This window comes from Microvirga sp. Mcv34, assembly GCF_024519725.1.
Taxonomy (GTDB): Bacteria; Pseudomonadota; Alphaproteobacteria; order Rhizobiales; family Beijerinckiaceae; genus Microvirga.
Window position 1 is genome coordinate 1 of the sequence record NZ_JALJRK010000006.1, and the last position, 114783, is coordinate 114783.

Annotated in this window: 113 protein-coding genes, 1 tRNA gene and 2 pseudogenes (1 of these 116 only partly in view); 42 read left to right on the forward strand and 74 right to left on the reverse strand. The window is 62.3% G+C overall.

What is annotated here, in order from left to right:
* The coding region (locus tag OC446_RS05205) for a nucleotidyltransferase domain-containing protein (protein WP_262027992.1) at positions 1–1086 on the reverse strand (1086 nt) is incomplete at its 3' end.
* Positions 1087–1333: 247 nt separating this feature from the next.
* Between OC446_RS05205 and OC446_RS05210 the strand changes: the two genes are divergently transcribed.
* The 4 genes from OC446_RS05210 to OC446_RS05225 are packed head-to-tail and all read left to right on the forward strand — an operon-like array spanning position 1334 to position 4498.
* The gene (locus OC446_RS05210; protein WP_262027993.1) at positions 1334–2302 is read left to right on the forward strand and encodes an aliphatic sulfonate ABC transporter substrate-binding protein; all 969 of its coding nucleotides are present in this window, start codon (positions 1334–1336) and stop codon (positions 2300–2302) included.
* A 23-nt stretch (positions 2303–2325) separates the two neighbouring features.
* On the forward strand, positions 2326–3180 hold the full coding sequence (locus OC446_RS05215) for an ABC transporter permease (RefSeq protein WP_262027994.1): 855 nt from the start codon (positions 2326–2328) through the stop codon (positions 3178–3180).
* Entirely contained in the window at positions 3180–3968 is a 789-nt protein-coding gene (locus OC446_RS05220; RefSeq protein ID WP_262027995.1) for an ABC transporter ATP-binding protein, read from the forward strand. Before OC446_RS05215 ends, OC446_RS05220 begins: the two co-directional genes overlap by 1 nt.
* A 20-nt stretch (positions 3969–3988) precedes the next feature.
* Entirely contained in the window at positions 3989–4498 is a 510-nt protein-coding gene (locus OC446_RS05225) for an OsmC family protein (protein ID WP_262027996.1), read from the forward strand.
* A 206-nt stretch (positions 4499–4704) separates the two neighbouring features.
* Here the strand turns inward: OC446_RS05225 and OC446_RS05230 are convergent, their stop codons facing one another.
* A complete protein-coding gene (locus OC446_RS05230; protein ID WP_262027997.1) occupies positions 4705–5967 on the reverse strand; it encodes a penicillin-binding protein activator in 1263 nt (420 codons plus the stop codon).
* A 145-nt stretch (positions 5968–6112) separates the two neighbouring features.
* Here OC446_RS05230 and rsmI point away from each other — a divergent pair, with 145 nt between their 5' ends.
* The gene (gene rsmI, locus OC446_RS05235) at positions 6113–7051 is read left to right on the forward strand and encodes a 16S rRNA (cytidine(1402)-2'-O)-methyltransferase (protein WP_262027998.1); all 939 of its coding nucleotides are present in this window, start codon (positions 6113–6115) and stop codon (positions 7049–7051) included.
* A complete protein-coding gene (locus tag OC446_RS05240; RefSeq protein ID WP_262027999.1) occupies positions 7048–7425 on the forward strand; it encodes a YraN family protein in 378 nt (125 codons plus the stop codon). The genes rsmI and OC446_RS05240 overlap by 4 nt, the downstream gene beginning before the upstream one ends.
* Before the next feature lie 99 nt (positions 7426–7524).
* On the opposite strand, the gene OC446_RS05245 is transcribed toward OC446_RS05240, so the two are convergent.
* Positions 7525–8397, reverse strand: coding sequence for a LysR family transcriptional regulator (locus OC446_RS05245; RefSeq protein WP_262028000.1), 873 nt, complete (start codon positions 8395–8397; stop codon positions 7525–7527).
* A gap of 104 nt (positions 8398–8501) precedes the next feature.
* Here OC446_RS05245 and OC446_RS05250 point away from each other — a divergent pair, with 104 nt between their 5' ends.
* On the forward strand, positions 8502–8717 hold the full coding sequence (locus tag OC446_RS05250; protein WP_262028001.1) for a DUF1127 domain-containing protein: 216 nt from the start codon (positions 8502–8504) through the stop codon (positions 8715–8717).
* Here OC446_RS05250 and OC446_RS05255 read toward each other — a convergent pair.
* Positions 8714–9595, reverse strand: coding sequence for a lipid kinase (locus OC446_RS05255; RefSeq protein WP_262028002.1), 882 nt, complete (start codon positions 9593–9595; stop codon positions 8714–8716). The two genes, OC446_RS05250 and OC446_RS05255, sit on opposite strands and share 4 nt — an antisense overlap.
* Before the next feature lie 220 nt (positions 9596–9815).
* Between OC446_RS05255 and gshB the strand changes: the two genes are divergently transcribed.
* Positions 9816–10763 carry a glutathione synthase gene (gene gshB / locus OC446_RS05260; RefSeq protein ID WP_262028003.1) on the forward strand — a complete coding sequence of 316 codons (948 nt, stop codon included), beginning with the start codon at positions 9816–9818 and terminating at the stop codon, positions 10761–10763.
* A 95-nt stretch (positions 10764–10858) separates the two neighbouring features.
* Here the strand turns inward: gshB and OC446_RS05265 are convergent, their stop codons facing one another.
* Both OC446_RS05265 and hemW read right to left on the reverse strand, forming a co-directional pair.
* Entirely contained in the window at positions 10859–11299 is a 441-nt protein-coding gene (locus OC446_RS05265) for a hypothetical protein (RefSeq protein ID WP_262028004.1), read from the reverse strand.
* 21 nt (positions 11300–11320) lie between these two features.
* The gene (hemW, locus tag OC446_RS05270; RefSeq protein ID WP_262028005.1) at positions 11321–12481 is read right to left on the reverse strand and encodes a radical SAM family heme chaperone HemW; all 1161 of its coding nucleotides are present in this window, start codon (positions 12479–12481) and stop codon (positions 11321–11323) included.
* A 297-nt stretch (positions 12482–12778) separates the two neighbouring features.
* Here hemW and OC446_RS05275 point away from each other — a divergent pair, with 297 nt between their 5' ends.
* Entirely contained in the window at positions 12779–13450 is a 672-nt protein-coding gene (locus tag OC446_RS05275; protein WP_262028006.1) for a TetR/AcrR family transcriptional regulator, read from the forward strand.
* Positions 13451–13525: 75 nt separating this feature from the next.
* Positions 13526–14005, forward strand: coding sequence for a DUF2852 domain-containing protein (locus OC446_RS05280; RefSeq protein WP_262028007.1), 480 nt, complete (start codon positions 13526–13528; stop codon positions 14003–14005).
* Positions 14006–14079: 74 nt separating this feature from the next.
* Here the strand turns inward: OC446_RS05280 and OC446_RS05285 are convergent, their stop codons facing one another.
* The 3 genes from OC446_RS05285 to rph form a co-directional block, all read right to left on the reverse strand.
* Positions 14080–15237: a M10 family metallopeptidase C-terminal domain-containing protein gene (locus OC446_RS05285; protein WP_262028008.1), complete on the reverse strand. Its 1158-nt coding sequence runs from the start codon at positions 15235–15237 to the stop codon at positions 14080–14082.
* A 67-nt stretch (positions 15238–15304) separates the two neighbouring features.
* Positions 15305–15946, reverse strand: coding sequence for an RdgB/HAM1 family non-canonical purine NTP pyrophosphatase (rdgB, locus tag OC446_RS05290; protein WP_262028009.1), 642 nt, complete (start codon positions 15944–15946; stop codon positions 15305–15307).
* Complete coding sequence (gene rph, locus OC446_RS05295; protein ID WP_262028010.1) at positions 15943–16656, reverse strand: ribonuclease PH; 714 nt, start codon at positions 16654–16656, stop codon at positions 15943–15945. Before rph ends, rdgB begins: the two co-directional genes overlap by 4 nt.
* Before the next feature lie 146 nt (positions 16657–16802).
* On the opposite strand from rph, the gene hrcA reads away from it, so the two are divergent.
* From hrcA to OC446_RS05320, 5 genes are all read left to right on the forward strand, one after another.
* On the forward strand, positions 16803–17894 hold the full coding sequence (hrcA, locus tag OC446_RS05300) for a heat-inducible transcriptional repressor HrcA (RefSeq protein WP_262028011.1): 1092 nt from the start codon (positions 16803–16805) through the stop codon (positions 17892–17894).
* Between the two features lie 121 nt (positions 17895–18015).
* Positions 18016–18423: a hypothetical protein gene (locus tag OC446_RS05305; RefSeq protein WP_262028012.1), complete on the forward strand. Its 408-nt coding sequence runs from the start codon at positions 18016–18018 to the stop codon at positions 18421–18423.
* Positions 18424–18610: 187 nt separating this feature from the next.
* A complete protein-coding gene (locus tag OC446_RS05310) occupies positions 18611–19015 on the forward strand; it encodes a hypothetical protein (protein ID WP_262028013.1) in 405 nt (134 codons plus the stop codon).
* Positions 19016–19210: 195 nt separating this feature from the next.
* A complete protein-coding gene (lepA, locus tag OC446_RS05315; protein WP_262028014.1) occupies positions 19211–21016 on the forward strand; it encodes a translation elongation factor 4 in 1806 nt (601 codons plus the stop codon).
* Positions 21017–21279: 263 nt separating this feature from the next.
* Positions 21280–22515, forward strand: a complete 1236-nt coding sequence (locus OC446_RS05320) for an MFS transporter (protein WP_262028015.1) — start codon at positions 21280–21282, stop codon at positions 22513–22515.
* A gap of 45 nt (positions 22516–22560) precedes the next feature.
* Here OC446_RS05320 and arsC read toward each other — a convergent pair whose 3' ends face one another.
* The 8 genes from arsC to OC446_RS05360 all read right to left on the reverse strand — a co-directional run bounded on the left by arsC (position 22561) and on the right by OC446_RS05360 (position 29214).
* Entirely contained in the window at positions 22561–22986 is a 426-nt protein-coding gene (gene arsC / locus OC446_RS05325) for an arsenate reductase (glutaredoxin) (protein ID WP_262028016.1), read from the reverse strand.
* An 87-nt stretch (positions 22987–23073) separates the two neighbouring features.
* Entirely contained in the window at positions 23074–23694 is a 621-nt protein-coding gene (locus OC446_RS05330; RefSeq protein WP_262028017.1) for a hypothetical protein, read from the reverse strand.
* A gap of 149 nt (positions 23695–23843) precedes the next feature.
* The gene (locus tag OC446_RS05335; protein ID WP_262028018.1) at positions 23844–24932 is read right to left on the reverse strand and encodes a TRAP transporter substrate-binding protein; all 1089 of its coding nucleotides are present in this window, start codon (positions 24930–24932) and stop codon (positions 23844–23846) included.
* Between the two features lie 213 nt (positions 24933–25145).
* On the reverse strand, positions 25146–25319 hold the full coding sequence (locus OC446_RS05340; protein ID WP_009763592.1) for a DUF1328 domain-containing protein: 174 nt from the start codon (positions 25317–25319) through the stop codon (positions 25146–25148).
* A gap of 98 nt (positions 25320–25417) precedes the next feature.
* Positions 25418–26509 (reverse strand): ATP-dependent RecD-like DNA helicase, encoded by a 1092-nt coding sequence (locus OC446_RS05345; protein WP_262028019.1) that lies wholly within the window; start codon positions 26507–26509, stop codon positions 25418–25420.
* Positions 26506–27372: a DMT family transporter gene (locus OC446_RS05350; RefSeq protein WP_262028020.1), complete on the reverse strand. Its 867-nt coding sequence runs from the start codon at positions 27370–27372 to the stop codon at positions 26506–26508. The genes OC446_RS05345 and OC446_RS05350 overlap by 4 nt, the downstream gene beginning before the upstream one ends.
* 572 nt (positions 27373–27944) lie before the next feature.
* Positions 27945–28685, reverse strand: coding sequence for a hypothetical protein (locus OC446_RS05355; RefSeq protein WP_262028021.1), 741 nt, complete (start codon positions 28683–28685; stop codon positions 27945–27947).
* Positions 28686–28803: 118 nt separating this feature from the next.
* Entirely contained in the window at positions 28804–29214 is a 411-nt protein-coding gene (locus OC446_RS05360; protein ID WP_262028022.1) for a PRC-barrel domain-containing protein, read from the reverse strand.
* 458 nt (positions 29215–29672) lie between these two features.
* On the opposite strand from OC446_RS05360, the gene OC446_RS05365 reads away from it, so the two are divergent.
* Positions 29673–30833: an SDR family oxidoreductase gene (locus OC446_RS05365; protein WP_262028023.1), complete on the forward strand. Its 1161-nt coding sequence runs from the start codon at positions 29673–29675 to the stop codon at positions 30831–30833.
* Positions 30834–31213: 380 nt separating this feature from the next.
* Positions 31214–32125, forward strand: coding sequence for a penicillin-insensitive murein endopeptidase (gene mepA, locus OC446_RS05370; RefSeq protein ID WP_262028024.1), 912 nt, complete (start codon positions 31214–31216; stop codon positions 32123–32125).
* A gap of 79 nt (positions 32126–32204) precedes the next feature.
* Here the strand turns inward: mepA and msrA are convergent, their stop codons facing one another.
* Together msrA and OC446_RS05380 are read right to left on the reverse strand one after the other, a co-directional pair.
* Positions 32205–32864, reverse strand: coding sequence for a peptide-methionine (S)-S-oxide reductase MsrA (gene msrA, locus OC446_RS05375; RefSeq protein WP_262028025.1), 660 nt, complete (start codon positions 32862–32864; stop codon positions 32205–32207).
* An 88-nt stretch (positions 32865–32952) separates the two neighbouring features.
* Positions 32953–33273: a PetM family of cytochrome b6f complex subunit 7 gene (locus tag OC446_RS05380; protein ID WP_262028026.1), complete on the reverse strand. Its 321-nt coding sequence runs from the start codon at positions 33271–33273 to the stop codon at positions 32953–32955.
* 212 nt (positions 33274–33485) lie between these two features.
* Between OC446_RS05380 and OC446_RS05385 the strand changes: the two genes are divergently transcribed.
* The 4 genes and pseudogenes from OC446_RS05385 (at position 33486) to OC446_RS05395 (ending at position 34884) form a co-directional block, all read left to right on the forward strand.
* A tRNA-Ser gene (locus OC446_RS05385) sits at positions 33486–33575 on the forward strand.
* A 155-nt stretch (positions 33576–33730) separates the two neighbouring features.
* Positions 33731–33901, forward strand: a pseudogene (locus tag OC446_RS30990) (hypothetical protein); the annotation flags it as partial.
* Positions 33902–34131: 230 nt separating this feature from the next.
* Positions 34132–34383 carry a transposase gene (locus OC446_RS05390; protein ID WP_262028027.1) on the forward strand — a complete coding sequence of 84 codons (252 nt, stop codon included), beginning with the start codon at positions 34132–34134 and terminating at the stop codon, positions 34381–34383.
* 51 nt (positions 34384–34434) lie between these two features.
* A complete protein-coding gene (locus OC446_RS05395; RefSeq protein ID WP_262028028.1) occupies positions 34435–34884 on the forward strand; it encodes an IS5 family transposase in 450 nt (149 codons plus the stop codon).
* A gap of 599 nt (positions 34885–35483) precedes the next feature.
* Here OC446_RS05395 and OC446_RS05400 read toward each other — a convergent pair.
* The 6 genes from OC446_RS05400 to OC446_RS05425 form a co-directional block, all read right to left on the reverse strand.
* A complete protein-coding gene (locus OC446_RS05400; protein ID WP_262028029.1) occupies positions 35484–36512 on the reverse strand; it encodes an IS110 family transposase in 1029 nt (342 codons plus the stop codon).
* Positions 36513–36675: 163 nt separating this feature from the next.
* Positions 36676–37809 carry an amidohydrolase/deacetylase family metallohydrolase gene (locus OC446_RS05405; protein WP_262028030.1) on the reverse strand — a complete coding sequence of 378 codons (1134 nt, stop codon included), beginning with the start codon at positions 37807–37809 and terminating at the stop codon, positions 36676–36678.
* Positions 37799–38848 (reverse strand): N-acetylglucosamine-6-phosphate deacetylase, encoded by a 1050-nt coding sequence (locus OC446_RS05410; RefSeq protein ID WP_262028031.1) that lies wholly within the window; start codon positions 38846–38848, stop codon positions 37799–37801. The genes OC446_RS05405 and OC446_RS05410 overlap by 11 nt, the downstream gene beginning before the upstream one ends.
* 4 nt (positions 38849–38852) lie before the next feature.
* The gene (locus tag OC446_RS05415; protein WP_262028032.1) at positions 38853–39602 is read right to left on the reverse strand and encodes a glucosamine-6-phosphate deaminase; all 750 of its coding nucleotides are present in this window, start codon (positions 39600–39602) and stop codon (positions 38853–38855) included.
* Between the two features lie 8 nt (positions 39603–39610).
* The gene (locus OC446_RS05420) at positions 39611–41248 is read right to left on the reverse strand and encodes an ABC transporter permease (RefSeq protein WP_262028033.1); all 1638 of its coding nucleotides are present in this window, start codon (positions 41246–41248) and stop codon (positions 39611–39613) included.
* Positions 41248–42306: an ABC transporter ATP-binding protein gene (locus OC446_RS05425; RefSeq protein ID WP_262028034.1), complete on the reverse strand. Its 1059-nt coding sequence runs from the start codon at positions 42304–42306 to the stop codon at positions 41248–41250. Before OC446_RS05425 ends, OC446_RS05420 begins: the two co-directional genes overlap by 1 nt.
* 125 nt (positions 42307–42431) lie before the next feature.
* Between OC446_RS05425 and OC446_RS05430 the strand changes: the two genes are divergently transcribed.
* The 3 genes from OC446_RS05430 (at position 42432) to OC446_RS05440 (ending at position 45288) form a co-directional block, all read left to right on the forward strand.
* Positions 42432–43406, forward strand: a complete 975-nt coding sequence (locus OC446_RS05430) for an extracellular solute-binding protein (protein WP_262028035.1) — start codon at positions 42432–42434, stop codon at positions 43404–43406.
* Positions 43407–43467: 61 nt separating this feature from the next.
* Positions 43468–44280, forward strand: coding sequence for a DeoR/GlpR family DNA-binding transcription regulator (locus OC446_RS05435; protein WP_262028036.1), 813 nt, complete (start codon positions 43468–43470; stop codon positions 44278–44280).
* Positions 44281–44295: 15 nt separating this feature from the next.
* A complete protein-coding gene (locus OC446_RS05440; protein WP_262028037.1) occupies positions 44296–45288 on the forward strand; it encodes a hypothetical protein in 993 nt (330 codons plus the stop codon).
* A gap of 77 nt (positions 45289–45365) precedes the next feature.
* Here the strand turns inward: OC446_RS05440 and OC446_RS05445 are convergent, their stop codons facing one another.
* A complete protein-coding gene (locus OC446_RS05445) occupies positions 45366–46142 on the reverse strand; it encodes an SDR family oxidoreductase (protein ID WP_262028038.1) in 777 nt (258 codons plus the stop codon).
* A gap of 207 nt (positions 46143–46349) precedes the next feature.
* On the opposite strand from OC446_RS05445, the gene OC446_RS05450 reads away from it, so the two are divergent.
* Positions 46350–46847, forward strand: a complete 498-nt coding sequence (locus OC446_RS05450; protein WP_262028039.1) for a hypothetical protein — start codon at positions 46350–46352, stop codon at positions 46845–46847.
* A 472-nt stretch (positions 46848–47319) separates the two neighbouring features.
* Here OC446_RS05450 and OC446_RS05455 read toward each other — a convergent pair.
* Positions 47320–48244, reverse strand: a pseudogene (locus tag OC446_RS05455) (LysR family transcriptional regulator).
* Positions 48245–48359: 115 nt separating this feature from the next.
* On the opposite strand from OC446_RS05455, the gene OC446_RS05460 reads away from it, so the two are divergent.
* On the forward strand, positions 48360–48989 hold the full coding sequence (locus tag OC446_RS05460) for an FMN-dependent NADH-azoreductase (protein WP_262028040.1): 630 nt from the start codon (positions 48360–48362) through the stop codon (positions 48987–48989).
* Positions 48990–49031: 42 nt separating this feature from the next.
* Here the strand turns inward: OC446_RS05460 and OC446_RS05465 are convergent, their stop codons facing one another.
* From OC446_RS05465 to OC446_RS05525, 13 genes are all read right to left on the reverse strand, one after another.
* On the reverse strand, positions 49032–49421 hold the full coding sequence (locus OC446_RS05465; RefSeq protein WP_410055019.1) for a response regulator transcription factor: 390 nt from the start codon (positions 49419–49421) through the stop codon (positions 49032–49034).
* A 56-nt stretch (positions 49422–49477) separates the two neighbouring features.
* Entirely contained in the window at positions 49478–51673 is a 2196-nt protein-coding gene (locus OC446_RS05470) for a PAS domain-containing protein (protein ID WP_262028042.1), read from the reverse strand.
* A 224-nt stretch (positions 51674–51897) separates the two neighbouring features.
* Positions 51898–52335: a DsrE family protein gene (locus OC446_RS05475; protein WP_262028043.1), complete on the reverse strand. Its 438-nt coding sequence runs from the start codon at positions 52333–52335 to the stop codon at positions 51898–51900.
* Between the two features lie 17 nt (positions 52336–52352).
* A complete protein-coding gene (locus OC446_RS05480; RefSeq protein WP_262028044.1) occupies positions 52353–53324 on the reverse strand; it encodes an MBL fold metallo-hydrolase in 972 nt (323 codons plus the stop codon).
* A gap of 26 nt (positions 53325–53350) precedes the next feature.
* Positions 53351–54172 (reverse strand): alpha/beta fold hydrolase, encoded by an 822-nt coding sequence (locus OC446_RS05485; RefSeq protein ID WP_262028045.1) that lies wholly within the window; start codon positions 54170–54172, stop codon positions 53351–53353.
* Between the two features lie 348 nt (positions 54173–54520).
* On the reverse strand, positions 54521–55156 hold the full coding sequence (locus OC446_RS05490) for a response regulator transcription factor (protein WP_262028046.1): 636 nt from the start codon (positions 55154–55156) through the stop codon (positions 54521–54523).
* Positions 55157–55487: 331 nt separating this feature from the next.
* Entirely contained in the window at positions 55488–56453 is a 966-nt protein-coding gene (locus tag OC446_RS05495) for a quinone oxidoreductase family protein (protein WP_410055020.1), read from the reverse strand.
* 123 nt (positions 56454–56576) lie between these two features.
* The gene (locus OC446_RS05500) at positions 56577–57590 is read right to left on the reverse strand and encodes a zinc-dependent alcohol dehydrogenase family protein (RefSeq protein WP_262028048.1); all 1014 of its coding nucleotides are present in this window, start codon (positions 57588–57590) and stop codon (positions 56577–56579) included.
* A gap of 1 nt (position 57591) precedes the next feature.
* Complete coding sequence (locus OC446_RS05505; protein ID WP_262028049.1) at positions 57592–58698, reverse strand: Gfo/Idh/MocA family protein; 1107 nt, start codon at positions 58696–58698, stop codon at positions 57592–57594.
* Positions 58695–59252 carry a nuclear transport factor 2 family protein gene (locus tag OC446_RS05510; RefSeq protein WP_262028050.1) on the reverse strand — a complete coding sequence of 186 codons (558 nt, stop codon included), beginning with the start codon at positions 59250–59252 and terminating at the stop codon, positions 58695–58697. Before OC446_RS05510 ends, OC446_RS05505 begins: the two co-directional genes overlap by 4 nt.
* 134 nt (positions 59253–59386) lie before the next feature.
* Entirely contained in the window at positions 59387–59965 is a 579-nt protein-coding gene (locus OC446_RS05515) for a TetR/AcrR family transcriptional regulator (protein WP_262028150.1), read from the reverse strand.
* A 522-nt stretch (positions 59966–60487) separates the two neighbouring features.
* Positions 60488–61339 carry an NAD(P)-dependent oxidoreductase gene (locus OC446_RS05520; RefSeq protein WP_262028051.1) on the reverse strand — a complete coding sequence of 284 codons (852 nt, stop codon included), beginning with the start codon at positions 61337–61339 and terminating at the stop codon, positions 60488–60490.
* Between the two features lie 58 nt (positions 61340–61397).
* A complete protein-coding gene (locus OC446_RS05525) occupies positions 61398–62312 on the reverse strand; it encodes an SDR family NAD(P)-dependent oxidoreductase (RefSeq protein WP_262028052.1) in 915 nt (304 codons plus the stop codon).
* 125 nt (positions 62313–62437) lie between these two features.
* Between OC446_RS05525 and OC446_RS05530 the strand changes: the two genes are divergently transcribed.
* Positions 62438–63337, forward strand: coding sequence for a LysR family transcriptional regulator (locus OC446_RS05530; protein ID WP_262028053.1), 900 nt, complete (start codon positions 62438–62440; stop codon positions 63335–63337).
* 121 nt (positions 63338–63458) lie between these two features.
* Here OC446_RS05530 and OC446_RS05535 read toward each other — a convergent pair whose 3' ends face one another.
* The 4 genes from OC446_RS05535 to OC446_RS05550 all read right to left on the reverse strand — a co-directional run bounded on the left by OC446_RS05535 (position 63459) and on the right by OC446_RS05550 (position 66578).
* On the reverse strand, positions 63459–64007 hold the full coding sequence (locus OC446_RS05535) for a helix-turn-helix transcriptional regulator (protein WP_262028054.1): 549 nt from the start codon (positions 64005–64007) through the stop codon (positions 63459–63461).
* A 509-nt stretch (positions 64008–64516) separates the two neighbouring features.
* Entirely contained in the window at positions 64517–64816 is a 300-nt protein-coding gene (locus tag OC446_RS05540) for a tautomerase family protein (protein WP_262028055.1), read from the reverse strand.
* Positions 64817–64856: 40 nt separating this feature from the next.
* A complete protein-coding gene (locus OC446_RS05545) occupies positions 64857–65234 on the reverse strand; it encodes a DUF302 domain-containing protein (protein ID WP_262028056.1) in 378 nt (125 codons plus the stop codon).
* Positions 65235–65573: 339 nt separating this feature from the next.
* Entirely contained in the window at positions 65574–66578 is a 1005-nt protein-coding gene (locus OC446_RS05550; protein ID WP_262028057.1) for a zinc-dependent alcohol dehydrogenase family protein, read from the reverse strand.
* A 108-nt stretch (positions 66579–66686) separates the two neighbouring features.
* Between OC446_RS05550 and OC446_RS05555 the strand changes: the two genes are divergently transcribed.
* Positions 66687–67553 carry a LysR family transcriptional regulator gene (locus OC446_RS05555; RefSeq protein ID WP_262028058.1) on the forward strand — a complete coding sequence of 289 codons (867 nt, stop codon included), beginning with the start codon at positions 66687–66689 and terminating at the stop codon, positions 67551–67553.
* A 634-nt stretch (positions 67554–68187) separates the two neighbouring features.
* Here OC446_RS05555 and OC446_RS05560 read toward each other — a convergent pair.
* A complete protein-coding gene (locus OC446_RS05560) occupies positions 68188–68919 on the reverse strand; it encodes an SCO family protein (RefSeq protein ID WP_262028059.1) in 732 nt (243 codons plus the stop codon).
* A gap of 69 nt (positions 68920–68988) precedes the next feature.
* Positions 68989–70287 (reverse strand): selenium-binding family protein, encoded by a 1299-nt coding sequence (locus tag OC446_RS05565; protein ID WP_262028060.1) that lies wholly within the window; start codon positions 70285–70287, stop codon positions 68989–68991.
* 1064 nt (positions 70288–71351) lie between these two features.
* On the opposite strand from OC446_RS05565, the gene OC446_RS05575 reads away from it, so the two are divergent.
* Together OC446_RS05575 and OC446_RS05580 are read left to right on the forward strand one after the other, a co-directional pair.
* Entirely contained in the window at positions 71352–73097 is a 1746-nt protein-coding gene (locus tag OC446_RS05575) for a cache domain-containing protein (RefSeq protein ID WP_262028061.1), read from the forward strand.
* A gap of 169 nt (positions 73098–73266) precedes the next feature.
* Positions 73267–74247, forward strand: coding sequence for an ABC transporter substrate-binding protein (locus tag OC446_RS05580; RefSeq protein ID WP_262028062.1), 981 nt, complete (start codon positions 73267–73269; stop codon positions 74245–74247).
* 148 nt (positions 74248–74395) lie between these two features.
* Here the strand turns inward: OC446_RS05580 and OC446_RS05585 are convergent, their stop codons facing one another.
* The 3 genes from OC446_RS05585 to OC446_RS05595 are packed head-to-tail and all read right to left on the reverse strand — an operon-like array spanning position 74396 to position 75251.
* On the reverse strand, positions 74396–74632 hold the full coding sequence (locus OC446_RS05585) for a hypothetical protein (protein WP_262028063.1): 237 nt from the start codon (positions 74630–74632) through the stop codon (positions 74396–74398).
* Positions 74623–74898 (reverse strand): hypothetical protein, encoded by a 276-nt coding sequence (locus OC446_RS05590; protein ID WP_262028064.1) that lies wholly within the window; start codon positions 74896–74898, stop codon positions 74623–74625. The genes OC446_RS05585 and OC446_RS05590 overlap by 10 nt, the downstream gene beginning before the upstream one ends.
* A complete protein-coding gene (locus tag OC446_RS05595) occupies positions 74895–75251 on the reverse strand; it encodes a hypothetical protein (protein ID WP_262028065.1) in 357 nt (118 codons plus the stop codon). Before OC446_RS05595 ends, OC446_RS05590 begins: the two co-directional genes overlap by 4 nt.
* 564 nt (positions 75252–75815) lie before the next feature.
* Here OC446_RS05595 and OC446_RS05600 point away from each other — a divergent pair.
* The 8 genes from OC446_RS05600 to rpiB all read left to right on the forward strand — a co-directional run bounded on the left by OC446_RS05600 (position 75816) and on the right by rpiB (position 82639).
* Positions 75816–77015 (forward strand): IS256 family transposase, encoded by a 1200-nt coding sequence (locus OC446_RS05600; protein ID WP_262028066.1) that lies wholly within the window; start codon positions 75816–75818, stop codon positions 77013–77015.
* Between the two features lie 468 nt (positions 77016–77483).
* Positions 77484–78230, forward strand: coding sequence for a FadR/GntR family transcriptional regulator (locus OC446_RS05605; protein WP_262028067.1), 747 nt, complete (start codon positions 77484–77486; stop codon positions 78228–78230).
* Between the two features lie 26 nt (positions 78231–78256).
* Complete coding sequence (locus OC446_RS05610; protein ID WP_262028068.1) at positions 78257–79162, forward strand: NAD(P)-dependent oxidoreductase; 906 nt, start codon at positions 78257–78259, stop codon at positions 79160–79162.
* Between the two features lie 16 nt (positions 79163–79178).
* Positions 79179–79862, forward strand: a complete 684-nt coding sequence (locus OC446_RS05615; protein WP_262028069.1) for an amino acid ABC transporter permease — start codon at positions 79179–79181, stop codon at positions 79860–79862.
* Positions 79863–79872: 10 nt separating this feature from the next.
* A complete protein-coding gene (locus OC446_RS05620) occupies positions 79873–80541 on the forward strand; it encodes an amino acid ABC transporter permease (RefSeq protein ID WP_262028070.1) in 669 nt (222 codons plus the stop codon).
* A 1-nt stretch (position 80542) separates the two neighbouring features.
* On the forward strand, positions 80543–81298 hold the full coding sequence (locus OC446_RS05625) for an amino acid ABC transporter ATP-binding protein (protein WP_262028071.1): 756 nt from the start codon (positions 80543–80545) through the stop codon (positions 81296–81298).
* A 66-nt stretch (positions 81299–81364) separates the two neighbouring features.
* Entirely contained in the window at positions 81365–82123 is a 759-nt protein-coding gene (locus tag OC446_RS05630) for a transporter substrate-binding domain-containing protein (protein WP_262028151.1), read from the forward strand.
* Between the two features lie 69 nt (positions 82124–82192).
* A complete protein-coding gene (gene rpiB / locus OC446_RS05635) occupies positions 82193–82639 on the forward strand; it encodes a ribose 5-phosphate isomerase B (RefSeq protein WP_262028072.1) in 447 nt (148 codons plus the stop codon).
* 147 nt (positions 82640–82786) lie between these two features.
* Here rpiB and OC446_RS05640 read toward each other — a convergent pair whose 3' ends face one another.
* Genes OC446_RS05640 through OC446_RS05660 form a run of 5 tightly spaced genes read right to left on the reverse strand, consistent with a single transcriptional unit; the run spans position 82787 to position 87646 of the window.
* Positions 82787–83968: a M20 aminoacylase family protein gene (locus OC446_RS05640; RefSeq protein WP_410055014.1), complete on the reverse strand. Its 1182-nt coding sequence runs from the start codon at positions 83966–83968 to the stop codon at positions 82787–82789.
* Between the two features lie 57 nt (positions 83969–84025).
* Positions 84026–84805 (reverse strand): amino acid ABC transporter ATP-binding protein, encoded by a 780-nt coding sequence (locus OC446_RS05645; RefSeq protein WP_262028074.1) that lies wholly within the window; start codon positions 84803–84805, stop codon positions 84026–84028.
* Positions 84802–85737, reverse strand: a complete 936-nt coding sequence (locus OC446_RS05650) for an amino acid ABC transporter permease (RefSeq protein WP_262028075.1) — start codon at positions 85735–85737, stop codon at positions 84802–84804. The genes OC446_RS05645 and OC446_RS05650 overlap by 4 nt, the downstream gene beginning before the upstream one ends.
* Positions 85734–86624: an ABC transporter substrate-binding protein gene (locus OC446_RS05655; RefSeq protein ID WP_262028076.1), complete on the reverse strand. Its 891-nt coding sequence runs from the start codon at positions 86622–86624 to the stop codon at positions 85734–85736. Before OC446_RS05655 ends, OC446_RS05650 begins: the two co-directional genes overlap by 4 nt.
* A gap of 59 nt (positions 86625–86683) precedes the next feature.
* Positions 86684–87646 carry an ABC transporter substrate-binding protein gene (locus OC446_RS05660; RefSeq protein ID WP_262028077.1) on the reverse strand — a complete coding sequence of 321 codons (963 nt, stop codon included), beginning with the start codon at positions 87644–87646 and terminating at the stop codon, positions 86684–86686.
* 100 nt (positions 87647–87746) lie between these two features.
* Between OC446_RS05660 and OC446_RS05665 the strand changes: the two genes are divergently transcribed.
* Both OC446_RS05665 and OC446_RS05670 read left to right on the forward strand, forming a co-directional pair.
* Positions 87747–89072, forward strand: coding sequence for a PLP-dependent aminotransferase family protein (locus tag OC446_RS05665; protein WP_262028078.1), 1326 nt, complete (start codon positions 87747–87749; stop codon positions 89070–89072).
* A gap of 389 nt (positions 89073–89461) precedes the next feature.
* Complete coding sequence (locus tag OC446_RS05670; protein ID WP_262028079.1) at positions 89462–91159, forward strand: methyl-accepting chemotaxis protein; 1698 nt, start codon at positions 89462–89464, stop codon at positions 91157–91159.
* Positions 91160–91289: 130 nt separating this feature from the next.
* Here the strand turns inward: OC446_RS05670 and OC446_RS05675 are convergent, their stop codons facing one another.
* From OC446_RS05675 to OC446_RS05685, 3 genes are read right to left on the reverse strand one after another with little or no spacing between them, the layout of a single operon-like run.
* A complete protein-coding gene (locus tag OC446_RS05675) occupies positions 91290–92258 on the reverse strand; it encodes a bile acid:sodium symporter family protein (RefSeq protein ID WP_262028080.1) in 969 nt (322 codons plus the stop codon).
* A gap of 40 nt (positions 92259–92298) precedes the next feature.
* Positions 92299–93048: a YoaK family protein gene (locus OC446_RS05680; protein WP_262028081.1), complete on the reverse strand. Its 750-nt coding sequence runs from the start codon at positions 93046–93048 to the stop codon at positions 92299–92301.
* Positions 93049–93051: 3 nt separating this feature from the next.
* On the reverse strand, positions 93052–93204 hold the full coding sequence (locus OC446_RS05685) for a hypothetical protein (RefSeq protein WP_262028082.1): 153 nt from the start codon (positions 93202–93204) through the stop codon (positions 93052–93054).
* Positions 93205–93308: 104 nt separating this feature from the next.
* Between OC446_RS05685 and OC446_RS05690 the strand changes: the two genes are divergently transcribed.
* Positions 93309–94004 (forward strand): FadR/GntR family transcriptional regulator, encoded by a 696-nt coding sequence (locus OC446_RS05690; RefSeq protein ID WP_262028083.1) that lies wholly within the window; start codon positions 93309–93311, stop codon positions 94002–94004.
* A gap of 118 nt (positions 94005–94122) precedes the next feature.
* Here OC446_RS05690 and OC446_RS05695 read toward each other — a convergent pair whose 3' ends face one another.
* Together OC446_RS05695 and OC446_RS05700 are read right to left on the reverse strand one after the other, a co-directional pair.
* Positions 94123–94947, reverse strand: coding sequence for a pseudouridine synthase (locus OC446_RS05695; protein ID WP_262028084.1), 825 nt, complete (start codon positions 94945–94947; stop codon positions 94123–94125).
* A gap of 19 nt (positions 94948–94966) precedes the next feature.
* Positions 94967–95368 carry a Glu/Leu/Phe/Val dehydrogenase dimerization domain-containing protein gene (locus tag OC446_RS05700; protein ID WP_262028085.1) on the reverse strand — a complete coding sequence of 134 codons (402 nt, stop codon included), beginning with the start codon at positions 95366–95368 and terminating at the stop codon, positions 94967–94969.
* A 468-nt stretch (positions 95369–95836) separates the two neighbouring features.
* Between OC446_RS05700 and OC446_RS05705 the strand changes: the two genes are divergently transcribed.
* Complete coding sequence (locus OC446_RS05705; protein ID WP_262028086.1) at positions 95837–96283, forward strand: GreA/GreB family elongation factor; 447 nt, start codon at positions 95837–95839, stop codon at positions 96281–96283.
* Positions 96284–96411: 128 nt separating this feature from the next.
* Here OC446_RS05705 and OC446_RS05710 read toward each other — a convergent pair whose 3' ends face one another.
* From OC446_RS05710 to OC446_RS05780, 15 genes are all read right to left on the reverse strand, one after another.
* The gene (locus OC446_RS05710) at positions 96412–97041 is read right to left on the reverse strand and encodes a histidine phosphatase family protein (RefSeq protein ID WP_262028087.1); all 630 of its coding nucleotides are present in this window, start codon (positions 97039–97041) and stop codon (positions 96412–96414) included.
* Between the two features lie 30 nt (positions 97042–97071).
* A complete protein-coding gene (gph, locus tag OC446_RS05715) occupies positions 97072–97740 on the reverse strand; it encodes a phosphoglycolate phosphatase (protein WP_262028088.1) in 669 nt (222 codons plus the stop codon).
* An 87-nt stretch (positions 97741–97827) separates the two neighbouring features.
* The gene (locus OC446_RS05720) at positions 97828–98925 is read right to left on the reverse strand and encodes an ABC transporter ATP-binding protein (protein WP_262028089.1); all 1098 of its coding nucleotides are present in this window, start codon (positions 98923–98925) and stop codon (positions 97828–97830) included.
* 29 nt (positions 98926–98954) lie between these two features.
* Positions 98955–100697 (reverse strand): ABC transporter permease, encoded by a 1743-nt coding sequence (locus tag OC446_RS05725; protein WP_262028090.1) that lies wholly within the window; start codon positions 100695–100697, stop codon positions 98955–98957.
* A gap of 71 nt (positions 100698–100768) precedes the next feature.
* A complete protein-coding gene (locus tag OC446_RS05730; RefSeq protein WP_262028091.1) occupies positions 100769–102091 on the reverse strand; it encodes an ABC transporter substrate-binding protein in 1323 nt (440 codons plus the stop codon).
* A 200-nt stretch (positions 102092–102291) separates the two neighbouring features.
* Positions 102292–103641, reverse strand: coding sequence for a sigma-54-dependent transcriptional regulator (locus OC446_RS05735; protein ID WP_262028092.1), 1350 nt, complete (start codon positions 103639–103641; stop codon positions 102292–102294).
* Entirely contained in the window at positions 103638–105542 is a 1905-nt protein-coding gene (locus OC446_RS05740; protein WP_262028093.1) for an ATP-binding protein, read from the reverse strand. The genes OC446_RS05735 and OC446_RS05740 overlap by 4 nt, the downstream gene beginning before the upstream one ends.
* Positions 105539–106837: an ABC transporter substrate-binding protein gene (locus OC446_RS05745; protein WP_262028094.1), complete on the reverse strand. Its 1299-nt coding sequence runs from the start codon at positions 106835–106837 to the stop codon at positions 105539–105541. Before OC446_RS05745 ends, OC446_RS05740 begins: the two co-directional genes overlap by 4 nt.
* Positions 106838–107040: 203 nt before the next feature.
* Complete coding sequence (locus tag OC446_RS05750) at positions 107041–107859, reverse strand: inositol monophosphatase family protein (protein ID WP_262028095.1); 819 nt, start codon at positions 107857–107859, stop codon at positions 107041–107043.
* 88 nt (positions 107860–107947) lie between these two features.
* Positions 107948–108778, reverse strand: coding sequence for an inositol monophosphatase family protein (locus OC446_RS05755; protein WP_262028096.1), 831 nt, complete (start codon positions 108776–108778; stop codon positions 107948–107950).
* A 15-nt stretch (positions 108779–108793) separates the two neighbouring features.
* Entirely contained in the window at positions 108794–109417 is a 624-nt protein-coding gene (locus OC446_RS05760; protein ID WP_262028097.1) for a protein phosphatase, read from the reverse strand.
* Between the two features lie 54 nt (positions 109418–109471).
* Complete coding sequence (locus OC446_RS05765) at positions 109472–110596, reverse strand: ABC transporter ATP-binding protein (RefSeq protein WP_262028098.1); 1125 nt, start codon at positions 110594–110596, stop codon at positions 109472–109474.
* 35 nt (positions 110597–110631) lie between these two features.
* Complete coding sequence (locus OC446_RS05770) at positions 110632–111870, reverse strand: ABC transporter substrate-binding protein (RefSeq protein WP_262028099.1); 1239 nt, start codon at positions 111868–111870, stop codon at positions 110632–110634.
* A gap of 48 nt (positions 111871–111918) precedes the next feature.
* Positions 111919–113754, reverse strand: coding sequence for an ABC transporter permease (locus OC446_RS05775; RefSeq protein WP_262028100.1), 1836 nt, complete (start codon positions 113752–113754; stop codon positions 111919–111921).
* Positions 113755–113953: 199 nt separating this feature from the next.
* Positions 113954–114783: the 3' portion of a LacI family DNA-binding transcriptional regulator gene (locus OC446_RS05780; RefSeq protein WP_410055015.1), read on the reverse strand. The gene runs 241 nt beyond the window's last position; only the last 830 of its 1071 coding nucleotides appear in the window; the start codon falls outside the window, past its right edge; the stop codon is at positions 113954–113956.

Here is a 114783-nt window from a genome sequence, read left to right on the forward strand (position 1 = left end):
GCTGCGGCGGCGGAAGCGGCCGAACATCCGGTCGAGCATGGGACGGCGCTTGGTCTGGCGCGCTTCGAGCTCCGCGCAGACAATGGCCGTGAGGTCGCCCACGTCCTTGGCGATGAGGAAATAGGATTTCATGAAGCGCTCGACCGCCGACAGGCCGCCGCGCGGCGAAAAACCGATGCGCTCGGCGATCGTGCGCTGCAGGTCGAAGGTCAGGCGCTCCTCGGCGCGGCCGGTGGCGAAATGCATGTGGCAGCGCACGCGCCACAGGAACTCCTCGCAGCGCGAGAACAGATTGAACTCGGCTTGCGTGAAGAGCCCCGCCTTCACCAGCTCCTTGGGTTCCTTCACCCGGTAGACATATTTGGCGATCCAGAAGAGCGTGTTGAGGTCGCGCAGCCCCCCCTTCCCGTCCTTCACGTTCGGCTCGACGAGGTAGCGGGACGCGCCCGCCTTGGCCACCCGGGCATCGCGCTCCTTCAGCTTGGCGTCCACGAATTCCGCCGCCGAGGTCGCGACGACCTCCTGGTCGAAGCGCTTCTCCAGATTGTCGAAGAGCTCCCGATCGCCGAACAGAAAGCGGGCTTCGAGCAGGGAGGTGCGGATCGTCATGTCCGCATGGGCCTCGCGCAGGCATTCCTCCACCGAACGCGTCGCATGCCCGACCTTCAGCTTCAGGTCCCAGAACACGTACAGCATCGCCTCGACGACGCTTTCGCTCCAGGCGGTCTGCTTGTAGGGCAGCAGGAACAGGAGATCGACGTCGGAGCCCGGCGCCAGGGTTCCCCGCCCGTAGCCCCCAGTCGCCACCACGGCGAGCCGCTCGCCCGCCGAAGGGTTGGCGGCCAGATAGAGATGCTGGACCACCGCGTCGTGGACGATGCGCACCAGCTCGTCCATGCGCTCGCAGAGATAGCGGGCGCAGACGAACCCGTTCTGGCTCTCCTGGAGCTTCGCCTGAGCCTCCTCGTGGCCCTGCTCGAGCATCGCCTTCAATACGGGCACCAGCCGGGCGCGCAGCTCCGCCGCATCGCGGATCGGCTCGCCGCCGAGGGTTTTCAGGACGCTCTTGGGGCTATGAAGGGTCATGGATGAACCGCATGCGAGGAATAGTCTGACTTACCACCTGAAACGTCTCCTCCCAAGGGAGGACTGGAACTATCCGTCGGAACGGGTAGTTTGTTCGTTATAAGAGATAGTGTTTGACATAAAAAACGACCAGTTCTATAAAACGGACACGCGCCGATTTGAGCATGCAGATTGCGGGCGCGAAACAAGTGCAGCTAAAGCGCCGGGCGCCACGAAGCTCCCATGCGCACAACATGGGAAGAACACGATGAGCCTGACGCGCCGCCTCCTGATCGCCGCCTCCCTCGCCACGGGCCTCGCCTCCCTCACCACTGCGGCTTCCGCGCAGGTGAAGGAAATCCGCATCGATTACGCCACCTACAACCCGGTCAGCCTCGTCCTGAAGGACAAGGGCTTCCTCGAGAAGGAACTGGAGAAGGACGGCATCAGCGTGCGCTGGGTGCAGTCGCTCGGCTCCAACAAGGCCCTCGAATTCCTCAATGCCGGGTCGATCGATTTCGGTTCCACGGCCGGCGCCGCCGCCCTGATCGGCAAGATCAACGGCAACCCGATCAAGTCGATCTACGTCTATTCCCGCCCCGAATGGACCGCCCTCGTCACCCGCAAGGATACGGGCATCACCAAGGTCGAGGATCTGAAGGGCAAGCGCGTCGCCGTGACCCGCGGCACCGACCCGCACATCTTCCTGGTACGCGCCCTGCAGGACGCCAAGCTCACCGAGAAGGACGTGAAGCTCGTTCTGCTCCAGCATCCGGACGGCCGCACCGCCCTGGAGCGCGGCGACGTGGATGCCTGGGCCGGCCTCGACCCGCTGATGGCGGCCGCCGAAGTGGAAAGCGGCGCCCAGCTCTTCTATCGCAACGCCGGTGCCAATACCTGGGGCGTGCTCAACGTCTCGGAAGCCTTCGCCAAGGACAACCCGGCTCTCGTGCAGCGCGTTCTCAAGGCCTATGAGGAAGCCCGCCAATACGCGCTCGCCAATAAGGACGAGCTGAAGAAGACCCTCGTGACCTATACCAAGCTGTCCAACGCGGTCATCGAGCGTCAGCTCGAGCGTACGGAGCTGACCCATTCCTCCATCGGTCAGCCCCAAGCCGACACGATCCTCGCCGCGGGCCTCGCCCTGCAGCAGGCCGGGGTGATCCCCGCCGACGCGAACGTGCAGGCCGCCGTCGATTCCCTCATCGATCGCCGCTTCGCCACCGCGTCGCGCTGATGTCTTCATCGCGGGAGAGCGCCGTGACAGGCGAAATCGTAAATTCCGCCTGGTCCTCCCATGAGGGTGCCGCCGCTCTCGCGGCCCCTGCCTCAACCGAGAAGCGACGCGCCTTCGACTGGCGCATCCTTCTCGGCTTTTTATTGCCCATCGCCGTCGCGCTTCTCTGGGAGGCCGCCGTCCGCTTCGGTCTCGCGCAGGGACGCCTCGTGCCCCCGCCGAGCCGCATCCTCACGACCCTCTGGGGCCTGGCGAAGACCGGCGAATTATGGACCCACACCTGGATGACGCTCTGGCGCGTTCTCGTCGGCTTCGTGATCGGCGCCGTCGCGGGCATCGTGCTCGGCGCGCTGTCCGGCTCCAGCAAGACGACCCGCCAGATCCTCGACCCGACCCTGCAGGCCCTGCGCGCGATTCCCTCCATCGCCTGGGTGCCGCTGTTCATTCTCTGGCTCGGCATCTTCGAGGCCTCGAAAGTGGCGCTGATTGCCGTTGGCGTGTTCTTCCCCGTCTATCTCGGCATCGCGGGCGCCATCCTGTCCGTTGACCGCAAGCTCGTGGAGGTCGGTCATGTGTTCCGTCTCTCGCGCGTGCAGCTCGCCCGCCGCATCCTGCTGCCGGCCGTTCTGCCGGAGGCCGTGATCGCGCTCCGCTCGGGTCTCGGCCTCGGCTTCATGTTCGTCGTCGCGGCGGAGTTCATGGGCGCATCGGAAGGCCTCGGATACCTGCTCGTCGATGGCCAGCAGATGGGCAAGCCCGACCAGATCCTCGCCGCGATCATCGCCTTCGCGCTCCTCGGCAAGATCGCCGACAGCCTGCTCGTCGCCGCCACCAAGCCGCTCGTGCGCTGGCAGGACACCGTACGGGAGAGGCTGTGATGCTGAACCTCGAACACCTCTCCAAGACCTATGCCGACGGCACGCGGGCCCTGTCCGACATCAATCTCGTCGTGCAGGAAGGCGAGATCGTCTCGCTGATCGGCGGCTCGGGCTGCGGCAAGACCACGTTGCTGCGTCTCATCGCGGGCCTCGACCAGGCGAGCGCGGGCCGGATCAGCCTCGACGACGAAGTGCTCTCAGGCCCTCATCCCGCCGTCGGCATCGTGTTCCAGGAGCCGCGCCTTCTGCCCTGGCTGTCGGTGGCCGACAACATCGCCTTCGGGCTCGACGGCCTGCCCGCCGCCGAGAAGAAGGCGCGCGTCGCCCATGCCCTCGATAAGATCGGCCTGGTCGAACATGCGGATCGCTGGCCGCGCGATCTCTCGGGCGGCCAGCAGCAGCGCGTCTCCATCGCACGCGCCTTCGTGACGAACCCGAAGGTACTGCTCCTCGACGAACCCTTCTCGGCGCTCGATGCCTTCACCCGCGCGAGCCTGCACGAGCATCTGCTGGCCCTGTGGGAGGAAACGCGCCCGACCGTCGTGCTCGTGACGCACGATGTTCAGGAGGCGGTGACGCTCGCCGACCGGGCCATCGTGATGCAGCCGAAGCCCGGCCGGATCTTCGATGAACTGCCGCTGACACTCTCGCGTCCGCGTGACAAGACGGGTCTTCCCTTCGAGACCTCCGTGCGCCGCATCTTGACGGCCCTGGACCATTCCCTCAAAGCACCTCAATTGCAGCCTCAGCGTGAACGCGACCGTCAGGCCGCTGCGTTGTGGTGGTAGGAACCCCAAAGGACTTCATCATGGATGCGACCGCTCTTCGCGCCCTTCAGGCGCCGCTGAAGGATCAATACCGCAACGATCCCGACAAGGCCGTGATCACCCTGAAGGCGCAGGGCACGCTCGACGACCAGCATATCGCCTGCAAGGTCGAGACCGGCCGCGCGCTCGCCGTTGCGGGCCTTCACCCGGCCACCGGCGGCTCCGGCGCGGAACTGTGCTCGGGCGACATGCTCCTCGAAGCGCTCGTCGCCTGCGCGGGCGTGACGTTGAAAGCCGTCGCGACCGCCCTCGAGATCGATCTACGCCATGGCGCCGTGAAGGCCGAAGGCGATCTCGATTTCCGCGGCACGCTCGGCGTCGACAAGACAGCGCCCGTCGGCTTCAGGAACATCCGCCTCTCCTTCGAGATCGACACGGATGCACCGCAGGAGAAGATCGACCAGCTGCTCAAGCTCACCGAGCGCTACTGCGTCGTCTTCCAGACCCTCAACAACAAGCCCGAGCTGAGCGCGACGCTGACGCGGACGTAAGGCTTGCAGTTCGGATTACGCTCCTCTTGAGCGGTTCTTCACAAAACCCTCACCTCATCCTGAGGAGCAGCGAAGCTGCGTCTCGAAGGAGCTTCCAGAGAATACAGGATCCTCCTTCGAGACGGGCCTACGACCCTCCTCAGGATGAGGGTTGAGGAAGGATTTCCTCGCTTCGATGAGCCTATGGCATGGGAAGCAGAATGCCCTCAATTCCCAGCCACCAGGGTTCGCGGCGCGCCGCTGATCGCGACGGCGCTGCCGCCGCGGATTTCCTGCACGGTCAGCCCGCGTTCGTTGGTTCCGTCGGGATTGAAGCGGAACACGCCGTCGGCGCCGGCGAAACCGGCCGGGCTCGTCAGCATGGCCTCGGTGAAGGCCTGCGGGCCCTGCATCCGGGCGAGCGCGGCGGCCAGCGTCACGGCATCGTAGGACAGGCTCGCCAGGCGAATCGGATCGACGTTGAAGCGCGCCCGGTAGCGCTCGGCGAAGGCCGTGAAGCCGCGTTTGTCGGGAGCCGCGAACCAGCCTCCCTGCAGGGCCGGGAGCGCCGTCACGCGCGGTTCGTCCCACAGGCCGGTGCCGAGCGGCTTGACCCGCAGCGGATCGAAGCCCGCCATCTGCAGCGCCTGGGCGATGGCCGGCAGGCCGTCGCCGTTCTCCGGAATGAACAGGGCGTCGGCCTGCGGGGAAGGCCCGCCGATCACGGGCGTCATGCGCTGCACGACGTCATGGGGCCGGCCCGGCGGATAATACTCGAGCGCGGCAATGCGGATGCCCTGCCGTGCTGTCGCCTGCTGCAGCCGCGTGGCGGCCACGCGGCCATATTGCGTGTCCGGAATCAGGGCCGCGATCGAGCGGCGTCCCTGGCTGGCGGCGAACGACACGATGCGGTCCACCTCCTCCTGCACCATGAAGCTGAGAAGATAGACGCCCTGGCTGGCGACGCTCGCATCCGTCGAGAAGCCGATGACGGTCTTGCCTCTCTGGCGGGCCACCTGCCCGGCGGCCTGCACGGAGCCCGCGTAGAGCGGCCCGATGATGAGCTCGGCGCCTTCGGCCAAGGCCTGCTGCGCCGCCGCCTGCGCGCCTTCCGGCGTACCGGCATCGTCCTTGACCAGAATGGTGAGGTCGGAGCCCTGGAATTCGTCGAGGGCCAGTTCCGCCGCGTTGCGCATGCTCTGCGCCACCATGGCCCCCTGGCCCGCTCCCGACAGAGGCAGGATCAGCGCGACCCTGACGGCACCATGGCCGACGGTCGTGCCTTCCCGCCGGGGAGCACTCGGCATGGGAGCGGCGGTCGATGGAACATCGGCCGCGTACAGGGGCTCGGACGGCGCCGTGGCGGCAGGACGGGCCGGCTTTCGGGCCGAGCTCCGGCTGCCGGAGCCGACGCATCCGGACAGCACCAGCGATGCGGAGAGAACGAAAGCCCAGGCGGCATGACCGGAAAAACCGGCTGCTCGTTTCATGAAGCGCGCCATCTCCACCCCCTTTGGAAACAGCCAAGCGATGGTCAAAGCATGGCGGCAAAAGGTAAACATTGTTTCCAATGACGGTTGACGGTTGGACGACCCCGCTTTCGCGACGACACCCCTTCATGCGACAGTGACGACGATGAGCCAGAGAATCGATAATCGAACCAAGCGGCGCGAGCCGAACGAACGGGTCGCCACCTTCACGGCCTTCGGCCTCGCCGCCGAGGCCAAGCCCCTGTCGCCGGGACTCTACGTGGTCGCGACGCCCATCGGCAATTTGCAGGACGTGTCCTTCCGCGCGTTGAACGTGCTCGCCGCCGCGGATGCGATCCTCGCCGAGGATACGCGGGTGACGAAGACCCTGCTCGCCCATTACGGCATCACCACGCCGCTGGTGGCCTATCACGAGCATTCCAACGACGCGGTGCGCGAGCGCATGGTTCACCGGATCCGTGAGGGCCAGGCCCTGGCGCTGGTGTCGGATGCGGGCACGCCCCTGGTGTCGGACCCGGGCTACAAGCTCGTGCAGGCCGCCATCGAGGAAGGGCTGCCCGTCACCCCGATCCCAGGCCCCTCCGCCGTGCTCACCGCCCTCGTGGCCTCGGGCCTGCCGACCGACCGCTTCTTCTTCGAAGGTTTCCTGCCGCCGAAGAGCGCCGCACGCCGCGCGCGTCTTACCGAGATCGGCACGATCCCCGGCACGCTCATGCTGTTCGAGGGACCTCACCGCCTGCCCGACATGCTCGCCGATGCGGCCGATGTGCTCGGCGAGCGGCAGGCCGTGGTGGCGCGCGAACTGACCAAGATGTTCGAGACAATCCGGCGTGGCACCCTGCCGGAACTCGCCCGGCAATTCGCCGAGGAAGGCCCGCCCAGGGGTGAGATCGTGGTGCTGATCGGCGAAGCGACGAAAGCGATGCATGCGGCCGAGGCCGATGCGGCGCTCGACGGCAGGCTCGAAGCGGCGCTGAAGAACCACTCGATCAAGGACGCGGCGGCGCTCGTCGCGGCGGAGCTCGATCTGCCCAAGCGCGAGGTCTATGCCCGCGCCCTGACGCTCGCCAAGAAGGACGCATGACGAGCGCTCTCGAACGGCGCCGCGCCACTTTCCTGCGCGGCCACCGCGCCGAGTGGATCGCGCTGTTGTTTCTGCTGATGAAAGGCTACCGCCCCCTCGCACGCCGTTATGCGGCCTCGGGCGGCGAGATCGACCTGATCGTGATGCGCGGCGACACCATCGCGTTCGTCGAGGTGAAGGCGCGCGGCCTGATGGATGACGCGTTGTCCGCCATCACGGCCCGCAAGCGACAGCGCTTCTCCCGCGCGGTCCGCGCATGGCTCTCGCGCAACGCTTGGGCGCAGGGCAAGACGTGGCGCGCCGATGCGGTGTTCATCGCGCCCAAGAGCTGGCCGCGGCACATCGTGTCGGCGTTCGAGCTGGAGATGCGCTAAAGCATCGGACGTGAATTCGAACTCACGCCCGATGCTTTATCTGTTTGGTTTGACGCATCTTTTCACGCAAAACCGGTGCCCACTTTTGCGTTCGATGCTCTAAGCCGCCATCCGGTGCCGGTCCGCCACCGCCTCGCGGATGTGCCGCGCCAGTTCCTGCACCACATGACTGCCGCCATCACGCGGCAGGTAGAGATTGACCATGAACGGCGGCAGCGCCGGCAGGCCCGATTCAGGTCCCAGCACGTCGAAGCCGATTGGCACGGTCGAAGCCATCCAGGCCATCACGGCGATATCGGCCGCCACCGTCGCCACCTGGGCCGAGGTGTTCGTCACCTCGGACACCGAACGCCATTCGATGCCGGCCTGCTGCAGCGCCTCGCGGATCGGCGCGCGGAAGGCGCAATCGGAACAGCCGATGGAAACGGGCAGCGGACGCTGCCGCGCCGCATCGCCGCCGCGCGCGCCGACCCACACGAGACGGTCCATCACGAGATTCCGGCCATCGGGATCGCAGGCCATTTCGGTGGCGAGCACCACATCGACCTGGCCGGCATAGAGCTTCGAGCGGAGGGAGACGCTGGAGCCGCTGTTGAGCGAGATCTGCACGCGCGGATAGCGGCGCGCGAAATCCTTCAGGAAGGTCGGCAGATAGGTGGTGATGATGTCGCTCGGAATGCCGAGCCGCACCTCGCCCTCGAATTCCGGCGTCGTCATCTCGGTCCAGATTTCATCGTTGAGGGCCAGCATCCGCTTCGCGCGTCCGAACAGGCGCTCGCCGGCGGTCGTGAGCTTCATGCCGCGCCGGTCCCGGGTGATGAGCTCCTCGCCCAGGGTCTCCTCCAGGCGCTTGATCTGCTGGCTCACCGCCGCCTGGGTCAGGTTGAGGACCCCGGTGGCGGCGGTCATCCCACCGGCATCCACTACCGCAACGAAGGCCCTGAGCAGGCTCACATCCAGGTTCCGGGCCACGGCTCACCTCAATAAAGATTGGTTATTTTCAACATAATGAACATTCGTTTCCTTTATGCAAGCGGGAGGCGCATCCTCTTCTCATCGAACCTGAGGAGACAGCCATGACAGCTCACACCACCGTCGGCGATTGGACCACCGAGCATGAGCAGAAGGCCGCCAAGCCCTCGCGGATCAGGAGCCTCTTCGCGGCCCTCATGCATGAGATCGAGATCCGCCGCGCCCTGCGCGACGTCAGCTCGCTCGACGATGCGATGCTGCACGATATCGGCCTCACGCCGGGGAGCCTGGAGGATGCCGTCAGGTGCGGCCGGCACTAATCGTCCTGTTCGGGCGCGAACACCGTGACGGCCGCTGGCCGGATCGAAAAATGGGCGGGCGTCTGGGTCACGATCTCGCCATCCGCATTGATGGGCCTCGGCTTGCGGGTGCGGATGTCGAACTCCTTGGCCCTGACCGCCCTCACCTCCTCCCAGGCGCCGTGCTGCCCGTGGCGGAACGAGCGCGCCATGAGGGCGAGCTTCCAGGCCCGTTCCAGCTCCAGGCTGTAGAGATCGAGATGCTGGTCGTCGATGGCCGCGTCCTTTTCCACCGCATTCCCGCCGCCGTAGAAGCGCCCGTTCCCGACCGCGATCTGCAGCGTCTTCACGCGCACGGATTCGTTCTCGCTGGTGATGGTGGCCCGGAACGGCTTGGCCTGCGCCAGGACCTTGAGGGCCACCAGCGCATAGCCGAGGCGGCCCCAGCGGCGCTTGATGTCCCGTGTCAGCTTCTGCGCCAGCTCCGCCGACAATCCGAGGCTCGCCACATTGAAGAACGGTTCGCCGTTGACGAGGCCGAGATCGATCCGGCGGGTGACACCCCGGGCGATGACATCGGCGGCGGCGTCGATATCGAAGGGAATGCCGAGGGTGCGGGCGAGATCGTTGGCCGTGCCCATGGGCAGAATGCCCAAGGGCAGACCGGCCTCGATCACCCCGAGGGCCGCCGCATTGATGGTGCCGTCGCCGCCGCCCACGATCGCGCAGTCCACGTCCTCGGCGTGTTCGACGATGAGCGGAGACAGGTCCTCGCGGCGGCCACATTCCAGGTGAACGGGTTCGATGCCGTGATCCTTCAGGCGATCGACAGCCATGTCGCACTGGGCGGCACCGCTACGGCTTTTGGTATTGACGATCAGAAGAGCGCGGCGGGGCATGGTCTGTCACATGGAAAAGCTTGAGCGGATCCGCAAGGGTTCATCGAAGCGGAGCCGTTGGATAACCCGCCTCCCCGGTTTTCGTTCACGAGGCTCTCATCCATGGAGCAAGCCACGGATTCGGCTCCAAAAGTGCAAATCCCCTTTTGGGTCCGATGCTTTGGAGTTGCCATCCTGGATATTTGGCCCAATAACCCTGCTTCCCAAGGAGGCCTGACGCATGACCCTCACCGTTGCGTTCCAGATGGATCACATCCGCAGCATCAAGATCGCAGGCGATACCGGCTTTGCGCTGATGCTCGAAGCCCAGCGGCGTGGGCATCGGGTCCTGCACTACACCCCCGACCGCCTGTCCCTGCGCGACGGAGCGGTGATCGCCATGGCGGAAACCATCGAAGCGCGCGACGTGGAAGGCGATCATTTCACCCTGGGAACGCCTGAGCGGGTCGATCTGTCGACCGTCGACGCGGTGCTCATGCGCCAGGACCCTCCCTTCGACCTCGCCTACATCACCGCCACCCATTTCCTCGAGCGCATCCATCCGAAGACGCTTGTGGTCAACGACCCGACCCATGTGCGCAACGCGCCGGAGAAGATCTTCGTCACGCATTTCCCGCACCTGATGCCGCCGACCCTCATCTCCCGCGACAGGCAGGAGATCGAGGAGTTCCGGCGCGAGCACGGCGACGTGGTGATGAAGCCGCTCTACGGCCATGGCGGCGCGAGCGTGTTCAAGGTCGGGCGCGAGGATCCGAATTTCGGCTCTCTCTACGACCTGTTCTCCAACCTGTTCCGTGAGCCCTGGGTGATTCAGCGCTTCCTGCCCAAGATCACCGAAGGCGACAAGCGCATCATCCTCATCGACGGCGAGGCGGCGGGCGCGATCAACCGGGTGCCGGCGGCCAACGACATCCGCTCCAACATGGTGCGCGGCGGCGCGGCCAAGCCCACGGACCTCACCCCGCGCGAGCGCGAGATCTGCGAGACCATCGGCCCCGACCTCAAGCGCATGGGCCTCATCCTCGTGGGCATCGACGTGATCGACGGCAACCTGACGGAGATCAACGTGACAGCCCCCACGGGCATCCGGGCCATCAAGCGTCTGGGCGGGCCTGATCTCGCGATGGCGGTGTGGGACGTGATCGAGAGCAAGGTGAAGCAGGCATGATGCAGCCTGGCGCATCGGACGGGCCCGGAGGGCCGCGTCATCCGATGCGCCAGCCAAAAGAATGAGCATCGGATAAACTCAAAAAGTGGGGTCCACTATTGGGGCCGAGGCTCCAGCGATCTGATACGTGGGGCTGTGGTTGAGACCACGTCGATGACATGGTTCAGGCACACGAGTTCCCAATGTTTGAAAGGCCCAGGAAATTCGTGCGTCGCCAATGTCGATTTGGCAATGAATGCGAGGAAGGCGGTACCGGATCGCTCTGAAAGCATCGTATCGGCAAGTGGCTGCCCTTCTTCGGTAACGGCGTAACTTTCATTCCGGACTGAATAGGCGATATATTGCTCCCAAACGATTTCGATGGGCCCTTGATCAGGAATCGGCGCGATTTCTCGCGCGGCAATCTGCAAATTAGGAACTTCGACTTCAGCCCCTTGCGCAGCAGCCTCCACGATAACGAGTCGGAGTATATTATCTTTGGGCTCCCCTATCTCTTCGAGATAGAAGTAGTGTCTCCCTTTTGGAACCTCGCTCACGCCACCCCCTGAATTAAACTGTTAGGCCGCCAGTTCCGCGATCACCGCGTTGAGCACCGGCGACCCCTTCGGCGTCACCGCCACGCGCGTGCCGTCGATGCGGACGAGCCCTTCCTCCTCCAGAATGTCCAGCCCGCGCGCGTTCAGCGTCTTGCCCGTAAACGCCTCGTAGCGGCGCGCATCGATGCCTTCCCTGAGGCGAAGACCCATGAGCAGGAACTCGTCCCCCTCGGCCTCGGAGGTCAGAACCTCCTCGTCGATGACGCCGTGCCCTTCAGTCTCGACGCGCTCCAGCCAAGTCTCGGGGTGCTTTTCCGTGGCGGTCGCTAGCCGCGCATTGCCGGTCACGAGGCGTCCATGGGCGCCGGGGCCGATCCCCGCATATTCGCCGTAACGCCAGTAGAGCAGGTTGTGGCGCGACTCGGCGCCAGGTCGGGCGTGGTTCGAGATCTCATAGGCCGGCAGCCCATGCTTCTCGCAGACTTCCTGGGTGATGTCGTAAAGCACGCGGCCGGTTTCCTCGTCGGGCACCGTGATCTTGCCCGCATCGTAGAGGCGCTGGAACCAGGTGCCCGGTTCGATGGTGAGCTGGTAGAGCGACAGGTGCTCGACCGCATGGGAGATGGCCTGTTCCAGCTCCGCCCCCCAGGCCTCGGGGGTCTGGCCGGGCCGCGCATAGATGAGGTCGAAGGAATAGCGCTCGAAGATGGAGGCTGCGATCTTCACGGCGCCCAGAGCCTCATCGACCGAATGCATGCGGCCCAGGCGCTTCAAATCGGGATCGTTGAGCGCCTGGACGCCGAGTGAGACCCGGTTGATGCCCGCATGACGGTAGCCGCGGAAGCGCTCGGCCTCGACGCTGGTGGGATTGGCCTCGAGCGTCACCTCGGCCTTGGGATCGACGGCCCACGCCGCGCCGATCGCGTCGAGGATCGCCCCCACGGTTTCCGGTTTCATGAGCGAAGGCGTGCCGCCGCCGAAGAAAACGCTCGTGACCGTCCGTCCCGGAATGCGCGCCGCCGTAAGGGTGATCTCCCGGCGAAAGGCCGCCAGAAACCGCTCCTGATCCACCGGCTGGTGGCGGACATGGCTGTTGAAGTCGCAATAAGGGCACTTGGAGGCGCAGAAAGGCCAATGGACGTAAACGCCAAAGCCCACATCGCGCGTCGGATGATCGATCATGGGGCGTATATGGCAGGTCGGAGCGCGAACGTCACGGGTGCCGGTGTCGCGCAGGGCAAACCCTCGCTGTCATTCCCGGCCGGAGCGCAGCGAAGGGGAAGGAAATCCACGATCAAGCACAACGCTATGGATCCCCCTCCCTCGCCTGCGGCTCACCGGGAATGACAAGGACGGAGCGCTGCCCAAACTTTTCTGAACCCGTTCACTCACAAGGTTGTTCTCTCCATGGAACCTTCCGTTCTGGTCTCCGGCGCCGCTGGGCCCTATGATCGGAAGAGTAACAGTCAGGAACCCACCATGCGGCATTGGCGCGGCCCGTTCGACCGGCAGGGCTATCACCACGGCAATCTGAAGGAAGCGCTCATCGAGGCGGCGCAGCGCTTCATTGCCGAGCGGGGGATCGGCGGGTTCACCCTGGCCGATGCGGCCAAGCTCGTGGGCGTCACGCCGGCCGCGCTCTACCGCCATTTCCGGGGCCGGGATGCCCTGGTGGCCGAGGTCGCCTTCCGGGGCTACGACGAACTGGCGAAACGGCTCGGGCGAGCCCTGCAGAGCGAGGGCACGGCGCTGGAGCGCTTCACCCGCATGGGCGAGGCCTATCTCGCCTTCGCCGAGCAGGAGCCGGGTTTCTACACCGCCATGTTCTCGGCCAAGCCCGCCGAGGGGGAGGCTTCCTGCGGCCCGTTCTGGGCCAAGAGCATCCAGAGCGGCGGCAGGTCCGTCGGAAACGCTTTCGATTTCCTGGTTCAGGCCCTGTCGCAAACCTTTCCTGAGGGGTTCCAGAGCGTCGACGTGCGCTTCATCGCCATCGAGGTCTGGGCACTCTCCCACGGCATCGCCACCCTGGACGCCGCCGGCCAGCTGCCCAAGGGCCCTGGATTGCCGGACAAGTACGAATTGCTCCGGGCCGGTGTGCTGGCCCTGGTCCATGGGGCCTTGAAGGAGCGCGCTGAGAGCCCGACGAAATAATCGACGAAACCTCTCTTGAAAGCGCCGAGATTCATCCGCATGTTAATGTTGTTAGCATTAACATAGGGACCTTCAATGTCTGACTCTGCCTCCACCGCTTGGAACGCGGGCCCGCATGCGGGCCCCTGGAACAATGGCGCTCAACACCGCCGCTGCGGGCGCAGGCCCGGACGCGGCCTGGAGATCGCCGGCATCATTCTGGGTTTCATCTTCGTCTGGCCGCTCGCGCTGGCCTATCTGGTATGGAAAATGTGTGGATATCCGAAATACGATGAGGCCAAGGCCTTCTTCCGCGACACCCTCGGCCGGGCCAAGGACGACCTCTTCGCCTCGCGCGGCCCTGCCGGTTTCGGCGGCTTCGCGAGCACGGGCAACGCGGCCTTCGACGATTATCGCCGCAGCGAGCTGGAGCGCCTCGAAGCGGAGCGCCGCAAGCTCGACGAGGAAGCCCGCGACTTCCGCAACTTCGTCGAGGAACTGAAGCGGGCCAAGGACCGCGAAGAGTTCGACGCCTACATGGCCAAACGCCGCGGCAACGGCACGACGAACGCCTGACCCGTCTGACGAAATGAAGGGAGCGCCCCAATGGGGCGCTCCAACTCTTGTCGCACGTTATTTGTGCTGAACGCTTAGATCACGAAGAAGTCGCTTGCACCTAAAGCCTTCTTGGGCAGCTTGGCGATGGCGATCTGAGCCTTCGAACCCGTTCCGTCCGGGTCGTAGGAGAGAATGCCCTTATCCTTGTTCCAGATGATCCGGTCATCTTTATCATGAGCCTTTGAGCCCGAGTAGAAGGCTTTGGCGCTCATCTTCTTAGGTGCCGCCATGGTGCCGGCCTTGCCGAGTCCTTTGAACACCGCATCGTCGAGCCAGATGTCGTCATCCTTGGCGCGGAAATCCTTGATGGTGTCGACGTTCGTCTTCTTGTTCGGCTTGGTGTTGAACACGAACACGTCCTTGCCGGCCCCGCCCGTCAGGGTATCCTTGCCGGCGCCGCCGCTCAGGGTATCGTTGCCGCCCATGCCACTGAAAATATCGATATCGGCACCGCCCACGAGGTAATGAGCGAAATCGTTGCCCGTCACGTTCTCCCGAGCGACGTCGCCGACCTGCACCGTCAAGGTCTGCGTGTGAGAGAACCCGGTACTGCCGACCACCTTCACAGTGACCGTATGGCTCGTGGCCTGCTCGTAATCGAGCTTGAGACCGTCAAGCACCTTGAGCTGCGCCCCTTCGAGCACGAAGCGACCGCCCGCGTCGTCGAGCAGTTGGTATTGGATGGTGCCGGTGTCAGCCTGGTTCGCGTTCGCAAGCGACAAGCTGCCGATGGGCGCACCTGTTGCGGCGGCTTCCGCGATCAAGCTACCAGTGAGGGAGAGCTGGGGCGGGGCGATGCCGGCGAAGTGACCTTGGTAGATGGTATCTCCGGCGTCAGTGAGATCCGCCCAGGTCACAACCCAACTCCCGTCATTGAGAACCGTTACGACAGGGTGAGGAGTGCTGCTTGTTTGTATGTGCTGATTGACCTGCTCGGCCGGGCCATAGGCGACACCGAGGTGGTTAAACACCTGAGCAAGGATTACCGTTCGGAAATTAACTTCTGCAGACCACACAACAACCCAGCCACCGCTTGGCAGCGCTGCCACAGAGGATCCGGTGACTCCATACTCAGATTGGGGCATATCGCCGCCGATTTGTATCTCGTCTCCGATTCGAATGAGCGCCATGGATCTCAACCTTCCTAGAAACCAGAAATTTAACGTTGTTACGTAACAAAACGACGTCATAGCTGAAATCTCTGGTCCCGTCGAGCACCGGTGGAGCCGGAGCGCACCTCCAATGGGGATGAGAGCCTCAGGCCCTCTTGAGACATCCGGCCGCCAGTTTCACGAAGGCGCGGGCCCGGTGGGAGAGACCTTCGGGCTCCGGCTTCGACCAGTCGATGCCGTGCTTCTCTTCGGAGGAAATCTCACCGAAGGTCTCGGCAAAGCCCTCCGGCTGGAACATCGGGTCGTAGCCGAAGCCCTTGTCACCGCGCGGAGGCCATACGACTTGGCCGAACACGCGTCCCTCGAACAATTCCTCATGCCCGTCGGGCCAGGCGATCACGAGGGCGGAGACGAAATGGGCCCGGCGATCCGTCGCCTCGCGCTTCAGGAGCTCGCGCTCCACCCGCTCCATGGCGGCCTGGAAATCCCGCTTCGGACCCGCCCAGTCGGCCGTGAACAGGCCCGGCGCACCGTCCAGGGCGTTCACGCACAGGCCAGAATCATCGGAAAATGCCGGCAGGCCGGTGGCTTTGGCCGCCGCATGAGCCTTGATGGCGGCGTTCTCGGCGAACATGTGCCCCGTCTCGTCGGGAACAGGCAATCCGAGCTCGCCCGCCGAGACGGCCGCGATGCCGAAGGGAGCGAGCAGTTCCTGCATCTCGCGCAGCTTGCCGGCGTTGTGGGTCGCGATGACGACCTTGCCGGACAGGAGACGGTGGACGCTCATGCGACGGCCTTCTTCTGCAGGTCCACGAGCTGCATCACGCCGGTCTTGGCAAGCCGCAGCAGGCTCAGGAACTCTTCCTCGGAAAAGGGCTTGCCCTCGGCCGTGCCCTGCACCTCAACGATGCCGCCGGAACCGGTGATCACGAAATTAGCGTCGGTCTCGGCGGCGGAATCCTCTGCATAATCGAGATCGAGGACCGGCTGGCCCTTGTAGATGCCGCAGGAAATGGCCGCCACGGGCTCACGCAGGGGGTTGATCGAGATGATCGAGCGGTTCTGCATCCAGGTGAAGCATTCGTGCAGCGCCACCCAGGCGCCGGTGATGGACGCGGTGCGGGTGCCGCCATCGGCCTGGATCACGTCGCAATCGACGACGATCTGCTTCTCGCCGATGGCCGGCAGGTTGACGACGGCGCGCAGCGAGCGTCCGATGAGGCGCTGGATCTCCTGGGTGCGGCCCGAAGGCTTGCCGGAATTGACCTCGCGGCGGGTGCGCTCGTGGGTCGCGCGGGGCAGCATGGAATATTCCGCCGTCACCCAACCGCGCCCGGTGCCGCGCAGCCACGGCGGCCCCTTTTCCTCGAGCGAGGCGGTGCAGATGACCTTCGTGTTGCCGAAGGAGACCAGGCAGGAGCCTTCCGCATAGCGCGCGACGCCGCGCTCCAAGGTGACGGGACGCAGTTCGTCGGGCGCGCGGTTGGAAGGACGCATGGGGTTTCTCCTGAAAGATCTTGCGATTCCCGCCTGTTTGAAGCGGCCAGGACGATTAGGCAAGCGCAAGGCTTGCCGAAGGAGCCTCCGAACCGCACATAATATCGGCTTGCAGGGTAGAATTGTGAGAGCGTAGAACCCTTCGGATGCATCCCACCGGTCCATTTTCCCATTTTTCGGAAAACCGCGCCATCGCGGAGCTGAACGACCGTTCCCGCGAGATCTTCCGCCAGATCGTCGAGAGCTATCTCATGACCGGCGAACCCGTGGGCTCGCGCCACCTCTCGCGCATCCTGCCGATGACGCTTTCGCCGGCCTCGATCCGCAACGTGATGGCTGACCTTGAGGCGGCGGGCCTGATCTTCGCCCCCCATACCAGCGCCGGCCGTCTGCCGACGGAGACCGGCCTGCGCTTCTTCGTCGATGCCATGATGGAGATCGGCGACGTCACCTCCGAGGAGCGCTCGCGCATCGAGGCGCAGATGCGGGCCGCCGCCTCCGGCCACACCCTGGAAACGGCCCTGGCCGAGGCCTCGGCCCTGCTGTCGGGCGTCTCGCGCGGCGCCGGCGTCGTGGTGACCTCCAAATCCAACGCGCGCCTCAGGCACATCGAATTCGTCCGCCTCGATCCCACCCGCGCCCTGGTGGTGCTCGTCTCCGAGGACGGCTCGGTGGAAAACCGCCTCCTCGACCTGCCCGCCGGCCTGCCCGCCGGCGCCCTGGTGGAGGCGGGCAACTTTCTCAATGCCCGGATCCAGGGCAAGACGCTCGGCGACATCAAGCGCGAGATCCAGACCCGCCGCGAGGACATGGAGCGCCAGCTCGACGTCCTCACCGCCCGGCTCGTCGAAGCGGGGCTCGCCACCACGGTGGGGCCTGCGGATTCGCGCCAGCTCATCGTGCGCGGCCAGGCCAATCTCCTCGACGACCTGAAGGCCGCGGAGGACCTGGAGCGCATCCGCCTGCTCTTCTCGGACCTGGAAACCCAGACCGACGTGATCGACCTCCTGAGCCGCGCCGAGGGCGGCGAGGGCGTGCGCATCTTCATCGGCTCGGAGAACAAGCTCTTCTCGCTCTCCGGCTCCTCGATGATCGCCGCCCCCTTCCGCGACGGCAGCCAGAAGATCGTCGGGGTCCTGGGCGTCATCGGCCCGACGCGCCTCAACTACGCGCGCATCGTCCCGATGGTGGACTACACCGCCAAGGTGATCTCGCGCATTCTGGAAAGCGGACGATAAGGCTCCCGCTCGTTCGGCTTCATCAACATATCGTGACGCTTCTGGGAACCATCCTGGCCTGAGGCGTTAAACCTCCTGTCCGCGCATGCGGCCTATGTTCCCATCGATGGAGGAGGTTTCCTTGAAGACAACAGCGATCATCGCCGGCGCCGGTCTCATGATGCTCGGCGCCCTCGGCCAGGCCCAGGCTCAGGTCAGCGGCACCCCCGGCTCCCCGTTCCCGAACGCCGCACCGCACGAAATCCAGACGATCAACGGCGTGCCCTGCCGCACCATCCTCGACCGTGAGAGCAACCAGCGCATCCCGGTTCAGTGCGCCAGCCCGACCGGCATGATCGGCATGGACCCGACGACCACGGGTAGTGTTCTCATGGCTCCGGCCGGCCAGGCTCCCGTGTCCGGCACGCCGGCCTCCGCCTTCCCCACCGCCGCCCCGCATGAGATCCGGGTCATCAACGGCGTTCCCTGCCGTACCGTCCTGGTCCAGGGCACCGATCAGCGCGTTCCCGTCGAGTGCGCTTCGCGATAATCGCTCCGCCTCCTGGTGGCAGGCGCGGACGTCCTGATCCGCGCCTGCAGCGCTCTCGACCCTGTGCCTGCGTGGTCACGCAGGCACCCTTTCGAGGCATGTTGCCTTGGACGGGCAGCCTCCTATCTCCCAGGCATCAACCTCTGCCGTAAGAGTTGCTCGTTCGCCTTGGACCCAGGAGGTTTCCGTGAAGACACTCTCGGTTGTCGCGATCACCGCCCTCATGGGGCTCGGTAGCATCGGCTTTGCTCAGGCCCAGGTCAGCGGGACGCCGTATTCGCCCTTCCCGGACGCCGCCCCGCATGAAATCCGGATCTACAACGGGGTACCCTGCCGCACGATTCTCGACCGGGCCAGCGGGGTTCGGCTTCCGGTCCAGTGCGCCGGTCCGAACGGGGTGATCGGCGTGGATCCGACCGCGACCGGCACGATCTTCGCCCCGCCGCCCTATGGCGTACCGGGTCCTGGCGCACCCCCTTATGCCTTTTCCGGGCCCGCCCAAAGCGACATCGAGATCATCAACGGGTTCAAGTGCCGCACAGAATTCGTCGAGGAGACAGGAGAGCGCCTCCCTGTCGAGTGCGTGCGCTGATCCGATCCTGTTGTCCCTAACAGGCGATGGGCCCGAACGCAGCGGCTCACCCTGCAGCATCGCTGGCCCTTTCCTGGCGAGCCCGCGCTTTCCGCCTGAACCGGCCCAGTCGGCTGGGCCCTGATACCCGGCCTCCCTTGGCTTTGGGGGCCGCCCCTGCTATTGCGGCCTGAACATTCTTATATTTGCAGTATTATGACCGCTCGCACCTTCGACAACATCCGCAACTTCTCCATCGTGGCTCATATCGACCACGGCAAGTCGACGCTCGCCGACCGCCTGATCCAGGCCACGGGGGCGCTGACGGCCCGTGAGATGACGGAGCAGGTTCTCGATAACATGGATATCGAGCGCGAACGCGGCATCACCATCAAGGCCCAGACCGTCCGCCTGGAATACAAGGCCCAGGACGGCAAGACCTATATCCTGAACCTCATGGACACCCCCGGCCACGTGGACTTCGCCTACGAAGTCTCCCGGTCGCTCGCCGCCTGCGAGGGCTCGCTGCTGGTGGTGGACGCCTCCCAGGGCGTGGAGGCGCAGACGCTCGCCAACGTCTATCAGGCCATCGACGCCAACCACGAGATCGTCCCCGTCCTCAACAAGATCGACCTGCCCGCCGCCGATCCGGACCGGATCAAGGAGCAGATCGAGGAGGTGATCGGCATCGACGCTTCGGACGCAGTGCCGATCTCGGCCAAGACCGGCCTCAACATCGAAGGCGTGCTGGAGGCCATCGTCAAGAAGCTTCCGCCGCCGAAAGGCGACCCGGACGCGCCGCTCAAGGCTCTCCTGGTCGATTCCTGGTACGATGCCTATCTCGGCGTGGTCGTGCTCGTGCGCATCGTCGACGGCACCATGAAGAAGGGCCAGACCATCAAGATGATGGGAACGGGCGCGACCTATGGCCTCGACCGGGTCGGCGTGTTCAACCCGAAGATGACCGAACTGGCGCAGCTCGGCCCCGGCGAGGTCGGCTTCTTCACCGCCTCGATCAAGGAAGTCGCCGACACCCGCGTCGGTGATACCATCACGGACGAGCGCAAGCCCACGGCGGAAGCGCTTCCGGGCTTCAAGCCCGTGCAGCCGGTGGTGTTCTGTGGCCTTTTCCCCGTTGATGCGGCCGATTTCGAGAACCTGCGCGGCGCGATGGGCAAGCTGCGTCTCAACGACGCGAGCTTCTCCTATGAAATGGAGACTTCGGCCGCGCTGGGCTTCGGCTTCCGCTGCGGCTTTCTCGGGCTCCTGCATCTTGAGATCATCCAGGAGCGCCTCGAGCGCGAGTTCAACCTCGACCTCATCTCCACCGCGCCATCCGTGGTCTATCACCTGCGCATGCGCGACGGCTCGATCCGGGAACTGCACAACCCGGCCGACATGCCGGACGTCATGCAGATCGAGTCCATCGACGAGCCGTGGATCCGTGCCACGATCCTCACGCCCGACGATTACCTCGGCGCCGTGCTCAAGCTCTGCCAGGACCGTCGCGGCGTTCAGATCGACCTCAACTATGTCGGCAAGCGCGCCATGGTGGTCTACGATCTGCCGCTCAACGAAGTGGTGTTCGATTTCTACGACCGCCTGAAATCAGTCTCGAAGGGCTACGCTTCCTTCGACTACCACATCTCCGATTACCGCGAGGGTGACCTCGTGAAGATGTCGGTCCTGGTCAACGGCGAGCCGGTGGACGCGCTGTCCATGCTGGTGCACCGCACCCGAGCCGAAGGCCGCGGCCGCGCCATGTGCGAGAAGCTGAAAGAGCTCATCCCGCCGCACATGTTCCAGATCCCGGTGCAGGCCGCCATCGGCGGCAAGATCATTGCCCGCGAGACCATCCGCGCCCTGCGCAAGGACGTGACCGCCAAGTGCTACGGCGGCGACGCCTCCCGCAAGCGCAAGCTCCTCGACAAGCAGAAGGAAGGCAAGAAGCGGATGCGCCAGTACGGCAAGGTCGACATCCCGCAGGAAGCCTTCATCGCCGCGCTGAAGATGGACAACTGATCTCCGGCTTTGCTCCAAACGTGACGCGTCGAAAAGCGTGCCGGACATCACCGGCACGCTTTTTTTGTTCGAGCGGCCCATGGGCGCAGCCGGGAACCCGATCCGGTAGCCTGAGTTCAACCCACGTACGGGGCCAAGGTCTCTCCAAAGGATCGATGCTGCAGGAACGGAGTCTTCGGACGCCGGGCTTCGGCACGTCCGAGCCAGACCTTTCGGAACCGCACGTCCGAGCGACAGGACCTCGCTTCACAAGAGGAGAACCCATGCCTTCGTCCCTGCGGTCCACGCTGCCGACGCTCTTTGCGCTGCTCTTCGGCTACGCTCTCATGCAGATCGGCAATACCCTGCAGGGCACACTTCTCAGCGTGCGCGGCAGCATCGCGCAGTTCACGCCCACGGAAATCGGCGCCGTGGGCTCCGCCTTCTGGGGCGGGATCGTGGTGGGCTCCCTTTATGCCGGGCGGGTGATCCAGCAGGTCGGCCACACGCGGACTTTCGCCGCGCTGGCGGCCATCGCTGCCTCGACGGCCCTGCTGCATCTGCTCGTGATCAATCCGCCCGTCTGGATCGCCGCGCGCGCGGTGACGGGTTTCTGCTTCGCCGGATTGTTCATCGTGGTCGAGAGCTGGCTCAACGCTTCGGCCGACGCGCAGACGCGCGGGCAGGTTCTCAGCGTTTACGGGATGACGGGCCTGATCGCCGGAATCGGCGGGCAGATGCTCCTGCCCGCGGGCGATCCGTACGGCTACCGACTGTTCTGCCTTGTCGCCATCCTGATCTGCCTCGCCCTCGTGCCCACGGCCCTGTCGCGCGCCTCTGCGCCGGTCCACGCGGTTAGCGACACGAAGATCAACCTGATGCAGCTGTACCGGCAGTCGCCCTTCGGCGTGGTGGCGGCGGTTCTCTGCGGCGCCACGACGAGTTCGTTCTTCGCGCTCGGCCCGATCTGGGCTCAGGAACGGGGGCTCGATACGGCCGAGATCGCCATCTTCATGGCCTGCGGCACCCTCGGCGGCTTCGCCACCACCTACCCTCTCGGCTGGCTTTCGGACCGCATGGACCGGCGCCACGTGATCATCGGCGCGTCGGGCATGGCGGCGGCCATCCTTCTCGCGCTCATTCACTTCGTGCCGATCACGGTGCCCGTCTGGCTGCTCTTCCTCTATGTCGCCGTCTTCGGCGGCAGCGTGATCCCGACCTACAGCATCGTCACGGCGCATGTGAACGACATGGTGAAGCCCGGCGAGTTCGTGGCCGCGGCCGGCGGGCTCTTGATCCTACAAGGCATCGGGGCAGCGATCGGCCCGGTCATCTCGGGCATGGCCATGACTGAGTTCGGGCGACTGGGCCTTCTCTATGTCGTCATCGTCGCCCAGGCCCTCATGGCGATCTGGGGCGCTTATCGAAGCCTGCAGCGCGCCGCGCCCGCGACCGAGGAGAAGGAAACCTTCGTTCCCGAACCTGTCGTTCCCGTCGGAACGCGGCTGGAGGCGCATTGAGCGCCTCCATGCGACGGGAGAACGACGGCTCCTCTTTTTGCGGAGCTATGCCACGCCGATGCGGCGGCCGGAGGCATCGGTCACCGGCTCGCCGTCTTCCTTGACGAACTCGCCCTGCTGTGGCGGCAGGATGTCGATCACGGCCTCGGACGGACGACAGAGCCTGACGCCCAGAGGCGTGACCACGATGGGCCGATTGATCAGAATCGGATGCGCCATCATCGCGTCGAGAAGCTGGTCATCGCTCAAGGAAGGGTCACCGAGCCCGAGTTCCGCATAGGGCGTTCCCTTCTCGCGGATCACGTCGCGAACGCTCACCCCCATGCGCCCGATGAGCTGGCGCAGAAGCAGGCGCGTCGGCGGCGTCTTCAGATACTCGATGATATGCGGTTCGATCCCGGCATTGCGGATCAGTCCCAAGGTGTTGCGAGACGTACCGCATTGCGGGTTGTGGTAGATGATCACGTCCATGGCTGATCCTTCCGATTGCGTGAGACCGTCCCCTGTCGGGCATCCCTGTGTCAAGGATGGCGAAAGGCCGGGTCAGGCCGCGAACGCCTAGCCCCGGCAGTCCGCCCTGCCCTGCACCTTCAATCGCGCCATGAGGCGCCATGCGAGAGCCTCGTAGGCCTCGCGGCTCTTCACACCTGACAGGGACAATTCGAGCACCCATTCGCTCGAGAGCGGCACGATCAAGGTCTCGACCGTCATGGCCTGAGATGCCGTCGGCAGGCTTGCATCGATCCACGTCGCGGACCACCGGGTCGCCCTCGGCTCCGATGTCAGGGATACCGACTGCGCCGGCCGTCCGAGTAGTTCCTCGTAATCGCGCTGCAGGGCCGCGGCATCGCGGATCGCAAGGTCCGGCTGCGGCATGTCGCGAAGTTCCTCGGCGGAGCGGAGACCGATCGAGAGATCCGCATCCGACGTAACGGCTTTCAGGCCGATTTCTGTCAGGCGCCATTCCTCCGGCAGGGCGAAGGAGAAGCAGAGATCCGGCGCGGCCTTGCCGGAGACCTGCGTCTGGCGGGTAGCGGCGTCGAAACGCGCCTGGATCGCCTCCGTCGCGCCGATCCTGTCGAGCGGGTCATTGGCGGCGAGCGCCACGGGAATCATGGCGAGCCCTGCCGCAAGAGCGAGCCCGCCCGACCATGCTCTCCGCCACCTTATGCCGCTCACATGACCCTCCGGGGGATCGACCCTTAATCCCTAGGAAACGCCCTGAAACTGCACAGGTTGCGTAGAAATCCTTCGGAGCGGCATCGGTCAGCATGAGGCAAGTTTGTCATGCAGGAAGAAAGGCGGGCCGAGGCCCGCCCTTCCAACGATCAGCCGCGAGCGCGGGCGCGGATCATGAAGGTGTCGAAGGCGTATTCAGCCACCTGGAACCAGAGATATTCCTCTCCGCGGAAAGCCTTGTAGCTGTCGTAGATCTTCTTGAAATCGGGGTTCTTGGCCGAGATTTCGTCGTAGACCTCGTTGGCAGCCTTGTAGGCGGCTTCCATGATCTCCTGCGAGAAGGGACGCAGCTGCGCGCCGTTGCCGATCAGGCTGCGCAGGGCGGCCGGATTCTTGGCGTCGTACTTGGCCTGCGTGTCGACGTTCACATACCCGGCCGCCGCCTGGACGGCCGCCTGGTAGTTCTTGGGCAGCTCGTTCCACTTCTGCAGGTTGATGTAGAAATGGATCGCGGGACCACCCTCCCAGAAGCCCGGATAATAGTAGTACGGCGCCACCTTGTTGAGGCCGAGCTTTTCGTCGTCGTACGGCGCGACCCACTCGGCGGCGTCGATCGTGCCGCGCTCCAGGGACGGATAGAGATCGCCGCCGGCGATCTGCTGCGGCACGACGCCGAGCTTGCCCATGATCTGACCGGCAAGGCCGGCGATGCGCATCTTGAGGCCCTTCAGGTCATCGACGGTCTTGATCTCCTTCCGGAACCAGCCGCCCATCTGCACGCCCGTATTGCCGGCGGGCAACGCGTAGACGTTGTGCTTGGCGTAGAAATCGTTCAGCAGCGCATTGCCGTTGCCGTGATAGAGCCAGGCGTTGGTCTGGCGGGAATTGAGGCCGAACGGCAGCGTGGTGCCGATGGCGAAGGTCGGGTCCTTGCCCACGTAGTAGTAGGAGCAGGTGTGGCCCATCTCCACCGTTCCGCCGCCGATGGCATCGAGCGCCTGCGGGGCACCGACGATCTCGCCGGGAGCAAAGGTCTGGATGATAAACTTGCCGTCTGTGGCTTCCGCGACGAGCTTGGCGAAGGTCTCGCCGCCGCCGAACAGGGTGTCGAGGGATTTCGGAAAGGCCGAGGTCAGACGCCAGCGAATTTCCGGGTTCGACTGAGCGATGGCGGGCTTCGCGACCGCTCCGGCGGCGGCACCGAGGGTGGCGGCCTGGAGGAATGCACGACGTTTCATGAGCGTCCCTTTCGTTCGTTTCCGTTTCAGGGCGCACATGGGACAGAAAGTTTCAATGCGACGCACTCAAACGAATAGTTGAGACGCCCCTATAGCGACACGAGAGAAAGAAGGGAGGCCCTCCGGAGCAGGGACTTCATGCGTTCAGCGCATGCGTCGGCAGGCTCCGGGGCGAGGCCCGGAACCTGCGACCGCTAAGCGGAGAAACCTGCGTCAGAAAATCAACTCGCCCGCCCCCCAGGCGATGAGGATCAGGATGATGAAACCCAGGAGGAACAGGCCGAACAGGACCTTGGCGACGGTCTTGGCGCCGGATGCGACTCCGGTGAATCCCAAGGCGCCGGCCACCAGCGACACGACGAGAAAGATCAGAGCCCATTTCAGCATATCGGCACCTCGACTTCATACTGCTCAGCTGAAGACATTAAGCGCCCACGGCCGATCCGGTTCCGGGCAGGCATCTGGTAGAAACCAGACAGCTCCTGTCAGATGACGACTGTCACCGTCTCGGCCGCGCGGGTGAGCGCCGTGTAGAGCCAGCGGCTGCGATGCTCGCGGAAGGCGTAGGACTCGTCGAAGAGCACGAGGTCGTCCCATTGCGAGCCCTGGGCCTTGTGCACGGTCAACGCATACCCATAGGTGAACTCGTCCGATTCCTTGCGCAGGACGAACGGCACCTCCTCCTCCGTTCCCTCGAAGAAGGCCTTGTGCACGGCGACCTCCACGGAGCGGCGGCGCGCATCGTCGTCGGGCAGCACGTCCATCCGGATGAAGTCGTTGCGGATGCCGCGCAGGGCCTGGATGCTCCAGGTGCCGCCGTTGAGCAGCCCCTTGGTCTTGTCGTTGCGCAGGCAGACGAGTTTCTCGCCCGCCGCCGGCATGGGATCGCGGTAGCCGTTCAGTTCGCGCAGGCGCGTATTGTACTGGCGCCGGGTCTTGTTGAGGCCGACAAGCACCTGGTCGGCCGCCATGACGGCTGCGGCATCGATCTCGCGGCGGCGGATGATGCGGCTCTCGCCATAGGTTCCGGGCTCGAGCCGCCCGCCTTCCCTGACCTGCATCGACAGGTGGATGATGGGATTGTCCTTGGCCTGCCGGTGGACCTCCGTCAGCATCACGTCGGGCTCGCCTTCGGTGAAGAAGCCGCCGCCCTTCACAGGCGGCAACTGCGCCGGATCGCCGAGCACGAGAACGGGTTGACCGAAGGACAGGAGATCGCGCCCCAGCTCCTCGTCCACCATGGAGCATTCATCGATGATGATGAGGTCGGCCTTGGAGACGGGACTCTGGCGGTTGAGCACGAATTGCGGACCGTTCTCGTCCGATTCCCGCGAGCGGTAGATCATGGAATGAATCGTCGACGCATCGGTGCAGCCCTTGGAGCGCAGCACGAGCGCGGCCTTGCCCGTATAGGCGCCGAACACCACGTCGCCGTCCACGTTCTCGGCGATGTGCTTGGCGAGCGTCGTCTTGCCCGTGCCGGCATAGCCGAAGAGGCGAAACACGGGACGGTCGCCGCGGCGGAGCCATTCGGCGACGGCTTTCAGGGCGGCGTCCTGTTGCGGCGACCAAGTCATGCGGATTTCGCCTCGCGATGCAGGGAGTAGAGAAGGCCAATGATGATGATGCCGCTGCCGAGGAAGACATACGGATCGAGCGCCTCGCCATAGAACTGCCAGCCGACGAAGGCGATCAGCGGGATGCGCATGAAGTCGAGCGGCACGACCATGGTGGCGTCGCCTCGCCGATAGGCATTGGTCAGGCAGTAATGGGAGAGCAGTCCGCCGACGCTGATGCCGACGAGGCCGAGCGCGTGGGACGGCTGCACCTGGAGCCAGAAAGCCCGGCTCACGCCCACGAGGTTCATGGGCAGCTGCAGCAGGTTCATGAAGAACAGGATCGAGAAGGTGCTTTCCGTCATCGTGAGACGCTTGGTCATGATCGCCACGAAGGCGAAGCTGAATGCCACGCCCAGCATGAGGAAACTGGCCGGCTGCAAGGTTTCCAGGCCCGGACGCAGGATCACGAGAATGCCCACGAAACCGAGCACGATGGCCACGAGCCGGCCTCTCGTCATCTGCTCCTTGAGCAGCGGAATCGCCAGCAGGGCGACCCAGGCCGGCGTGGTGAATTCGATCGCGAAGACCGTCGCGAGCGGCAGGAGCGTGAGGGCGAAAGCCCATCCGTCCGTGCCGAGGAAATGAAGGACGTTGCGCGCCAGATGCAGCGGGAAGCGACGGGGCTTCAGGCCGGGCCGCAGCTCCGGCTTGAGGAGCGCGAGCGCGAGCAGGATCAGGACGCCCGCGGCATTGCGTACGGACAGCATCTCGAAAATCGAGAAGGTGGGTGCAAGCGTGCGCACCGCGATGGCGGTGGCGGAGAAGGAGAGGAGCGCACCGCTCATCCAGAGGACGACGGCGAGGATGCTGCGATGGGGCAAGGCGTTCCAACCGATGTGAGGCCCTTTTCGATTAGCCTGCCTCGGCGATGGCGTGAAGCCTCCATCGTTATGCGACCTGCAGCGACCAAGGCGCACACGACCCATGAACGCGCGGACGAGACGCGGAGGACGATCCGATCGTCACCTCGCGCGTGAGTCAGCACGCGTGATTCTCGACTCGTGAGACCGCGTGTGGGTCTGTTTTAGACGCCACGCGACAATTTTTTTGAACGCGCATGCGCGACGTCGCCGACCGGCACGGGAGCCGTTTTCGACCCTCTCCAAGTGAAGAGGTTTTTGACCGCGACGTTGAACGCTCCCGAACACGCTCGAATACTCTGCGGCCGATTAACATCTTCTTTATCATTGAGCTATGTCTCTGACATGAATGTGTTTTTTCCGCCGCCACGACAGCGCACGATCATGAAGAGAGATGTCGGCGGCACTGAGGAAGTGTCTCTAACTGTCTCATCTTGAAACCGATATTGAGTCTTTGATCTGCAAGAGCAGAGAGACTTGCTCGCCGAAATATCCACAGAAAAAGTGAGCGTTCTACTGTCTACACTTTTCGATTATCGGAACCGCGTTGGTATAACGACGTTGCCTTGCAAGCGTGACGGTTGCACGCGAAGGCCCTTGAAGGAGGCGGCAATGCCGACAGATACCAAGAACCCGCTGACGATGCTGTTCACGGGTGACACCGGTGCGACCAGCACCAAGAAGACCGCGAAGAAGAGCAGCGCGCGTCGCAGCTCGACGAGCGCCGCCAAGAAGGCTGGCACGAAGTCCGCTGCCAAGAAGACGACCGCCAAGTCCGCTGGCACGAAATCCGCTGCCAAGAAGACGGCGGCGAAGTCGACCTCGCGGTCGGCGGCGAAATCGTCCGCCAAGTCCGGCGCGAAGAAGACCACTGCCAAGAAGGCAGTCGCCAAGAAGACCACGGCGAAGACCACTGCCAAGAAGACCGCTGCCAAGAAGACCACGGCTCGTTCGTCGGCCAGGTCGGCAGCGAAGAAGACCACTGCCAAGAAGACGGTTGCCAAGAAGACCACCGCTCGGAAGGCTCCGGCCAAGTCGGCCGCCAAGAAGTCCACGGCTCGTTCGACTTCGGCCCGCTCGACCTCGGCCCGGAAGACCGCTGCTCGCAGCACCAGCCGCAGCGCGGTGAAGTCGCCTGCGAAGTCGCGCAGCGCCTCCAAGTCGACCACGAAGCGCGCAGCCGCCGCTTCGAGCCGCACCTCCGCCACGAAGAAGTCGGCCAAGGTCGCCAAGCGGTCTTCGAGCGCTCGCAAGAGCCCGTCGAAGTCGCGCAAGCGGTAACACGATGCGGCAAGCGCCGGGATAGGAGTGACCCTGTCGCCCGGCGCCTGCGCATAAAAAATCGCCCGGCGGAAGCCGGGCGATTTTGTTTGAGCGGGCTGCCCGTCGGGCTTACCGGCCCGTGCTCATCGGGTCGCTGCCGCCCCAATAGGGCGTGGCATTGTAGTAGCGGTGGACGTGCTCTTCCCATTCGCGATCGTATGATGCGTCATGGCCCTCCGCGCTGCGGCGGGGCGCTCCGCGCAGCTGATCCTCCGAGAGGTTCAGCTCGTAGGCGTCGAGCTCCGTATTGTACTTCAGCACGCTCCAGGGAAGCGTGTAGTATTCCTCGCCGAGCCCCATGAAGCCGCCAAAGCTCATGACCGCATAGGCAACCTTGCCGGACCTTTTCTCGATCATCACCCGCTCGATGGTCCCGATCTTATCGCCGTCCGTGCGGCGCACCGGCGTTCCTTCGACCTTGTCGCTGGCGATCAGGCTGTGAGTTTCGCGAACGTCGCTGCTCTGTGCCGTCGTCTGCATCACTGCGCTCCCTTCCTGTGTGAGATCCAAGGCACCGGACCCAAAAGCGGACCCGCTTTCCGGGCCGAATCCGATGCATCATCCGTCAACCGGCGCATCGTCGATGCGGAAACCGGATCCATCTTTCCGCACGATGCTCCAAGGCAACGCTCGGGTTGAAAAGCAGGTTCCGGTACGGAGCCGGAAGTCCAAGCATTCCAAGACTTTTGCGGGATCATCGATCAGAGCGCGATCTCTCAAGTGGGGAGACATCCGGTGCCGTGACATTGAAGAACGCGTCGCCCGGGCGGAGCGGGAGGCCGCCCGGGGCGATCGGGAAAGAAGGACCCGTCATCGGCGAGACCTTTCACTTTCCCATGACGGCCGCGCCGCAGCACCGCAAGCGCAGCCTTAGGAACCCCCTTTCCGACCTCACGTTGACCCACGTTCACGGAACCCGAGGATTTAAGGAGAGTGCCATGGCGGTTCGCCAGAAGCCGGTCGAGGACCAGGTCGTCGTCATCACCGGCGCATCGAGCGGAATCGGCCTTGCGACGGCCCATCTGTTTGCCGAGCGTGGCGCCAAGGGCCTTGTCCTGGTCGCCCGCAACGAGGATGCCCTGCGCAAGATCGCCGACGAACTCAGCCGCGGGACGACGCGCGCCATCGCGGTCGCGGCGGATGTCAGCAAGCGCGAGGATCTGGAGCGGGTGTCGCGCACCGCCATCGAGACATTCGGCGGCTTCGACACCTGGGTGAACGATGCTGCGGTGGCCCTGTACGGCAACCTCACGGATATCCCCATGGAGGACCAGCGCCAGCTCTTCGACGTGAATTACTGGGGCGTCGTCAACGGCTCGATGATCGCCGCCGAGCACCTGCGCCGGCGCGGCGGCACCATCGTCAATGTGGGCAGCGTCCTGTCCGAGCGGACGATGATCCTGCAGACCCAGTATTCGGCTTCCAAGCATGCGGTGAAGGCCTTCACGGACGGCCTGCGCATGGAGCTGACGAACCAGAGCGCGCCGATCTCGGTCACGCTCATCAAGCCCTCGTCCATCGACACGCCCTATGTCGAGCATGCCCGCAACTATCTCGACCGGGACAACGCCGTGCCGCCGCCGGCCTACGATCCGCATCTCGTGGCGAGGGCGATCGTGTACGCGGCCGAGCATCACCGCCGCGAGATCACCATCGGGTTCGGCGGCTGGGTCATCGGCGCCATGGGCAAGGTCGCGCCGCATCTCATCGACAAGGCGATGGAATGGACGGGCTATGCCTCTCAGACCACAGATCAGCCGGAACGTCCGGGCATGCGCGACAATCTCTACCGCGCCCGCCAGGACGGCGACATGTATTCGTCCCTGCCCGGCGAACCGCGCAAGACGAGCCTGCTCCTCGAGGCGCAGCTGCATCCCTTCACGACGGCCGCCGTGTTGGCCGGCGTCGCGGCGGGCATCGCGGCCCTGTTCCTGCCATCACTCACGGGAAGCCGACGCCCGAAGCGTTTCAAGCGTCCGACGCCGCGCTACCAGCCCACCATGCGCCGCTCCGGCAACGGGCACGACAAGCGCACCTTCGGTCCCGGCCACATCAGCCAGCGCGGCCCCGGCGAGGGCCGCCCGCAGCCGAGGCATTGAGGAGCGGCTCTCTCTCAGTCATCGCCGGGCTCGTCCCGGTGATGACGATGTCCTGAAGCACCAAAGGTGTCGTTCCCGGCCGAAGCGCAGCGGAGGGGACGGAATTCCATGGCGCTCGCTTGATCGTGGATCCCCTTCCCTCGCCTTCGGATCGCCAGGGGCGACACCCGCCACGTCTGAACCCGATCCCATGAAGCGCCGAGCCTCACCTGATCGGGATGGCCGGGACTGATCCGCGGATCAAGGCGGGGGACGGCCATGACGTGGGGCACGTGGCAACCGTCAAGCCCCAATCTTGCAAGCACCCAATCGTGAAAGAGCGACAAGATGGCCGCATCCGATACGTTCCGAACTCCCCGCCCGCAGGCTAGCCTTGCCGCATGATCCCGATTCGCTCCCTCTCCCTTGCGCTCGCTCTTCTCGCCGGCGGCACTGCCGTCGCCCAGGACAAGGGCACCCTCAACCCGAAGCCGCTGCCGCCGCTTGCCAACCCTGACGATCCCAAGCTCGCCGCGAAGGAACTCTTCGGGCGGCGCACGGCGCCGGCCGATCTTCGCTCCCGCTCCATCGGCGGTTATGCGCGGGGCTGCGTGGCGGGCGCGGCCGCGATCCCGATCGACGGCGACAACTGGCAGGTCATGCGCCTGTCCCGCAACCGGAACTGGGGCCATCCGCAGATGATCGGATTCCTGCAGCGGTTCGCGACCCGGCTCCCCGGCATCAACGGATGGCCGGGCCTTCTCGTCGGCGACATCTCGCAGCCGCGCGGCGGGCCGATGATCACCGGCCACGCCTCGCACCAGATCGGGCTCGATGCCGATATCTGGCTCACGCCGATGCCGAACCGCCGCCTCTCGCGGGCCGAGCGGGAGGAAATGTCGGCCACCAACATGGTGCGCGACGACCTGCTCGATATCGACCCCGCCCAATGGACACCGCAGCACACCGCGCTCATCCGCGCGGCCGCCCAGGAGCGCAGCGTCGCCCGGGTCTTCGTGAACCCGGCGATCAAGAGGGCCCTCTGCCGCGAGGCGGGCGCCGACCGCTCCTGGCTGACGAAGGTGCGGCCCATCTGGGGCCACAACTACCACTTCCACATCCGCCTCGCCTGCCCGGCCGGCGATGGAGGCTGCGCCGACCAGGATCCGCCGCCCGGCGGCGACGGCTGCGGCGCGGAGCTCAATGCCTGGTTCACCCCGCAGATGCTGCATCCGAAGCCCGGCAAGCCCCGCCCGCCCCTGACCCTGGCGCAATTGCCCAACGAGTGCCGCGGCGTTCTCGAGGCGCCCTGACGACGGCCCGAACGAAAACGGCCTGCATCCGGAGGGACGCAGGCCGCTTCTGTTTCAGGTCTCCTGAAGGACGCCGTGCCTATTCGGCCGCGACGCCGACGCCGATCTGGCACGACACGCCCGTGCCGCCGAGACCGCAATACCCGTTCGGGTTCTTGGCCAGGTATTGCTGATGGTAATCCTCGGCGAAGTAGAACGGGCCCGCATCGAGGATCTCGGTCGTGATCGGCCCATAGCCCTTGGCCGAAAGCGCCTCGCCGTAAGCCGCCCGAGAGGCCTCGGCGGCCTTCCTCTGGGCCTCGTCGAACACGTAGATCCCGGAGCGGTACTGGGTGCCCGTATCGTTGCCCTGGCGCATGCCCTGGGTCGGGTCGTGGTTCTCCCAGAAGGTCTTCAGCAGGGTCTCGTAGGAGACCACCTTGGGGTCGTAGACCACCAGCACGACCTCGTTGTGCCCCGTCAGGCCGGAACAGACCTCCTCGTAGGTCGGGTTCGGCGTGACGCCGGCGGCATAGCCCGCGGCGGTGATCCAGATGCCGTCGCCCAGCTGCCAGAACTTGCGTTCCGCACCCCAGAAGCAGCCGAGGCCGAACACGGCCTTCTCCATCCCGTCGGGATAAGGCGGCTGGAGGGGACGGTGATTGATGAAGTGCTTTTCAGCCGTCGGGATCGGACTGGTGCGGCCGGGCAGAGCCTCGGCGGCATTGGGCAGGTCGAGTCGTTTGCGGAAGCTGAACATGGAGGTCCCTCGCGTGACCTCGCTGATGTAAGCATTCCTGTGCGTTTGCGGGAGAGCCCCGGCCGTCACCTTCCCGTGAAAAACGGGCTCAGCGGCCCGCCAGGTAGCCGATCGGCTCCAGGGGCTTCTGGCCGATCCACATCAGCAGCGCACCCAGGAGGAAGGCTGTGACCGAAGCGGGCATCTGCAGGACGTATGTGGCGATCGGGTCCCACAGCCAGGGATAGCCGCGCTGCGCGATGCTGCCCTCGAGCTCAGCCAGGCCGTTGGGAGACAGAACGCCCAGCACCTTCCCGATGGAGCCGAACGATACAGCATTGTTGACGATGGATCGGGTGCCGTCGATCACCAGTCCGACGAATCCCGCCGCGATGAGCAGGAGGCCAAGGCTACGCGCTAGGAACTTCAAGGGAAGATACCTCTATGAACAGAGGGGGAATTATCTAGAGCGTTTTGTCGCAATGGCAAAGGCGATTCCGGGTGATTTGTCACAAGATCGGTCTTGCCTTTTCCCCCGGTTTGGCGATACACGAGCGCTCCGCAGACAACAAAGCGGAGAACCTGACCGGCCTGCCCCATGGGGTAGCGCCGAGGGTTCCGGAGCCTTCAGAGGCTCATGCTGGAGGGGTGGCCGAGTGGTTGAAGGCGCACGCCTGGAAAGTGTGTATACGGGAAACCGTATCGCGGGTTCGAATCCCGCTCCCTCCGCCATCATTCATCTAAGTTCCTGAAAATAGCTGAACGCCTTGGGAACGAAGGGCTTTTGAACAGTTTGTTGTTCCAAAAGCTGTTCCAAGTTGCGTCTCATGGGCTGCATCAGAAGACACAACATAACAGGCATTTATTGGTATTGACGTGTTGTTCCGCCACATCTGCGCGGACACGTTCCGCCCGTCCAGGCCTTTGCCCGCAAGCCCGACCGGTCAGAATCCTCCAAAACTCTCCACACGAGAGATCCCGCTCAAGCGAACAGGGCTGCGGCCCTGATTGATGCGGCGATCGAGAAAGCTATGAAAGAGGCGGAGCGGGGCGCTTAAACTCACGCCCTCAAGTGCCAAACGCCAGTGTTACGATGCTGCGATCGACTGATGCCTTTGCAGCTATCGCACATTGGCAGGAGCATGAGAGGGCCTTGGCCGAGATGCGTCTGTTCAGCGACGACACCATCCCTATGCCGTGTTGACGGATTAGGCCGAGCAAGGGGCAGGTAGATTCCCAAATCAGTTGGGCGATGATTCATGGCAGGTCAGCTTCAGGAGGCTCGACCATGCTGACGGGAATGGCGGAGGACGACTGGGCAACGGTGCTGCGGGTGTTTGCCGCCTCGTGCTCCCGGCGCGGCGCCAAGGGTCGCAACGACCGCCGCCTCCTTGAGGCGCTGCACTACTTCGCTGTCCACAACATCACCTGGCGGGCGCTGCCCGCGTACTTCGGCCACTGGAACGCGGTCTGGAAGCGGTTCTGGCGTTTGAGCCGGGCCGGCGTCTTCGAAGCCTTCTTCGACGCTTGGCGGCTCTGAGTGACACGACGCATCTGGTGCAGATGTTCGACTCTACCATCGTGCGGACGCATGTCTCGGCCGCAGGCGCTGGGCCGCTCCCGGGGCGGGTTATCAACCAAGATCCACCTCAAGACCGACTGGGATGGTGATCCGCTCGGCTTCCACCTGACCGGGGGCGAAGTCAGTGACAGCCCGCACTTTGAGACGCTGCTCGACCTCGGGCCTGAGATCACGCCGCGGGCGGTGGGCGACAAGGGCTATGACGCCAAGTCCAACCGACAGGCGACCCGTGCCCGCGGCATCGGCCCGGCGATTCCCTATCGGACGACCACCATGGACAAGCCAAAGTACTTTCCCAAAGCGTTTTATCGTGGGCGGGCGCGCATCGAGCAGACCATGGGCAAACTCAAGCGGTTCAAGCGTGTTGCTTTACGCTGCGAGGAGACTGACGTGAACTACGGCTCCTTCGTCGCGCTTGCTTTGAGCTTCATCCTCATCAAATCCGCCCACACGACCTAACAGGGCCTTTATAGGAGACTTGAAGTCGTCCCTTTTGCCCCTCGTCTCATTCGCAACGATAGCCGGCTGCGTACGGTCTACTGTTGCTTCGAACAATGTGGCAGGACTCCTACGGCACATGCCTCAACATTAGGCCAGGAGTTCCAAATGTGCCAATAGCCTTGCATCGGAGTACATCAGTCTTAACGGCTGTCGCATTTGAAACTCTAGAGCGTGTAGCCACGGTAGCAAGTTGCTTACTCAGAGCCTCCTCTGGTTCGGGGACGAGGATCCCAACCCTCACAATGGTCTGCTTAGAGCGTGCGAGCAGACCATTAGGAAGCTTCCGGGAAGTGCCATGTGTGGACGGCTCCCTTTTGGCAAGGGATTTGTTGAACGTTTCTGCAAGGCTAGTCGGTGCGGCCATGTGTTCGACCTGTTGGTGCGGTACACCTGACCGCTGGCCATAATGCCCTCCGCGAAGGGGTCCCGACCAAAAGCTCGCATTCCAAGATGCTCTGGCACGAATGGGTTGTCCCGCTTCCCGGTTCGACCGGATCCTGCATTAACGTCTGTCCGCCCTTCCCAACCTTAATCTCGTCAGGTGTTCCGACGAGGTACTACACCGCCTGCGCGACCACCGGTTCGCGATAGCGCTCGCCCTTGGCCATGATCGCCCACACCATCCGGGCCATCTTGTTGGCCAGGGCCACGGCCGCCACCTTGGTGGCCCGCCGCGCCAGCAGTTGCACGATCCACGGCCGCTTCGTTCCATGCCGCTGGGCAAAGCGTATCACCGCCAGTGCGCCCACGGTCAGCAGGGAGCGCAGGTAGCGATTGCCCTGCTTGGTCACCCCGCCGAGCCGCTGCTTGCCACCACTAGAGTTCTGCTTCGGTACCAAGCCGACCCAGGCCGCCAGATTGCGCCCGGATGAGAAGGCCTTCGGGTTGGGAACATGGGCCACGAGAGCTGATGCGAGCAGCGGACCCACACCGGGGATCTCGGCCAGCCGGCGGCTGACTTCGTTGGCGCGGTGGCATGCGGTGATGCGCCGGTCCATCTCCAGGATCTGGCGCTTGACCAGCACCAGTTGCTCGGCCAAGGCCAGGATGCAGGCCCGGGCCAGCTCGGGGATGCGCTCATCTTCGTTGCTGACCATGAGCAGCAACTCGTCAACACCTTCCCGGCCGATCTTCGCCACCAGGCCGAACTCCGCCAAGTGCGCTCGGATCGCATTGGTCAGCATGGTCCTCTGCCGCACCTGCATCAGCCGCACCCGGTGCAGCATCAGGATGCTTTGCTGCTCGCATGTCTTGGTCTCGACAAAGCGCATGGTGGGCCGGGTGACTGCCTCGCAGATCGCCTCGGCATCGGCCATGTCGTTCTTCTGTCGTTTTACGTAGGGTTTGACGTAAGCCGGCGGCATGAGCTTCACCTCATGGCCGAGGCTTTGCAACTCCCGTGACCAGTGATGAGCACTTGCACACGCCTCAATGCCGATCAGACAAGGTGGCAGGGAAGCGAAGAACTTGAGCACCTGCCCGCGCCTGACCTGGCGCCGGATCAGCACCTCGCCCGTGGCGCTAATGCCGTGCACCTGGAAGACTGACTTGGCGATGTCCAGACCAATGGTGGTGACCGTGCTCATGGGCTGCTCCTGGGCTCCTGGCTGCTCGAAGCAGCCATGCTACCTCACCGCTGGGTGGGAGCCGTCCACAGCATCAAAAGCGGAACTTTGGCGGTTACCGTACTATCGTTCAAGGCCTGAGTGTTATGCTTAGAATCCCGGTATCGTGGACATGACAATGGCATCAGGCCCAGTGCCACGTGGCGCCGTTGATCACGATACCTTTTGCGGCAAGACGCAGGCGCCCGGACAACTCGGCGTTCATTGAATCCCTATAAACGAACTGTCCTTCCTCAAGCGACAGCAAGGTCGCGTCGCCTGCACTGCCGGGCTTGAGATTGCCAAGATCGGAACGCTGCAAGGCGTGCGCTGGGCGCTCGGTTGCCGCGCGGATCACCTCAGTGAGCGGCATCCCCATGCAGAGGAACTTCGACATGGTGGTGACAAGGTTGAACGCCGGGCCGTCGATACAAAGGGCATGTACGTCGCTCGAGATGCAGTCCGGTAGGAACCCGTTGGCAAGCATGACGCGGGCGGTATCGAACGAGAACGATCCCATGCCATGGCCGATATCGAAGATGATGCCGCGCTCACGCGCTTCCGTGACCGCTGGGTGTACCTTTCCGTCGGATGTCGTCGGCGTATTCGGGAAAGGCCGGAAGCAATGGGTGAGGATGTCGCCTGGCCGCATGCGGGCAAGCACTTCCGGTAGGGTTGGCGGCGGCACGTCGATATGCACCATCATGGGCATGTCGACCTTGTCGGCGACTTGGCGGGCGATGTCGAGTGGTACGAGACCGGAATTGCCGGACGCATTGAATCCAACCCGCACCTTGATGCCGACGAGGGTGTCCCGGTACTCCAAGGCAACCTCCACGGCATCGATAGGTGCCATGAGCCGCAGATCACCGCTCTCTCCTACCATCACGCGCTTCGAGAAACCGTAGATGCCGGCGAAGGACACGTTGAGATAGGCGAGGATCCGCACCGGCGACGGCCGGATGACATGCTCCAGGAATCCCCGGTAATTCCCCGGTCCGGCACTGCCGGTATCGGCCAGCGTCGTGCATCCGCCCCGCGCGAGGACGAGTGGGTCCACGCCGAGAGAGGTGCCACCCCAATAGACATGGGTATGCAGGTCGATCAGGCCCGGCGTGACGATGAGCCCCGCAGCATTCTCAATGGAATGAGCATTCGCTCCGAGATCATCGCCAACCGCCGCCACACGACCCTCCTTAAAGGCGACATCGGTCACCCGGTCGATGGACTGCGACGGGTCAATGACGCGACCGCCCTTCAGAACGAGATCAAACGTCATGGTCTTGGGACCTCCTCTCTTGATCGTAACGCCGCTCGATGCTCCCGACCCTGACGACGAGAGGATACAGACGATCGGACCAAAGAACTTCACTGCTCGGCTGATTGGCCGCCAAGGCCGCGATCGCTGCCGCCATCAGACGGCGCGGATTGTCAGAGGCCATCGATAGAGCTTCGTCGGCCCTGGAGAGACCCCAATCGACGAGATTGCGAACGGCCTGATCGAGGACAAGCGCCGAACCAGCAAGATATGCGCTTCCGGGCAGGCGGACGGAACCATCCGCCGCATGTTCGACCATTGTGGCGGCGAAAGGGTAGAGCCCGGGAGGCGCAGCGGCAGCGGATACTGCATCGGTGACGAGGATCGCCCGTGCGCGCCCCTTCGCCCTGAGCATGGCCTTGAGCGCGTGTGGCGGCAGGTGGATCCCGTCGGCGATGAAGGTTGCCGACAGACGGTCCTCCGCCAACTGGGCGAACAGGGAATTGTCGAGCTTCGGCAGGATCTGCGGCAGGCCATTACCCAGATGCGTCGACAGGCGAGCCCCCGCTTCGGCCGCCGCCACGACCGTCTCGGCGCCTGCTGCCGAGTGGCCAATAGCAACGACCCGGCCCTCTCCGGCCAGTTTGCGGATAAACGTCTCGCTGCCGGCCAGTTCGGGCGCAATCGTAACGAGGAGGATGGGACGTGCCAAGGTCCGCGACAGCCGCTCGACGAGGGTCACATCCGGTGGCCGCATGGCTTCCGGCGGGTGACATCCCGAATAGCCGTCGCCAGAATTGAGGAAGGGTCCTTCGAGGTGATAGCCGGGCACCATGAGCGGCCCGAGACGGCTTTGCGCAACCGCCCTGTCGAGAGCAAAGAAGCGAGCCGCGAGCCTGTCGTCCGGCGCCGTGATCAAGGTTGGCAGGCAAGCCGTGACGCCGGTGGCGAGCATCGCCTCAAGGGCATGGTCGAGCGCATCGGCGTCGATGGTCTCGCTGTTGAAGTCGACGCCTGCGAAGCCATTCACTTGAAGGTCGAAGAGCCCGCCCGTTCGCATCGCCTCAGCTCGCCTTGTATGAGAGAAGCGCGGCCGCGGGCGGATCGAGATAGAGGCTACAATGTGGGTGCTGCTGCAGGACGGAGGCAGGATGGTCCGGGCTGACAGCGCCTTCGACGGCGTTCTTTACCGCCACCGCCTTGCGGGCGTCCGGCACGCAGAGGATGATAAGCTCGCTCTTCAGGATCTGGCAAATGCTCATGGAGATGGCCCGGTTCGGAACGGATTCGAGGTTCGGGAACCATCCCTCGCCTAGCTGCTGCCGCCGGCAGGCTTCATCGAGCGCGACGACGATATAGGGCGCCTCGACGTCGAAATTGGCTGGCGGATCGTTGAAGGCAAGGTGACAGTTTTCGCCTATTCCAGCGAAACAAACCGCGACGTGTCGCGGCGTGATGAGATTGTTGAGCCGAGAGACCTCGGCGTCCAGATCGACGGCGTCACCCTCGATGAACACGAAGTCCCGCAGCATGGGAACGCGAGCAATAAAGCGTTCCTTCAGGTACCGGCGGAAGCTCGCACCGTGGCTGGAGGGCAAGCCGACATATTCGTCCAGGTGAAAGACGGTGACTTTCGCCCAGTCGATCCCCTTCTGGATCACGAGCGCGTCAAGCATCTCGAACTGGCTGGCGCCAGTCGCGAGGATGATCGTGCAGTTTCCATCCCGAGCGATTGCGGCCCTGATGGCCTCCGCGCCCTCCGCGGCAGCTTGGGCGCCGAGAGCTCTCTTATCGGCAACGATGTGAATATCCATAGACCTTCTCAAAGCAGAGCTCGCTCGTCACGTCCCATGAGACGGAAAGCGATATAAATGGCAGTGCTGCTCAGCACGAGGAGCACGGTGGAAAGCGCGGCTGCCGTGCCGTAGTCCCCATCGTTGATCGCGATGTAGATGCGCACTGGCATCGTGGCAGTGCTGCCGACATAGAGCACGAGCGAGGACGACAATTCGTTGATCGCCGTGACGAAGCTCAACATGCCGCCGGCGATGATGCCTGGCAGAATGAGCGGAACGGTCACCTTCATGAAAGCTCGCGCGGGACTGTAGCCAAGCGAGATCGCCGCTTCCTCCATGCTCGGGCTCACCTGTCGCAGGGCGGAGGCGGAGGAGCGGACGGAATAGGGAAGCCGCCGGATGAAGATCGACAGAATGATCACGGCAGCAGTGCCAGTCAGCGCGAGCGGAGGCGAGTTGAAGGCGGCCACGAAGGCAATGCCCACCACGATTCCGGGCATCACGTAGGGCACCATGAGCGTCGCATCGAGGAGGGAATTGTTGACGCTCATCTTGCGCGCCACGAGACACCCGATGAGCGTTCCGATCGTCACGATGAGAGCAACTGTTGCGAAGGAGAATGTCAGTGAGTTCTGTACCACGTCCGCGAGATTGTAGAGGATGCGACGGTAACTATCCAAGCCGAAGCCCGGATGGAAGACCGGACCGCTCGTCCGTCTGACGGAGTAGATCGCCGCGATGAAGGCGGGCATCGCTCCGATGAGCGCAATGGCATAGACGACCACGTGAGCCGCGACGTTGCGGATGCCGGTCAGCTTCTTCTTCACCGGCTTGTTGATCAGATTGCCGTGATAGACATTCCGGCGCGACATGTAGCGCTGCGCGAAGACGAAGAACATCGACAGCATGATCAGCACGATGCTGATCGTCGTTGCCATGCTGAGATTGCTACCGACCTCGGCGGAGTAGAGGGTGTAGGCTTCGGTCGCAAGCACATTGAAGCCGCGTCCGATGAGCCGGGGCGTTCCGAAATCCGCGATCGAATGGATCAGCGCCAGGAGGCCACCGGCTGAGAGGGCCGGGAGGACCAGCGGGAACGAGATCCGCATCACGCGCTGGAACGGCGTGAGGCCGAGGCTCTCCGCCGCCTCCTCGAGGGATCGGTTGATGTTGGCCAGGGCCCCCGAGGCAAGAAGATAGACGTAGGGATAGAACTTGAACGAGAAGACGATGAGAATGCCCCACAGGCCGAAGATCGGCGGGATGAAGATGCCCCACGACATCAGGGTCTGACGGACGAGACCGCCCGATCCGAATAGAACGATCCAAGAATAGGCGCCGATGAAGGGCGGCGAGACGAGTGCCAGGATCGCGAGCAGAGATACGAAGCGACTGCCCCGGATCTCGATTCGCGCCATGCAGAATGCCATGGCGCTGCCGAGCAGCAGGGAGCCGGCAAGCCCGCCGAAGCCGACGATGAGCGTGTTGAGAAAAGCCGTCCGGAAGCGAGGCGTTTCGACGAAGCGAGCATAGTTCGCCAGGGAGAAATCTCCAGCCTGGTCTTGGAGACTCGAGAGGAGAACCGAGCCAAGCGGCAGGACCAGCAGGGCGATCAGGATCGTCCAGGCGAAGATGGAGACGAGCGTCCAAAAACTGATTCGCATCAGTTGCCCCCGCCCTTGAGCCGCACGCCGTCGGAATCGAAGCTCAGGATATCCTCCCGTCGGAAGGTCAGGATAATGGGGCTTCCCGGCTCCATGCGCAGGGCCGGCGACGGATCGGCGACCTGCAGGACGATCTTGCCCGCCGGCGTCTGGGCCAGCACATGGGCCTCGCGACCGAGATAGGTGTACTTCTCGACCATCCCGGAAAGACGTAGGCTATCTGAGGGTGCATCCCCTTGATCGAGCCGGATATGCTCGGGGCGTATGGCCCATTGGTGGGTGCGGCTGGCTGCAGCATCGGACATTCCCAGATGAGACGCCGCCTCCCTCGGCAAGACGTTCATGGTGCCGACGAAGGAGGCCACGAAGATCGTCCGCGGGTCCGCATAGATCTCCTGTGGCGTCCCGATCTGTTCGATCCGACCCGCATTCATCACGCAGATTCGGTCGGAAATCGCGAGCGCCTCCTCCTGATCGTGCGTCACGTAGATGGCTGCAATCCCGATGCTCTTCTGAATATCGCGGATCTCGTCGCGCAGGTCGATGCGCAGCTTTGCGTCGAGGTTGGAGAGCGGTTCGTCCATCAGGAGGAGCTTCGGGCGAATCACCATTGCGCGGGCGAGGCCGATGCGCTGCTGCTGCCCGCCCGAGAGGGCGGCAGGAAGGCGGGCGGCCATGGCCCCGAGACGAACCGTGTTGAGCGCCTCGGCAACCCGGGTCGCCGTCTCCGCGGCCGGCACCTTCCTGGCTTTGAGGCCAAAGGCGACGTTCTCGGCCACGGTCAGATGCGGGAAAACCGCATAATCCTGAAAGACCATCCCGATATCACGCTTATGCGACGGGACCGAGTCGAGCGCCGTCCTGTCCAGGCTGATGCTCCCTGCGGTCAGATCGGCAAAGCCGGCAATGGATCTCAGCAGGGTGGTTTTTCCGCAGCCGCTAGGGCCCAGAAGCGTGAAGAACTCGTTCCGTTCGACCGCGAATGAAACCCCATCAAGGGCCCGTACCGAGCCGCCGAACTGCTTCGAGGCATCCTTCACTGTTAGATAACTCATCATCCCCCCGCGCCGCTCTTGCTTGTCTGCTTTACAAGCATAAGCAGGAGTGTTTACTTTGCAACATGCGGTCTTTGCATAAACAACATAAAGGCCGTTTTGACGGCATCATGGTTCGGGAGGAACGGATGAAAGCGCTGACAGGCCTATGGGTTACCGCCATTTCTATTGCGGCTTTCGCCGGAGCCGCCTCGGCTCAGGAAAAGGTCGTTCTCTATACCGCTCACAAGACATCCCTCGTGCAGTCCCTGGCACCGGTCTTCGAAAAAGAGACCGGGATCAAAACCGAGGTGATTCAGCTCGGCTCCAGCGAGGTCACCCGGCGTATCCGAGCCGAGGCCAAGGCCCCGAAAGCCGACGTCATCTGGAGCACCACGGGCAGCTTGCTCACCGAGAATGCGGACCTGCTTGAACCCTACCAGTCGAAGGAAGCCGGCAGCATCGATCCGCGCTTCGTGAAGAGCCCCGCCTGGACTCCGTATACGGCCGTAATCTACGTTCTCATGCAGAACACGCGCATGATCCCGGAGACGGATACGCCGAAGACCCTGACCGATCTTGCAGATCCCAAGTGGAAGGCCAAGATCGCATCGGCGAGGGCCGACAATTCGGGCTCCGCTTTCCAGCAGATGATGACGATTCTGACCGTCTTCGGGGAGCAGGGCTGGAACAAGTACGGCGAGATCGCTAAAAACTTCGTGCTGACCGATAGTTCCGGCTCGGTGCCGCGCTACGTCGCCGACGGCGAGGCTCCGCTCGGCCTGACGCTCGAGGACAACGCGCTCGAGTACAAAGTCGGCGGTGCGCCGGTGAAGATCGCCTATCTCGCCGATGGAACGACGGCGTCGCCGGACGGTGTAGCCCTGGTGAAGGGCGCCCCCAATGCGGAGAGCGGCAAGAAGTTCATCGACTGGGCACTCTCGAAAAAGACGCAGGAACTGCTCGTGAAGGAAGCGGGACGCCGTTCCGTCCGGACGGATGTCTCCGGCCCAGGCGACCTGCCCCCGCTCGGTAACCTGAAGCTCGTCGAACTCAAGACCATTGACGATCTTGGCGGCACCCAGGCGGTGCTAGACAAGTGGCGCAAGGCCGTCGGTCAATAATCAATCCTGCGGCGGCGCCCTCGTCGGCGCGGCCGCATCTTTTCGAGATATGTCGAGGACCATGTCTGCTCGCCAATCGACAAAAGTCAGAAAACTGTCGGCAGAGGAACGGCGGCGGCACATCATTGAGTCGATCGAGCGGCTCGGTGGAACCCCGGTGATGAACCTTGCGCAGGAGCATGGCGTAACCTCTCAGACCATCCGGCGCGACCTGCAGGAGCTCGAGGCCCGGGGGCTCATTCAGAAGAGCCACGGCGTCGCATTGCCAGGCCCGGGCTCCACAGCCATCGCCTACAAGGACAGGAGCGCCCATCAGACGGAGCTCAAGCGCCGCCTTATAGCGCCGCTGGCCGAATTCATTCAGCCCGGCTCGACCATCTATGTCGGCCTCGGCACGACGTTCAACACGATCCACGAGGTGCTGCGCGACCGATCCCGTCTAATTGTCGCAACCAGCAATCTTGGCGTCGCCTATGCGTGCACGTTCAACACCATGGTCACGCTCTACGTGTTCGGCGGCTACGTTCGACGCAACGATACGGCCATTCTGGCCGCCATGGGCGGAGGCGTCGGTAATACCTTCAAGTTCGATCTTGCGATTCTCGGCGCCAATGCCATCGACGAGAACGGTGCAGTTCTCGCGCACGACCCCCTCGAGGTCGCCTTCGTCCAGGAGGTGATTGCCGCCTCCCGGCAAGTGATCTTCGTCGTGCAGGCGGATAAGTTCGGCGGCCGGGCCCCTCACGCCATCAGCCATCTGCGTCAAGCATCCGTGCTGATCACCAATTGCGACCCCAGGACCAAGGTCAAGGATCCGACGATGCTCGACGCGACGCGCATCGTTCAGGTCATGACGCCGTCACAAGATCTCTGAAAGAGAGTTTGCTCAATGCTCATCGAAGCCTTCACCGAGGCCAAGGTTTCCTCTGCGCCCGACACGAACGAAGATCGCTTCGTCATCCTGCCCGGCCGCGCATATGCGGTCATCGATGGCGTCACGGACCGCCTCGGCACGCGCTACAACGGCATGCTATCCGGCCAATATGCGGCGTCGATCGTCAAAGAGGCGATCGAATGCGCTCTCACCGGTCCTAACCGTCCTGCCGACATGAAGGCTCTGATCGCCGTCCTGACCCAGGCCATTGCCGATGCCTACAGAGAGCACGACGTGCTGGATGCGGCGCGGACCGACTGCAATTATCGTTTTTCCTCGACCCTCGCCGTCGCTCTCATGGGCGAGGCGACCATCGAGATCGCCCTCGTCGGCGATAGCGGAATCCGGATCAATGGCAGCCGTATCCTCCAGGTCGACAAGGATCTGGACCTGATCACGTCAACCCTGCGCCAGAAGGCTTGGCCCGTGATCGGTGCCCGCACGAGCGATCCCGAGATCCAGGAGAAGACCTCCCGCCGGGTGACCTGGTTCGGAACCCGCCAGCCTCACGAATCGCTCGCCGACATCCTTGAGCCTCAGGATCTCGCATGGATCGAAGAGCGTGCGGTCGCCGCATGCGTGCAGGCCCTGCCTCATGTGCCGCAAAGCGATATCGAAGCGCTCGTGCGTGGCGGCATCGTCAATGCACAGGGTGCCTATCAGAACGACGCGAGCACGATCCTCGGTTACTCGGCCCTCGACGGCTTCGAGATCCCCTCCTCCCTCGTGCATTTCGAGCGGATTCCGCGCGCCGATGTCGAAACGATCGAACTGTTCTCGGACGGCTACTTCAGACCCGGCGCAGATTTCGGCGTCGCGTCGTGGGAAGAAGCTTTCCGCGACGTCGAGCGAGAGGACCCGTCGAAAGTTATCCTCTATCCCTCGCCGAAGGGCTCGACCGCCAAGCACTGGACAGACGATCGCACCTATCTCGGCGTGAAGCTCTGAGGCCGAAGGGCCATCGGCGCCAGTTTCGGACGCGAGCTTCGGACCCAAAAGTGGATTCTACGTTTGGATCCGATGCTTCAGAATTCCGCGCCGCAGAATTCGCGAGCCATGGTCGTTGATCCGACCGTTAGGCCGCCATCGAGCGCAATGACGGCGCCGGTGATCATCCGCGCATCGCGGGTCGTCAGAAAGGCCGCCACACCCGCCACATCGTCGGGCTCGCACACCTCACCCAGTGGATACCAGCGCTTCACACGCTCGAGGATTTCGGGATCCTGCGCCACGCGATCGTTCCAGGCCTGCGTCCTAACGCTGCCCGGCGCGATGGCGTTCGCGCGGACACCGTATCGGCCCAGCTCGACCGCCAGAAAGCGGGTGAAATGCTCGAGACCGGCCTTGGCCGCGCTGTAGGCCGGATAGCCGTAGATCCCGGTCGCATTCGCCGACGAGATATTGATGACGACGCCCTTCTGCCGCGCGATCATCCCATCCTGCACGGCACGCACGCAGCGCCAGGCGCCGCTCAGGTTGAGATCGAGATCGGCGAGCCACGCGGCCTCGTCGGTCGAGGCGAGGGTCGGCGCGATCACGCCGCCCGCATTGTTGACGAGAATGCCGATCGGGCCGAAGGCCGCCTCCGCCTTGGCGACAGCCTCGATGATCGAAGCGCTGTCCGTCACGTCGGCGCTGATGCAGGCGAGACGATCATCACTGGCGAGGTCGCGGGCGGCCCGTTCGAGAGCGGACCCGTCCCGGTCGAGCAGTGCGACCCGGTGCCCGCTGGCCAGGAAGCGCCGGGCGAGCGCCCGGCCGATATCACCGGCGCCGCCGGTCACAAGTGTCGTATCTCTCATTCTCGCCTCCCTGGAACCCAAGCTTTAGAGCATTTTTCCATTAAGGGGATCCGGTTCACCGTCAAAAAAAGCTTTCAAGCAAAGCACAGAGCCAATTCCAAGCAAGGGTAAGCCGCCAGAGCGGGTCGGGAGCCGTGTACAAGCCGGTTGGATCGGTTCCATGCCGCCGGGTTCCCCTTTACGATCAGGCGCCCATGGAGAAATCGCATGATATCCGACGTCAATCCTTTTCCGCCCAGCGATCCCGACCGCCGTGCAATCTGGGACATGCTTGTGCAACGCGACATCCATGCCTTCGTCGTGGGTGATTGGGACCTACATTTCGCAGACTTCGCACCAGAAGGCTTCTTTGGGATCGACGGCCGGTTCTCGGATGATCCCGATACTTGGCGTGCGAGCTTCGCCGATCTCGCGCGCTATCGCGAGGTTTGGCTTGCGGGTAGCGCAGAACTCGCTGGACGCATCGACGCCATGGATCTGAAACAAGCCCTGCTGGCGCTGACAACCTTGCGTGAGATCGAGATCGTCAAAGACTTTGCGATGGCGCGCAAGAAATTCGACGGCACCATCCCTCTCGCTGGAGCCGATCCAGCTGTGCTGCGCTGGCAAACTTTGTATTTCTGCCGGCGTATCGAGAGTCGATGGCGCATCGTAGGATTCCTGGGTTATCTGCCAAACCCTATGGGCCATGCCTCATTTCTATGAACCGAGCGCTCCTGCAAGGATATACGCAAAGTCCAACAGGAATGGCAGCTTTGAGTCAAATATTCACCTTCCAGCAGTTCAACGAACGTCGGCGCTAAACCGGACCAAGAGCTTACGTCGCAGGAGTGTCAATCATGGGCCTTTGGCCTTGCAGACCGAAGGTAATGCACCGTTGAAGGCTACGCGGCTGCCACGAGTCTTAGGAGACGGCGAATTGGCGGAGAACCTCCGCTGCACTTGCTCAGCGAGCACGTAGTTGGAATTGCTTGCTCCAGCATTCCTGGCGGTGATGCCACGCTGGATTAGAAACTTTTGTGGCGCCTTGGTACCGCCGAACTTGGCCAAGACCTATTTCGGAGCCCCAGCCGTCCCTGGATGGACAGCAGTCCGCGGCAGCATTGCCAACAAAGTCAGATCCCTCGGTGTTTCCAACTCCCATGCTCATCTCTCCCGATAACCGGCCGCGACTACGTCATCCCCCTGGCACCTGAGGAAAGCCCGGGCTGACATGCTTCCGATCACCCAGATTGGCCAAGCAGCGATCCCAGTACGGCGTGCCGCCGAAACGCTCAGCGAGCGTATCGATCAGAACCCGCACCTTGCCCGGGACATGCGTGCCCGGCGGCCGCACGACGTGGATGCCGAACTCCGGCCGCGGATGGTCCAACAGGAGGGGGACAAGGGCGCCGCTCTCAATGGCCTCTGCGACCAGAAACGAAGGAGCGTCCGCGATCCCGAGCCCCGCGATCGCCCATTGGAGAAGGGCCTCCCCGCTGTCCGACCTCAGCCGTCCTTCGGGGCGGATCGAGAACCGGCACTTGCCCGACTGGAATTGCCACTCGGGCACAAGGCTGCCTGTGTAGATCAGGCATTCGTGTCCGGAGAGATCCTGCGGCGTCCCTGGCCGTCCGTGACGGGCCAGGTAATCGGGACTTGCGACCAGCACCGCGTGAACAGGGGCAATCCGGCGAACGATAAGGCTGGAGTCTCTGAGGGAGCCGATGCGGATCGCTGCGTCGAACCGCTCGCCGATCAGGTCCACGACCCGATCGGTGTAGGACACGTCCAGTTCGAGAGCGGGATGGAGGCGCGCCAACTCCGCCAAGACCGGCACCAGGTGACGCACGCCGAAGGCCAGCGGTGCGGACAGACGCAGGCGCCCGCGCACGGAGCGGCCCTGCTGCGCCACCGCATCGCGCCTTGAACTCGATGCCAGCCTCTGTCGGGCTGATGCCACGCGTACTCCGGCTGAGCAGCCGTGCGCCGAGATCCGTCTCCAGACGCGTGATCCTCCGACTGACAATGGACTTCGAGACGCCCAGGCGGGCCGCGGCACGGTTAAGGCCGCCGCTCTCGATGACCTCCACGAAAGTCCTAAGCTCCTCCAGCTCGGTCACGACAGTGTTCCTCCGTGGGCAACAGCATGGTGCAGAGCATGCGCCTTCTGCTGCATCCGATGAACCATTACCTCGGTCGTACCGCAAGGACCAGAACCCTCGAAAGGATTGTCTCATGTCCACGGCTCTCGTGATCACCAGCAGCGCGCTCGGCGAAGCCTCCGTGTCCAGCCAACTTGTCGCGGAAACTGTCGCTCTCCTCCGGTCCCATGATCCCGCTCTGCGGGTCATCGCTCGGGATCTCGGCCGCAATCCAGTTCCGCATTTGGATATCGACTCTGTCACGGCGCTGCGCGGGGCCGAGCCTTCCAACTATGCCCAGGTCACTGCCCTCTCCCTTTCGGCCGACCTCATTGCCGAGCTCAAGGCTGCCGATATCCTCGTCATCGGCGCGCCCATGTACAACTTCGGCATGCCGTCGACGTTGAAGGCTTGGTTCGACCACGTGCTGCGGGCCGGCATCACGTTCAGCTACAGCGAGGGCGGCCCCGAGGGACTACTCAAGGGCAAGCGCGCAGTGGTCGTCCAGAGCCGTGGCGGCCTCTACAGCGAAGGGCCGGCGCAGGCGCTCGACTCCCAGGAGCCTCATCTGCGCAACCTTCTCGCCTTCATGGGCATCACCGACGTGACCTTCCTGCGGGCGGAGAAGCTGGCTTTTGGCCCTGAGGCCCGTGAGCAGGCGATCGAGGCTGTGCGTCAGCAGATCGGCGAGACGATCGGCGAGGCTTGGCGTAAGGCGGCCTAGCACATCGAAGGCTATCAGAGATCGCCCTGAAACCATGATGTCTCAGGACGGTCTATGAGACGAAGACAGCCCTTGGCACACTGCTGAAAGCAATTCCTGACCGCTAAAGGGCTTTCTAAAAAAGTTCGGCTTGTCATTCCCTACGGCAGGCTGGTGGGCGGAGATCGAGAGATCCCCTGTAATGAGAATAATCGGTAAGTCAGGTCGACCCCCCTCGACCCGGCGCTGCAGCTCGAACCCATCGATGTTGGGCATGCCGATGTCGGTGATCAGACAATCGATCTCCGACAGAGGAGAATCCTCCAAAAATGACCGGGCGGACAAATACGTTCGAACGGAGAAACCTGCAGACTCGAACAGGTTCTTCAGAGACTCGAGAATTCGCTGATCATCATCGACAACTGCTATGACCGATCTATGCTCAAAGGGCATATCAGCGATTTCCTGTGCGCCGGGTGGAGTGATCGAAGATTGAAGCATCTCCCGGATTATTCGAGACCACCTGAGCTCATCGGAAGGCAGAACTTGAGCACGGATCCGATTGATTCAGCGGGCTCCGCCCATAGGCGACCGTTGTGAGCTTCGATGATGGACCGACAGATTGCCAGGCCCATGCCCATGCCGGTTTCCTTCGTTGTATAAAAAGCCTCGAAGATCCGCTCCGGTTCCTTGATCCCACAGCCATGGTCTCGGACTTCGACACATACCATGTTGTTTTCCTCGTCCATCTGTGTTCGGACCTGTAGCAGCTTGCGTGCTCCGTTTGTGGCTTCGATCGCATCAATCCCGTTGCGGATCAGGTTGACAAGAACCTGCTGGATCTGAACACGATCGGCCGCAATTGGCGGGAGATCCGGAAACAGCTCGACATCCATGCGGATGCCCTTTCCGGAAATCTCCGCCTGCATCAGACGGAGCACCTCTCCGATGACCTCGTTGATCCTCACCATTGTCTGGGTCTGAGGCGACTGTCGGAACAAGGCCCGGATGCGGCTGACCACCTCGGCAGCTTCCGTTGCATCGCGTATGATCCAATCCAATGTCGCCTTGGTCCGCTCGACATTGGCCGGCTCCGATGAGAGCCAGCGCAAGGCCGCTTCACTGTTCGTCACCACGGCGGCCAGGGGTTGATTGACCTCATGAGCGATGGACGCTGACAATTCCGAGAGGCTCGCTGCCTGTGTGGCCCGCGCCAGACGCTCCTGTGCCAGACGAAGCGTCTCATGCATCCTCGTCTCATCGTCGACGTCAATCGTAACGCCGTACCACTGGATGATCCGGCCATCAGTGTCCCGAAGTGGTTCTGCCCGGCCATCAACCCACCGATACACACCATCAGCCCGCACCTGTCGGTATTTCATGCTGAACGGATTTCCGGTCCGGAATGATTGTTCCAGGTTGGCTCGAACGATTGCTCGATCTTCTGGAAAGACCACCGATTCAATGGCACCTGTGAGGCGGGTTCCGTCAGGCGCTTCGAGATCGTTGAGGGTGAGTCCCACGTAATCCATCAGCTTCCTATTCAGATAGGACGGCTCCCCTTCAGAGGTCATGCACCAGACCATTGTCGGAATCGTATCGACGAGCAGGCTCAGCTGAAGCTCTCTAGTACGTAGCGCCTCCTCAGCCTCATGCCATTCGTTGATATCGATGTTCGCACCAATCCATTCGACAATCGAACCTGCTTCATTGCGCAAGGGTTCGGCACGTCCTACATGTCGGCGATACTCGCCGTCGAAGCGACGAAGTCGGTATGTGAATGAGAACGACTTGCCGGACGCGACGGATTGTGCCCATACCTCCTTGAAGGCAGGGATATCCTCCGGATGCATTGCTGCAAAGGGTTCCTTGAACAACTCCTCGCTGGAGAAGCCGACGTAGTCGAGTGTTCGCTTGCTGAAATAGGATGCCTCGCCGGCAGCATTCGTGGTCCAGGCCAAGGCCGGCATGGTATCAATGATTTCCTGTAGCTGCTGTTTGCTTTTCGCAGCTGTCTCTTCAGCCTGCTTCCGCTTCTCGATATCGATTGTTGTGCCGTACCAACCGGTAGGACGGCCGCTACCGTCCAAGACCGGTCGTCCCAAGGCATGGAACCAACGGTATGTCCCATCGAACCGTCGAATTCGGTGTTCCGTTTCGAACGGCTCTCCAGTCCGGAGGCTGTGTAGCCATGCCCTGGTGACACGTTCGGCATCGTTCGGATGGACCGCCTCCAGTCCGGTGCGCCCGGTGCGGTTGAACTCCTCGGTTTGTTTGCCGACATAGTCGATAACGCTTGGACTGACGTAAATGAAATTGCCGTTGGCATCGGTCGACCATCCGAGGCCCGGCATGCTTTCCACAATCAGCCGCGCCTCCCGGTCCACCTGCCGATCGGAAGCCTCATTCTCACAGCGTTGGATGATCGAGCGGACGGCAAAAAGAGCCGCCACAAAGGAAGACACACCCAGAAGAGCACTGTATCCCAGCGCTCCAGCCGCATCGATAAGCAGCAACAAGGCGACAAGAGCAAGAATGCAAAGCCCAATCGCGAACCACCCTGATTGTCTTCCTACCAAGGCGTACAATGGAGCGGTCACTGCGATGAGGCCGGAGGTGTCGCCGGAGAGCCAGCTGAGCGCAATACCAATACAGCCCAGCACAATTGCCACATTGTGCCTTCCAAAGGGAATGGAACGATCCATCGCAACGGTACTCCGTGTGCGGGCCCATATTCACCGAGCCCGCACTGTACCAGAGCAATGTTTCATTAAACAACATTATGATGCGATGGCCTAGACGCGGAACCTCTCGCTTGCTCAGCGGCTCGCATTGTCCAGTGTTGGATATCACAATGCCTGTGCCGCTGGTCCTCCTGGACCATCCTAAGCCATGGAGATGTCGGGAGCACCTCACCGCGACCATCCAATCACTCGGTGATCTTCACAAACCCCTGCTGGACAAGCTGAATTGTCCTGGCCATGGCATCCAGATTGATTTTCACGCCCGGAAGCAGATCCGCATTGCCCCAACCATTGACCCTGGCGGTTGCACCACAAAGCTCGATCTTTGCGCCGCGTCTCGTCAAGTCAGCTATCAGGTTCTTGTAAGGGTTTCCCGTCGAGATATTACGCGAGGCATTATAGGCGTCGTCGTTGAGCGTCACATGGCCGGCATTCGTATGAAACACCGCGATAACGTCGGACTGGGCGCGCCATTCGGCGATGTCGCCCGTGATGAGCTGAAGGTGGAAGAGCGAAGCCGGCAGATCGCCCTCAAATTGTAAATCACCGATGCTGTGCACCGACTTGACGAGTTGCATCTCAACCGGAATCTCAATCACGAGAGAGTTAGCGGAATCCGACATAGGCTTGATCCTTTCAGTCAAACACCTTCGTAAACCAATTTCGTGAAGAAGGCGGGTCCAATGACGAACTGCCCCCATTTGGCGTCGAAGGCCGCGGTTGGTTTGGCCGCGACGGTGTCGTCAAGTGACCTGCCCTGCCTCTTCAGGTTGGCTACATTTGCGCGAACTGTCGTCAGCATGTCTCGGTATGCCTGAAGTTCGGCCTTATTGCTCACTGGCTGCCCGTGCCCGGGAACAACGATCGTCCGATCGCCGATGCTGGCAAGAATTGCCTCGACAGCAGCGATTGTCCCGTCGATGCTCCCTCCGGTAGAATAGTCGATAAACGGGTAAATTCCGTTCCAGTAAATGTCGCCGGTGTGGAAGATGTCCGCTTCAGCAAATGCAACCGTGATATCACCGTCCGTATGCGCGTTAGGCCGATGCTTAAGAAGCAGTGTTGCCTTGTTCAGCCGAAGCGACTTCTCATCTGACACAGTTTCGCTGGGAAGTGCCGCCGGCGGTGACGGCGAGAAGTTGAAATCCCAATCTTCGACTCTCTGGGCGGACATCAGGTGCTTGCGCGCGTTTTCCTGAGCAAGGATCGTCGCTCCTTCTCTGTTAAGCCACTCGTTGCCGTCCGTATGATCGAAGTGCCAATGCGTGTTGATCAGGTGCCGGATCGGCTCGCGGCCGAGACCGCTCATGGCCTCAAGCATGCGAGGTCGGGATGCGGTAATGCCAGCATCGATCAGGACCTTACCGTCAGGTCCGGTCAGAACGGCGACATTGCCGCCGGATCCTTCAAGGACACTGACATTGCCCCGAAGGGTATGAACCTCGATTGGGGCTTTCGCGGCAGCCGAGCGGATCATATCGACAATGCCCTGTGCCTGGGCAAAGACTTCCCTTGGCGTGAGCCATCCCCCGGAGACCGCGAAGGTCGTGGCGCCGACGCAACAGAGGCAGAAGCCGCGGCGCGTCAAGCGGGCGTGATTGTCATAGGTCATAGCAGCCTCCTCAACCATCTCGACCGCTAGCTCTTGATGAACCCGAGCAGATCCTCGTTCAGTCGGTCCTTGTGGGTTGTCGCAAGGCCGTGGGGTGCGCCTTCATAGATCTTGAGCGTCGCATGCGGGATCAGCTTGACCGATCGCAATGCGGAGGCTTTGATCGGCACGATCTGGTCATCATTGCCGTGCACCACCAGGGTTGGCACATCGATCCTTTTCAGATCCTCGGTCAGATCGGTCTCGGAAAAAGCTTTGATGCAGAAATATGACGCTGGGAAGCCAGCCATCATGCTTTGGTGGACGAACTGCTCACGAACCCCTTCCGACACCTTGGCGCCCGGTCGGTTGTAGCTATAGAAGGCCATTGTCAAATCCTTCCAGAGCTGAGTCCGGTCGGCGAGCACGCTGGAGCGGAGCTGATCGAACACTTCCATTGGCGTTCCGTCGGGGTTGCCCTCCGTCTTAAGCATCAATGGCGGGATTGCGCCCACTAGGACCGCTTTGGCCACCCGAGAGGTTCCATGCCGGCCAATGTAGCGGGTCACTTCACCGCCACCGGTGGAGTGACCAACATGGACGGCATTCCTCAAGTCGAGTGCCTGGACCAGCTCGGCGAGGTCGTCGGCGTAAGCATTGAGGTCGTTGCCGTCCCACGGCTGGCTTGACCGGCCATGGCCGCGACGGTCATGAGCGATGCAGCGGTAGCCATGGCTGGCCAGAAAGAACATCTGGTCCTCCCACGCGTCCGACGTGAGGGGCCACCCGTGGCTGAACACGACGGGCTGGCCCTTGCCCCAATCCTTGTAATAGATCTGCGTGCCGTCCTTCGTCGTGATCGTCGTCATGGAATTCCCCTTAGCTGGCTGGCTGGGACGAAGCTGCGCTGCTGCCATGTTGGGAGCAGAGATGAGGGCTGGTGCAATAAGCGCGCCGGCTGTTCCGGCAAGCACAGCCCGGCGTGACGGCAACAAAGATCCATCAGACTTCGATATGGACATCAGTGCACTCCCGGACGATCCAATTGAACCGGGACAGAGGGAGACCTCAGTCAGTGCTGGCAATGTAATCTGGAGCGGGAAGCGGCTCTTCCGCGTTTGAACGGCTTTGCCAAGTTCGCACGATGAAAAGACCATCCGTCCAGAGTTCCAGCCTTTGGGGGCTGGCAAACGGGTACTGGTTCGCGACTGAACAATCTATGTTGATGGCGAGGGTCTGACCATTGTGTTGAGTCGATCCGCGATTCGCACCAAATCCGCGAGGGACCTCGCCTGCATTTTGCGCATCACATGGGCACGATGAACCTTGACCGTAATCTCGCTGACCTGAAGGTGGGCTGCGATCTGTTTGTTCATAAGGCCGGAGACAACAAGATCCATGACCTCGTGCTCCCTTGGGGTCAAAGCAGCAAACCGCTGCTGCAGTCCTGACAGCGATCGGAGTTCTTGGCGCCGAACCCGATCCCGCTCGAACCCGACCTGGATCGCGTCGAGCAGGTCCTGTTCGCGATACGGCTTGGTCAGGAACTCGACAGCGCCCGCCTTCATGGCCCGCACCGTCATGGGAACATCGGCGTGGCCGGACACGAAGATAATAGGAAGATCGATGCTCAGACGGTTCAATTCCCGCTGCAAGTCCAGTCCACTCAGCCCCGGCAGCCGGACATCGAGAACGAGGCAAGCGGGGACGTCGGGGCGCGGACTGTTCAGGAATTCGAGCGTCGATCCGAACAACCGCACCTCAAGACCAACCGAGCCAAGGAGATTTTCGAGGGAATTACGGACTTTGGGATCATCATCGACAACGAAGACGACCGACTGTTCCTCTCTCATGGCGTTCCACCAGCGGCTCTTGCGACTTTGCCCCGAGAGATGCGGTATGAAGCCTGGATCCGCATCCCCCGACGTGATCACTCAAACACGGAGAACCGCAGGTGCTCAACTCACCCTGTGGTAGCGCCTTCAGCCCGAGGCTTCGTTATCCGATATACCAAATCACGCAACTGCCCTAGTAGAAAGCTTCTAAGGCACAGAATCCCGATGTCGATGCGCAACGAAATGACATTATTGCATTCAGCGTGTTATCATGCACCCAGTCGATTGAGCACGCAACAGTCTGGGTTCGAGGCAATGTCAGCCTTCCGTTGCTCCGCAAAGCTGGCGATCATGGGATGAGAAGAAGCTTGCCGGTCGTACGTCGCGATGCGATGTCGATGTGGGCCTGCGCCGTCTCTGCTAGAGGGTACTGGTGCCCGATCCGTACATTAAGGCGGCCCTCCCGGACGCGATCGAACAGGGCCTGCGAACGCGCAAGGAGATCTGAGCGTGTCCTGACGTGGTGGTGAACCACGGGATAGGTGATCAGCACGCTCTTGGGCAAATCCAGCAGATCGATCGGCGGCTGCCGCTTGATGGTCTGGCCGTAATAGGCCAGCACCCCATGATAGCGCAGGGAGGCCAAGGATCCCTGGAATGTGTCCGCCCCTGCCCCGTCATACACCACGTGAGCACCTGCTCCCTCCGTGAGGTGCAGGACTTCGTCAGCGAAGTTACCGAAACGGTCGACGATGACGTGATCGGCTCCGGCTGCTTTGACGACCTCCACTTTCTCGCGACTGGACACGCGACCGATCACCCGCCCGCCACGTAGCTTGATCAACTGCGTGAGCATCAGACCGACGCCGCCAGCGGCCGAGTGAACCAGGGCGACATCCCCGGGCTTGATGGCGTACGTGTCTGTAACCAGATGACTTGCCGTCAGTCCTTGCATCAACAGGGCCGCGGCCGTCTTGAGATCAATGTCGTCAGGGACCGGAACCATGGCCTCCGCCGGAGCGATAATCCGCTCGGCATAGCTCCCGACTGCAAAGAACCAAGCAACGCGATCACCAATCTTGAGATTGCGAACGTCTTCGCCGACTGCTGCAATCCGACCTGCCCCCTCGACTCCTGGCGTCATGGGAAGAGGCGCAATCGAATACATGCCGACGCGGGTACCAACGTCCATGTAGTTGACGCCGGCGGCTGCAATCTCGACGAGCACCTCATTGGGGGCAGGGTCGCGATCGGGAACTTCCAACAAGCGTAGGTGGTCCGGCCCACCGACCGCTTCGAGAACAATCGCTTTCATCATATTTGTTCCTTGATTGAAGACGGCGCAGCAAAGACCAGTCCCTTTCCACGGAAGCAGGTGCGTGCTTTGCCCTGGCCTGTTGTTGGGCGGCGACGCGAATCCGCTTTCCCGGCAAGGGCTTCAGTCCGCCACCTTGATGACCACTTTGCCGAAGGGGCCGCGGCGAAGATGAGCGAAGGCCTCAGGGGCGCTCTGGAAATCATAGACCTTGTCGATGACCGGCTTGATCCGGAGGTGGTCGACCGCGCGGACCATATCTTCCAGCGCACGTCGATGCCCGACCGCGATCGCCGCCAGCGTGGCCCGCTTGAACAGCAGCGGCAGGATTGGGGCATGCAGGGTTGTGTCTCCCAGGAGACCGATGATTGATACCCGCCCGCCAAGCGAAACCGCCTCCAACGAACGCGCGACGTTATCGCCCCCAGCCATTTCGAGGATGTGCTCGGCCCCGCGCCCGCCGGTAATCTCCAGCACACGGCGTTGCCATTCCGGATGCTCCACGCGGTTGATACCATGATCGGCCCCGAGAGCCATTGCCCTTTGCAGCTTGCTATTGCTGCTTGAAGTAACAATCACCTGAGCGCCATGTGCGACGGCAAACTGGAGGGCGAACAGCGAGACACCTCCGGTCCCCTGGACCACCAGCGTTTGGCCGGCGCGAACAGCGCCGAGCTCCACGACCGCAAACCAAGCCGTCAGGCCCGCCACCGACAGGGTGCTGGCAGCCACCGCATCGAGAGATGCCGGGGCTCTGACCAGTTGTGCTTCTGGGGCAACCGAATACTCGGCTAACCGGCCCAGAACGGCTTCGTGATTGGCATCATCCGGTGGCTTGGGACCATCGATCCAGCCGACATTGTCACTGATGATCACCCTGTCCCCGACCGAGACCCGTGTCACGCCCTCACCAAGCGCTACAACCTCACCAGTCATTTCAGAGCCGGGTACCAAGGCACCGTTCCACGGTGACCCCATAGCACCTTCGATGATGGCGCCATCTCGGTAGTTCAGCGCGACAGCCTGCGTTCGCAGAAGTACATCACCTACGCCTGGGGAAGGACGCTCCGCCTCGACAAGACGCAGGGCCTCGATACCGGGGGTGCTCAATTCCCACTGCTTCATGCGCTGTGCCATGTCACGCCACCTTCTGCCGAATGCCCGTCCGGGCGGCCTCATGGATGGCATCAAGTAGTTTGTGACGCTGCACCGCGTAGGCAAAATCGGGAACAATCCTTGTGCCGTCCCGGAGATCGCGAGCGAAAGCTGAATATTCCCGGAGCGTGTTGGCGCCGAAATCGCCAGACAGCCCGCCGGGAGCCGCGGCAAATGTCTCAGGCAACTCGAGCGGAGCGACATTTGTCTGGTCGCTCCAGGCGCCTTGGAGTTTCAGATCGGCAACCTGGAAGTTTCCATTAGCGGCTGTCAGGACAAGATCACCTTTGGTGCCATTGATCTCCCAGCGCAGATTATCACCACGTGACGGAGCCCCACGGTACAGAACAGACACGATAGCCCCATTCTGCAGGGCTCCACTGAGCGCAATATGATCAAAGGCAGTAGCGTGGATCGAACGGTCTTCTTCGATGAGACGAACAGTCGGCCTGCGTACTGCCGCGGCAGCATCGACACTGACGAAGCTGCCGAGAGCAAAATTTACAGCCTCCAAAGCATGCAGCATTGGGACTGGCAGCACGCCGGCGCCCTGGTTCGCGTCAAGGGTATAGGCGAAGGATCGGGGGATCTGATCCGCCCAGATCATGCCCGTGCCGACAAGATTCGTCGCGAGGACATCACCAATGTAGCCCTGCGCGATCAGGTCGCGGACATGCTGCACTGCTGGAGCAAAGCGGGCTTGCAGCCCAATGACCGTCCGCACGCCGGCCTTTTGGGCGCGGGCCGAAAGGTCTTCGGCCTCCTCCAGAGTCCGGCCCAATGGCCACTCGGTGAACACCATCTTGCCGGCATCGAGCGCGGCGACCGTCAAGCTATGGTGATGCGGAACCTTCACGGCGACCACGACCAGTTCAACGTCGGGATGATTGATGAGTGTCTCAGGATTGTCGAAGGCAGGCACTCCGAGAGCTTGCCCCGTTGCTTCGGCAGAGGCCTTGCTGCTTGTGCTGACAGCCCGCAGTTCGAAGTCAGGGAGCGCCTGGATTGCCGGGATGTGCGAGGCCATGGCCCAGCCGGGATTGAGAGTGCTTGCGCCAATGACGCCAACACCGATTGTGTTCTTGCTCATGCGGATTTCCTTGGATGATAGACCGGATCGGAATGGTCGCGGCCGCCACGGGGTTGGGAGGAGTTTCCGACGATGCCGCGATCATCAGGCGGGTCGAACCGTGCCCAATCGATAACGAGCGCTCGATGGGCGATAGCCCATTGACCGGCTCGATCTTCAAAGCGGTCAACGTAACGGCCGCGCATCATGAGATCTTCGCCAGGGTTCCCCTGTGGGAAGGGCGACCACCCTGATGGGCCAATCCTATGGATGGCCGTAAAATACGTTTCGACAAACGCAACTGTGCCGTCGCCGGTAACACGATCGTCGAAGTCGATCTGGATGTTGCCAATCTGGTGGTGCGTAAGCTCAAGCTCCTGGAGCATGCCTACGACGAGGTCACAAAATCTCGCCGCAGTGGTTTCTGCCCCAGCCGCATGCATTGTTGCGCCTGGATGAAAGCAGCTCCGAAGTGCAGCTTCATCAAGTCGGTCGACAGCCCGCGTGTAGCGCTTGAGTATATCTTCGATGTGCGCGCGGACCAGCAGATATGTCATTGCGGATAACGGTGGCATGATGCCTCCTCTGATCCTCTCAAACAGAATGGGACAAAATTCTGACTATAAGTTCTAAAGTCATCGCTTTTTCCGGACTAACCAGTCCAAGATTGAGTGCAAAAGTTCGGTTCGATACTCACCCCCTGCCCCAGCTACTTCAGGCTTCGAAGAGCCATCCGGGCGATATTGAGCAGGGTGTCGGCGGGCGCACCAGCCCTCGCACTGACCTTCATCCCTGAGAGGGTTGAACCAATGAATTGGGCAGCAGCGGAAACATCCAGGTCTGAACTGACCTCACCCAGAGCCTGGGCGTCGGTCAGCCGCCGTTCAAGCGCTCCTATCAGCGTCCGTCCCATCGCATCGGTTACAGCAGTGATCTCCCCATCGGATCGGCCAAACTCACAGATGGCGCTTACGCCCATGCAACCCATAGCCCCATTGAACTCAGGCGCAGTTGCAAACTGAAGGAGCGCAGCCTCAATCCCCTTCAAAGGCGATGGAGCCGTGTTCAGGGTCCGGATGAGATCCGATACATTATTCGAGTTATACTGCCTCAGGGCCTCAAGATAGAGTTTCCTCTTGTCGCCAAAGGTGTCGTAGAGACTTTGTCGGCTGATCCCCATGGAGCGCAGGAGATCATCCGTCGACGTTCCCTCGAAGCCGCGATCGGCAAAGACCGCTATGGCGGACTTCAGCGCCGCGTCGCGATCGAATTCTTTATGCCTAGCCATGCGTGGTGATATAGACATACCAGACCGATCTGTCCAGAATTAATCTTCAACTCCTGCAGGCTTAACGATGCAGTCCGTTGCCGACCCTGAGCGGTGCCCCGACAAGGTCGCCCTATCCGGTTCATCTTCGTCACGCCTGTCGCGCCTGTGGTGACTGACTCGGGACGTCTGCCAACCGGTCCATGCCGATCCGAGTTGCTGAACCGATCAACACGAAAGCCAGCTCCTCAAGAGGACAAGGGCTTGGTCGCTCGTTCTCACGACAGCCACATCGTAGCCAGCCGCCCTGAACTCTCGCGTGAGCCTTTCCCGATCGGCCATATTTGCATCGATAATAAGGATCCGCTCTCGCTCCCATGTGGCTCCAGTTGTCCTGTCAACAGCGGAGCAGGTGTTGATTGCGTGACCCACAGCCATCCTTATGCCCTCCTCGCCCAGGAACTTGCGCCCTTGGTGCCGGGCCGTCTTGCCAAACCGCCCGATTGCTTCGCAATCGCACGGCGACAAGACGGTTCGCACCGGTTAGGCGTTGGGTCGGCTCGCTGTCACCCGCTGGACAAGATCGAGCAATCCGTTTGCCCCACCTAGTCCCCGTTCGACAACCTCGCTCGCATCGAGCCCCCTGCTCGACATGGCATCGGCAAAGTGCTCGATATCCTTCCTCATCAACTCTTGGAGGTGCGGCGCAATTCCGGGAGTGATCGCGGTTCCTAAGGCTCTCAACACTGCGCTCGACCCACTGCTCGCCGAAACCGCGTCGAACAGGCTTGAGATGTTCAGCCCCAGCTTGTCCGCAAAGCCAAACACGTCGACTGCATTCTTGAGGTTGGTCATCGTCAACGCGTTGTTCAGAAGCTTCGCGACCTGCCCGGACCCCGAGCGCCCCATGTGGACAGCTTGTGTCGAAAAGGTACCAAATACAGGTTGGCATTGTTCGAACGCTGCCGCATCTCCGCCAACAAAGGTGGTGAGTGCGCGCGCGACCGCTCCCGGTCGGCCACCGCTGACGGGTGCGTCAAGGAAAGTTACGTGGACTTCATCCAAATAGGAAGCGATGCGGCGATTCTCGTCCGGATCGCCTGTGCCATGGTTGATCACGATCGTCCCCGGCTCCAGCGCCTTCAGCAGCCCCTGGCGATCCAGAATGTCCCAGAGGTCACGGTCATCCCTCAGGCACAATCCTATGATATCGCAGGCCTCCGCAAGCGCCTTGATGCTGGCGTGCACTGTATGGGGAACGCCAGCGACAGCCTCCAGGGACCGGGTTCGGCGAGCCCAGACGTGCAGCTTGAGCCCGGACTCGCCTATGGCTCGAGCCATAGGCCCACCCTGGTCACCAAGGCCAATAAATCCAATGTTCAGACTTGGTTTCATCTCATGTGTCCTTTCTATCGAGTAAGCTCCAGCGGCTCGAATGGCGCCAGCTTTCGCGTCAGGAGATCAGCCCCAGAGAGATGTTCCACAGGCGCTCCGCATTGGCTGGATCGAGCGCATAATGTGCGACACCCATCCAGTCGGTGGGACGTTTGGAAACGGTGGCAGCCTCGTTGCAGTCCTCGAAGTAGCGCCCGCCGACTCCCTCCAGCAGCGGAGATGCCGCCAGCATCACTGATGTAGCAGCACCTTGCTGCGGCGTTTTCCGGCGCTCGGCCGGCGTCTTCAAACCACCCGTGTGCTTCTGGAGGTTGGTGGCGATTGCGCCAGGGTTGAGGGCATTGGCAACGATACCGTCACTGGCCCAGCGCCGCGTTGCCTCCACAGCCAGCAGGGCGCAGGCGGTTTTGGACTGCCCATAGGCCACGAGCGGATCATAGGGCAGGAAATCAAAATGAAGGTCATCGAAGATCACCGGTGCGATCAGGTTTCCGCTCGAACTGACCGACACGATGCGGGCACCATTCGCCGCCGCGAGCGCGCGGTGCAAACCGAGGGTGAGCGCGAAATGCCCAAGGAAGTTGGTGGCGAACTGCATCTCCCAGCCTTCCGGGGTGCGTTCCAGGCTGGGTAGAGCCATGATGCCGGCATTGTTCACCAGGATGTGCAGGGGGCCTTCCCATTCGGCCACAAACGTGCGGAGGCTCCCTTGATCGGACAAGTCGAGACGGCGGACCCGAACAGCGGCATTGCCTGTCGACGACCGGATTCCGGCAGCCGTTTCCTCACCCGCTTCTACGTTTCGCACTCCCAACGTGACCTCGGCTCCGGCTCCCGCCAAAGCTCGCGCGGTCTCGATCCCAATGCCGGAGGACGCGCCCGTCACGACAACGCGCTTTCCCGCCAGGTTGACATCGGCCACGACCTCAGCAGCGGTCGAGCCAAATCCAAAAGGTGTTGTAACGAGCGTCATTGTTGATTCCTCTGTGTGGTGGGTACGGCGCTTTTGATCAGCCGAAGCCTGGTGCATAGCTAAATCCCTCCCACTCATGCGATAAGCAGGATAAGTTCGCATGAGGCGATGCAGGAAATCGAACAATGCCGCGCACTGGTCTGGTCGAGCTGAATGCTGTTGTCGCGGTCGCCTCCCATCGCAGCTTCCGGGCTGCGGCGACGGAGCTTGGGATGTCGCCGTCGGCTCTGAGCCACGCCATTGCGGCGTTGGAGCAGCGGATGGGTGTCCGGCTGTTCAATCGTACGACCCGGAGTGTGTCGCTCACGGAGGCCGGTGAACAGTTCCTGGCCAAGGTCGGGCCGGCACTGCGCGAGATCGCGGAAGCCATCGACGCGACAAACGTGTTTCGGGACAGCCCCGCCGGCACCCTGCGGCTCAACATGTCGGAAGGAGCCGCCCGGCAGCTCCTGACCCCTATCGTGCTCGAGTTCATGCGGCGTTACCCGCAGATGCACGTCGACCTCGTGACCCAGGGCCGTCTGGTCGACATCGTCGCCGAGGGGTTCGACGCCGGGATCCGCTTGGCTGAGGCAGTGCCGCAGGACATGATCGCGATTCCCTGTGGGCCGGAGCAGCGATATGCCGTGGTCGGATCCCCAGTCTACTTCGACAGCCACGCACGTCCAAAAACGCCTGGGGATCTTGTCGCGCACGAATGCATCCGTGGCCGCCTGCCGAGCGGTGCTATGCTCAAGTGGGAGTTTGAGAAGCGGGGCGAACAGATGGTGGTTGACGTGAAAGGGGCGCTCACCCTCGATCATTACGAGCTCTGGATCGAAGCCGCCCGGGAAGGTGCCGGGTTGGCTTATGTCAACGAATGGTCCGTATCCCATGAGATTTCGTCAGGGCGACTGATCCGAGTCCTTGAGGACTGGACGCCGCCGTTCCCTGGCCTTTCGCTCTATTACCCAGGTCACCGGCACGTGCCGGCCGGCTTACGGGCGTTCATCGGAATCATCAGGGAGGCTGTCTCACGACGTTGATCGGTCCTCTCCCTGCAACCCGGAAGCTACCCAGGTCAGGAAGCGCCAGCGAGCCCGGTTGCAGAGGAATGCCGCGCGGGTGCTACCCTCATTGGTTGCAGCCAAGTCCCTGCTTGGTCAGTCAGGAACGCTCCAGGTCTGACCGGTGGTCACGGCTGCTGAACGGAACCACACGATCGGATGCGGCGCCTTGCGGAACCGCTGTTCTTGCACAACGCCATCTGTGAGGCGTCTCACCCACGAGCCGCCTGAAGACGGTTGTGAAGTGCGACTGGCTCTGGAACCCAGAGTTCATGGCGACGTCGACGAGCGGAACGTCCGGGTTGAGCATCAGAGATTTGGCCAACTCGATCCTTTTGCCAAGCACGTAGTCATGCGGACGCCGGCCCATAGCGGCCTTGAACTGCTTGGCGAAATGCATCCGGCTCAGGCCGGCCGCCAAGGCGAGTTCCGGAAGGGTGATGTTCCTGTGCAGATGCTCACGAATATACCGGTCCACGCGGCTCAAACGCCATTTTGAGAGCCCTTTCCCACCAAGGTCTGTTGATGGATGCGCGGCATTGTCGTGAGATCGGGTCTCTGAAGACCCAAGCACCATCTGGATCGCATCAGCCAGGATCGCCTTCAGCGTGCAATCCGATGCATGGGCTTGCTCCAGGGCGAGCGTCAATTGCCTGAGAAGTTTCTCCCCTATGGGTCCGGCGATCGGCGGCTCCGCTTCCAGCGGTAGAGCCTCCGACCTTTGCGCCCCGTAATGTCGGACTGAGAGGGACTCGGTCTGCGCGCGCTGACTCACAAGCATCGAAACGTCTCCTTCGTAGCGGATCGTCTTGGGCCCGAGGACCTGACGTTAGCTCCGACGAAGCGGTCGATCTGTTACTCTGGAGGACGCGTCTGTTAGCAATAGGCGCAATCGGCCTTATACCTAGGTATTGGTCATGATGCAGCCAGATCTTCGCCAGGCGCTTTGCCGGGTCCGGCGTGCTTAGCCACAATGCGCTGGAGCCCCAGAGTGTAGGCTTCAAGCGCAAAGACATCATGATCAGTGAGGGTCCAGGGACCGCGATTGATACACTCAGCCGTATGACCTCGCACGGCGGCGTGGCAATGGCCAATCGCTGCGGTGGCCAGTTGCCAGCGTTACGCTACCGGAAGGAAGGCTGCTCCCATGAGAGCAGGTCAGATGCGCACGGGCGCTGCCTTGGTAAACTCGGCACGAGTGGTCGGGCGGCCGTCGATCGACTCGACGATGCTTTTTGAGCGCTCTAAGGACTCCATAAGGGACTTTGGGCCAGCAAAGGGCCGGCCGCCGATGTGCCAGCCATCCGGATGCAACTCTTCAATCAAGACCCACACGACTTCACGGAAGGCCTCGGACCCCTCAAAGCGGACCATGACGTCGGTCAGAGCCTTGGCCATCTCATGTTTTTCCTCGGTTGAAAAGACGCCCTCGACGAGCTTCACATTCACGAAAGGCATGGGATCCATCCTTGCTTTGGGGGTTGCCTGCTCAATTCTGTCAGGTTGGTGCTGCGAGAGCGTCAGCGATGACGGTTTCCGCTGACGCGAGTCGCTCGGCCATGCCTCTCGGCAGGCCATGCTTGCCCTCGAGCGCTGTTGACGGATTGTAGGTCACGTAAACCCTCCCTTGCCGGTCCTCTCGAACCAGAACGCGGAGGGGGAGTTCGAGGGCGAAGTCCGGCGCTGCGAGCATCAGCGGTGTCCCTCCTTTTGGGTTGCCATACACGACGACGGTCGTTGGAGGCAGGTCTAGTCCGACCGAGCGGGCAGCCGCACGATGGTCGATTGTCACAAATACCCTCAGGTTTTTGCTCTCAAGCGTTGATTGCAACCGGATCAGAGTGTCGGCGAATGAATAAGGGCTTTCGAGTCTCACGGCATCCTCCGCAGGGCTCCGCCGATCGAAGAGCAGTTCAGCACCACAGCCGTCGTCAGGGGCTTGATTCCGACCGCAGTCAGGGCTGTTCGAGGCACCGGATTGCTCCCAGCCCATGATTCTGAACTGAGCCTTTGAGGTGCCTCGAGTCATCCGCGGACCTGCAATAGCGGCATGATTGCATGCCTTAGCCGGGAGCGTCTTGCCGCAACGCATTGGTTTTGCGAATTTGCACGCCCAAGCACCCGCCGCTTACTGGAGAGCATCTCGTCGGTGTCGAAGAGCTATAAAGGCCGCTAAACGGCGGCCTTTCGAATCCATAGCGGTCGGTTTCGAATCTCACTTGTCCGCGATATTGACGATCAGCTTGCCGCTTGCGTCGCGATCTCGAATGGCCTGATAGGCTTCACCCACCGATTCCAGGGTGAAGTGGCGTTGATCGACACGGGGGGCGAGCTTGCCTGCCTCTGCCAATTGGGTTGCCTGACGCATGATCTCACCATGATGACTTCTTCCTTCGCCGGTCAGCAGAGGAAGCAATGTGAACACGCCGGAATAGGTTGCAGCACGAAAGGACAGCGGAGCCAAGGAATGCGTACCCCATCCCAGAATGCTCACAACATGTCCGAACCGGCGGATGGCTTGGAAGGATGCATCCAGCGTGGAACCGCCCACGGTATCCAGAATGATATCGAAGCCTTTCCCGTTCGTGTATGCGGCGACGTAGTCCTCGACGGACATCGCATGATAGTTGATTGGGACAGCCCCGAGTTGCTCGATGTAGGGACTGTTGGCTCCAGAATCTGTTGCGAACACCTCGGCACCGCGAGCATGAGCAATCTGGACCGCGATATGACCAACGCCGCCAGCACCTCCCTGAATCAGAACTTTCTGCCCGGCCTGCACGTTGGCCCGGTCGACAAGCCCCTCCCACGCCGTGATGAAGATCAACGGCAACGCTGCGGCTTCCCGCATAGTCAGGTTCGCAGGCTTGGGCGCAAGCAGGTCAGCATCAACCGCCGCAAATTCCGCAAGCGACCCTTGGTGGCCGCCGACACCGCCGGTCATGCCATAAACTTCGTCACCCCGTCGGAATTCAGTAACACCGGGACCAACCGCCTCGACGACACCCGCGAGGTCGATCCCCAGTATGGCCGGCAACGGGTGGCGGGCGTGAGCGGCTTGGCCCGCATGAATTTTGGTATCGAGCGGATTGACACCGCTGGCCATAATCCGAACGAGAACCTGGCCGGCTCTTGGTTCTGGACGGGCGACGGCCTCCACACGGAAAGAAGCCCCATGGGTATCGAGTACCGCGGCCGTCATCACGTTTGCTGTGGACATGAATTGCTCCTTCTGCTTTCCGGCCACAAGGTGAGCGCAATGTTCTTGTTTGGAAACCGACAATGATGCACGCGATTCATTCATAAATGAATGAGCAGGAGAGCGCCCGTGGAGTGGAGCGACCTACGCATCTTTCTGGCCATTGCCCGCGAGGGTACTCTCGGGGCAGCGGCGCGTAAGCTCGGGCAGAGCCAGCCAACGATGGGCAGGCGACTGCGTGCACTGGAGCTGGATGTCGGCCACACGCTGTTTCAACGCACAGGTGACGGCTTCATCCTAACGGATGAGGGTAGTGCGATGCTCTCTCACGCCGAACGGATCGAGGAAGAGGTGCTGGCCATCCAGCGCCAGCTTTCAGGTCAGGATCAGCAGCTCGAAGGCGCCATCCGCGTCTCGTCCTCGGACTGGTTCGGGACCCATATGCTGACACCGATCCTGGCCCAGTTCGCCCGCTTGCACCCACGTGTTGTCGTCGAGTTAGTGACGAGCGCACAACACCTCAGCTTAGTGCGGCGGGATGCCGACATGGCATTCCGGATCCGGCCATTCGATGATCCGGATGTTATCTCCCGCCGCCTCCTGCGCATTCCGTATGGTGCCTATATCAAATCGGGCTTGGAGCACCCACGTGCTGGCGACGGGATCGGCACGCCACTGATCACCATGGATTCAGCGTTAGCGACCCTGCCGGATGCGGTCTGGTTAAAGCGAATGCTTCCGAATGCTCACATCGTCTCACGGAGCAACAACAGGGACGTGCAGGGGCAGATGTGCGTCCATGGCGCTGGTGTCGCCGTCCTGCCGCGACCATTGGGGGATGCGCTCCACGGAGTGGAGCGCATCGACCTCGGTGAAGAGCCTCCCGACCGCGACACCTGGGTTGGCTACCACCGGGACATGAGACGGTTAGCCCGGCTCCGGGCACTTCTCGATCTCGTCATCGAAAAGCTGGCCGACACGAGTACCAGAGGCTAGTGCCTCGTTCAGATTCGGTTTCTCACATGACGACGAGCGGTCTTAGGGCTTGTGCTGATCGCCGCTCCTGTGGATTTGGCCAAGGCGGGTGCTGCGTACGCCCAAGCCAAGCGAGCCGAGCCCGAGAAAACTGCACCTGAGAAAAGTCTGTACAAACGGTTCGGGGTGTCTTCGCCATCGCGGCGGCGCTAGATCACTTCAGCGACGCCGTTGTAAAGAACCCCATCGTCGGCCAGAGAAGTCCAAGGACCCGAAGTTGCGGGAATGGCACACGAAGCACCTGGATCGGCTGCCCGGCCCCAAGTTCATGCGGACGCTGTGGGTCTGCAACGCTGCAGGTGGGCCGTCCTAGTTCACGGCCACCAAGCCGGCGCGAAACTGCTCGGCCTGGGGAGGCGCGCCGCAACCTCCAGATCTCCCCCGCAGAATTCGATGATGTGGCTGCTGAACTCGAAGGGACCCTGGACGTCCTCAAGGTCCCGAAACGCGAGAAGGCTGAGGTCCCAGTTGCCTTCGCCGCTATAAGAACGAGGTCACGGCTGGTTACGTCCGACGCTGAATCAGGCTCGCGGCCCGCCGATACGGGCTAAAGTTCAACATGATGTTCTCCTCATGTGAAGCGGTAGTGCCTAGCTTAAGGAGCGGAGCCGGCCGTATGTTGGTCCTGCTCCTGATCGAGGAGCAGGGTTTTGATGTCAGTGAGCACCAGATCCGGGTCGAGGAAGTCCAGGCTGTAGATGTTGCGGATCTGGCCCGAGGCATCGATCAGGAAGGCGCGGAAAATGTGGTACAGCGGCCCGCCCGCTGCGTCGGGATTGGGCTTAGCGCTGACAACTTGCCCGTAGGCGGCGAGCACAGGCGCGAGTGCCGAGTGGTCGGGGGCCGTGAGGAAGAGCCATTCGGGAGCACCAGTTTCATCGGACCGCCAAGCCGCCGCATACTCAGCAAGGACGCTTGGTGTATCAAGGTCTGGATCAAAGCTCATCGAGACCAGATGCATACGCTGGGCCAACCGTGCGTCCTTGGCTGCGAGGTCTTGCAGAAGAGACAACTGCAATGCCGCGGTCGGGCAGACGTCCCCGCAGCGCGTGTACATGAAAGCCAGGACGGTGATCCGCCCCTGAAGGAGGTCGGTCAGATCATGTTCTCGCCCCGTCTCATCCAGGACACTCCCCCCGGCCGCGGGTCGGATGGCCGGAAGCCGGTAGCTTCCAGGCTTCGGCAATGCAAAGGCGTAGCCGGTGCTCGGGCCGGTCGGCTGCCCCACGTCGGGGGCGCGCTCGTGCCGATCATGGGCTGGGGCTGTAAACGACGCTCCGCAGAGCAGGGCGGCCAGAATGAGACGGATGATGGCAAGGCTCGACATCGGATTCCTCCCGGATTCCTCCCCTCGCGGGGAACAGGCGGGAGCCCTCGGGCGCCCGCCTGGGGATCGTCAGCTCGCGTAGAGCTTCGAGGAGCCGAACGTCATCATGTGCGGGCGCCCCAATCCCTCGTGCATGAAATCGACCTCGAAGCGCGGCGCCAGCTCCTTTCCGTCCCAGGTGTAGGCCTTCAGGAACTGTTCGCCGTCAGCGCCCGTCTTGTCCCAGTTTGAGAGAAGCGAGCTGGTGTAATAGAGGCGCTTTCCGTCCCAGCTCTGCGAGACCATGTTGACCCCTCCGCCAATCTTCCTCTCGTAGATCTGCTTCGGCTTGTGGGGGTCAGAGACGTCAAAGACCCGGGTCATGCCGTCCATGAAGCTGTCGACGAACAGCGTCCTGTCGTCGGCGCTCAGGCTGATGTCAACGGGAACCGGCAGCTTGGCCGGATCGCCCACGTCCGCCACGGCTTCCGCCTTCCAGTCGCCGTCCGCGTCCTCGTAGACGAGCCACAGCTTAGAGGTGAGAGCCGTCGAGGTGAAGGCGTAGTTGTTATGAGGGCCCCAGGCCCAGCGGATCTCCAGCGGCGCGCCCGGAACGTTGAACACCTTCTTCGGCGTGCGGGCATGGAAGTCCCACAGAACCATGGTCTGACCGAAGTGCTTCATCGCCTCCTCATCCTTCACCACCTCGCCGAGGGGGCGCATGTAGTTGCTGAAGCCAGTAAAGGACGAGGTGAGCATGACGTTCTTGCGCGGAAGGACCCGAGCGTCGTAGCCGTAGCCGTCGGCAACCCTCTCGACGACCGCGCCTTGGGTATTCTCTGCAGTCGGTAGCCAGTGCGTGGTGATATACTGCCCGTCATTGGTGTACTCGACCAGTCCGGTACGCCCGTCGTGGTTCTTGTTCGACAGCCCCGGGATCAGCATGCGCCCCGGCAGGGCATAGGCGCCATGCGCGCCGACTACGCCCCCGCTCTTTTCAACGAAGTCGTCAATCGTCTTGACCAGCTTCGGATTGGCCGGGTCCGTCGCCACGTCAAAGATGTGGATCTTGCTGTCGGCCAAGCCTGCAACCCAGAAGTAGCGGCGGTCGTCCGTCAGCCCGCCGTGGTGGGCCTCGCCGCGCCCGCCGACCGAGTCCGAGTCGATCACCTTGCCGAAGGTCGGCGAGTCCTTGCGGACGTCGACGGTGACCACCTTGTCCTGCCCGTCGCCGACCCCCTCGACCCCGAGGGTCCAGACATAGACGAATTCCTCCTCGCCGGCGATCTTGGCCATGTACGGAGACTGGCAGGTCTCGTCAGCTTGAACTGGCTGACCGGCGAGCCATGCCCAGACGAGGGCGGCCGTACTCAGCAGAACCCGACGCATCCGGTTTCGCCGGACCGATAATGGTAACGACAGAACCAAGATCCTCGTCATCGCTCCCTCCTCAATATGGATGGTCGGTTGCACGCACGGGGTCGTGTGATCCCAAGCGCTCTATGCCGACGAGCAGGCCGTAGTGTGCCGCTCACCAGAATATTATGCGAGAAGTGGTCGGACATTGAGGCAGCCGGTGAGATGCTCCTGGGGCATGCATGGGAGCGCCTTTCTACTGCTCCGCTTCTCAAGTCGATCCGATCAACTCGGCTTTGTATTATGGGCTCTTACCCGTTGCTGAGCGGTGCGCTTGATCACACCTTAGGAGCGGGCGTAGGATTTGTACGCAACCTCTCGAGGTCTGTGCATGGTTCAGACGGCCATGTTCCTGCTGCCGGATACCGACATGAAGACCTTGAGGCGCCTGTCCTCCGCGCTCGCTAGAGCAAGGGTCAGCCAATGCGATCATGCGTTGATGAAAATTCATCTGCTCGCGAACGTCCAGAGTGGGTGAAACCTTCACCATCCAGCAGCTCAACGAATGTCGGCCCTTGAGCGTTGAAGCGAACCCGGCGCTGACGTCTCAAGAGTGCCATGTGTGGACGGCTCGCCGTTGGCAAGGGACCTGTTGAACGTTTCTGCCAGACTGGTCGGTGCGGCTGTGTGTTTGAGCTGCTGGTGCGGTATGCATGACCGCTGGCCGTTATGTCTGTAATACCGTCACCCACCTTGAGCAGCATGGCATCCATGATAGGGGATTATGGAGGCTCCAGGAGCTCGTTGCAGGCAAGGCCGTCAACGACGGGGGCGCAGCTCCGACGATATCCGAATTGTGCGATCGGGCGCCAGAGCTCCGCGCCGGATCGAGGAGCCGAGGGCAAGGAAAAGTTGCACTCCAGCGTGGCAGATCTCTGGCGTCGTGCCGCCCCTGGCTCCATAATCGCTGAAATACGACGGCTGCTGGCCTGGGGATCTCGATGATCTATTCGCCCTCCGCTTTAACGCGCCATGACGTGATGCCAGCGTTGCGGGCCCCGCAGCTCTTCGGCGAAACCGGCTGAGGCGCATGGAACATGGCCGGGAAGCATCTCCGATTCCAGGGTCTGTTTCAGAAATACTTCTTCGTGTTGTTTCTGGCCGTAGTCATCCCGCTTGCAACCAATGGCATCAGTGAGGCTTGGCTCGGCTATCGCGATCAACGAACGAGGCTCGAGCAGCTTCTGGGTGTCGAAGCGAGGTCAGCGGGAGCCAAGATCCAGGGCTTCGTCGACGGCCTTACCAATCAGCTGGGCTGGCTGGTTCAACTCCCCTGGACTGAAGAACCAGACGAGAGGCGGCGCATCGACTCCCTGCGTCTGCTGCGACAGGTGCCGGCTATCGTCAGCCTCACCCTGCTCGACGGCAATGGCCGGGAACGTCTGTATATATCACGTATAGGCCTGAACCGGAATGAGAGCCGGGTGAACCGCTCCGCCGATGTGGCGGTTGCAGGAGCCCGATCGGCCGGGATCTGGTACAGCAAGGTGAATTATTATCGGGACTCAGAGCCCTATATGACGATCGCGATGTCCGGCAACCGGCCCTCCGTCGGCCTGGTTGTCGCCGAGGTGAACCTAAAGCTGATCTGGGATGTGATCGCGGCTATCAAGTTCGGACAGACGGGCCACGCCTTCGTGCTCGATGAACAGGGGCGGCTCGTGGCCCATCCGGACATCAGTCTTATGCTGCGGGGTACCGATGAGACCACGATCGCGCCTTTTCGAGAGATCCTTGAGGCTGCCAGGCGGACCGGCCCGGACGTGGCGACGAGTCGGAATGCAGAAGGCACCGACGTTGCGGTCGCCGCTGCACCCGTAACCGGGCCAGATTGGACCGTTGTGGTCGAGCAGCCTCTCTCCGAAGCCTTCAAACCGATTTATGCAGCACTGTGGAGGACGGGCTGGCTTCTTATCGCCGGTGCCGCTTTCGCGGGCCTGCTAGCCTATGTGCTGGCCAGCCGGATGACCCAACCGATACATCTGCTCGAGAAAGGCACCGAGCGCATCGGTGCCGGACAGTTCAGCCACCGGATCGACATTGGGACAGGAGACGAACTTCAGCGGCTTGCCGAAAGCTTCAACGCAATGGCGGCGGGACTCGCAGAGTCGCAGGAACGTCAGGAGCGGATTGCCAAACTCAAGCGGTTTTTGGCGCCTCAGGTGGCGGAACTGGTTGACCGCACAGGCGACGACGACGTGCTGGAAGGCCGACGCACCGAAGTGGTAACCGTCTTCTGCGATTTGAGGGGCTTCACGGCATTTTCGGCAAGAGCGACTCCCGAAGAAGTGATGTACGTCCTGTCGGAGTACTATGATGCTTTGGGCCGGATCATCACAAGGTATGCGGCCACTCTCACCAGCTTTTCGGGCGATGGCCTGATGTTGCTGATCAACGCCCCTGTTTCCGTCGACGAGCCGGCCCTGCGTGCTGTCGATCTCGCGGTGGATATGCAGGTGAGCGTGCAGAAGCTCATCGTCGGCTGGCAAGAGCGAGGCTACCGGATCGGATTCGGGATGGGACTTGCCATGGGACCGGCCACGGTCGGGCGGATTGGTTATGAGAGCCGGTTTGACTATACGGCCATCGGCAGCGTCGTAAATCTCGCCGCCCGCTTGTGCGCGTCGGCCCTGGATCGCGAGATCCTCGCGGATGCGACGGTTGCGGAAGCGGTTAGGGACAGGCGCCATGTGCAACCGGTCGGCATGCGTCTGATCAAGGGATACGACAAAGAGTTCCTAGTGTACCGTGTGGCTGTCGCCGAGCGGCCTGAGGCGTCTTGATCTCTCCTACCCAAGGTCGCTCAAACTGGTTTGTTGACACTGGTGTTGGGGCTATAATGGCGCCAAGTCGTCGGATGCCCCTGAACACGCAGGATGACTGAATGACAGCGCCTGGAGCAAAATCCTATCTAGCCTATGTCCGCTACCTTCACACCCGGAGGCCGGTGCGGTGAGACGGCGGGACGCCCTCGCATGGCTCGGCAGCGCGGCGGCATGGACGCTTCCGGTGCGTGCGCAATCACCAGCCATACCTGTTATAGGCTATCTGGCGCCGGAATCGCCTGGACCGTTCGACAGTCGCCTCAAGGCATTCCGGCAAGGCCTTGCCGATGCCGGCTATGTCGAGGGCCGCAATGTAGAAATCGAGTACCGATGGGCGGAAGGCCGGTACGACCGGTTGCCCGCACTGGCGGCCGATCTTGCCAGCAGACAGGTCGCCGTCCTCGTCGCGTCCGGCGGCGCCCCTGCCGCGCTCGCTGCGAAAGCCGCGACGAAGTCGATCACCATCATCTTTGAAATGGGAGGTGACCCTGTCGCGCTTGGCGTGGTCGACAGCCTGTCGCGGCCGGGAGGCAATCTCACAGGCGTGTCGAGTTTGAGCGTGGAAGTATCACGCAAGAGGCTGGAATTCATGCATGACCTGCGTCCTGCTGTGTCGTCCTTCGGCGTTGCCGTCAATCCGACCAGCCCAACCTCAGGATCACAGGTGCGTAACCTCCAGACGGCGGCCGAGGCTCTCGGCGTTCGGCTCCATGTCATGAATGCCAGCACCGAAGGCGAGTTCGAAGCGATATTCCTGGCCGCCACCCGAGAACAGGCAGGAGGGATCGTCTTCACATCGGATCCCTACTTCGCCTTCCGAAGCACTCAGCTTGCCGATCTGTGCTTCCGCTATTCCATGCCCGCCGTCACGCAGTCCCGCGACTTTCCCATGGCAGGCGGCCTGATGAGTTATGGCGGCGACTTCGCGCAATCCCACCATCGTGCCGGCAGCTATGCCGGGCAGGTACTGAACGGCGAAAAACCGTCCAATTTACCGGTGCAGCTCGTGACGAAGGTCGAGTTGGCGATCAATCTCAAAACCGCAACCGCACTCAGCATCGCAGTCCCGTCGTCTCTGATCAGCGGGGCCGATACAGTCATTGAATGACGTCCCTCTTCGATTTCCAGCTGACGCTTTGGGGGTGACTGCGCGCATTGCGATGCAGCCTCACGGACAGGTTTCCCAGGATCCTTACTAATGGAGTCTCAAGCAGGTCGACCTGAGCGCTCGAGCGGGATCGCGTTAAGGTCGCCGCTCAAGGCGATCCTGGAGATAAGAATAAGTTCTTGCCTCTATTCACTTGCCAGTAGTGGCCGAAATTTGCGACCGTCAGCTCCGGGTCAGATTCAGAAATTGCCTGATTGATCTGGAATGTGCGATTTGGGCGTCCCAAGCTGACCTTCGATTTTCCTAAGCTTGATGTCCGCCACGCAATTTTCGTTTGTGGAATGGTCGAGGCAATTTTTACTAATGTCCAGCGTGTCACCTCCATGCATAAGTTCGTCCCAAGTTCTGGCAATCGCCCGTTATGACACCTCTCCATCGATTATCGGCGGCGGCGAGGGTTGGCGGTAAACCAGATATCGGCAGAGATACCTGCGCCGCCTGGATCTGCGCCATCTTGCTAGCGAATTCGCGGATCGAGTCGATCAGCTGATTGCGACGGCGCAGCTCGGCGTCATCGACCGCGTTGGTTTCCTGCTGCATCTTGTAATCAAATATCCAGACCCGGCGCTCGCCTTCCGGGGCGGTCATCATCGCTCGAGCGTCAGTTTCGAAATCACTATCAGCTTGCTCGCCAGGTTGATGCGCCGGGACAGCGTCATCACCTGCGTCTGCTCGATAATCCTGCCGCTTGCGTCCTTAACGTCATGCTCCAAGGGCCTAGTGACAAGGCGCGTAGGCTCACCGCGCAGCAGCCTAAAAGCATCCTGGCGCAGCTCGTAGATGCCGTCCCGTGCGGTCTGATGCGCTATGATCAGCGAGGCGCGGTCACCTGCAATTCGGTCGATGGTCGCATTTCGAGTCGCAGTATCGATCGCACGTCGCACCACCTGCACCTTACCACGTGTTGAAGCGGCTATGGCTTCTTGCAAAATTGGGGCTTTCACCTACCGATGCGTCTGGCGGCGTTATCGATGGCCTTGCGGGAGACGCCATACTTCTTGGAAAGCGGACTAACCGAGACGCCGGCGCACCATTGCTCGCCAAGCTCCTGCCATTGCTGCTCTGTGAGTTTAGCCTTAGCCATAGCGCGTTTCGCTATCCCTTCTGACTGACCTTTCTAAGTCGTAGGTTTGCAAATCTACCTGGGAGTGCGACTGGAGCGGAAGCGGCAAGTTTAGCCATGGCGCGTAAGGCCAAGGGTAGGTCTTCCGATCTACGCATTAGTTAACGTATCAGGGCGGATCCGCGCTAGCCCTATGTCGCGGGAGGAAGCAACAAGTAATCGCCGAATTCGATCAGTTGCCGCCCAGCCTTATCCTTCGCCAGGCTGGTGTATGAAGGGGCTGCTGGGATAAGTCCCAAGGCGTGGTGTAGCTCGACGGGAGCCCAGAGGTCGGTCCTCGCGCCCTCAATAGCGCCGTAGCGGGCCGGGCGCTGGGCGGGTGGTCATCGGCGATTTCCGGTTAGGGTTGGGTTGCGACATCCAGCTGCACCCGTGAGACCCCCCGATGACCAATCCCATGATGGACCTCAAGAGCCTGGTCGAGAAGACCCCTGACGCCGATCTGCTGCGCGAGATGATCAGCTTTGCGGCCGAACACCTGATGGAGTTGGAGGTCGGCACCCTCACCGGCGCTGCCTATGGCGAGAAGAGCCCGGAGTGCCTCGCCCAGCGCAACGGCTACCGTGAGCGCAACTGGCATACCCGCGCCGGCACGGTCGAACTGCGCATCCCCAAGCTGCGCACCAGTTCCTACTTCCCGGGCTTTCTCGAGCCGCGCCGCATGGCCGAGAAGGCGCTCACCACCGTGATCCAGGAGGGCTACATCCAGGGTATCTCGACCCGCTCGGTCGATGATCTCGTCAAGGCACTCTGCATGACCGGCATTTCTAAAAGTCAGGTCAGCCGCTTGTACGAGGAGATCGATGAGCGCGTGAACGCCTTCCTGGAGCGGCCGATCGAGGGCGAGTGGCCCTACCTGTGGATCGATGCCACCTACGTGAAGGTGCGCCAGAACGGCCGCATCGTGTCGGTGGCGGTGATTGTGGCGGTGGGCGTCAACAGCGACGGCCGGCGTGAGGTGCTGGGCCTGGACATCGGCCCTTCGGAGGCGGAAACCTTCTGGACCGCGCTTCTGCGAACGCTCACCCGGCGCGGCTTGCGCGGTGTGAAGCTGGTGATCTCGGACGCCGATGAAGAGATCAAGGCCGCCGTGCCCAAGGTGCTGAGCGCTACCTGGCAGAGGTGCCGGGTGCACTTCATAAGGAATGCCCTGGCGCATGCAGGCAAGAGCGGCCGGCGGGTGGTGTCAGCCTTCATGGCCACGGCTTTTGCCCAGAACACGCCCGAGGCGGCTCGACAGCAGTGGCGGCAAGTCGCTGACCAACTCCGCCTCAAGTTGCCGAAGCTGTCAGCCCTGATGGATGAAGCCGAGACGGATGTGCTGGCCTACATGGGCTTTCCGCCGCCGCACCGGACCACGCGGCATTCAACCAACCCGCTCAAGCGACTCAACGGCGAGATCAAGCGCCGCACGGACGTGCTGGGCATCTTCCCGAACGAGGCGGCGATCCGGCGGCTGGTGGGCGCGATCCTGCTGGAGCAGAACGACGAAGGGGCGGTGCAGCGGGCGCGCTATCTGACGCTGGAAACCGTGGCGCCGATGAGCGATGATCTGCTGGTCAGCTTGCCTGCCGTGGCGATCTGATCATCCCGGCTCTGGCCGGTGATCGTGGTGATCCGCCGTCAGTTACACCACGCTAAGGGACACGATCCGCTCGACGCCGGCCATCATCTCGCCGACCGTATCCTCGCCCCAGAGCCCGTTGCCGCCACCTCCAGCAGAATGCTCGGAACGCTGCCCGCGGCCGCTACCCAAACCGGTTCAGGGAACCGCCTTTGGGACTCGAACTCCTGATCCGGGCAACTTCAGCGGCAAGCCGTCACATCTCTTAGCGCCATGGTGCAATCTGGCATCCGCCGAACGCATTCAGGCGAGCTCAGCCCATCGCGCTGTGGCGTCGCATCGTTGAGCCAAGTCCGGCATTAAGGCGTAAACCCACTCCACCCACACCTCTCTGGAACTCAGCCCATGGCCCACTGACCTAACCCAACGGCATGTCACGCTTGACTGGACAAGCGTGGTATGTATTTTGGTCTGACCAAGGTAAAAGGAATGACCGGTGATCTTGAAATCACGCGGCTTAGGGAGAGTGGCGGCAAAGGGTTCGAGAAAGTTTTCGCCTTCCTGCGCGAACGCTTGCTCGCAGGCTCATTGCGACCGGGCGACCGGCTCATCCCTGAACGCGATCTCGCTGCGCAGCTCGGCGTCAGCCGACCGATCCTGCGTGAGGCTTTGCGTGCCCTGACCGTGCTCGGGGTCGTCGAGATCCGCGACCGTGTCGGTACGATCGTCCGCCGTCCCGACCTTTCCGTTCTCAACGATTTCTTCACCTTCGCCTTCGCGCAGCAATCGGAGGTCATCGATGACGTGATGCAGGCGCGCATCGCCATCGAATGCCAGGCCGTCCGATTGGCCGCCGAGCGTGCCACCGTCTCCGATTTCGAGAAGCTTCAGCTCGCCCTCACTCGGATCGCCGAGACAATCGACGACGCAGATGCTGGCAGCGCGGCAGATTTCGAGTTCCATCGCGCGGTCGTCACGGCAGGAAAGTCCGAGACGCTCATCGTCCTTCACGATTCCATGTCGGGTATCCTGATGCGCTCGCATCGGACGCGGCGAGAGTTGCTCCAGGTCTTCGACACGATGAAGACCTACCTGATCGAGGATCACCGCCGCATCTTCGATGCGATCGTGGCGCGCGATCCGGAACATGCGGAAAAAGTCATGCGCGAGCATTTCGCGATAGGTGACGATTTCCGCCGTCGCGCAGCCATCGGCAAGACGCAAAGCGCCTCGTGACGGAACAACGATAAGGGAGAGACGCCGTGACGGAGAACAACGTCCGCAAAGGAACAGTCGGCTTTGTCGGCCTGGGCACCATGGGGCGGGAGATGGCCCTCAACCTGCTCAAGGTAGGCTACACGGTCCATGCCTACGACGTCCGGAAGGAAGCCGTGGACGATCTTCTCCGCCATGGTGTCATCGGCGCCGAAAGCTTGGCGGATGCTACGACCGATGCGGACATCGTCATTTCCATGCTTCCCGACACGCCGCAGGTCGAAGAAGTCGTCTATGGCGAAGAAGGCCTTCTGGCGTTGCCACCGCGCGGGTGTCTCTTCGTCGACATGAGCACGATCTCGCCCGTCGCAGTCCGGCGCATGCATGCCGATCTTCAGTCCAAAGGCATTGCCTTCCTCGATGCGCCCGTGTCCGGTGGCCCGGTCGGCGCGAAGAGCGCTTCTCTTTCGATCATGGCCGGCGGCGACAAAGACGCCTTCTGGTCGGCCGAGCCGTATTTCCGTGCCATGGGCACGACGATCACCCATGTGGGCGAGGCGGGAGCCGGTCAGACGGTCAAGCTCTGCAATCAGCTCGTCTGCGCCATGAACATCCAGGCCATTTGCGAGGCGCTGGCGCTCGGCCGCGCCTCCGGCGTGGACCTCGACACGCTCCGCACCGTGCTCCTCGGCGGTTCGGCCGCATCCTGGATGCTCGACAAGCTCGGCCCCGCGATGATCGCCGGCGATGCCTCCGCGGGCTTTCGCATCGACCTGATGCTCAAGGACCTGCGTCTCGTGCAGGAGCAGGCGCTCTCCCTGTCCGTCCCGCTGCCGGGAACCGCGCTGGTGACGAGCCAGTACGTCGAGGCGCGCGCACATGGCGAAGGCACGAACGGCAACCAGGCTCTCTTCCGCGTCTATGACCGGATGACGAACCAGGCGACCGGGTGACGAGGGACGCACTGGAATGAACCTCAATCTGGACTTCGCCACCATCCTTGAGCGATGGCCGGCCTTCCTCGACGGGGCGCTGCTCACCCTTCAACTCGCCTTCATCGCGACTCTGCTCGGCACGGTCATCGGCGTTCTCGGCGCCATCGGCCGGCGCAGCCATCATCCCGTCGTCTCGCGGATCTGCGGCATCTATGTCGAGGCGATCCGCAACACGCCGCTTCTGGTCCAGATCTTCCTCGTCTATTTCGGCCTTGCCAGCCTTGGGCTGAAGTTCTCCGCCTTCGCTGTTGCGGCGGCGGCTCTGACGATCAATGTCGGGGCCTACACGACCGAGATCATCCGCGCGGGCTTCGACTCGATCCCTCGTGGACAGATTGAGGCCGCGGAAGGCCTCGCCCTGTCCCGCGCGCAGATCTACTGGCACGTGGTCATGTGGCCGGCCATCGAGAAGGTGTACCCGTCGCTGACAAGCCAGTTCGTGCTGCTGATGCTGGCCTCGTCGGTCACGTCTCAGATCTCGGCCGAGGAACTGACGGCCGTCGCAAACTACGTGCAGTCCGACACCTATCGAGCCTTCGAGACCTATATTCTGGTCGCGCTCGTCTACATCGTTCTATCGCTTGTCATGCGCGCCGGGTTCTGGCTGCTCGGGCTTGTCATCTTCCCGCGTCGCAGACGCCTCGGCACCCCTTTGTGAGGAGGAGACGATGGGCGGTTCCCTGAATGCCAATCACCTGATGTTCCTCGGCTATGGAGCCTTGTGGACCATCGGCCTGTCACTCATCGGTCTGCTCGGCGGCGGCATCGCGGGCTTCATCATTGCCCTCTGCCGCATTTCTCCGAGCAGGATCGTGCGGCTTCTCAGCGCCGGCTACGTCCAGATCATCCAGGGCACGCCGCTGCTGGTCATCATGTTCCTGACCTATTTCGGCCTGCCGACGCTCGGTATCACCGTCTCTCCGCTGACGGCCGCCGGAGCTTCGCTGACGATCTATGTCGGAGCCTATCTCGGCGAGATCTGGCGTGGGAGCATCGAGTCCGTTCCGAAGCCACAATGGGAAGCGGCCGAGGGGCTGGCCCTCAGCCGTTCCCAGCGCATGGTGAAAGTCATCCTGCCGCAGGCGGTCCGGATCGCCACGCCTCCGACCGTGGGCTTCATGGTCCAGATCATCAAGAACACCTCGCTGGCCTCCGTGGTCGGCTTCGTGGAGCTCGCGCGCTCGGGACAGATCATCAACAACTCCCTATTCGAGCCTTTCCTGATCTACACCATCATCGCGGTGATCTACTTCGCCCTCTGCTATCCGATCTCGCGCATCAGCCGCCGCCTGGAGATGCGCAGCGGCCCTGCCCGCCTCTCACTCGGGACTGCCTGATATGCACCAGACACTGAACGCGACACCCCAATCGCCGGTGGTATCCCTCAAGAACGTGCACAAGAGCTTCGGTCCGCTCAAAGTGCTCGACGGCGTCAGCTTCGCGGTGGATCGCGGAGAGGTTCTCGTCCTGATCGGGCGCAGCGGCTCCGGCAAGAGCACGGCCCTTCGCTGCATCGACCGGTTCGAGAAGATCGACAGTGGCGAGATTGTCGTATGCGATCATCGGGTCAGCGATCCCAAGCTCGATCTGAGAGCTTTGCGGCAGGATGTCGGCATCGTCTTCCAGAGCTACAACCTGTTCCCTCATCTGACGATCGAGGAGAACATCACGCTCGCCCCCTGCTCCGTGAAAGGTGTCTCTAAGGCCCAGGCTAAGGAGCAGGCACGGCAGGTCCTGGCTCAGGTCGGGCTGGAAGACAAACTCCATCAGTATCCCGAACAGCTCTCCGGCGGCCAGCAACAGCGGGCGGCGATTGCCCGCTCGCTCGCCATGCAGCCCAAGGTGATGCTGTTCGACGAAGTGACGTCGGCCCTCGACCCGGAACTCACCGGAGAGGTGCTGAAGGTCATCGAGGCGCTCGCTGCGGACGGCATGACCATGGTGATGGTCACGCACGAGATGGGATTTGCCAGGGGTATCGCCAACCGGGTGGTGTTCATGCATCGCGGCAAGGTCCATGAGACCGGTCCTGCCGCGATCCTGACATCGCCCGCAACTCCGGAACTCGCCCAGTTCGTTGGCACGGGGCTTTAACGACAACGACGATCAAGGGAGAAAACGACGATGATGAAGCGCTCGCTATCCGTAGCCGTATTCGCCATGACCTGCATGGCCGCACTCGGCACCTCGGCCGCCCATGCGGATCTTCTCGACGACATCATGAAGGCGAAGAAGATCCGCATCGCGACGGACATGGCGATCCCGCCGTCCGGAATGATGGACGCCAATCTCAAGCCGACGGGCTCGGACGTTGAGACCGCTCAGCTTCTGGCGAAGGATTGGGGCCTTGAGCTCGAGTTCGTCCAGACCACGGGCGCGACCCGCATCCCGAACGTCCAGACCAACAAGGCGGACATCATCATCTCGACCCTGTCCGTCACGCCGGAGCGCGCCAAGGTCATCGACTTCACCAAGGCCTATGCGGCGCTGCAATCCGTCGTGGCCTGCCTGAAGACCGTCGAGGCTAAGGACTGGAGCGACCTGAAGGGCAAGACCATTGCGGTTTCCCGCGGCACGACCCAAGACACTGAACTGTCGAACATGAAGGATCGCAACCTGACCCTCGCTCGCTTCGACGACGACGCCACCATGGTGACGGCCGCCGTCTCCGGACAGGCGGATTGCGTCGCGACCTCGGCGACGATCGCCAACCAGATCGGCGTCAAGAATCCCTCCCGCCCGTTCGAGCCGAAGGTGCTTATCCGGACCTTCGATCTCGCCATTGGCGTGCGCAAGGGCGAGCCGGCCCTGGTCGAGAAGCTCAACGAGTGGATTTCAACCAACCTGAAGAACGGCAAGCTGAACGAGATCTACAAGAAGTTCCACGGCACCGAGCTCCCGCAGGAGATGCGGAGCTGAGGCTAGAAGAATCCGCGTGGTGCCCCGGCACCACGCGGCCTACAATCGAAAAGCAAAAGGTGATTTTCAATGCGCGTCGTAATCGGATCGGACCATGCCGGATGGCCCCTCAAGAACGCGGTGGTCGAACACGTACGCTCGCTCGGCCATGAGGTCATCGATGTCGGATCCTTCGATGACAAGCCTGTCGACTTTCCGGACATCGCCCGCGCGTTGACCCAGAAGGTGAAGTCCGGCGAGGCGGAGCGGGGCATCATGGTCTGCGGCACTGGCGTCGGCGCGTCGATCGCGGCGAACAAGGTCAAGGGCATCCGCGCGGCCGTCTGTCACGATATCCACTCGGCCCATCAATCGGTCGAGCACGACGACGTGAACGTGATGTGCATCGGGGCCAAGATCGTCGGCACCTGGCTGGCGCAGGACCTCGTCGCGTCCTATCTGGCAGCCGAATTCTCGACCGACGAGGATTGCCGCCGGCGCGTCGAAATGCTTCACGCCATGGATGCCGAAGGCTGAAGCTGGCAGCGGTCCCGGGGGTACGGGCGACGAGTTTGGTCGAACGGGTTCGCTCCCCCGGTGCCGATGGATGCGCACCCCCGACCCCAGCTTTCCACAGGCTGGGATCGGGCAGGTTCCGCGGCAGTCGATCTGCCGCGCTTTCCGTCACTCGGCGAGGTAGCGCTCCACCAAACGGGCCCACAGTGCCGCTCCCGTGGTCAGGCTACCGTCGGCGAAGTCGTATTTCGAGCTGTGCAGAATGGCGGAATCCGTGCCGTTGCCGAGCCGCAGGAAGCTGCCGGGCTTGTGCTCAAGGAAATAGGCGAAATCCTCGCTTCCCGGAATGAGGTGGCAGGTCGAAACCCGGTCCGCTCCGATCAGCTCCTCCGCGACAGTGCGGGCGAAGGCGGTCTCAGTCTCCGAATTGACGACGACCGGATACCCCCGCTCGTACTCGATCTCAGTGGTGGCGCCATAGCCGTCTACAACGGACTGCGTCAGCTTGGCGATGCGCTCCTGTAGGAGATCGCGGATCTTCGGATCGAAGGAACGCACGCTGAGCGCGAGTTTGGCATATTCGGGAATCACGTTGACGGCGCTGCCCGCGTGTATCGTCCCGACAGTGACGACGGCCGTCTGTGTCGGATCGATGTTCCGCGAAACGATCGTCTGCAACGAGACCACCAGGTTGCACGCAACCACGATAGGATCGATGGTGAGATGAGGGCGCGAGGCGTGCCCGCCTTTGCCCGTGATGGTGATATTGACGGTGTCGGAGGAAGCCATCATTGGGCCGGAGCGCAGGAGGATGTTGCCCTCCGGCGCGCCGGGATGATTGTGCAGGCCGAAGATAGCATCGAAGGGAAAGCGCTCGAAGAGCCCATCGGCGATCATGGCCTGTGCGCCGCTGAACTTGCCGGCCTCTTCGGCCGGCTGGAAGATCAGCGTGACGGTGCCGTTGAAGCGGCGCGTCCGGGCCAGATACTCGGCGGCTCCCAACAACACGGTCGTATGTCCATCATGGCCGCAGGCATGCATCTTGCCGAGGGATTGGCTCGCATAGGCCAAGCCGCTCTCTTCCACGATCGGGAGAGCGTCCATGTCGGCCCTGATGGCGATGCCCTTTCGTCCGTCGCCCGCGCTCAGGCGCGCAACGACGCCATGCCCGCCGACATTGCGGGTTACCTCATAGCCCCAACCCTCGAGCTTGTCGGCGACGAAGCGCGCCGTTTCGGCCTCCTCGAAGGAGAGTTCAGGATTGGCATGAAGATGATGGCGGATGCCGGTGAGCTCCGCTTCCATGGTCTCGAAATCCGAGACCATGGCGAAGACGTTGTCGTTGAGCATGGTATTCATCCGAATGGCAATGAAACGTTGGCCTGCAAAGGCGAAGGCCGTCGATGATCACAGGAAGCGCGACAGGAAGGCCTTCGTGCGAGGATGCTGCGGATTTCCGATCACATCGTCCGGGCTGCCCATCTCGACGATCTTGCCGCCATCCATGAACACGACCCGATCCGCCGCCTCACGGGCGAAGCCGATCTCGTGGGTGACGACGATCATGGTGAGACCCTGCTTAGCGAGGTCGCGCATCGTTGCCAGCACCTCGCCGACCAGTTCCGGGTCGAGGGCCGAAGTCGGCTCGTCGAACAGCATCAGTTTGGGCTTGATCGCCAGGGCCCGGGCGATCGCGACGCGCTGCTGCTGGCCGCCGGAAAGCTGGCGCGGATAGCTGCCGGCCTTTTCGGACAACCCGACCCGCTCCAGGAGGTTCATGGCATTTCGCGTCGCCACTTGGCGGCTTTCGCCGTGAATCCCCACGGGCGCCTCGATGATGTTCTGCAGCACCGTCATGTGCGGATAAAGATTGAACTGCTGGAACACCATGCCGATCTTCCGGCGCTGGCGGGCGATGCCGTTCGCGGAGAGCTTCTCGAGACGATCGCCGCGAAGACGGTAGCCGATCTGCTCGCCATCCACCGCGATGAATCCCTTGTTGATGGCCTCCAAGTGGTTGATGCAGCGCAGGAAGGTCGATTTTCCCGAACCGGAGGGGCCGAGGATCACGACGACCTCTCCCGGCAGGACGTCGAGGTCGATTCCCTTCAGCACTTCGAGCTGATCGAAGGATTTGTGGACGTCGCGGGCCCGGACGAGGGGCGCCAGGGTCTGGGCGGCACTCAATGGCTTGCCTCCTGTACGGCTGCACCGACGGGCGCCGGCTTGTCGGCGGTTCTGTTGCGGCGCTCGCTACGGCCGTAATAGGCCTCGATATAGCTCTGCCCGACATTGAGGACCGAAGTGATGAGCAGGTACCAGATGACCGCCACGAGCAGCATCGGAATGATTTCGAAGGTGCGGTTGTAGATCGACTGCACGGAATAGAGCAGATCGGCCATCGCGATCACGCTGACGAGAGACGTCGCCTTGATCATGCTGATCAGCTGGTTGCCGGTCGGCGGCACGATGGAGCGCATGGCTTGCGGGATGATGATCCGCCACAGGGCGCGAGCCCTCGTCATGCCGAAGGCTTCGGCGGTTTCCGTCTGGCCGCGATCCACGGAGAGGAGGCCGCCACGGATGATCTCCGCCATATAGGCTGCTTCGTTCAGAGCGAGCCCGACGATCGCGGCCGTCATCGGCGTGATGACCGAATTCGTATCCCAACTCGCGAGCGTCGGCCCGAAGGGGATGGAAATCGACAGACGCGGGAACAAGGTCGACAGGTTGTACCAGAAGATGAGCTGCACGAGCAGCGGCGTGCCCCGGAAGAACCAGATGAACAGGGAGGCGAACGAGTTCGCCAGCCCATCCTTGGACATGCGGGCGATGGCGAGCACCAGTCCGAGAACCGTGCCGATCGCCATCGCGACAACCGTGAGCCCAAGGCTGACATAGAGGCCGCTGATAACCGTCGGATCGAAGAAATGGGCGATCACGACGGGCCAGCCGAAGTTTTCGTTATGGGCGACGATCCAGGCGAAGTTCGCCGCCACGAGAAGGATGACGGCCCAGAGGATCAACCGGCCCAGGCGGAATGGAGCATGGGCCGTCGCCACGTCACGGAAGCGCGCATCGCCCAAGGGCGATGCGCTCGACAGATCAAGACGGCTCATTTCGGAAGCGCTCCACCGAGGTTGATGCCGGGCTCCTTGAGAATGTTGTTCTCAAGGCTCCACTTCTTCATGATAGCCGCGTAGGTTCCGTTGCTCATCAGGAGCTTGATGGTGTCGAGCAGCACCGGACCGAGTGGCGATCCCTTGGGCACGACGGCGCCCTGATAGAGATCTTCGAAGCCGTTCTTCTGCCCGACGCCGGTCAGTTCGAGCTGGCCGTTGGCCTGAGCGACGAAGTAGGTCAGGGGCGCCTGCGAGGAGAAGAATGCGTCGGCGCGCTTCGAACGGACCGAAAGGATCGAGCTCGGCTGGTCCGTATAGGACTGAACCGTGAGAGGCTCCTTGCCGTCGGCCTTGCACTTCTCGGCTTGGGCCTGGATCACGCGTTCGGCGGAGCCGCCCGCCATGACGGCGATGCGGTTGCCGCAGGCGGTATCCAGCGAGGTGATGCCCTTAGGATTGCCCTTCTGAACGGCGAAGACGACGAATTCCTGAACCCAGTCGACGAAGTCGTTGGCCTCTTCGCGGCTCTTGAAGTCGCCCACGGGGCCGAACGCGAACTGGTAGCGCCCGGAATTCACGCCGGCGAGCAGCGCCGGCAGGCCACCGACCGTGGCATGCTCGATCTTGACGCCGAGAACCTGGCCGATCGCATCCGTGAGGTCGCTGCTGGCGCCGGTCATTTCTGTTCCGGTGACGATCTCATAGGGAGGGAACGAGCCGTTGTTGACCGAGATCATCTTGCCCTCGGTGCGGATGTTCTCCGGTAGGCGCGCCCGCAATTCCTCGTTCACGCTCTGCTTCGGGATGGCGGCTTCCTGCGCGATGGCCGAGCCTGCGAGAAGCAGGGCAGCGAATGCGGCGGAGGCGATCAATTTCGACTGCATGGGAGAAACCCTTTCTATTTGAAGACGCCGTCTCAGGTCGTCAGTCCCTCTGATGGAATTTATTGGGCGCGCGCCTGCCAGGGAAAGAAATCGGCGGGCGTCAGCGCGCGCGGCAGGATCTTCTGCTCGTAGAGCTCGATACCGAAGTCGCCGATCATCTTCTCGTTCGCCTCGAACCCGCTCACATTCCAGGAGGGCGACAGATCCGCGGCGCAGCGGCGGAGTTCGTCGATCATCCAGGGGGTCGTATCTGCGTATTTCTCGCGCTTCTGCAGCCACATGCGCTGAGAGGCGTCGATCAGTTCGCTCAGTTCGTCCATGACCCATGGATTGTCCTGCACGATCTCGGCCTTAAGGCCGATCAGGTGCATGCCCGGCACGTAGCCGACGTCATGAAAGTAGGCGACCTCGGCCGCTCTGAAGTCGTCGAGGACTTGGCGAAGCGGGGAATTCTGATCAAAGAAGCCTGGCGGCATGAAGGGCGTGAAAATCGCATCCAGGCCACCCTCCTTCAGAAGATCGACCATCGGCCTCTCGCCCGGAGCGGCTTCGATGCGCCCCGGACGACCAAACCCGTCGAGCCGGTCCGTGATGGGATGGACTTCCGTCAACCGGCCCGCATACCACATCGCGTCCTCGATCCCGACACCTTCGCGACGGAGGGCGGCGCGGGTCCAGGTATTGCCGGAATCCCGCCAGCCCGTCATGCCGATCTTCTTGCCGGCGAGATCCGACAGCTTGCGGATCGGGCTTTCCTTCATAGTTATGATACACCGATGCCGGAAGCCGCGCATGATGAAGTTCGGAATGCCCACGACACTGTCGTCACCGTCATGTCGCAGCTGCGAATAGCGGCTGAAGGACATCTCCGCCCCTTCATACGACGGATCCTGAGCGACATTGGAGATGAGAGTGCCGACGCGATCGACCTTGATATCGAGGCGATCGGACCGGACGTCGCCCAACACCAGAGGCGTCATGTAATCCCAGTCACGAAGGGCGAGACGGAGGGTCAACGGCATCAGAATTCACTCGCAGCAAACTTGTCCTCCTTGTAATTAGAATGTTCATAATACGTTGATCAAACTCTATTATGTTATTGAACATTAAATGTGGTGCTGCATGACTGATATCAGGGACGCGCAATGGTTTGCCGAGAAGCTCAACGATAGGACCATTCGAGGGATCGCTCTCGAGACCAGTGCCTTGATCCGCGCCGGCGCCCTCACGGTTGGTACGAAGCTGCCGCCGATCCGCGATCTTGCATTCGCACTCGGTGTCAGCCCTGCGACAATTTCGGAAGCGTGGAGCGAGCTACGCCGTCAGAACATCATCAGCGGTCGAGGTAGAAACGGCACCTGGGTAAGCGGCGACCGTTTCGTCGCAAAGCCGAACCGGCTCGGAAGCTCAGGCCATTACGGCGAAGGTATTCTGAACCTGACCGCAGCCGTTCCCGACGTCCGCCTGTTGCCGCCACTTGCGCAAGCGATGGCGTACGGCGCCTCGGCGGAGAACCTCAACAGCTACGAGCGCAACCGGATTCTGCCGGAACTGGAAGAAGAAGTGAGGAAAACGTGGCCCTATGAGCCGGAGGCCTTTCTGGCGACCAATGGCGGCTACAACGCGGTCTACACCCTGGTTCATGCGCTGCTGCCGCCGGGGGCATCCGTGGCGATTGAAAATCCCACGGGCATGCGCCTCCTCGATATCCTGGAGGACCGGGGCGTTCGGATCGTGCCGGTCGAATGCGACAGCGAAGGACCGCTGCCGTCGTCCCTTGAGACGGCGCTGAAGGCAAGACCCGCAGCCTTCATCTTTCAACCGCGCCTGCATTCCGTGACCGGTCAGAGCGTCAGCCGGAAACGCCTGGAAACCCTTGCCGGAATCCTGAAAGAGGTCGATACCTTGATCGTCGAAGACGACGGTGCCGGAGATATCTCATCAGCTCCACGCCATTCGATGGGAGTTCATTTTCCGAACCGCGTCATCCACATCCTGTCGTTCTCGAAGACACATGGCCCGGACCTGCGTTTGGCCGTCCTCTCCAGCTCACGCGCCATCGTTGAACAGATCCAATCCTACCGCAGCTTCAGCGCCGGCTGGACCAGCCGCATCCTGCAAGGCGCCACGGCTTGGCTGCTCCGCGATGCGGCGACAAAAGAATCCATCGATCACGCTCGGACGATTTATCAGAGCCGGCGCGCCCATCTCGTCGGAGCCCTGCAGCAGAGAGGCGTCGATGCCATGCACGGTGAGGGTCTTTGCGCATGGGTCCCGGTGTCGTCCGAGCCGTTCGCCATGGTAACGCTTGCAGCCCATGGCATCGCCGTCCATCCGGGAGCCAAGTTCTCCAACCTGCCGACGTGTCATCTGCGCGTTGCAACGGCCACCTTATCGGATCGATATGAGAGTGTGGCGGACTCGATTGCGCTGGCAGCGGCGACGTGAGCAAGACCGGAGAGCGAATACCGGAAAGTTCAGAGCCGCCTCGAGTTCAGACCAGCTCCTAAGACGGCCGAGATTCGGCGCGTACACGAAAATACACGCATTACTAGGATGATATTCAGTAAACCTTTGCTGAAACGGCGCGCGATCCTTCACTTGGAAGTGCGTGGTTGAGATGGCTGAATGTCCAGCCTGCACGCGGCGCCGACATGACCAGATCCAAACCGTGTTCATTACTGACAGGTCGATACCGCGACAGCATTCATTGGCCATGCATGGTATGAAACCTTAAGGGCTTCTTCACGTCTTTGCCTAATCTTGGCGCCGCCTGGTTCATGCGCGTCTGGGGGCGTGCGCTTCTCGCGGCGATGCGAGCAGGCCAATGAAAGACAATGAGACTCCTCAACAATTTGAAGTTACTCACCAAGATTGCCGTTCCGGTGGTGATCTTCGTTGCGATCACACTCGGCCTGATTGCCATGGCCGTCTCGGGCCTCGACGAAATGAATTCCAATGCCGAGCGTATCGTCGACAACGATGCGAAACGGCTGAGCCTGGTTCAGAGCGTCAACACGCAGATCAACGAGGCATCGATTCAGGAGAAGGGCATGATCCTGACGCCGAAGAACCTTCCGGATCGGGTCAGGAGCGTCGAAAATGCTTTCAAGACCGCGACCAGGAAGGCGTCGGAAGACCTTGATCGGATCGTTGATCTGTCCAGCTCGGCTGAATTCAGGCAGCTGAACGAGGAGCTGAGAAGCGCTACTCTGAACTACTTCCGGGTACTGGAACAGAGCCTCTCCGCCTCGATGGCGGGCAACGATGCTGCGGCGACCGAGATCACGAACGGTTCCGCTCGCGACCTGCGCCGCGCCTTGCGGGACCAGATCACCACCAGCATTGACGGCATCGCTCTCGAACTGGAGCAGATGAAGCAGGAAGCGTCTTCGGATGCGCTGAACACGAGATGGTGGCTGATCGGCTCTGCCGCAGGCGGGTTGACGTTCGCCATCGGGTTGATCTGCTCGATCGTTCTCCTCGGTGTCACTCGCCCGCTCGGATCGATGACCGAGACCATGGGCCGCTTGGCCGGAGGTGAGCTCGATATCCGCGTGACCGGCACTGATCGTCAGGACGAGGTGGGCGCATTGGCCCGTTCGCTCCAGGTTTTCAAGGACAATGCAATTGAAGCCCGCCGCCTCGCGGCGGAGCAGGAGGCCGAAAGCGACGCCAAGATGCGACGGGCCCAGCTCCTCGACCAGCTGACCAAGGACTTCGAGCGCAACGTCTCCGCCATGACACAAGGGTTGGCCTCTGCTGCGACGGAGATGGAAGCGACCGCGCAGACCATGACGTCGATCGCGGATCAGACCAACAACCAGACGGTCAGCGCTGCCTCGGCCGCCGAGCAGACATCCGCCAACGTGCAGACGGTCGCAGCCGCCACTGAAGAGCTGTCGATCTCCATCAGGGAGATTGCCTCTCAGGTCAGTCAATCGTCGCGGATCGCCGAGCGTGCCGTGCACGATGCCCAGCGCACCGACGCCATCGTACAGCAGCTGGCGTCCACGGCCGAGCGGATCGGCAACGTCATCGCCCTAATCAATTCGGTGGCTGGGCAAACCAATCTGCTGGCGCTCAACGCCACGATCGAGGCAGCCAGGGCGGGCGAAGCCGGCAAGGGCTTCGCAGTCGTTGCTTCCGAGGTGAAGGAACTCGCCAACCAGACGGCCAAGGCGACGGACGAGATCTCGCAGCAGATCGCCTCGGTGCAGCAAGCGACGCGGGAGGCGGTTCAGGCCATCCAGACCATTACCCACACCATCGGGGAAATGTCACAGATCTCGGTCACGATCGCTGCAGCGATGGAAGAGCAAGGCGCGGCAACGGGCGAGATCGCCCGCAACGTTCACGAAGCAGCCCGTGGCACCGAGCACGTCACCGGGAATATCGGCGATGTGCGCCGGGGTGCCGGCGAGACCGGAGCGGCTGCATCTCAGGTCCTGAGCGCAGCCCAGGAGCTGGCCCGTCATTCCAACAGCCTTGGAGACGAAGTCAGTCAGTTCCTTCGTGGCGTGAAGGCCGCCTGAACCGACATGCCAGGCCCCCGGCGAATGGAGCTTCGCCCGGGGAACGCTCCGATGTCAGATTGGGAAAGCGCCCTGCTCGAAGGGGCGCTTTCTTTTACGGCCGGGTCTCGCCGCAAGATCCTGCTGATGATCAATGGGTGACAGCCGGCATGCGGGCATAGCGGCGAGCCAGAACTGCCCCGACGATGATCTGAATCTGGTTATAGAACATGATCGGCAGCACGATCATGCCGAAGCCTGGAGCCGTCGCGAACAGAACCTTAGCGAGCGGCAAGCCGGAAGCCAGGCTCTTCTTCGAGCCGCAGAACACAGCGGCGATTTCGTCTCGGCGGGTGAATCCGAACCAACGGGCGATGAAGGTGGTGAGAGCCAGCACGACCGTCAGCAAAATCAGAGACAGCACCGCCGTAAGGACTACACTGGCCGGTGGAAGGCGAGACCACAGACCGTCGACCACAGATTGCGAGAACGCAGTGTAGACAATCATCAGGATAACCCCTTGGTCGAGGGTACCGATCCGTTGCTCATGTCGCGCCAAAACGCCTGCCAACCATGGGCGGACGAACTGGCCGGCCGCGAACGGGACCAGAAGCTGGAGCACCACGTCGCTGATGGCTTGGGCAAGGTCAAAGCCGCCCTCAACGGACGTCCGCGCGAGCAACGACAACAGTACCGGCGTCAGCAGCAGGCCGAAAACATTCGAGGCGGCGGAACTGCAGATGGCCGCCGGCACATTGCCCTTGGCCATAGCCGTGAAGGCGATGGAGGACGACACCGCCGATGGCAACGCCGCCAAGTAGAGAAAGCCCAGAAACAGGTCTGCCGGCATCCACGCCGGCGGCAATATGCCGAGCGGAATCACGGCTAGGGGAAACACCACGAATGTAATGGCGAAGATGAAGAGGTGCAGCCGCCATTGAACGAGGCCATGGATCATCACCTCCCGCGGAAGGGCTGCTCCATGAACGAAGAAGAGCAACCCGATTCCCAAGCTCCCCAACGTGTCGAGGATTCGGGCGCTGACGCCCTGCGCGGGAAGTACGGTGGCCACGGCGATGGCCGCCATGATCAGCAGAAGAAACGGATCGATCTTTCGCATACCTATTCCGATCTGATGATGAACTGCGTGCTCGCGCCAGTCAGTAGTACGGCCACACAGAGGGATGAACCGGCTCTGGATCGCGATACGCGTATGCCGGATCAGGGAGCCTCGTCGCCAGCACGGAGACGGCGCTGAGGAGTGCCAGGAAAATAACCAGAATGGCCGGGACGATCAGGACTCTCGGTCCGAATGCGCCGTTCAGGCTGGTCCCCACCGTGGCCCCGACGACGAGTGCGCCCCACAACACGGAATGGCCCCGTCGACGCCAAGCCTCCGACTGCCCGAGAAGAGCTTGTCCGAAGGCCTGTCCCAGGCTCACCAGCGTACCCGTTATGAACGTCACGCCGAGCCGCACCCCGCTCACAGGCTGCAGGGCCGTATTCTGCACGCCCATGGCTGCCGCGACCGGGAGGATCGAGGCGGGGACAGCCCACCCGGAGCCCGCCATCAGAGCCGCGCCCGCTAGGAAGATCGCCTCGATGAGCAGGACGGACGAAAGAGCCCATGGACCCACAGTCCCGCGCAGCACCGTTCCAAGCGTCACTCCGCCCAGGAAGGATGCGATCATGAACAAGCCCTGCCCGACAGCATCCCAATGACCGTCCTTGAGCCCGACACCGAGCGATACGCTGGCTCCGCTCATGAAGGAGACGAACAGACCGCCGAGGCCAATGTAGCCGATGGTGTCGACAAAGCCGGCCACGGCGGTCAGCAGCACACCCAGCAGAACCTGGGTTTGAAGGCTCCTCTGCAGACGGTCCGTGTCTTCCACCTCTGGGCCTGTCATGGCTCACAGGATCCGGAAGAGTCCGTCGATGACGATCCAGACGAACATGGGATAGATCAGCAAGCCCAGAATGGTGCCGATGAGGCGGCCCAGACGGACGGCCGGATCGTGAGTGGGCTCATCGCCGAAAAAACGGTCAGCAAGTGTCGCTTTCATGAGACGTCCTTCTCCCTCCTCTCGCTTGGCCGCAGCTTTCGCATTCGGGCCGGGCCTGCTACATAGGACAGATCGTAATTGGTCTAAAAATTGGTCTGGACACATTGCCTGGAACACGCCTGACGACGGAGGTCGCAACCCAGCGTCTGCGCGCCCATCTTCGGCGACGCGCCTTCGGCCCGCAGGATCGGCTGGAACCGGAGCGGGTCCTCGCGCCCATGATCGGCTGTAGTCGCGAGACTTTGCGGGCAGCCCTCGAGGTGCTGGAGAAGGAGGGCCTGATCTGGCGGCACGTGGGACAAGGCACCTTCGTGGGGCCACCACCCGCCTCCGAGCCGATTCGCCCCTCGATCTTGGTCGAGATGGCTTCACCCGCCGACGTGCTCGCGGCCCGGCTCCTGATCGAGCCGCCCATCGCCGGCGAGGCCGCGCTGTGCGCGGCCGCCCAGGACATTGCCCTCCTGCGCGGACATGCGTCGAGGAGCAGCGAAGCGCCTGACTGGCAGGCTTATGAGCAGGCAGATGACGCGTTCCACAAGGGGATCGCTCGCATTACCGGCAATTCACTGCTGATCGCGTTCCTGGATGTCCTGTCATCGGTGAGAGGCCGCGCCCGCTGGCAGCGGCAGCACGATCTCGCCTTCCGGCGGGCTCGCAAGAAGGAGTATGCAGCCCAGCAGGGGCGCATGCATCTGGCCATCGTCGAGGCCATCGCGATCCGGGATCCAGCGGCAGCACAAAAGGCCATGTTCGACCACCTGAGCACGATCCGGACCATCATGATTCATGAGGGCGCCTAGAGCATTTTTCGGTGAAGTGGATCCGGTTCACCGTCAAAAAATGCGGTCAAACAAGAAAGAGAGCTGATTCCATGTCAATGGAATCAGCTCTAGGTCGGAGAGGTTCATGAGGTAGCGATCAACGATCTCGGAACTGCCGTTCTTGCTGCGTCTTGCGCGGGCCTGGACTCACACGGGCCGGAATATCCAGCATCGCCTTCTCGTCCACAGAGAGATGCCGAACAGCGCCTCTTGGCAGATCCCCCAGCTGCACACCGCCGACATCGACACGCACGAGGCGGAGCACGTCCGCACCGACGGCGCCGAGCAGGCGCCGGATCTGGCGGTTCTTGCCCTCGTTGAGAACGACCTCCAGCCACGCGTTGCGCGTACCAGCACGGAGCAGGCTCGCCGATTTTGCGACGAGACGCTCGCCGTTGAGCATCATGCCCGCTTGTAGCCGCTCGAGCATTTCCCCATCCGGCAGGCGATCAATCTGAACGTGATAGGCCTTCTCGACGTTTGATGCAGGGTCCAGCACGCGCTGCGCCCAGCGCGTGTCGTTCGTCATGAGAAGAAGGCCCTCGCTCGCCTTGTCGAGGCGGCCCACGGGTGAGACGAACGGAAGAACGAGCCCTTCAAGGCAGTCGTAGACGGTCGATCGCTCCTCGGGATCGTCTCGGGTTGTAACCAAGCCGCGTGGCTTGTTGAGCATCAGGTAGACCCTGCGCTCGGCTGCCACCGCGTTGCCATTGACGGTAATGCAGGTGCGCCCCGGATCGACGCGAGCCGCCAGATTGCGGACAACCCGGCCGTCGACACTCACGCGCCCGGCCGCGACCAAGGCCTCGGCTTGCGTGCGGGAGCAGAACCCGAGCTTCGACAGGGCGCGTGGCAAGCTGACCACAGCGCCGTTCTGACGCCGGGGACGCGCTGCGCCCCGCAATTGCGGCGGTGATTTCATGATGTTGCCGTTCCGGATGTCAGTTCGTGAAGAACTGCTGCGTGCCGGGGGCCTCGATAGGGCCCTCAAATCGCGCGAGCGCCTGCACGCAGGCACACGAGAGGCGCTCCAGCTCGGCCTTCGACAGGCTGCCGGGATCGACCTGCATGGCAGCCTTGCCGCCGCCATACGGCAGGTTCATCCCCGCACGATTGATGGCCAGAAAAGAGGCAGGCGCCTCCACCTCCTCCAAGGTCGTATCGCAGGTGTCGTCATAGCTGCAGCGCCAGGCCAGGAAAGATTTTCGGGATGCCTCGTCCATGCGGATCATCAGATGGACCGTCGTGATGTCGCGCAAATCATTCACGCTACCGAGAACGTCTGCGTCGGAATCGAGATGCCGGGCTGCTTCGTCGCGGCGCGTCAGCGCCTGGTCCGGCATGGAGGCCGCTTGCAATCTATCTTGCTCCTATGTGTCGACGTCTTTCGGGCAGGTTGCCACTGCGAAGCCTTAATGGCGTCTTCCATTGCGGAGCGCAATATCCCCGGGGAAGGCTGCGTCGATCAGGAACAGGCTCATCCACGCCAGGGACTACTCCCTTCGTGCAAGCGCCTGCAACGCCCATAACCTTGCATTTGCCCGCGAAGGAACTATCTTGTCTCTATCATGACGATGTTCGTGAAAATTCTCCGTCTTCAAGCGCACGCGGGTTGCCTCAAAGCAGGCAGGTAAGCCCCAGGAGTCGGATTGACCCATGCGCGGTCACCGACACTCCGGGGCGTCAAATCGATCTCACACCGTTGTTGAGCGTTCCGCATGCCGTTCAGGCGCGTCCCGACTTGCTGTGTCCGGACGGCCTGCGGGAATGCTCCTGCACGTCCCACATCTGACCGTTTCGAGGAGGCTTTCATGAGCACGCGGAACAAACTCCCACCAATCACAATTGCGACCAGCGACTATAACCGCTTGCTGTTCACCGCGATGATCCGGCAGAAGCGCAACTACCGGACGCCCGACTTCCTGCTCAAAGAATTGCGTCGCGCAGAGGTCTGCCATCCCGCCGCGCTGCCGGACGATGTCGTCTCGACGAACTGTCGGGTGATCTATCGCATTGACGACGATCCGAAGTCGCGCGCGCACCTGCTCGTCCATCCTGAAGATCTGATCTGGCCCGGCGCGGAGATCTCCGTAACGACTCCGCTGGGAACGGCGCTCCTGGGCCTTCGCGTCGGTGACCGTATGTCGTTCGTGGAGGATGGCACGGTTCGCGAGGTATATGTGGAGGGTATCGGCCTACGCTTTCTGGACGCTGGTTCGACGGTCACCCGCAGTCCCGGTAACGTAATCTGGACTTGAGGCGCCTTGCCCTCTATCAGCCTGCTCCATTGAGGCGAAGACCATCCACTCGAGCATTTTCGGCGAAGTGGATCCGGTCCACCGTCAAAGCAAACAAGAGAGCTGAAGCCATACCAATGGAAACAGCTCTAGACGGGAGCATGATCCAGACCGCGCGTTCTCAGGTCGTCAGGTGACACAGTGAAGTTGAATGCGACAAGGCGCGCTTTGTGCGACGGCGCCAAGGGATCAACATCGAAGATCGTGATCGCTGCCGACGCTACTGGTGAAAGTTGGGACGGACCCAAGCCGACCAGAACGTCGCAGGCCGCCCGGACCACGCCCTCATGCGCCACGATTACAACATCGCCGTCGGCATGGTCGATGGCCGCGTGCATCGCTGCGCTGACACGTTCCCGAAACGGCAGCCATTCTTCACCGCCCGGCGGCGTGTAGAGTCCGAGGCGCCAGTCGCGATAGGCGCCCCGATCGGATGCCTCGATCTGCTCGATCCATTGACCTGCCCAGTCGCCGAGATCCATCTCGCGCAGGCGCTCATCGGTTGAAAATTCGGCAAAGCCAAGAAGTTCTGCCGTATGGCGCGCCCTTCTCAGATCGGAGGATACGATGTAGCTGGGAGCGGGACCGCCTGCGAAGAACATCGCCGCGCGCCGCGCCTGCTCGATGCCACGTGGTGACAGGGGGGCATCCGCATGTCCCTGCAAACGGCGCTCCGCGTTCCACAAGGTCTCGCCATGACGCACGAGGATCAATCTCACGGCATAAGTCTCCAGGCTGTGTTCAGAGGCTCACGCGGCCGCGGTCTTCGTCACGATTGACAGCAGATCGGGCATGGCGTCGATCAGTCGATCCGCGCCCAATTCAGCATGAGGCTTGTGGCTGTAGCCGTAGGTGACAGCGAAGGCCCGCACGCCTGCCGAGCGGGCCGCCTGCACGTCGTGATAATTGTCGCCGACCATGAGCGCCGCCTCGGGTGCGACGCCCAGTTGGTTCAACGCCGCCAGGATCGGAGCGGGGTGCGGCTTGCGCTCGGGAAGCGTGTCGCCCCCGACGACCGCATCGAAGAAGGCGCGCAGGTCGAGCGCCTCCAGAATTGCGATGGTGGCCCCGTAGGGCTTGTTGGTGACGACCGCCAGGGGAAGTCCAAGACTGCGCAGGCCGGCCAGCGTATCTGCGACACCGGGATATGCCTCGGTATGGTGGGACGCCTTGCCCTCATAGATCTGGAGGAAATGTGCGACAAGTGTAGGCAGACGCGACAGGTCTCCTCCCGTCGCCGAGACGGCCCGCTCCACGAGCTTGGCCGCTCCGTCGCCGATCATGGATTTGACCTCGACGAGGTCGATCGGACGAAGGCCCTCGTGCGCTAGGAGGATGTTCACCGCGTCCATCAGGTCGCGGGCGCTGTCGACCAGGGTTCCGTCCAGGTCGAAAATGATGGCTTTCAGGGGAGACATGCGGTCGGTACTAGCGTTCGGAGAAAGGCGTGGCAATGGCGGAAGGATGCGTCCCTTCCGCCCGGCGGCAATGTTGCGCGGGGCCTCTCAGGCGGCGAGCCAGAGGGCGGAGCGCAGAGAGAGGCCGATCTCGACGGCGGAGCCCGGCTGGCGGAGCGCTTCTCCCGAGTGGAAGGGCGTATCGATGGAGACTTCCGCCGCCCCGATCTTCACCCCGTATCGAAGGGTGGACCCGAGGAACTCGCTGTGCACGACGGTGCCTGGCAGAAGGACGTCGCCCGTGCCGCCTCTACCAAGAGAAGCGTGCTGGGGCCGGAAGACGAGCTTGGCCTCGTCGGGCACGATAACGTGCGTCGGGATCGGCAGGCGAACCCCACCATCGATGTCGAAGAAACGCTCGCCTCCCACGCGGATTACGCGCCCTGGCAGGATGTTTGCGGTGCCGAGGAAGTTCGCGACGAACAGATTGGCGGGCTTCTCGTACAGCTCCATGGGCGTGCCGACCTGCTGCACGATACCGTCATTCATGACGGCGATCCGGTCACAGATCGTGTTGGCCTCCTCCTGATCGTGCGTGACGAAGATCGTCGTCAGGCCGAGGCGCTGCTGCAGGTCGCGCAGCTCCCGACGAACTTGCACGCGCATCTTCGCATCAAGATTGGACAAAGGCTCGTCGAGAAGCAGCACCTTCGGCTCGATCGCGATGGTGCGCGCGACCGCGACACGCTGCTGCTGGCCACCGGAAAGCTGGGATGGGCGTCGGTCGGCCAGATGGGCAAGGCCGACGAGTTCCAACGCAGCGGCGACGCGCCTGTCGATCTCGGCCTTCGGAACCTTCCGCTCCTCCAGGCCGAACGCGACATTGCGTTTGACTGTCATATGCGGCCACAGGGCATAGGATTGAAAGACCATGCCCACATCGCGCTTCCAGGGCGGAAGGTGAGCCACGTCGCGGCCACCGACCAGGACCTCGCCGCCATCGGCCTCGTTGAATCCTGCGATGAGGCGCAGAAGCGTCGTCTTTCCGCAGCCGGACGGCCCGAGGAAGGCGAAGAACTCACCGGGCCGGATGTGCAGGTTGATCCCCTTGAGAACATGATTGGCGCCATAGGACAGGTCGACGTTGCGGATGTCGACGTCGACCGCCTTGGTTTCAAGGGACGTGATGGGAAATGGCTGGTTCATGGGTGTGATTTCCTCCGGCACGGACGCGTTCAGCGTCCGACCGCCTTGGCCTTTTGGCTTCTTTCGATGATCAGATGAGACGCGAAGGTGCACACTGCGACGAGCAGCACGGCGATGACGCCCAACGCCGCACCAGGACCCCGGCCCGCCGGCGACTGCATGAAGACGTAGAGGCCGTAGGCGAGAGGCGCGTCCGAGTTCGATTGGACGAGCATCAGCGTTGCCGAGAGCTCCACGGCCGCAGTGGCGAAGCTCGTGACGAAGCCTGCCAGAATGCCGCCGCCCATCAGCGGCAGCACGATGCGACGGATCGTGCGCAGCTTCGTGGCGCCGAGGTTCTCGGCCGCCTCTTCGAGAGAGACCGAGATCTGCTGCAGGGCCGCGTAGCAGGCGCGCAGTGCATAGGGTAGGCGTCGGATCGCCAGCGCCAGTACGATCATGATCCAGAGAGCCGCAAGCGGAGTGCCGTCGGGCAGTTGCACGCCATAGAATGTGCGCAGATAGCCGATGCCGAGCACCACTCCTGGGATCGCCAGAGCAGCGGTGGCAGCCCAGTCCAGCCATTCGCGGCCGATCAGCTTCGTCCTTAGCACGAGGTAGGCGATAGCCGTGCCGAGAACCACGTCGATCAGGCCCGCGATGGAGGCATAGATCATCGTGTTCTTGACGTACACGAAACTCTCGCCGAACACGCGCCCATAATGAGCCAGGGTATAGGCATCAGGCAGCGGGCTGAAGGACCAGACGGTCGCGAAGGAGAGCAGCAGGAGACCGAGATGCGGCGCCAGGACAAGGAACAGAATGAGCAGGACAGCCCCATAGGCGACGGCGCTTTCCCAGGGCCGCATCCGGCGCTTCGCCAGACCGCCACCGCCGCGCTGCACCGTGGCGTAGTCCTTCCCGCGCATGGCCCGCGCCGAGATCCACATGGCCAGGATCGACATGCAGATCAGCACCACGGAGATCACGTAGCCCATCGGATCCGCGATGCCGATGGAGGTGACCCGCAGATAGGCTTGCGGGGCGAGCATGTCCTTGACATTCAGGAGCAGCGGCGTGGCCAGATCGTCGAAGACCTTGACGAAGACGAGCGATGCTCCCGCGATGTAGCCCGGCATGGCGAGCGGAAACACGATGCGACGGAACAGGCGGAAACCGGAGCTGCCGAGATTCTGCGCCGCCTCCTCCATAGCTCGGTCGATGTTGCGCAACGCGGCCGAGAGATTGATCAGGATAAAGGGAAAATAATGCACGGCCTGAACGAAGATGACACCGTTCAAGCCTTCCATGAAGGGGATCTTGATACCGAGCCAATCGTCGAGGAGCAGGTTCACCGATCCATTGCGGCCGAACAGCAGGAGCATCGCGACCGCTCCGACGAAGGGAGGCATGATCAGCGGGAGAAAGCCGAGCGTCTGGATCAGCATTGCGCCGCGGAACTCGAAGCGCGTGGTGATATAGGCGAGCGGCAGCGCGAAGACCGATGCGACGACAACCGACATCGCGGATACATAGACGGAATTCCAGAACGAGCGGATGAACAGGTCTGTCCGCGCGAAGTCGAGGAAGTTGACGAGAGTGAACTCACCTGTGCCCTTCTCCGTGAAGGCGACGTAAATCACCGTTCCGACGGGAACGACGAGGAAAAGAAGCAGGAAGAGGGCAATTCCGAAAGCCAGAGCGATCTGCCCCGGCGATGCCAATAGCCTTTTAAAATTGCCGGAAGAGGTGGACGACGCTCGTGCTCGCCCGGCAGTGGTGGCGCCAGCCATGGACGCTCTCCTCAACAGTCAAGAAGTGCCTTTGACGGGCGGCTCGGCGATGCGAGCCGCCCGATGGACGATCAGCGGGCCAGCTTCTGGGCCTGCTCGGCCTTGGCCTGGGCCTGCTGATAGCGTTCCTTCGCAAAGGCAGCCCATTTCTGCTCGAGCTCGGCCTGACGGGCGCCCTTCTCCTTGCCGCCCGTGAAGGCGCCGGCGATTTCAGGCGACGAGGCCTCCTGCTCGGTCACAGGCATGGCGGCGACAAGGTCGCGGGCCTCCTTCACCAGGGCTTTGGCGTCCGCGTTGTCCTTCTTGGCGATTGCGGCCTCAGCGTCCTGGATGGCCTTGGTGGCTCCCTTGAGGGCTTCGAGCTGGAACGTCACGGTCTGGTCGTAGAGCACGTCGACGACGTTCGTGCGCTTCTCCGAAATGTCTACGTTGAACTTCACCCGCGCCCCGAGGGACGGATCCTTGAAGGGGTTCGGGTAATCAGCCGGAGCCTTGGCATAGATGGCCGGGTTCACGGGAAGACGGCGGATGCTCGGCTCGAGCAGAACCTCCTGGCCGGCGGAAGACACGAGATAATCGACGAAGGCCTCGGCCCCAGCCTTGTTGGGTGCATTCGCGATCACACCCACGTTCGCCGGCACAATGGTGGTGACCGTCGGATAGACGAACTTCACCGGGAAGCCCGATGCTTGGGACGAGAAGGCGAAGAAGTCGATCACGATGCCGAGGCCGACCTGTCCCGAATTGACGGCTTCCGGAACGCCGAAGGAGCGCTCGGTGATCTGGCGGAAGTTGCCGGAGACTTCTTTCAGCGTGCGCCAGCCTTGATCCCAGCCCTCGCCCTGGAGGATCGTCTCGATGGTCAGGTGCGTCGTGCCGGAGCGCGAAGGCGCCGCCATGGCAACGTGATCGAAGTAGATCGGCTTGGCGAGATCCTGCCAGTCCTTCGGATCGGGCAGTTTGTTGGCCTTGGCGTAGCGATCGTTCCACATGATGCCGTAGCCGGAAGCCGCAAAGCCGGAATAGAAGTTCTCCGGATCGTTGATGGGATAAGAACCAATCTTGTCCGGAATACCTTCGGCCTTCGGCTTGTACTTCTGGAGCAGACCCTTGCCCTTCAGGACCTCGAAGGCATCCGGGGCAGAGGCCCAGAATATATCGACCTGGTTGTTGCCCTTCGTCTCCTCGACGAACTTCACGCCCGCATTGGTGTTACGGTTCTGCACATCGAGCGTCACACCCGGATGCGCTTTCTCGAAGGCCTGCTTGAACGGGTCGGTCACATCCTTTGAGAACGAGGTCACCACAGTGACTTTCCCGGACTGGGCAAAGGCGACGCCCGTGAACAGGGCAGTACCGATCAATGCCGCCGCGGCGACAGAATGGCGAAGCATCAGTTTCCTCCAACTTGATGGCTTTTGACTTGGGCCCGCACGAAGGCGGCCACGAAGCCATAAGCAATAAGCGTGCCAACCCCGGCCGCATCGCTTCGCGCTCGTTTGAAGGAGGAATTGTCAGGTGCAACACACGAATGGTCTGCCATACGGGAAAGGATGGTAACGCTCCCTACCCGCCATGGGACAGATATGTAACGTCAGGTCTCGATCTCTCCCGGCCGGCCGAGATCGTATTTCCTCATTTTCAGATAAAGGGTTTTGCGCGTGATCCCGAGTGCCTCCGCAGTGGCGCCGATGCGCCCGGCGAAGCGCACGAGGGTTTCTTCGATCACGCGGCGTTCGGCGATCTCCATCTGCCGCTCGAGAGTCGGCATGCCATCGAGGTTCAGCGCCGCATGAGGCGGCTCGTCCTCGTCGAGGCCGAGAAGATACCGCTCGGCTGCATTGCGCAACTCGCGCACATTGCCGGGCCATTCCTGCTGCTGAAGCCTTGAGAGGAAAGACGGATCGAGTGACGGCGCCGCCCTCACTTGGCGGGCGGCCGCGAGATGGAGGAAGTGGGTGAACAGCATGGGCACGTCCTCCCGCCGCTCGCGGAGAGGAGGGAGGCGGACTGTGACGACATTCAGCCGATAGACCAGATCCTCACGGAACGCGCCTCTGCCGGCGAGTTGGGTGAGATCCGCCTTGGTGGCCGCAATGACACGGATGTCGACAGGAATCTCCTTGTTCGATCCGATCCGCTCGATGGTTCTCTCCTGAAGAACGCGCAGAAGCCGGATCTGGGCCGTCATGGGCATGGACTCGATCTCATCGAGAAAGAGTGTGCCGCCGCTCGCATGCTCGATCTTGCCGATCCGTCGCTCACGGGCTCCCGTGAAAGCGCCAGGCTCATGACCGAAGAGCTCGCTTTCGATCATGGTCTCTGGCATTGCACCGCAATTGACCGCCACGAAGCGACCGTTCCGACGTCGTCCGAAATCGTGGAGAGCGCGGGCAGCAACCTCTTTGCCCGTGCCCGTCTCGCCGAGGAGGAGCACGTCGGCCTCGGCATCCGCAAGGGTCCGGAGATTGCGCCGCAGCCGTTCGATGGCGGCGGAACGGCCGATGAGCCGGCCTGTAATCGAATCGTGATCGGCACCCCCTGCCCTGAGGGACCGGTTTTCGAGGATGAGGCGCCGGTGCGCAAGAGCGCGCCTGACAGTCTCGACGAGCCTCACAGGATCGGCCGGCTTCTCGATGAAATCCCAGGCTCCGCCTCGAACCGCCTTGATCGCCATCGGCACGTCGCCATGCCCGGTCACGAGGATGACCGGGATCTCGGAATCCACCGCGCGGACTGCATCGAGAAGGGCAAAACCGTCGAGCCCAGGCATCCGGACGTCACTCACGACGGCGACGGGCAGATCGGGTGACAGGATCTCGAGCCCAGCATTGGCCGAGCCCACGGCCGCGACGTCGAATCCATCGAGCTCCAGCGTTTGCCGGTAAGCGTCCAGAACTTCCTGATCGTCGTCCACGAGGACGACCTTCGTCTCCGCACTCATGACCTGGTCGCCACCAGATGGATCGCAAAGGTCGTTCCCGTCGGTCCTGTTCTCGCCAAAATCAAGTCTCCTCCGAAGTCTTTGACGATATTGTACGACATTGAGAGGCCGAGACCGAGTCCCAGGCCTGCGGGCTTGGTGGTGAAGAACGGATCGAAGATGGCGGCACGGTGCTGCTCCGCAATGCCTGGTCCATTATCAGTCACGGCCAGGTGAACGTGACCTCCCATGACGTGAGCCCCGATGTCGATGCGTCTCTCCGCCAGTCCTTCGAGGACATCCAGTGCGTTCGAGATCAGATTGACGACCACCTGCTCGAGTCTCACCTCCTCGGCGAGGACAGACAGCGGACCATCGGGAAAGCTCAACCGCACGGCGACTTTCTCCTCGTCGAGGCGCTGCTCGAACAGGCTCAGGGCTCCTTGGACCACCGCGTGGAGATCGACGGCCTCGAGACTCGTTGCTGGGCGGCGAGCGAAACGCTTGAGATGCTTGATCAGCTCGGCCATCCGGGCGGTCAGGCCCTGGATTCGGTCCAGGCTCGCCCTCGCCTCTTCGGCACGGCCGCGTTGGAGCAGCACAGCACCGTTATAGGCGTGTGAGCGGATCGCCGCGAGCGGCTGATTCAGCTCGTGGCTGATGCCGGCGGCCATCTGGCCGAGCGCCGCGAGCTTGGCCGCCTGGACCAGATCGTCCCGGGTCTGCCGGAAGACCGTGAGAGCCTTGGCGAGATCGCCAAGTTCGTCGTTGGTGGGAAGTGGCAGGACCGGCATCGTGGGACCGCTCGCAATAGTCGTCGCTGCCAGCGTCAGTTCCTGGAGGCGCACGACCAAGTTTCGGCGGATATAAAACCAGCCGATTGCGACCGTGATGGCCAGTGACGCGGCGGCGATGGCCAGAAGGAGATTGCGTCCGATCACGATGGCGGCCGCGGAGCGTTCCGCGGCCCTGCGCGCGATCGCTTCCGTGCGACTGACCTCCTGCGATACGAGCGTACCGAGCTGGGTGACGAGACGCCGGTTCTCGGCGAGAAGCGCCTGCGCGTCGGCAATGGCTTCGAGCTCGGCCCGCTTCACGGCCGCCAGGCCCAATATCGGATCCGAGACGGCCAGCAGGCGCGCCGCGATTTGGCTGATGGTGATCGTATCCGTCCAGCTGGCGAGCGCCTTGGTTTCCAAATCGAGCTGATCCGTCATTTCACCGAGGAAGTTGCTCGTCTCCTGAAGGTCCTCGGCCGTCGGCACGGTGCCGAGCCGCCCTAGCAGTCCCACGATTAGGTTAGCATGGGCATTGATGGTCAGGAGGGCTTCGCTCTTGCGGCTCTCCTCCAGCAGCGTCTTGCGCCCGGCCTCGGCGGCCTCGCCCGGAGCAACCCTGCTAATGGCGGTCTCCATGTTGAAGCGAGCGTCGTCGATGAGCGGCTCGATCTCTTCGATCAGGTCAGCCTGCAGCCATCGCAACTCTTCCCCGATTTCCCGCGAGCGCTCGTGCAGCGGAAAGCGCCGGTCGGCGACCTGGTCAATCGACTTGAGATTGGCCTCGATCCCGTCCTGCACGACGAGAAGCTCGGGCGAGAGTGAGTGTTCGTCGCTACGTTCGTTGAGAACCGACCGGAGAACGGCCAAACGCTCGACGAGCGTCTGGCGAATGCGGTCGTACGCTTCGCGCCGCTCCGCAACCGCGAGATCGGGCGTGCTTGCGATTACATTCGCTCCCGCCTCCGCGAGGCGGGCCGAGAAAGCGAGAGCCGGGAGATGATCCGTCGCGACGGAACTCAGCTCTGCGCTGAGACGAGCGTAGGATAACCAGCCCACGATGCAGGCGCCGACCGCAAGCCCACCCACGGCGAGAAAGGAGATGGTCAGGCGTCCGCCAATCCCGAGCCGCTTCCGCCGGATCATGGCCGCAGAGCCTCCGGTCTCGCGTCACGGCCGGCATTGTCCAGTCGCGCAGATGCGGCGGTCAGGGCGCGTGCCGCTCTCTGCATATTGTCATCGATCCGTGCCTTGATGTCTTCTTCGAGCCGGGCCTGGGGTTCGGGCGTGGGAAGCCCCCGTGGCACGCGCACGAGGTCCCTCCAGCGTTCCAGCTCCATGGCCTCCGCTCCGTTCAGTGGCGGTCGTGTCAGGGCATCGCGAGCATCGCTCACGAGCCTCGCCACCTCAGCGTCCGATCGTTCCGCCAAAGCCGCCTCAAGCAAGCGCACGGAGCGCCACAGCCGCACTAGTTCGGATCTGCGAAAGGTCACCATCTCGTCGAAAATGATATTGACCAGCTCATATCGTGCGGCCGAAAGGCTGGCGTCGAAAAGGCTTTTGGTGAAAAGCCCATTCTGTTGGAATGGATTACCGTCCGATGTCCCGTCGGCCCGATAGACGACCGGAGAAATCGGCAATCGCGCAACCGCAGGATCGAGCAGCAGCGCTTGGCCTTCGGGCGACAAGACGAAATCGACAAAGCGTTCGGCACCGCTCCGATTGGCCGCGTCGGTTAGAATCGCGATGCTGGCGGGCACGAACAGCGTCTCCTCTGGAAGAGCAAACCGGGTAGATCCCTTCGGCATGCCCTCCGGGTTCGCGAGGAAGTCGATTGACGGACCAATCCCGAACCGACCGCGGGCAACCCCAGCAGCGACGCCGAAGCTGCGTGCCGTCACGGTCGCGAGATTGCCACCAACCTCAGACCACATGCCCCACCCGCGGTCCCACCCGTAGACCTGGAGAATGGCCTCGACCATGAGGTGCATCGTACCCGACCGCGACGGGGAGCTGATGCCGATATGTCCGGCATAGATGGGGGCCGCGAGATCACCCCAGCGTTTTGGGACCGGCAATTCCCGCTGCTCGATGTAGTTGGGATTGTACACGAACCCGTAACCCGACAGGGCAAAACCGAGATATGTTAGGTCCGGATCGTTGACGGGATAGCCGGCGATTAGGTCCGGCGCTCCCGTGGAGCGGGGCTTCAACACGGCCAGCCGTCCTGCGCGCTTCAGGATCTCGAAAGCATCCGGCGCCGACGCCCAGAAAATGTCGGCCCTGTGCCTCCCGCCCGCGATGTCGGCGATGGCCGTCGTCGTCTTGCGCTGGACGAATTCAAGGGAGATTTCAGGATTGCGGGTGCTGAAAGCGGTTTGGAACAGTTCGAGAACCTGCGGCGGAAAGGATGTCAGGACACGCACCTTTTCAGCCGCCATGGCCGTCGCGGCGGTCGGGACCGCAGGGGCGAGCAATACAGCCAGGCAAAAGAAGAATGTGCGAACCATGAACAGATGAAGCGGCCAGTGTCGGGCTGCATCATAGGCCCGAGACGGACCGGGCAATCAAGTCATTCTTCAAAAAGCAAAGTACGTCATTCGGCCAGCTCAGACGTGCTTGAGTTGGCAGACGACGGCGAAAATCAGAACAGCGTCTCCCGTATCGTCCTCCAGCTTTCAGCGTCGGGAGCGCAGATAATGCCTCCGGTATGAAGGGTTGGGCGATATGGTGATCCGTCGAACCGTGCGGAATATCCGCCCGCTTCGCGATGGAGGAGCCAGCCGGCCGCGTGGTCCCACGGCATGAGCTTCGATTGAACAAGGAAATGGCTATGCCCGGCGGCTGCCATTCGATACTCGTGTGCGGCGCAGCGATAACATGCGACGGCTCCGAATCCGGTCAGGTTCGCCGCCACGGTCGATCGCATGGGTTCCTGCATATGATTCCAGGATGCACAGCCTGACATCTCCTGAACGGGAAGCGGAGCTGCGACCCGGAGGTCGACACGAGCGCCGGACATCTGGATCCACGCCCCCTCTCCTCGAATGGCAATTGCGGTGTCATCGCCGACCGGGTCATGAATCCAACCGGCAACGATCTCTCCCCGCATCACGGCTGCCACCATCACCCCGAACAATGGAAGACCCGAAGCAAAATTCTTGGTTCCGTCCACCGGATCGATCAGGAGAGCAAGCTCTGCATCCGCCAGCTTATTCAGCAGCGAGGGATCACGCTCCGCGGCCTCCTCGCCGACCATCACAGCCTGCGGGAAGATTCGTCTCAGCCCGCTGCTGATCATCCGTTCGGCTGCCTCATCGGCATCCGTCACGAGATCCAAGGCCGACGATTTTTGCCGGACCTCGTGGGCTGCCAGGTTCCGGAAGCGGGGCATGATCTCGACCCTTGCGACTTCGCGGAGAAGCTGATCCACAGCTTCGGCATCACGGGTCGAGAACGGCATGGGGAATCGCTTTCATAGTATCCAGGATGGTAAAATTCCGGACGCTGGACAGGATAGAGTTGTCGCCATTCTGCATCGAGGATCCGAGTCAGGTCATTCCCATCGCTTTGACGAGAGAGTCCTTCAAGCCCGAGGTGCAGCCGAGCACGATGTTGCCGTCGCGCAGGCCCGCATCGGCAAGGAAGTCGTTCGCCCAGCCTCCGGCTTCCTCGATCAACAGCAGCCCGGCCAATGCATCCCACGAGTTCATGTGCAGTTCGCAATAGCCGTCGATCCGGCCGGCCGCCACATAAGCGAGGGCGAGCGCGCCGGATCCGCCGCGCCGGACGCCGGCCCCATCCGCCAAAATCCGGTCCACGAGTTCGACATATCGGGTGAGTGGCAGGCGGGTCGACCAGCCCGCCTCGATGGTCGCCGATTGCATATCGGCCAAACCGCTGACCCGGATCGGCTCGCCATTCAGGGTTGCTCCCCCGTCGCGCTCCGAAGCGAATAACTCGTCATGCATCGGATCGTAGATGATCCCGATCTGCATCCGACCATCGCGGACATAGGCAATGGAGATGCAGAACTGCGAAATGCCGCGCACGAAGTTCGCGGTGCCGTCGATAGGATCCACCACCCAGACATCGCGGTCGAACGATCCTCCCCCCTCCTCACCGAAGAAGGCATCCTCAGGAAAGCTATCCAGCAATCGCATTCGGATCAGGTTCTCGACCTCTGCGTCGACAGCCGAGAGGTAGTCCTGATGGCCTTTGAGATTGATGCCGGTCGTGCCCGGACGCCCGTTGAAACGGCGGCGGGCCAAGGCCCCGGCTTCGCGAGCAACCGCGCATGCAACGGAGAATCTGAGATCGGCTCTCTCTGCTACAGGCAAAGAAGCAGTATCTGAAGCCCTGGCAATGTTCGAGAAGGCCATAAGGGTCTGTCCTGGTTATCGAATGGTGGAAATGGCCGGCGGGGCGTCATGCTTATCGCTCTCGATCCGCTGGATCCAAGCAGCTGCGTAACGTGCGGCCGCGATCAGCATCGGCTTCGGCGTTTCCATCCATTCATCGGGGTGAAGCTCGCGCGTGACACGCAGGTGGTCGATGGCGGAATCGAGGTTCGGGAAGCGGTCAGGAAGCTGGACATGGATGTATAGGGCCGCGAGGATCACGGATCGGCTGCGACCGCCGCGGCAGTGCAACAGGACATTGCCGCGGCGCCGATGGGGATAGGTGCAGCGGTCGGGCAGTTGCTGATGGAGAGCGCCGTCGAGCAGGTAATAGCCTGCAAGCAGCATCGTGTCCGGGTTACCCGCATCGTCGATGAGGCCAAGCTTGTAGTTTCGAACCGGTCCGTGAGGCGACGCGATTTCCGAGGCTCCCACGCCGGCCGTGTAGTCAATGTCGAGATTGACGGCGCAGTTCACCACGATGGCGATGTCGTTCATCTCGAGCATTTCCCTGTCCGAAGCCGCGTTTGCGTCCCCGACATAGAGCTTGACGCCAAAGGGCGGGAGATCATCGACGATCAGGCTCATCGGAGGACGGGGAAAGTTGAACTGGGTTGCCATCTTATATCCTAAACTCTTCAACGTATTGCCGCGACAGTCGGAGGCGTTCTGCCTTCAGGCCGCATGGGATGTTCCGAGAACTTGTTGTTGCAGTGCGACCCGGTTTCCGGCCTTGTCGAAGAAGGTGAGCTGGTCAGCGGGAAACTCGATCCAAATGTTCTTCCTCGACAAGGAGGTTTCGAAGCGCGGAATGAGCGCCGTGACCCGGTGTCCCTTGACCGAGAGAGAAATGATCGTCTGCGACCCGGTGGGCTGAACGACGTCGACTTCGGCCGGCAGACTGAACGGACCCTGCCGCTCGACGATCGTGATGTTCTCCGGGCGGATCGCGAACGTCACGGGGCCGTCCCCGCATTGCAGACGCGCCGGAGCGGGAATATTGCTGTCCTCGAAGCGCACGACGCGTTCGCTGCCGTTCGTGCTCAGAACTCCTTCGAAAAGGTTGATCTTGGGATCGCCGATGAACTCGGCAACGAAGAGATTGGCGGGATTGTGATAGATTTCATATGGCGATCCCTGCTGCTGGATAACGCCGTCCTTCATCACGACGACTATATCCGACATGGTCAGCGCCTCGACCTGATCGTGCGTGACATAGACCGTCGTCGCCTGCAACTCACGATGCATGCGCTTCAGCTCCGTCCGCATCTCGGTCCTGAGCTTCGCGTCGAGGTTGGACAGAGGCTCGTCCATGAGCAGGATTGAGTTGCGTGCCGCGATCAGACGGGCCACAGCGACGCGCTGCTGCTGACCACCCGATAGTTCCGACGGATAGCGGTCGGATAGTCCCGTCAGCTGGACCTTCGCGAGTGCCTCGGCGAGACGATCCTCAATCACCTTCTTTGGCTGCTTCGCCTCCGAGAGCGCCAAGGTGATGTTCCGGTCGACCTTCATGTTGGGCCAAAGCGCATAGCTTTGGAAAATGAAGCCGAGTCCGCGCCGCTCGGGCGGAACGAAAACGCCGGTACCGCTGGAATAAACCGTCTTGCCGCCAAGCACGACCTCCCCCGTAGTAGCCTGCTCGAGGCCCGCGATAACGCGCAAGGTCGTGGTCTTGCCGCAGCCTGACGGTCCGAGGAGGGTCACGAAACTTCCCTTCGGAATGTCGAGGTCCAGGCTCGGAAGGGCCAGATGGCTTCCGTACGACTTGGTGATGTTTCTGAGGGTGATTTCAGACATGGGCACTCTCTCGTGCGGAAGCCATTCGGAACGGGTTAGCGGCTCGTCTCGGCCATCCAGAAGTCACTGATCTTCGCGATGTTGTCCCTCACGAATTCAGGCGATGCCGTGAGCTTCCGAGCCTTGGGCCACATTTCGCTGTAGGGCGGAGGCGGAACGTCGGTGCGCGGCGAAAAGGTGCCGACCTGATAGAATGCCGCCATGCCCTGCAGGAGTTCAAGGGACTTCCCGGACCGGAACGGTGCCTTCAGTTCCGAGTTGCCGCTCAGATCCTTGCTGCCCATAAGGAAAGCCACGAAGAGTTTCGCGGCATTCGGATGCGGCGCCTGTCCAGCGACCGCCACAAAGGTCGGGTAGGAGAACAGGGCCGACGGCGTCAGGTCATAGGGAACCGCATTCGCGTAGTTGTCGCTCTGGTTCTTGGTCAGATAGTGGATGACCGAGAATGCCATCGGCGGCTTGGCCTGGCCACGAAGACCAACGGCTGTGGCAATCTTCGAGCTGTTGTCGGAGATGACGATATCGTTTGCGATCAGCCGGTGAAGGAACTCGTAGCCGGCGTTCTCGACTCCGGATGTGAGTTCTAGCTTCTTGCCATAGTGCTGCTCGTAGGCCTTCTGCATGTCGTCGGAATGCTCGACGATGGCCGCCAGCATCATCAGCGTCGTGAGCGAGCCAGCCGGTGACTTCATGGAGAAACGACCCTTCCATTGCGGCTCGGTGAGCTCCCATAGGGTCTTGATCGGCGGCTGCGGGTGGGTTTCCGAATTGTAGAAGACACCATAAGCCTCGATCACGTGCGTCAGCAGAGGCTCGCGGTGCTCCGCAGGGATCTTGTCCGTCAGGTAGGAAGGCACGTAATTGACGATGCGGTGATTGGGGAGCAGGTCGAACACCATCTGTTCGGTGCCACCTGAATAGACAACGTCAGCCGCATACACACCGGCCTGATGCTCACGCACGATCTTCTCGATGGTCTTCTCAGAGCCCAGATCATAGGCCTTGACCTTGATCTCCGGATGGAATTTCGCGAAATCCTCGGCAACCTTCAGCATCGTGCCGGTGGAGGAATAGACAACGACCTCTCCCTCCTTCTTTGCATTGGCGATGACCTCGTCCCAATTCTCGTTCTTCTGGTAAGGGCCGAGCTGGCTCTTCTGCAACCAGGCGTCCCATTTCGGGTCGGATGTCTGCGCAAGTGCCGGCGCCACCAATGCGAGGCTAAGGGCGCCAGCAGCGATCCATGTTCCGGCGCTGCGAAATGTCAGTGTCATGATGGGCTTCCTCCTTCTCTTCTCGTTACGACAAGTTAAATCAAAGCTTCAGACCGCTCCGATCCTCATCTTCGTTGACAAGGCACGGACGAGCAGGTTGACCGCAATGACGATGGCAACGAGCATCACGGTGGCGACGCCGACAAGCTGCGGCATATCCTGGTTCTGGTAGTTGTAGATGACGCCTGCGAGTACGTTCGTCGAAGGCGTGACGAGAAGAATGATGAGCGACAGCTCTCGCATGATGCTGATGAAGCTCAGCAGCATGCCGGAGAGAAGCCCACCAGCCGCGATGGGCACGATGATCCGAAGCATTCGGCGAATCCAGCCGATGCCTTGGACGCGTGCAGCCTCCTCCAGCGACTTGTCGATCTGCAGTAGCGCCGCGATGCCGGTGCGCGAGGTGAAGGGCAGCGTCTTGACCGAGCAGATCAGGACGAGTAGCGCGAAGGTGCCGTAGAGAGCAGGGATCGGCCCGAATGGACGGGCGAACATACCGATATAGATCGCTCCGAAGGCGAGAGCCGGGAAGATATACGGTAGGAAAGCCACCATCTCGAGCGTCCGCGAGGTGAGCGAACCGCGCGTCCTGACCACCACGTAGCCGATGAGAAAGCCGAAGATTCCTGTCGTCATGGCCGTGAGGAACGCGAGCTTGAGACTGTTCCAGGTGGCATCGAGGATATTGCTGTTGTCGACGAGCGCGGCCTGCAGCTGATCAACGCCCTCACCTCCTCCGCCGATCCAGTAATGCAGGGTCAGGTTGCCGAAGCTGTAATTGCCGGCCGTCTTGATCAGCGATTGCAGGACCAGCAGGACGAGCGGGAACGCGACAGCAGCCGTCATGAGCAGCATGACGAGGAAGAAGAGCGGCCATCGCCATGACCCCAGATCGATCTCCTTGCTGCGGAAGCCCTTGCCGGACAAGGTCACGAAACTCTTGCGGACTCCAATGAGGCGCTGGTTGATGAAGATGAACAGGCACGCGAGAACGACGAGAACCAGAGCGAGGAGAAAACCATCGCCCGCATTACGGGTCCCCATGGCGGCATAGATCTGCGTCGGCAGCACGTAATAGCGCACCGGCATACCGAGGACAGCGGGCGTTCCGAACGATCCGACCACCCGGATGAACGTCATCACCACAGCGGAACCGATCGCAGGCAGCAGCAGCGGAGCCGTGATCCACAGAAACTGCTTGAGACGGGAAAGGCCTGCCATGGCTCCCGCCTCCTCGAGCTGGCTGTCGACGCTCGTGATCGAGCTCGACACGGAGAGGTAGGCGTAGACGTAGTAATGCAGCGACAGGCAGATGATGATCGGGATCGGGCCATAGGCGATCCAATCCGGCGGCTGGACGCCGAAGAAATACGCGAAGGCGCCTGAAGCTCCGCCAATGCGGTCGTTCTTGAAGAACGTGATCCAGGCGAGCGCCATCACCCACGAAGGCAACATGTAGGGGATCATCACAAGCGTATGCAGAAAATTCCGGAACGGGATGTTCGTACGGACGATCAGCCAAGCGAATCCTGCGCCGAAGGCAAGGCAGATGATGGTGGCGGCGAATGCCGTGATGAGCGAGTTGAAGAACGGTTTGTAGAAAATCGCCCAGGAGAGACGACCGGCGAAGACGCGCTCGTAGTGAAACCATGTGAAGTCGCCCGGCTGGGCCTTCGGCAAATAGGCGCGGTCATAAGGCTGGACGGTAAGTGTCTCTCGGATCAGCTCGAACAGTGGCACGAGAACCAGTCCCCCCAACACGATGGCGAGGAGGATGCCCAATAGGCGTTCGGGCTGGGTGAAGGATTGCCAGAGGCGACTGGCGACGGCTCCTGTCGAAGGGACACGCGATGGGGTGTGCGCTGGTGCCGCCGAGCTCGTCATTCCGCTCCATCCTTCCCGAGGCCGGAATCCGGCCCGATAGCGTTTCCCGTGGCGTCTGACATTCGGGTGCTCTCATTCGGCTTGGCCGGACGGGCGGTCAGTTCGCTGATCTTCTCCCCACTTTGGAGCGAAGCACCGTTAGGTTTGCACACGTGTGCAAAGGTTGCAAGAGCCAATCTGAGCAAGAAATGATCTTGGATCAGGAGGTGGAACGGACGGTCGCTCGCTCGACGAGTTCGACCGGGAGAACCTCGTGCGCGAGGTCACCCCTCTCCCCGGTCATTTTGCGCTCGATGGCCGCCAGCACGGATTCCGTAAGATCGCTCATCGACTGCCTGATCGTGGTCAGGCGATAGGCAGCCCATGCCGATTGCTGGATATCGTCGAAGCCAATGATCGACAGATCGTCGGGAACGCGCCGCCCCATCTCGCGCGCGCCGTCGAGGAAGCCCAGCGCCATGAGGTCGGTGACGCAAAAGACGCCATCGAGGTCATGGGCGGAAAGCAAGCCTCTTGCGGCGTCCATCCCGGTCTCGTAGGCGGTCCCGCCAGAGGCCCAGACGGCCGGCTCGATCCCGGCCTCCCTCACGCGGTCCACGAAGGCACCGCGACGACGGATCTGGGTTGGAGTCTGGGCGCCGCTCCCGACGACGCCGATCCGCCGACAGCCCGCGCGGAGCAGTCGCTCGGCCGCAATACGGGCTCCATTGAGATCATCGCTGATGATCGTATCGGCTTCGGTGTCATCGTCCTGTCGGTTGACCAGGATCACCCGTACGCCATTGGCCATGCACTCGTCGATGATCGACGAGGGGGGCGAACCGGACATCACCACGATGGCCCGGACACGGAATTCGAGTATCAGTTCGATCAGAGGCGTGATCCCCTGCTCCGCCTCGGCGGCATTCAGGAGCAGGCATTGCATGCCGCGCCTGAGAAGCTCCCGGCTCAGTTCGTCGAGCTGGCGAGCCATGAAGGGCAGGGACAGGTTGGCGCCGACCACCCCGACCAAGTTGGACTGATCGCTGA

Coding starts and splice junctions, on each gene's coding strand:
- OC446_RS05345 (WP_262028019.1), bottom strand. CDS start 26,509: ATGACTTGGTCGCCGCAACAGGACGCCGCCCTGAAAGCCGTCGCCGAA.
- OC446_RS05760 (WP_262028097.1), bottom strand. CDS start 109,417: ATGGCAACCCAGTTCAACTTTCCCCGTCCTCCGATGAGCCTGATCGTC.
- OC446_RS05285 (WP_262028008.1), bottom strand. CDS start 15,237: ATGACGTCGTTTTGTTACGTAACAACGTTAAATTTCTGGTTTCTAGGA.
- OC446_RS05660 (WP_262028077.1), bottom strand. CDS start 87,646: ATGCCGTTGACCCTCCGTCTCGCCCTTCGTGACTGGGATTACATGACG.
- OC446_RS05210 (WP_262027993.1), top strand. CDS start 1,334: ATGAGCCTGACGCGCCGCCTCCTGATCGCCGCCTCCCTCGCCACGGGC.
- OC446_RS05240 (WP_262027999.1), top strand. CDS start 7,048: ATGACGAGCGCTCTCGAACGGCGCCGCGCCACTTTCCTGCGCGGCCAC.
- OC446_RS05340 (WP_009763592.1), bottom strand. CDS start 25,319: ATGCTGAAATGGGCTCTGATCTTTCTCGTCGTGTCGCTGGTGGCCGGC.
- OC446_RS05745 (WP_262028094.1), bottom strand. CDS start 106,837: ATGGCGGCTGAAAAGGTGCGTGTCCTGACATCCTTTCCGCCGCAGGTT.
- hemW (WP_262028005.1), bottom strand. CDS start 12,481: ATGATCGATCATCCGACGCGCGATGTGGGCTTTGGCGTTTACGTCCAT.
- OC446_RS05685 (WP_262028082.1), bottom strand. CDS start 93,204: ATGAAAGCGACACTTGCTGACCGTTTTTTCGGCGATGAGCCCACTCAC.
- OC446_RS05775 (WP_262028100.1), bottom strand. CDS start 113,754: ATGACGAGCTCGGCGGCACCAGCGCACACCCCATCGCGTGTCCCTTCG.
- OC446_RS05395 (WP_262028028.1), top strand. CDS start 34,435: ATGTCTCGGCCGCAGGCGCTGGGCCGCTCCCGGGGCGGGTTATCAACC.
- OC446_RS05400 (WP_262028029.1), bottom strand. CDS start 36,512: ATGAGCACGGTCACCACCATTGGTCTGGACATCGCCAAGTCAGTCTTC.
- OC446_RS05275 (WP_262028006.1), top strand. CDS start 12,779: ATGCGGCATTGGCGCGGCCCGTTCGACCGGCAGGGCTATCACCACGGC.
- OC446_RS05725 (WP_262028090.1), bottom strand. CDS start 100,697: ATGGCTGGCGCCACCACTGCCGGGCGAGCACGAGCGTCGTCCACCTCT.
- OC446_RS05590 (WP_262028064.1), bottom strand. CDS start 74,898: ATGATGACCGCCCCGGAAGGCGAGCGCCGGGTCTGGATATTTGATTAC.
- OC446_RS05450 (WP_262028039.1), top strand. CDS start 46,350: ATGATATCCGACGTCAATCCTTTTCCGCCCAGCGATCCCGACCGCCGT.
- OC446_RS05405 (WP_262028030.1), bottom strand. CDS start 37,809: ATGACGTTTGATCTCGTTCTGAAGGGCGGTCGCGTCATTGACCCGTCG.
- OC446_RS05465 (WP_410055019.1), bottom strand. CDS start 49,421: ATGCCCTTTGAGCATAGATCGGTCATAGCAGTTGTCGATGATGATCAG.
- OC446_RS05615 (WP_262028069.1), top strand. CDS start 79,179: ATGAACCTCAATCTGGACTTCGCCACCATCCTTGAGCGATGGCCGGCC.
- OC446_RS05550 (WP_262028057.1), bottom strand. CDS start 66,578: ATGTCCACAGCAAACGTGATGACGGCCGCGGTACTCGATACCCATGGG.
- OC446_RS05755 (WP_262028096.1), bottom strand. CDS start 108,778: ATGGCCTTCTCGAACATTGCCAGGGCTTCAGATACTGCTTCTTTGCCT.
- OC446_RS05670 (WP_262028079.1), top strand. CDS start 89,462: ATGAGACTCCTCAACAATTTGAAGTTACTCACCAAGATTGCCGTTCCG.
- OC446_RS05560 (WP_262028059.1), bottom strand. CDS start 68,919: ATGTCGAGCCTTGCCATCATCCGTCTCATTCTGGCCGCCCTGCTCTGC.
- rph (WP_262028010.1), bottom strand. CDS start 16,656: ATGCGTCCTTCCAACCGCGCGCCCGACGAACTGCGTCCCGTCACCTTG.
- OC446_RS05360 (WP_262028022.1), bottom strand. CDS start 29,214: ATGCAGACGACGGCACAGAGCAGCGACGTTCGCGAAACTCACAGCCTG.
- OC446_RS05650 (WP_262028075.1), bottom strand. CDS start 85,737: ATGAGCCGTCTTGATCTGTCGAGCGCATCGCCCTTGGGCGATGCGCGC.
- OC446_RS05250 (WP_262028001.1), top strand. CDS start 8,502: ATGACAGCTCACACCACCGTCGGCGATTGGACCACCGAGCATGAGCAG.
- OC446_RS05420 (WP_262028033.1), bottom strand. CDS start 41,248: ATGCGAATCAGTTTTTGGACGCTCGTCTCCATCTTCGCCTGGACGATC.
- OC446_RS05230 (WP_262027997.1), bottom strand. CDS start 5,967: ATGAAACGAGCAGCCGGTTTTTCCGGTCATGCCGCCTGGGCTTTCGTT.
- OC446_RS05525 (WP_262028052.1), bottom strand. CDS start 62,312: ATGACGCTCGTTACAACACCTTTTGGATTTGGCTCGACCGCTGCTGAG.
- OC446_RS05485 (WP_262028045.1), bottom strand. CDS start 54,172: ATGACGACGATCACGACGAAGGACGGCACGCAGATCTATTACAAGGAT.
- OC446_RS05705 (WP_262028086.1), top strand. CDS start 95,837: ATGAGCACGCGGAACAAACTCCCACCAATCACAATTGCGACCAGCGAC.
- OC446_RS05735 (WP_262028092.1), bottom strand. CDS start 103,641: ATGAGTGCGGAGACGAAGGTCGTCCTCGTGGACGACGATCAGGAAGTT.
- OC446_RS05640 (WP_410055014.1), bottom strand. CDS start 83,968: ATGCTCAACGACAACGTCTTCGCCATGGTCTCGGATTTCGAGACCATG.
- OC446_RS05470 (WP_262028042.1), bottom strand. CDS start 51,673: ATGGATCGTTCCATTCCCTTTGGAAGGCACAATGTGGCAATTGTGCTG.
- OC446_RS05625 (WP_262028071.1), top strand. CDS start 80,543: ATGCACCAGACACTGAACGCGACACCCCAATCGCCGGTGGTATCCCTC.
- OC446_RS05720 (WP_262028089.1), bottom strand. CDS start 98,925: ATGAACCAGCCATTTCCCATCACGTCCCTTGAAACCAAGGCGGTCGAC.
- OC446_RS05225 (WP_262027996.1), top strand. CDS start 3,989: ATGGATGCGACCGCTCTTCGCGCCCTTCAGGCGCCGCTGAAGGATCAA.
- OC446_RS05430 (WP_262028035.1), top strand. CDS start 42,432: ATGAAAGCGCTGACAGGCCTATGGGTTACCGCCATTTCTATTGCGGCT.
- rdgB (WP_262028009.1), bottom strand. CDS start 15,946: ATGAGCGTCCACCGTCTCCTGTCCGGCAAGGTCGTCATCGCGACCCAC.
- OC446_RS05335 (WP_262028018.1), bottom strand. CDS start 24,932: ATGAAACGTCGTGCATTCCTCCAGGCCGCCACCCTCGGTGCCGCCGCC.
- OC446_RS05460 (WP_262028040.1), top strand. CDS start 48,360: ATGTCCACGGCTCTCGTGATCACCAGCAGCGCGCTCGGCGAAGCCTCC.
- OC446_RS05320 (WP_262028015.1), top strand. CDS start 21,280: ATGCCTTCGTCCCTGCGGTCCACGCTGCCGACGCTCTTTGCGCTGCTC.
- OC446_RS05680 (WP_262028081.1), bottom strand. CDS start 93,048: ATGACAGGCCCAGAGGTGGAAGACACGGACCGTCTGCAGAGGAGCCTT.
- OC446_RS05415 (WP_262028032.1), bottom strand. CDS start 39,602: ATGGATATTCACATCGTTGCCGATAAGAGAGCTCTCGGCGCCCAAGCT.
- OC446_RS05425 (WP_262028034.1), bottom strand. CDS start 42,306: ATGATGAGTTATCTAACAGTGAAGGATGCCTCGAAGCAGTTCGGCGGC.
- OC446_RS05255 (WP_262028002.1), bottom strand. CDS start 9,595: ATGCCCCGCCGCGCTCTTCTGATCGTCAATACCAAAAGCCGTAGCGGT.
- OC446_RS05495 (WP_410055020.1), bottom strand. CDS start 56,453: ATGAAAGCGATTGTTCTCGAAGCGGTCGGTGGGCCGGACCACCTACGC.
- OC446_RS05695 (WP_262028084.1), bottom strand. CDS start 94,947: ATGAAATCACCGCCGCAATTGCGGGGCGCAGCGCGTCCCCGGCGTCAG.
- OC446_RS05490 (WP_262028046.1), bottom strand. CDS start 55,156: ATGAGAGAGGAACAGTCGGTCGTCTTCGTTGTCGATGATGATCCCAAA.
- OC446_RS05410 (WP_262028031.1), bottom strand. CDS start 38,848: ATGCGAACGGGCGGGCTCTTCGACCTTCAAGTGAATGGCTTCGCAGGC.
- OC446_RS05740 (WP_262028093.1), bottom strand. CDS start 105,542: ATGATCCGGCGGAAGCGGCTCGGGATTGGCGGACGCCTGACCATCTCC.
- OC446_RS05480 (WP_262028044.1), bottom strand. CDS start 53,324: ATGACCTATGACAATCACGCCCGCTTGACGCGCCGCGGCTTCTGCCTC.
- OC446_RS05730 (WP_262028091.1), bottom strand. CDS start 102,091: ATGCTTCGCCATTCTGTCGCCGCGGCGGCATTGATCGGTACTGCCCTG.
- OC446_RS05750 (WP_262028095.1), bottom strand. CDS start 107,859: ATGCCGTTCTCGACCCGTGATGCCGAAGCTGTGGATCAGCTTCTCCGC.
- OC446_RS05520 (WP_262028051.1), bottom strand. CDS start 61,339: ATGAAACCAAGTCTGAACATTGGATTTATTGGCCTTGGTGACCAGGGT.
- lepA (WP_262028014.1), top strand. CDS start 19,211: ATGACCGCTCGCACCTTCGACAACATCCGCAACTTCTCCATCGTGGCT.
- OC446_RS05280 (WP_262028007.1), top strand. CDS start 13,526: ATGTCTGACTCTGCCTCCACCGCTTGGAACGCGGGCCCGCATGCGGGC.
- OC446_RS05540 (WP_262028055.1), bottom strand. CDS start 64,816: ATGCCTTTCGTGAATGTGAAGCTCGTCGAGGGCGTCTTTTCAACCGAG.
- OC446_RS05435 (WP_262028036.1), top strand. CDS start 43,468: ATGTCTGCTCGCCAATCGACAAAAGTCAGAAAACTGTCGGCAGAGGAA.
- OC446_RS05390 (WP_262028027.1), top strand. CDS start 34,132: ATGCTGACGGGAATGGCGGAGGACGACTGGGCAACGGTGCTGCGGGTG.
- gph (WP_262028088.1), bottom strand. CDS start 97,740: ATGTCTCCCCTGAAAGCCATCATTTTCGACCTGGACGGAACCCTGGTC.
- OC446_RS05605 (WP_262028067.1), top strand. CDS start 77,484: ATGACCGGTGATCTTGAAATCACGCGGCTTAGGGAGAGTGGCGGCAAA.
- OC446_RS05515 (WP_262028150.1), bottom strand. CDS start 59,965: ATGGCTAGGCATAAAGAATTCGATCGCGACGCGGCGCTGAAGTCCGCC.
- OC446_RS05440 (WP_262028037.1), top strand. CDS start 44,296: ATGCTCATCGAAGCCTTCACCGAGGCCAAGGTTTCCTCTGCGCCCGAC.
- OC446_RS05655 (WP_262028076.1), bottom strand. CDS start 86,624: ATGCAGTCGAAATTGATCGCCTCCGCCGCATTCGCTGCCCTGCTTCTC.
- OC446_RS05765 (WP_262028098.1), bottom strand. CDS start 110,596: ATGTCTGAAATCACCCTCAGAAACATCACCAAGTCGTACGGAAGCCAT.
- rpiB (WP_262028072.1), top strand. CDS start 82,193: ATGCGCGTCGTAATCGGATCGGACCATGCCGGATGGCCCCTCAAGAAC.
- OC446_RS05620 (WP_262028070.1), top strand. CDS start 79,873: ATGGGCGGTTCCCTGAATGCCAATCACCTGATGTTCCTCGGCTATGGA.
- rsmI (WP_262027998.1), top strand. CDS start 6,113: ATGAGCCAGAGAATCGATAATCGAACCAAGCGGCGCGAGCCGAACGAA.
- OC446_RS05630 (WP_262028151.1), top strand. CDS start 81,365: ATGACCTGCATGGCCGCACTCGGCACCTCGGCCGCCCATGCGGATCTT.
- gshB (WP_262028003.1), top strand. CDS start 9,816: ATGACCCTCACCGTTGCGTTCCAGATGGATCACATCCGCAGCATCAAG.
- OC446_RS05565 (WP_262028060.1), bottom strand. CDS start 70,287: ATGCGTCGGGTTCTGCTGAGTACGGCCGCCCTCGTCTGGGCATGGCTC.
- OC446_RS05600 (WP_262028066.1), top strand. CDS start 75,816: ATGACCAATCCCATGATGGACCTCAAGAGCCTGGTCGAGAAGACCCCT.
- OC446_RS05505 (WP_262028049.1), bottom strand. CDS start 58,698: ATGAGCAAGAACACAATCGGTGTTGGCGTCATTGGCGCAAGCACTCTC.
- arsC (WP_262028016.1), bottom strand. CDS start 22,986: ATGGACGTGATCATCTACCACAACCCGCAATGCGGTACGTCTCGCAAC.
- OC446_RS05585 (WP_262028063.1), bottom strand. CDS start 74,632: ATGGAGGTGACACGCTGGACATTAGTAAAAATTGCCTCGACCATTCCA.
- OC446_RS05700 (WP_262028085.1), bottom strand. CDS start 95,368: ATGCCGGACCAGGCGCTGACGCGCCGCGACGAAGCAGCCCGGCATCTC.
- OC446_RS05575 (WP_262028061.1), top strand. CDS start 71,352: ATGGCCGGGAAGCATCTCCGATTCCAGGGTCTGTTTCAGAAATACTTC.
- OC446_RS05500 (WP_262028048.1), bottom strand. CDS start 57,590: ATGGCACAGCGCATGAAGCAGTGGGAATTGAGCACCCCCGGTATCGAG.
- OC446_RS05510 (WP_262028050.1), bottom strand. CDS start 59,252: ATGCCACCGTTATCCGCAATGACATATCTGCTGGTCCGCGCGCACATC.
- OC446_RS05475 (WP_262028043.1), bottom strand. CDS start 52,335: ATGTCGGATTCCGCTAACTCTCTCGTGATTGAGATTCCGGTTGAGATG.
- OC446_RS05665 (WP_262028078.1), top strand. CDS start 87,747: ATGACTGATATCAGGGACGCGCAATGGTTTGCCGAGAAGCTCAACGAT.
- mepA (WP_262028024.1), top strand. CDS start 31,214: ATGATCCCGATTCGCTCCCTCTCCCTTGCGCTCGCTCTTCTCGCCGGC.
- OC446_RS05770 (WP_262028099.1), bottom strand. CDS start 111,870: ATGACACTGACATTTCGCAGCGCCGGAACATGGATCGCTGCTGGCGCC.
- OC446_RS05445 (WP_262028038.1), bottom strand. CDS start 46,142: ATGAGAGATACGACACTTGTGACCGGCGGCGCCGGTGATATCGGCCGG.
- hrcA (WP_262028011.1), top strand. CDS start 16,803: ATGCATCCCACCGGTCCATTTTCCCATTTTTCGGAAAACCGCGCCATC.
- OC446_RS05220 (WP_262027995.1), top strand. CDS start 3,180: ATGCTGAACCTCGAACACCTCTCCAAGACCTATGCCGACGGCACGCGG.
- msrA (WP_262028025.1), bottom strand. CDS start 32,864: ATGTTCAGCTTCCGCAAACGACTCGACCTGCCCAATGCCGCCGAGGCT.
- OC446_RS05530 (WP_262028053.1), top strand. CDS start 62,438: ATGCCGCGCACTGGTCTGGTCGAGCTGAATGCTGTTGTCGCGGTCGCC.
- OC446_RS05365 (WP_262028023.1), top strand. CDS start 29,673: ATGGCGGTTCGCCAGAAGCCGGTCGAGGACCAGGTCGTCGTCATCACC.
- OC446_RS05675 (WP_262028080.1), bottom strand. CDS start 92,258: ATGCGAAAGATCGATCCGTTTCTTCTGCTGATCATGGCGGCCATCGCC.